Below are 115343 nucleotides of genomic sequence, written 5' to 3'. Positions count from 1 at the left end.
GAGGGGCGGCGGTACCCGCCGTCCGTGCCGAAACCGGCGGTGTACGCGCCGACGAGCTCCGTGAGGTTCCCGCGATCCCGCGCTCCCGCCCCGTCACCGGCAGCGTCGTCAGAAGAGCCCCCGCCACACTGCGCAAGGGTGAGGACGGCCATGCTGACCAGGAGAAACGTCCTGAATCCGCGCCTCCGAAGGCGGGGTGCCGGGCGATCGCGACGAGGGCTAAACGCACCGCCGACGCGATCTGGCTCACATTTCACTTACTTCGCACATCCCTCTCGGGGGTTGATGTGTCAGACCTTTCCGGAGTGCATCACTGTGTGCTCTGCTCCCCCCGCTCCACCCCTCGCACCACCCCTCGCACCACCCCTTGCTCCACCCCAGTTTTATCCCCCCGCGTCACTCCATGAGAGGAGCCCCCCTTGGCCGCTTCGCGCCAGAAGCGGCGGCAGAAGGTCCGCCGAAGGACCGACATGTCTCTGCTGGGCGGCATACGTCCCCCCATCGCCGTGCTGTCGGTCCTGCTCCTCGCCCTCGCGGCCGTCACGGCCCTCACTCTTGGACGGGCCGGACAAGAAGCCGTCCCCAAAGCGGTCAAGACGTCCCAGCAGCACTTCGCCGAGGACGGCGCCATCGCCCTGCGCGCCTCCATCGACGAATCCGTCACCGACCTGACCCGCAGCGCCGAACTCTTCAGCGCGGGTGACCCGGTGCCCGCCGACGCCGTCCTCGACAAGATCGGCAGCGTCTACCAGAAGTGGATGGGCACCGCCGTCGTCGAGATCTCCTCGGGCAAGCTCCTCGCCGCCCGCGGCGAGAACCTCCCGCTGACCGCCATCGACCGCGGCGGTCTCGCGGACAAGGACGGACTCGCCCCGCGCATGGTGCGCATGGAGAACGGCGAGACCCGACTGCTCTCCTTCGCCCTGCTCACCTGGAAGGGACAGCCCCAGCAGCTCCTCGTCGCATCGAGCAGCCTGCGCTTCCCCGGCATCAGCCTCGGCAAGGTCCGCGCCATCGCCGTCGTCGACGAGGGCGGCGACGTCCTCAGCACCGACGGCATCCCCGGACCCGAGCAGGTGGACACCGACCGCAAGCGCGCCGAGGTCAAGCAGGCCGACGGGCAGCTCAAGTCGTTCGCCGCCACCGCCGCCAAGAAGTCCCGCACCCACCCGCTCATGGCCAAGGAGCCCGGCTCGGGCGGCTTCGCCGGAGTCAGTGGCAGCCTCACCGGCGACCGCTACCTCGGCCAGCGCGCCGTCGCCGGATACGCCAACCTCGCGGGATCGGAGCCGGGCGAGTCCACCGCGGCCACCCGGCTCGGCCTCAGCGTCGTCGCGATGGTCCCGGTCGCCGAGAACCCGAAGGCGAAGAGCGACTCCGCCTTCGGCCTGTTCGCGGCGGGCGCCCTGCTGCTCATCGGCGGGCTCACCGTCTACCTCCTCGTACGCACCGTGCAGCGCCCGCTGATCCGGCTCTTCCTGGAGGGCCGCCGCCTCACCCGCGGCGACCTCGGCAGACCGGTCTCCGTGCCGCGCCACGGCGAGGCCGCCCGCATCGGCGCCGCCCTCGAACGCCTGCGCCGCCAGCTCACCGGCGAACCCGCGGCGCCGCAGGAGCGCAGGGCCCGCCGCGGCGGCCTCGGCTCCCGCACCCTCATCGCCGTCTGTGCGGTCCTGCTGCTCGCCTGGTCCGCGCCGCTCCTGCTGCTGCTCAACCGCGCCGGTGACTCCGTCGACGTACCGCAGCAGATGGTCAGCGACCAGCGCGAGCGCACCAACACCCTCACCGACCGCGTCCGCCGCGCCCTGAACGAGGGCCACGCCGACCTCACCTCGGTCGCCTCCCTCATCGGCGACCGCACCGAGGCCTCGGACATGGCCAAGGTCCTCGAAAGCACCCTGAACCAGCACTCCCGCTACAAGTCCCTGTACGTCCTCGACGCCGACGGCAAGGTCCTCGCCAAGGCGGGCGGCGACCCCCGCAGCCCGTCCGGCAAGGGGCCCTCCCGGGAGCTGATCCACGTCATCGACGAGGGCGGCAAGGAGCCGGTGATCATCGGCACCGCCGAGATGCAGGGCAGGCACGGCGCCGCCGTGGTGGGCGAGTTCCGCATCGAGTTCCTCAACTCGCTGCTCAAGCGCCCCGGCCTCGGCGAGGTCCGCGTCGTCGACACCAAGCACCGGGTGATCGGCGCCAACACCGGCTACCTCGAATTCGAGGACCTGCCCGGCGGCCGTCTCGAAGAGCTCGCGGCGAAGAGCGCCAAGAAGACGGGTCCCGACCAGAGCGTCACCCCCAGCGGGATCCTCTACCGCGACAGCGGCGACCTGCGGATCGCCGCGGCCGCCCCGTTCGACGGCGGCGGCGCGGCCCGCGCGCTCGGCTGGACCGTGGTCAGCTGGCAGCCCGTCTCCGGCCTCGCCATCCCCGAGTACACCTACCAGAACCGCACGGTCCTGGCCGGCATGCTCGGCATCACCGCGGCCGCCGCCTGCCTCGGCTGGCTGCACATCGTCGTCGTACGACCGCTGCGGCACCTCGCGGACCAGGCGGAGGCGCTCGCCGACGGCGACCGCCGCACCGTCCTCTATCCGCGCCACCACGACGAGGTCGGCGCGGTCACCCGCAGCCTCGAACTCATCAGGCAACAGCTGCCGACGGGCACGCAGCGCAAGCGGGACGGCGCCACGGCCGGGCTCGCCGGAAGGAACTGAACCGCCGTGCTCTTCCTCTTCACCGTTCTCGTGGTGTGCTGCGCCATCCTGCTGGTCGCCGGAGTCGTCGAACAGCGGCGGCACTTCGCCAACCTGGAGCACATCCCCAGCCGCGTGCTCGTCAACGGCATCCGCGGCAAGTCCTCCATCACCCGCCTGTGCGCGGGCGCGCTGCGCGGCGGCGGACTCAACACGGTCGCCAAGACCACCGGCACCGCCGCCCGCTTCATCCACCCCGACGCCACCGAGGAGCCCGTCTACCGAAAGTTCGGCATCGCCAACGTCGTCGAGCAGATCGGCATCGTGCGGCGTGCCGCCGCCTACGACCCGGACGCCCTGGTCATCGAGTGCATGGCCGTCATGCCCGCACTCCAGGAGATCAACCAGTCCAAGCTGATCCGCTCCACCATCGGCGTGCTCTGCAACGTCCGTGAGGACCACCTCGCCGAGATGGGCCCGACCCTCGACGACGTGGCGCGCTCGCTGTGCCGCTCCATGCCGGAGAACGGAATCTGCGTCACCGCCGAGAAGGATCGTTTCGACATCCTCCAGGAGGAGGCCGACGCCCGTAACTGCGAGCTGATCTACGCCGACCCCGAGACGGTGACCGACGACGAGCTGCGCGGCTTCAGCTGGTTCACCTTCAAGGAGAACGTGTCGATCGCGCTGAAGGTCGCCGAGCTCCTCGGCGTCGGCCGCGAGGTCGCCCTGCAGGGCATGTACGACGCCCCGCCGGACCCGGGTGTCCTCTCCGTCGAGCGGTACGCCACCGAGGACGGCAAGAAGCTCCGCTTCGCCAACGTCTTCGCGGCCAACGACCCCGAGTCGACGCTGATGAACATCAACCAGCTGCTCGACCTCGGCGCCATCAACCGCCCGCTCAACGTCGTCATCAACTGCCGCCCCGACCGCGTCGAGCGCAACGGCCAGATGGGCGAGATCATCCCCGATCTCCAGCCCGAGAAGGTCTTCGTCATCGGCCACCCCGCGAAGTCCGCCATCGACGCCATCCCCGCCGACTGGCGCTCCCGCGCCGTCGACCTCGGCGGCGACCGGCGCGACCCCGAGGAGTTCATGGGCCAGATGCTCGCGCAGCTCGGCCCCGACTCCTCGCTCGTCGCCATCGGCAACATCCACGGCCAGGGCGAGCTGCTCCTGGAGCGCCTCGCCGAACTGCCCGCCGACGAGAGCGAGGAGCCCGCACCGGCCGCCGCGCCCGCGGGCGACCCGGTCGAGACGATGCAGCTTTACGTGCCCCGCATCGACCCCTACCAGCACTACCCGCAGGCGTACGAGACGCGGTACACGGAGCCGCACCCCGTGCCCCAGGCCGCGTACGGCAGCCACGGGATGTACGAGGCGTACGCGCCGCAGCAGGCCCATGAGCCGTACGCGCCGCCGGAGCCGTACGTGCCCCAGGAACCGCAGCCCCAGCCCGAACCCCCGAGAACCCGCGGCCTGTTCGAGCCGCGGGTGCCGCCCGTACCGCACGCCGCAGACGACCCCCAGCAGTGGCACAGTCCAGGAGAGCCCCGTTGATTCCCTCCGTCCTCACCCCCGAGATCGCCGCGGTCGGCATCGCGCTCGGGCTGCTCTTCTCCCTGGTCTGCTATCTGACGACCAACCTCTCGCCCGGCGGCATGATCACGCCGGGCTGGCTCGCGCTCACCCTCGTCGAGGACCTGCAGCGCGCCGCGATGGTCGTGGGCGTCACCGTCCTCACCTACGTCTGCACGCTCCTCATGCAGCGGTTCATCATCCTCTACGGAAAGCGCCTGTTCGCTGCCGTCGTCCTCACCGGCGTGGTGCTCCAGGCCACCGTGATGATCGTGCTCTCGCTCGAGTTCCCGCTGATGTACAGCAACCAGACCCTCGGTTTCATCGTGCCGGGCCTGATCGCCTACCAGCTGGTGCGCCAGCCCAAGGGCCCCACCCTGCTCGCCACGGGCTCGGTGACGCTCATGGCCTACGTCGTCCTCACCGCCGGGATCCTCCTCGGCTTCATGCCGTCCGCCTGATTCCAGGAGCCATTCATGCCGCCCAAGAAGAAGCGTCCCGCCGTGCACGCGGCGACCGTGCTCGCCCTGCTCGCGGGCAGCGCCTATCTGACCGTGGAACTGCGCAAGGAGGAGGAGGCGAGGACGCCGAAGGTGCAGGCCGTCACCGACGCGCCGGGGCTGCACAACAGCACCGGGCAGGAGGGCGGGAAGCAGAAGTGGGAGCGCCTGAAGAACCCCGAGCGCTCCGTCCTGCGCACCGAGGGCGGCAAGGTCCTCGCCACCTTCACGGACGGCGCCCGCACCGCGACGCTGACCGGCCCCGGCCGCACCTTCACCGAGCCCACCCACACCAAGTCCCGGGTCGTGACCAACGACTGGGTGCGGCTGATGCCGGAGACCTGGCGGGCGGGCGCGGAGAAGGAGAAGTGGTTCAAGGACTGGTACAAGGAGTTCTCCGGCAGCGAGCAGGACGACATCTTCGCGATGGCGTTCCAGTACGTGGAGGGCGCACCGGCCAAGAAGGACGACGAGGGCATCGAGTACGCGGGCGACGCCAACTTCGGCCCGCTGAACCCGACCGGCAGCTCGGGCAACGACCTGCGCCTGGAGGAGTCCGACTTCTTCGACTACCTCGGCATCCCGTACACGTTCCGCGACGGCACCACCATCCAGCCGGAGGCGATACGGGCCCGCTCCATGGACTGCTCCGGATTCATCCGCACGGTCTTCGGCTACCGCGCCCGCTATCCGCTGATGTCCTCCGACAAGGCCGGTGACGGCCTGCCCCGCACCGCCAACGGCATGGCGCGCGGCAAGGTCGGTACGGACGTCATCAAGCTCAACGGCGTCACCGCGGCCGACCGCCCCAAGTCCATCGACGTGGTCCAGCCGGGCGACCTGGTCTTCTTCAAGCTCGACAACCGGACCAAGGACCGCCTCGACCACGTCGGCATCTTCCTCGGCCACGACGCCGACGGCCACAAGATCTTCATCTCCAGCCGCGAAGAGGTCAACGGCCCGACGATCGGCGACAAGGGCGGCACGTCGCGCCTCGACGGGAACGGCTACTACGCCTCCACGCTGCGCAGCGCGAAGCGGCTCTGAGGCACGTCCCCGACGGGGGTCAGGGGCGCACGGTCCGCGGACCGGCGCACTCGGCCCCCGTCTCGCCCACCCTGCGGCGCAGTTCACGGTCGGCCGTGACGACCAGACAGGGCCGCCCCGCCGCCTCCGCGGCCACTTCCACGATCCGGTCGTCGCCGCTGCCGGACGCGCTCTCCACGCGTACGCCGGGCACGGACTCCACACCGCGCGCGGCGCCCTCGACGACCAGGACGACCTCCAGCGGCCCCGGATGTCCCGGCAGGCCGTCCGTCGCGTACGGGACGAGAGAGTCCCGCAGCCGCTCGGCGGCCCCGCGGCGGTCCCGCCACCATCCGTCGGGCACGGACCCGACGACGTTCGCGGCATCCACGACGACGAGAGTTCTCATGCGGCAAACGTAAACTAATAGCCAGCACACCGAGAACGCCGAGAACGCTGAGAACGCCGTGCGTACGTGAACGTGGAAGGGTTGGCGCCGATTCATGCCGTCGAGGTCCACCAGCACCGGTGCCCCCGAGACCGCCCGCTGGCTGCTGCGCGGCCGTGACGGTCGGCTCACCGCCTACGCCCGCGCCGATGGCGGCCTCCTGCGCTGGACGGAGGCCGGGCCGGGCGGACCCGACTGGGAGGGCCCCGAGTTCTTCGAAGTGCCCGACCTGACCTACCTCACCCTCGCGCAGGGTGCCGACGGTTACGTGCACTTCCTGGGCCGCAGGGAGCGGCGGGACACCGCGGCCGAGCCGGGCAAGTCGGGCAGTCCGGTCGTCGACATCGTGCACTCGATCCAGTACCAGTCGGGCAGACCGCTCATGGACTGGCGCTCGCTCGGCAACCCGCACACCAAGCTCGTCGAGCGCGCCCCGCACCTGGGCGCGCCCGCCGCCGCGGTGGACGCCGCGGGCACCGTCCACGTCTTCGTGCGGGACGCGGTGGGCAGCGTACGGATGCGCCGCGAGGGCAAGGGCGGCAAATGGGAGGGGTGGAAGGACTTCAAGGTCCGCGACACCCTGGACGGCACGGTCGCGGTCGCCACGTCGACGGGCCGGGTCGAGGTCCTCGCCCCCGCGGGCAAGGCCACGCTGCGCTGGGCCCAGGAGAAGCAGGCCGGTGAACTGCAGCGCACGGACGACGTCCCGCTCGCCCCGGCCCCCGGCTCGGGCACGGCCCTGGAGACCGGCCCCGACCGCCTCACGTACTACGCGGCCGACGCGCTAGGCGACGGCGTCCTCGCCCACCGCCCGGCGAACGGCGGCCCGGCGCTGCCCCTCGGCGGCAGCCCCGGCACCGGACCCACGGCCGCCGTCCGCACGACCGTCGACGGCTATGACTGCACGGTCCTCGCGCACCGCACGAGCACGGGCCGCCCCGCACTCGCCGCGTTCCCCACGGAGGACGAGGGGGCGGGCCTGTGGTGGGCCGAGACCGGCGAACCGTGCCTGGGCTCACCGTCGTTGGCGCTCGACGCGCAGGGCCGCGTGGTCATGGCGGCGATCGGCCTGGACGGAACGTTGCGGCTCGCCCGCCAGAAGGCCGAGGCGGGGCTCGCGCTGGAGGCGTGGACGCGGGCCTGATCCGGCTCCGAGCGAAACGAAAGCGGGCCGTACGGGACATCTCCCGTACGGCCCGCCGACGTTGCTCCGCGCGTTACGCCGGGACGCTCGCCACGCCCTGCGCCAGGAACCGCTTCCCGTTCACCCGCTCGCTGATGCCCTCACGGTCCAGGTACGGCGTGATGCCGCCCAGGTGGAAGGGCCAGCCCGCGCCGGTGATCAGGCAGAGGTCGATGTCCTGGGCCTCGGCGACGACGCCCTCGTCGAGCATGAGCCCGATCTCCTGCGCCACGGCGTCCAGGACGCGGTCGCGGACCTGCTCCTCGGTCAGGACGGAGTCGCCCTGCTTCAGGAGCGCGGCGACCTCGGGGTCGAGCTCCGGCTTCCCGCTGTCGTACACGTAGAAGCCGCGCTTGCCCGCCTTAACGACGGCCGCGAGGTTCGGGGAGACCGTGAAGCGCTCGGGGAAGGCACGGTTCAGGGTCTCCGAGACGTGCAGACCGATGGCCGGGCCGACCAGCTCCAGGAGCACCAGCGGCGACATCGGCAGGCCGAGCGGCTCGACGCCCTTCTCGGCGACGGCGACCGGGGTGCCCTCGTCGATGACGTTCTGGATCTCGCCCATGAAGCGGGTGAGGATGCGGTTCACGACGAACGCCGGAGCGTCCTTGACCAGAACAGCGGTCTTCTTCAGCTTCTTGGCGACACCGAAGGCCGTGGCCAGCGACGCGTCGTCGGTCTGCTCGCCGCGCACGATCTCCAGGAGCGGCAGGATCGCGACCGGGTTGAAGAAGTGGAAGCCGACGACCCGCTCGGGGTGCTTCAGCTTCGACGCCATCTCGGAGACCGAGAGCGAGGAGGTGTTGGTGGCGAGGATGGCATGCGCCGGAGCGACGGCTTCCACCTCCGCGAACACCTGCTGCTTGACGCCGATCTCCTCGAAGACGGCCTCGATGATGAAGTCGGCGTCGGAGAAGCCCTCGGCCTTGTCCAGGACACCGGAGACCAGGCCCTTGAGGCGGTTCGCCTTGTCCTGGTTGACGCGGCCCTTGAGGAGGAGCTTGTCGATCTCCTCGTGGACGTAGCCGACGCCCTTGTCCACGCGCTCCTGGTCGATGTCGGTCAGGACGACCGGCACCTCGAGGCGGCGCAGGAAGAGCAGCGCGAGCTGCGAGGCCATCAGACCGGCGCCGACGACGCCGACCTTGGTGACCGGGCGCGCCAGGTTCTTGTCCGGGGCGCCCGCGGGGCGCTTGCCGCGCTTCTGCACGAGGTTGAACGAGTAGATGCCCGCGCGCAGTTCACCGCCCATGATGAGGTCGGCGAGCGCGACGTCCTCGGCGTCGAAGCCCTTCTGCAGGTCGCCGTCCTTGGCGGCCGCGATGATCTCCAGGGCGCGGTAGGCGGCCGGAGCGGCGCCGTGCACCTTGGAGTCGGCGATGGCACGGCCGCGCGCGACGGCGGCCTCCCAGCCCTCGCCGCGGTCGATCTCGGGGCGGACGACCTCGGTCTTGCCGTTGAGGACGGAGGCCGTCCAGATCAGCGACTGCTCAAGGAAGTCCGCGCCCTCGAAGAGCGCGTCGGCGATGCCGAGCTCGAAGACCTGCTTGCCCTTGAGCTGACGGTTCTGGTTCAGCGAGTTCTCGATGATGACCGAGACGGCCTTGTCGGCGCCGATCAGGTTCGGGAGCAGCGCGCAGCCGCCCCAGCCCGGGACCAGGCCGAGGAAGACCTCGGGGAGCGAGAACGCGGGCAGCGCCTTGGAGACGGTGCGGTAGGAGCAGTGCAGACCGACCTCGACGCCACCGCCCATCGCGGCACCGTTGTAGTACGCGAAGGTCGGCACGGCGAGCCCGGAGAGCCGCTTGAAGACTTCGTGGCCGCCCTTGCCGATGGCGAGCGCGTCCTCGTGGTGCTTCAGCAGCTCGACGCCCTTGAGGTCGGCGCCGACGGCGAAGATGAACGGCTTGCCGGTGATGCCGACACCGACGATTCCGCCCTCGGCCGCCTCCTTCTCGACCTGGGTGATCGCGGCGTCGAGGTTCGCCAGCGAGCCGGGGCCGAAGGTGGTCGGCTTGGTGTGGTCGAAGCCGTTGTCGAGGGTGATGAGCGCGAAGCGGCCCGCACCGTGCGGCAGGTCGAGGTGGCGTACGTGCGCCTGCGTGACGACCTCGTCCGGGAACAGCTCGGCGGCCCCCTTGAGGAGCTCAGCGGTGGTGGTGCTCACTTCTCGCCTCCGGCGTCCTTGTGGTTCGGGTTCTCCCAGATGACCGTCGCGCCCATGCCGAAGCCGACGCACATGGTCGTGAGGCCGTAGCGGACCTCGGGCTGCTCCTCGAACTGCCGCGCCAGCTGCGTCATCAGGCGTACGCCGGAGGAGGCGAGCGGGTGGCCGTACGCGATGGCGCCGCCGTACTGGTTGACGCGGGCGTCGTCGTCGGCGATGCCGTAGTGCTCCAGGAAGGCGAGCACCTGCACGGCGAAGGCCTCGTTGATCTCGAAGAGACCGATGTCGGAGATGGACAGGCCCGCCTGGGCGAGCGCCTTCTCCGTGGCCGGGATCGGGCCGTAGCCCATGACCTCGGGCTCGACACCCGCGAAGGAGTACGAGACCAGCCGCATCTTGACCGGCAGGCCGTTCTCCCGCGCGAACTCCTCGGAGGCGATGAGGGAGGCGGTGGCGCCGTCGTTGAGACCGGCGGCGTTGCCCGCGGTGACGCGTCCGTGCGTACGGAACGGCGTCTTCAGCCCGGCGAGGCTCTCCAGGGTGGTGCCCGGACGCATCGGCTCGTCGGCGGTGGCGAGGCCCCAGCCGGTCTCACCGGCCTCCTCGTTCGTCCGGCGTACGGAGATCGGCACCAGGTCGGCCTGGATCTTGCCGTCGGCGTACGCCTTGGCGGCCTTCTCCTGCGAGCGCACGGCGTATTCGTCGGCGCGCAGCTTGGTGATCGTGGGGTACCGGTCGTGCAGGTTCTCGGCGGTCATGCCCATGAACAGGGCGGACTCGTCGACGAGCTTCTCGCTCACGAACCGCGGGTTGGGGTCGACGCCCTCACCCATGGGGTGGCGGCCCATGTGCTCGACACCACCGGCGACGGCGATGTCGTACGCACCGAAGGCCACGCTGCCCGCGACGGACGTCACGGCGGTCAGGGCGCCGGCGCACATGCGGTCGATGGAGTAGCCGGGCACGGACTGCGGCAGCCCGGCGAGGATGCCGGCGGTGCGGCCGATCGTCAGACCCTGGTCGCCGATCTGCGTGGTCGCGGCGATGGCGACCTCGTCGATCTTGGCGGGGTCGAGGTCCGGGTTGCGGCGCAGCAGCTCCCGGATGGCCTTCACGACGAGGTCATCGGCACGGGTCTCGTGGTAGATGCCCTTCGGGCCCGCCTTGCCGAACGGGGTGCGGACGCCGTCCACGAAGACGACGTCCCTGACGGTACGAGGCACGATGGCTCTCCTCCAGGGTGCGGTGCGCCTGCGAGGCGCGCTTCCACAGCCCACCCTACTTGCCGGTAACTACGCGGCCAAGGCCCGCCGGGCCCCGCCTCACCGAGGCGAACGTCACACTCTCCACTCGGCCCCGTCCCCGGCCTCTTGCCCCGCACGCATCGGCCCCGCGGACCCTGGGGAGACAGCCCCCAACCCCACCTACCGGCCTGCCCCGCAGGCATAGGCCCCGCAGACATCGGCCCCGCGGACCCAGGTAGAACGCCACGGCCCCGGCACACGGCTACCCCCTACCCCGCCGCTGCGCGGCGGATCATCCCCACCCACCCACCCGTTTGCCCGGCACCGATCCGCGCGGTAGGGGCGGGCGGGACACCACCGCCCCCGGCGTGTGGCTTGCCCTTGTCCCGCCGCTCCGCGGCGGATCATCCCCACCCGCCCACCCGTTTGCCCGGCACGTACCAGCCCAGTAGGGGCAGCGGGATGCCTGTGGCCCCGGCGTGCGGCCGGCCCCCTGCCCCGCCGCTGTCCGGCGGCTCGCTCCCACCCACCCGTGCGCTCTCCGCGCATCGGCCCCGTAGGCGCGGGTAGGACGTCATCGCCCCGGCACATCTCGCCCCTGCCCGCCGCTCTGCGGTGGATTGCCCGCACGTATCCGCACCATGGGGACGGGTGACTGGGTGGGGTGTCCGGTTCGGTGCGGGGCGGGTTGGGTCACGGCGTCCCGCCTGCTCCTACGGCGCTGGGACGCGCGGGGTAAACGGGTGGGCGGGTGGGGGACGATCCGCCGCGGAGCGGCGGGCACAGAACGAAGCCGCGTACTGGCACCGAGACGTGCAACGACCCCACCCACTTCGCTCACCGTGCGGTGCGGGGTGAACGGGTGGGTGGGGATCATCCGCCGCGCAGCGGCGGGACAGGGGTGCGGTGTGTGGCCGCGCCGGGATGTGGCACCGTCCGCCCGTCACGTTCACCGTGCGGTGCGGGGCAAACGGGTGGGTGGGTGGGAGTGATCCGCCGCGGAGCGGCGGCGTAGGGCCAGGCTGGCTACCGGCCTCGGGACGTGGCACCGTCCGCCCGTCTCGTTCACCGTGCGGTGCGGTGCGGGGCGGTGCGGGGCCGCGGAGCGGCGGGGGAGTGGCGGCCTACCCGAGCCGACGGGGGCGGACGCGTGGGTGCGGTGGCGCCGGGGTGGGCAGGTGCGCATCCGCCTCGTTCGCCCGCGCCGGGGCGGAGTGAACGAGGCGGATGGGCGGGAGCAAGCGCAGCGGTGGGGCAGGGTGGCCGACCCGGGGGCGTCAGGCCAGGGCTGTTACCAGGACCGGTGTGACCTGTGTGATCTGCCAGGCCCGTGCCCCGTGCGCCGCCAGCGCCGCCGCCACCGACTCCTGGTCCACCTGAGCCGGAGGCTCCCAGCAGACGCGCCGGACCGTGTCCGGAGTGATCAGGTTCTCCTGCGGCATGTGCAGCCGCTCCGCCACCGCGGAGACCGCCGCCCGCGCCGCGGAGAGCCGCGCCGCGGCAGCGGGGTCCCGGTCCGCCCAGGACCGCGGCGGCGGCGGCCCGCTCACCGTCTGCCCGGGCTGGGGCAGCTCGGAGTCGGCCAACGCCTTCGCGCGGTCGACCGCGGCCTGCCACTGGTCCAGCTGGCGCCGCCCCATGCGGTGCCCGAAGCCCGTGAGCCCCGCGAGCGCGTGCACATTGGGCGGCAGCGCGAGCGCGGCCTCCACGATGGCCCCGTCGCTGAGCACCTTGCCGGGGGAGACGTCACGCCGCTGGGCGACCTTGTCGCGGGCGGTCCACAGTTCCCGTACGACCGCCATCTGACGGCGCCGCCGCACCTTGTGCATGCCGGACGTCCGGCGCCAGGGGTCCTTGCGGGGCGGCGCGGGCGGCGCGGACGCGATGGCGTCGAACTCCTCGCGGGCCCACTCCAGCTTGCCCTGCCGGTCGAGCTCCTTCTCCAGGGCGTCACGCAGGTCGACGAGGAGCTCGACGTCGAGCGCGGCATACCGCAGCCAGGGCTCGGGGAGCGGCCGCGTCGACCAGTCGACGGCGGAGTGACCCTTCTCCAGCACGTACCCGAGGACGCTCTCGACCATCGCGCCGAGGCCCACGCGCGGGAACCCGGCGAGGCGCCCCGCGAGCTCCGTGTCGAAGATCCGCGACGGCACCATGCCTATCTCCCGCAGGCACGGCAGATCCTGGGTGGCGGCGTGCAGGACCCACTCGGTGTCGCCGAGGGCCTCGCCGAGCGCGGAGAGGTCCGGGCAGGCGACGGGGTCGACGAGCGCGGTGCCCGCGCCCTCGCGGCGGAGCTGGACGAGGTAGGCCCGCTGTCCGTACCGGTAGCCGGACGCGCGCTCGGCGTCGACGGCGACGGGTCCCGTGCCCGCGGCGAAGGCGGCGACGGTCGCGGCGAGGGACTCCTCGTCGGCGATCACCGCCGGAATGCCGTCGCGGGGCTCCAGCAGCGGGGTCGGCGCCGTTTCGACGTCGTCCGGAGGAGCGCCTCCGGTGGTTCGCAGTGAGCTGTCTGCTGCGGTCTCTTGGGCGTCGGTCACCTGTCAAGGGTATCTGTGTATGGACAGCGCCCGTCGACGGAACGTTCCGTCGACGGGCGCGCGAGGGGTGTAAATCAGTCAGTGGATGATGCCGGTGCGCAGGGCGACCGCCACCATCCCGGCCCGGTCACCCGTGCCGAGCTTGCGCGCGATCCGGGCGAGGTGGCTCTTCACGGTCAGGGCGGACAGGCCCATCGAAACGCCGATGGCCTTGTTGGACTGGCCCTCCGCGACCAGGCGCAGCACTTCGACCTCACGGCCCGACAGCTCGCGGTAGCCGCCGGGGTGGCTCGGGGTGCCCGGAGGGCGGCGGTGCATGCGGGCGGCGGCCGAGCCGATGGGAGCCGCGCCGGGACGGGTGGGGAGTCCGACGTTCGTGCGAGTGCCGGTGACGACGTAGCCCTTGACGCCGCCCGCGAGGGCGTTGCGCACGGCACCGATGTCGTCGGCGGCGGAGAGGGCGAGGCCGTTGGGCCAGCCCGCGGCACGGGTTTCGGAGAGGAGCGTCAGGCCGGAGCCGTCGGGGAGGTGGACATCCGCGACGCAGATGTCCCGGGGGTTGCCGATGCGGGGACGAGCCTCCGCGATCGACGAGGCCTCGATGACGTCGCGTACACCGAGCGCCCACAGGTGGCGGGTGACGGTGGAACGGACGCGGGGGTCGGCCACGACGACCATGGCGGTCGGCTTGTTCGGGCGGTAGGCGACCAGGCTTGCGGGCTGCTCGAGGAGAACGGACACCAGGCCTCCTGGGGTGGGGGACGGGACCGGCTCGGGGATGAAGCCGGGACGAACCGTGCTTTCAAGGTCACAAACCTCTTCGGCACGGATCCCTGCCTCCTTTAGGAAATGATCACGATTTGGTGAGCAATAATTAGGGCAATTCAGACATGCGCTCGATCATCCGAAGATCAAACCGAACACGCCCACTTCCGAGTGACCCCCCAAAAGACGAACCCCGCGGCACGGGCCGCGGGGAATGGGTGTTCGGTTGTCCGTCGGTTCAGGTCCGTTGTCTCAAGTGCGTCGGGTCAAGTGCGTCGGGTCAAGGGGACAGTGGCCCCCGCCGTTGCGGCAGCGAGACCACGGACCCGTCGCCGGGCCCGGCGGGCGGCAGCCCTGCGATCTGGCAGAGCAGATCGCACCACGCCGCCAGATGCGCGCCCGTGTCCGGCACTCCGCCGCTGCCCTCCCGAGGGGTCCACGAGGCCCGGATCTCGATCTGCGACGCGGGCGGCCGCTCCGCGAGTCCCCCGAAGTAGTGCGATCCGGCGCGCGTCACCGTCCCGCTCGCCTCGCCCGCCGAGAGCCCCCGCGCGTGCAGCGCCCCGGTCAGCCACGACCAGCAGACCTCCGGCAGCAGCGGATCCGCCGCCATCTCCGGTTCGAGCTCCGCCCGTACGAGCGTGACCAGCCGGAAAGTGCCCTGCCACGCGTCGTGCCCGGCCGGATCGTGCAGCAGCACGAGCCGTCCGTCGGCGAGGTCCTCCTCGCCGTCCACGACCGCCGCCTCCAACGCGTACGCGTGCGGCGCAAGCCGCTGCGGCGGTCGCGTCGGATCGATCTCGATCTCCGGCCGCAGCCGTGCCCCCCGCAGCGCATCGACCGCCGCGCGGAAGGGCAACGGAGCCGAATCCGCCACCTTCCCCTCCGAACTCTCCATCTCGCCAGCGCCGTCCGACCGTTGTACCTGAGCCGCAGCCATGCGGGGAAGGTTAAGGGGAACGGCGCCTTCGCGCAGGGAGAGACACCCGTCAGGGGGTTCCGGGTCGACGTGCGAGACTTTCCGCGTGAGTGCCAATGACAGCCGTGGCCCCCTGGGCCGGCAGAACACAGCGACGTACGACTCCCCCTTCATGAAGGCGTGCAGGCGCGAGGCCGTGCCGCACACACCGGTCTGGTTCATGCGGCAGGCGGGGCGCTCACTTCCCGAGTACCGCAAGGTCCGCGAGGGCACGGCGATGCTGGAGTCCTGCATGCGCCCCGATCTCGTCACCGAGATCACGCTGCAGCCCGTGCGCCGCCACAACGTGGACGCCGCGATCTACTTCAGCGACATCGTCGTCCCGCTCAAGGCGATCGGCATCGACCTCGACATCAAGCCGGGCGTCGGCCCCGTCGTCGAGAAGCCGATCCGCTCGCGCGCCGACCTCGCGCAGCTGCGGGACCTCACGCCCGAGGACGTGCACTACGTCACCGAGGCGATGGGGATGCTGACGGCCGAGCTCGGCTCGACGCCCCTCATCGGCTTCGCCGGTGCGCCCTTCACCCTGGCGAGCTACCTCGTGGAGGGCGGCCCGAGCCGCAACCACGAGCACACCAAGGCGCTGATGTACGGCGACCCGCAGCTCTGGGCCGACCTGCTCGACCGCCTCGCGGAGATCACCGCCGCCTTCCTGAAGGTGCAGATCGAGGCGGGCGCGAGCGCCGTGCAGCTCTTCGACTCGTGGGTGGGCGCGCTGGCCCCCGCCGACTACCGCCGCTCGGTGATGCCCGCCTCCGCGAAGGCCTTCGACGCCGTCGCCTCGTACGGCGTGCCCCGCATCCACTTCGGCGTCGGCACGGGCGAGCTGCTCAATCTCATGGGCGAGGCGGGCGCCGACGTCGTGGGCGCCGACTGGCGGGTGCCGGTGGACGAGGCCGCGCGCCGCGTCGGGCCCGGCAAGGCGATCCAGGGCAACCTCGACCCGGCCGTCCTCTTCTCCACGACCGAGGCAGTCGAGCAGAAGACGGACGAGATCCTCGCCGCCGCGAGTGGCCTGGAGGGCCACATCTTCAACCTCGGGCACGGCGTCCTGCCCACCACGGACCCCGAGGCGCTGACCCGCCTCGTGGAGTACGTGCACACGCGTACGGCTGTCTGAACGGCCACCGATTGAACAGTGGACGTCTGAACGGCGAACGTCTGAAAGATGTCTGAAAAGGGTCCCTGTCCGATCGGGCAGGGACCCTTTTTCGGTCACCCGGACCGTGCTCTTCGCGTCAGGACCGGTCCGACCGCACCGCCGCCACCGCCTTGCGGGCCGCCACCAGGACCGGGTCCCACACCGGGGAGAACGGCGGCGCGTAGCCCAGATCGAGCGCCGTCATCTGCTCCACCGTCATCTGCGCCGTGAGCGCGACAGCCGCCACGTCGACGCGCTTGCCCGCGCCCTCGCGCCCGACGATCTGCACGCCGAGGAGCCGCCCGGTGCGCCGCTCGGCGATCATCTTCACCTTCATCGGCGCGGCCCCCGGGTAGTAACCGGCCCGGCTCGTCGACTCGATGGTCACCGTCACGAAGCGGAATCCGGCGGCGAGCGCGTCCTTCTCGCGCAGGCCGGTGCGGGCGATCTCCAGGTCGCAGACCTTGCTGACGGCCGTGCCGACGACACCGGGGAACGTCGCGTAGCCCCCGCCCGCGTTGGAGCCGATGACCTGCCCGTGCTTGTTGGCGTGCGTGCCGAGCGCGATGTGGCGCTCGCGCCCCGACACGAGGTCGTGGACCTCCACGCAGTCCCCGCCCGACCAGATGACCCCGCCCGCTTCGGTCCCGCGCACCCGCATCGCCAGGTCGGTGAGGAGTCCGCCGTGTTCGCCGAGCGGCAGGCCCGCCTCCCGGGCGAGCGCCGTCTCGGGACGTACGCCGATCCCGAGCACCACCACGTCCGCCGGGTACTCGTCGTCCTCCGTGGCCACCGCCCTGGCCCGGCCGTCGGCGGTCGTGAGGATCTTGGTGACCTCGGCGTCGTTCACCATCGTGATGCCCATGCCCGTCATCGCGTCGTGCACCAGGCGGCCCATGTCCGGGTCGAGCGTCGACATGGGCTCCTTGCCGCGGTTGACGACCGTCACCTCGTAGCCGCGGTTGACGAGCGCCTCTGCCATCTCGACGCCGATGTAGCCCGCGCCGATGACCACCGCGCGGCGCCCGGCCGTCCGGGCCAGCGTGTCGAGCAGGGCCTGGCCGTCGCCGAGGGTCTGCACGCCGTGCACACCGGGGGCGTCGATGCCGGGCAGCGCCGGGCGCAGCGGGCGCGCGCCGGTGGCGATGACGAGCTTGTCGTACGACGTCCAGTACTCCTCGCCCGCCTCCAGGTCCCGGGCCAGGACCCGGCGGCCCGGGACGTCGAGCCGCACCACCTCCGTGCGCATCCGCAGATCGATCGCCCGCTCCCGGTGCTCCTCGGGCGTCCGCGCGATCAGATCGTCCCGCTCCCCGACGTCGCCGCCCACCCAGTAGGGGATGCCGCAGGCGGAGTACGAGGTGAAGTGGCCGCGCTCGAACGCGACGATCTCCAGCTCGTCGGGGCCCTTGAGCCTGCGCGCCTGCGACGCGGCGGACATGCCCGCCGCGTCGCCCCCGACGATGACCAGGCGCTCTCGTGTGCTGCTCGTGCTGCTCGTGCTGCTCATGCTCATGCGGACACGCTACGGCGAGACGTACGGACGGATTCAGTCGTCGTCCTCCTCGCGGGCGGGGAGCGGGGCAGCGGGGGCAGCGGGGGACGAAGGGGTCGGGGACGGGGCCGGGCGGCGCGACAGCCTCGGGCGGACGACGCGCAGCCACAGCGCGAACAGCAGCGCGGCCACCGCGGCGAACGGCAGCACCGCGGCGAGGACCACCGCGACCCAGCGCAGCGCCGTGACGAACGCGTCCCAGCCGCCCGCGAGCGCGTCGCCGAACGACGGGTCGTCGTCCTCCGCGGCCGCCTTCGTCCCGCTCTCCGTGAGCGAGAGCGTGATCGTCGCCATGCTCGTCCGGTCCTTCAGCGACGCCTGCTGCGCGAGCAGCGCCTCCAGGTCCGCCTGACGCGTGCTCAACTCGCCTTCCAGGGCGACCACATCACTCAGTTTCGTCGCCCTGTCCATCAGTTCCCGGACCCGGGCCACGCTCGCCCGCTGCGACGTGACGCGGCTCTCCACGTCGACCACCTGGTCGGTGACGTCCTGCGCCTTCGCGTCCCGGCTGATGAGCTTCCCCGTGCCTTCGAGAGCGGTGAGCACGTCCTCGTACTTGTCCTGCGGCACCCGCAGGACGACGTGGGAGCGCTCGCGCCCCTTGCTGTCGCGCGAGGTGTTCTCGTTCCCCACCAGGCCACCGGCGTCCTCGGCCGCCTCGCGGGCCTCGGCAAGCGCCGAGGGCACGTCCTTGACGCGGACGGTGAGCTTCGCGGTGCGGATGATGTGGGTGCCGGTCAGGTCGGGCGTCTTGCGCTTCCCCGAGCTGCTTTCGGTGTCCCCGGGCGCGTCGGGCCTGCTGCCTTCCGCACCCTTCCCGTCCCCTTCCGCCTGGATCCCTGCGGCCTTGCCGCCCCCGTCGGAGTCGCTGCCGGTGTCCCCGGCGCCCGTGCATCCGGTGAGCGCGAGCGCGACCGCCAGCAGAAGGCCCGCGAGGACCTGGAACGTGCGGTGGGTGGACTTGCTGGACGCGCGCATCGGCGTACCCCCCGGGGACGTGGGAACTGATGCTCCTTCGACGGCGGAGAGGGGCCGAACGATGGTTGCCGACCGGTCCCGATGCGGTCACGGTCGGGACTCGCCGGTCTGAGAGAGTGGAGGCATGCGCGAAACGGACACGGGTACGGGGAACGGCCACCGCACGGGGAACGGCCACGCCGTCGTCATCGGGGGCGGGATCGCCGGACTTGCCGCCGCGCACCGCCTGCTCTCGGCCGACCCCGGTCGCTGGGTCACCGTCCTGGAGGCCTCCGGCCGCATCGGCGGCAAACTGCACGCCGCCGAGATCGCCGGGGTCCGCGTCGACCTCGGCGCCGAGTCGATGCTCGCCCGCCGCCCCGAGGCCGTCGCCCTCGCCCGCGAGGTGGGCCTCGCCGACCGGCTGCAGCCGCCCGCCACCGCGACCGCCGCGATCTGGACCCGCGGCGCCCTGCGCCCCATGCCCAAGGGCCACGTCATGGGCGTGCCCGGCGACGCGTCCGCGCTGGCGGGAGTCCTCTCCGAAGAGGGCCTGCGCCGCATCGGACGGGACGGCGAACTGCCGCCCACCGAGGTCGGCGACGACGTCGCGGTCGGCAGCTACGTCGCCGCGCGCCTGGGCCGGGAAGTCGTCGACCGCCTCGTGGAGCCCCTGCTCGGCGGGGTGTACGCAGGCGACGCGTACCGCATCTCGATGCGCTCGGCCGTCCCCCAGCTCTTCGAGGCGGCCCGCACCCACACCTCCCTCACGGCGGGCGTCCGCGAGATCCAGGCGCGCGCCGCGAAGAACCAGCAGACCGGGCCCGTCTTCATGGGCATCGACGGGGGCATCGGCCAACTGCCGCTCGCCGTCGCCGCATCGGTGCGCGCACGGGGCGCCGAGATCCGCACCGACACCCCCGTCACCGGACTGCGCCGCACGCCCCACGGCTGGCACGTCGTGACCCCGGACGGGACCCACGAAGCCGATGCCGTCGTCCTCGCGCTCCCCGCGCCCGCCGCCGCCGGTCTCCTGGCCGCCGAGTCGCCCGCGGCCGCCGCCGAACTGCGCACCGTCGAGTACGCCTCCATGGCCCTGATGACCCTCGTGTACCGCCGCGGCGAAACCGACCTCCCCGAAGGCAGCGGTTTCCTCGTCCCGCCCGTCGACGGGCACACGATCAAGGCGTCCACCTTCGCCAGCCGCAAATGGGGCTGGATCGACCGGCAGGACCCGGACCTGCTGGTCCTGCGCACCTCCGTCGGAAGGTACGGCGAGGCGAAGATCCTGGAGCGGGACGACACCGAGCTCGTCGACCTCTCCCGGCACGACCTGCGCGAGGCCACCGGCCTGACCGCCGAGCCCGTCGCCACCCGCGTCACCCGCTGGGACGACGGCCTCCCGCAGTACCCGGTGGGCCACCACGCGCGCGTGGCCCGCGTCCGCGCCCATGTCGCCGCCCTGCCCGGCCTCGCGGTCTGCGGGGCCGCGTACGACGGCGTGGGCATCCCCGCCTGCATCGCGAGCGCCAACGCCGCCGTCGACGGGCTGGCCGGTGACCCGGTCGGTGTGCAGGAGCTCACCCGCAACCCGGTGCAGAGTCTGCACGGCGGCGGAGGAGAATAGCCGCATGAGTGACGACGCCCCCGCCAAGACGCCCAACGCGGGCAAGAAGGCCAAGGACCTCAACGAGGTCATCCGCTACACGCTGTGGTCCGTCTTCAAGCTGCGTGACGTGCTGCCCGAGAACCGCGCGGGCTACGCCGAAGAGGTCCAGGACCTGTTCGACCAGCTCGCGGCCAAGGACATCACCGTCCGCGGCACCTACGACGTCTCCGGCCTGCGCGCCGACGCCGACGTCATGATCTGGTGGCACGCCGAGACCGCCGACGAGCTGCAGGAGGCCTACAACCTCTTCCGCCGCACCAAGCTCGGCCGCTCCCTGGAGCCGGTCTGGTCGAACATGGCGCTGCACCGTCCCGCCGAGTTCAACAAGTCGCACATCCCGGCCTTCCTGGCCGACGAGACGCCGCGCAACTACATCAGCGTCTACCCCTTCGTGCGCTCCTACGACTGGTACCTGCTGCCCGACGAGGACCGTCGCCGCATGCTCAAGGACCACGGCATGATGGCCCGCGGCTACCCCGACGTGCGCGCCAACACGGTCGCCTCGTTCTCCCTCGGTGACTACGAGTGGCTGCTCGCCTTCGAGGCCGACGAGCTGTACCGCATCGTCGACCTCATGCGTCACCTGCGCGCCTCCGAGGCCCGCATGCACGTACGCGAAGAGGTCCCGTTCTACACCGGCCGCCGCAAGTCGGTGGCCGAGCTGGTGGCGGGTCTCGCCTAGTTAATTTGGTTGCCGCGCTCGTCCGGTGCGGGTTTCATCGAGAGGTCGAAGCCAAGGACAGAGAGATGGTGAATGTATGCCCAGGGCCCTGCGGAACAGCTCGGAGTCATCCCCTTCCGCAACGCTCAGGAGTCATCCTCACCATGTCCCGCAACACCTCTCGGCGGGCCCGCACTGAAGCGCGCGCCCAGTCCTTCCGCTGCCTGCAGTGCGGTCTCGACGTCTCGATGACCGCCCCAGGCACCGACCACCGCAACCACTGTCCGAACTGCCTGTGGAGCCGTCACCTAGACGACACCCCGGGCGACCGGGACGCGGACTGCGGCGCCAGGATGGAACCCCTCGCCATCTCCGTACGAGGAGACGGCGAGTGGATCCTGGTCCACCGCTGCACCCACTGCGGCGTCCTGCACGCCAACCGCACGGCGGGCGACGACAACGTCCTGCCGCTGACCCGGCTCGCGGTGCGCCCGCTGGCCCAGCCGCCGTTCCCACTGGAGCGGCTCGGCGCGCTGTGACGTGAGGGGCGCCCCAGGGACCTAGCGTTCCCTGGGGAGAGCCGCCGCCCGCACCTCGGACGACGGCCGGGGCTCCTTGCGCGGTGCGCACGCGGCGCGCCGCACGGGGAGCCTGCCCTCCAGGAGGTAGGCGTCCAGGTGCCCGTTCACGCACTTGTTGGGGCCGCCGCCGATGCCGTGCGTGCCCGCGGCCCGCTCGGTGACCAGGACCGAACCCGACAGCCTGCGGTTCAGCTCCTGCGCGCCCCGGTACGGCGTCGCCGCGTCGCGCTCGGCGGCCAGGATCAGCGTCGGGGGCAGCGCGCCGTCGGCCGTGCCCACGTCGACGGGCCGCTGCCGGGGCGCCTTCCAGTAGGCGCACGGCAGGTTCATCCAGGCGTTGTCCCAGGTCTCGAAGGGCGCCAGGCGCGCGAGCTCCGAGTTGTCGCGGTCCCAGGTCCCGAAGTCCGTGGGCCAGGCCGCGTCGTTGCACTCGACGGCCGTGTACACGGCGTTGCCGTTCTCGTTCTCCGCGGCCGCCCGCGGCTCGGGCGAGGCCTGCTCGATCAGCGGCTTCGGGTCGCCCTTCAGATACGCGGACAGGGCCGACGCGCGCGACGGCCAGTAGTCGTCGTAGTACCCGGCCTGGAGGAAGGAGGACTGCAGCTGGCCCGGTCCGACCTTGCCGCCCGCCGGTTCGTGGGCCAGCTCGGCGCGCACCTTCTCGTAGCTGCGCAGGACGTCGTCGGGCGTCTTGCCCAGGTGGTACGCCTTGTCGTGCTTGGCCACCCAGGTGCGGAAGTCCGTCCACCGCCGCTCGAACGCCAGCGACTGGTCGAGGTTGTTGCGGTACCAGATCTGCTCGGGGTCGGGGTCGACCGCCGAGTCGAAGACCATGCGGCGCACGTGCGACGGGAACAGCGTCGCGTAGACGGCCCCGTAGTACGTGCCGTACGAGGCCCCCATGAACGTCAGCTTCCGCTCGCCGAGCGCCGCCCGCAGCACGTCCAGGTCACGCGCGTTGTTCAGCGTCGTGTAGTGGCGCAGGCCGGGGTTGCGCTGCGCGCACCCTCGCGCGTACGCCTTGGCCTGCGCGATGCGCTCCTGCTTGTACGAGTCGTCCGGGTGCGTGGGGGACTGCGAGGGCGCCTTGGAGAAGTGCTTCGGGTTCTGGCAGGACAGCGGCGCCGAGCGGCCGACCCCGCGCGGGGCGTAGCCGACCAGGTCGTACGCCGCCGCGATGCGCTTCCACTCGGGCATGACGCCGACCATCGGGAAGTAGGTGCCGGACGCGCCGGGACCGCCGGGGTTGTAGACCAGGGCGCCCTGGCGTGCGACCGCCTTGCCCGCGGTCTTCTTGGTGGCCTTCGTGCGGCTGACGGTCAGTTCGATCCGCTTGCCGTCGGGGCGGGCGTAGTCGAGCGGCACGGAGACGGCGCCGCACCGGACGGACGGGGGGAGGCCCTCGGCCTTGGCGCAGGTGCCCCAGTGGATCCCGGCGGCCTCGGCGCGCTGGGCGGCGACGGCGACGCCGTGGGTCTCGGGGGAGGGCGGGGCGCCGCTCGCGCTTCCCGCGGGGGCGGCGACGAGGGCGGTCAGGACCAGGGACCCGGCGGTTCCGTAGCGGACGGCGGCTGCTCTCATCGCGCTTGTCTATCTTGTGGTATTTGGCTATGTAAAGCACCGATGTGGGGGTGTCGGCCCAATGACTCCGTTGGGCCGCTCAGGGGCGCGGCCGGTGGGCGAAGGCGGCCCGCAGCCCCGGGTCTCCCGTGGCGCGCACCCCGCGCACGGCGACGGCCGTGAGCTCCTCGTCGCGCGCCGGGAGCGCCCCGAGGAGCCGCTGGCCCGCGGGGGAGGCCCAGCGCGTGTACGGATGCACCTCGACGCGCGCGATGAGCAGACAGGCCACGCACAGCAGCAGCGGCAGCGAGAACCAGACCGCGACCGGCACCTGACCGGCGGCCCCGTGCTCCTGAGCGGGCATCAGCACCGCCACGGTGCCCAGCGCGAGGACCGCCGCCGTCGCGGCCCGCACCTGGCGCACGGCGGCCGTGACACCCGCGCCGAGGCCGTCGGGGACGGCGAGGCCCGCCGCGACGAGCCGGTCGGCGAGCGCCCGCACCGGGTCGGCGGCCGCGGCCCCCAGCCGTATCGGCGCTATCCGCGACTGCCCGGCCGGGCCGATCGCGCCGAGCACCGAGCGCTCCATGTCGTCGCGGCCCACCGGGTCGACGACGGTCGCCCAGCCGGTGTGCGCGATCAGCAGCCGACGCGCCCTGGCCATCGCGACGAGCGTCACGTCGGCGACGCGCGAGGGGCCTCCGGAGAGGAACGCCGTCTCGTAGAGGGTGAGTTCGTGGCCGCGGCCCGCGGACCGCTCCTGTGCGGCGGCGCGGCTGGCGGCGAGGCACAGACGGCCACAGGACAGACCGGCCGCGGCGCAGGCGAGGAGGAGCAGAGGGACCCAGAACATGGCGATTTTCTATGCGAAGGCGTCGCATTGCGCCATGGTGTTTTCAGTATGTGGACACGGGGTGACGGGTGGGTAACGTTCCGTTTCTGCTCTCAGTCCTTGCCGGGCTTCGGCCGGGAGGCCGCAGGGGGCAGCGGGAACGAGGGCGAGGGGGTGACCGGCGTGGCCGATCCTGGGGCGTCCGTGGGGCCCGGCGGGGCCGGGGAGCGGGACGCGGGGGGTGCGGGTCCCGTCGTCGCCGCGTCCCTGGCGAGGCCGTCGAAGTCGACGAGCCCGGTCTCCTCCAGGACCGTGATGTGGTCCAGGACGGTCGTGTTCGCGTCGTCGGCCAGGGTGCGCACCAGCGAGTTGCGGGTGTTCGCACGCACTTGGGCGACCACGGCGAACACCTTGCCGTGGGCGCGGCGCAGGATGTTCGCGAACTTCTCGTTGTACGTCTCCCCGCTCGCCCCGCTCAGCTCCGACAGCCAGCCGCGCTGCTGGCTGTTCGGCTGGCTGGGCAGTTCGAGGCCGAGGCGGGTGGCGACTTCGCGTACGCGCGCGTCGAGGAAGGTGTGGCCGTCGACGAGGTGCTTGCCCGCGGTCCGTACGGCCTTGGTGGTGCCGCGCTCCTCGGCCTGCTGCCCGGCGGGCAGCTCCCACAGGCCCGCGAGGCGCACTCTGGTGATGAAGTCCCGGTCCAGGGCGGAGAGCGGCCCGAAGTCGGTGGACACGGTGTCGGCGTTGAGCCGGTCGAGGGCGGTGCCCGAGCGGTCCTCGTAGGACCAGAGGGGGAAGATCACCGCGGCCAGGGTCGCGACGAGCCCCGCCGCGATGAGGCCGGTGCCGTTGATGGTTCGTAATCGCATGGTGCCTCCTGGTGCGGCACCGCACGTTAGTGCGCCCCGGGAGGGGCGCGGTCCGATACGGCCGGGAGTACGTCACCTGCCGTACCGGGCGCATGAGTTGATGAGCGCGGCGTGCGCCCCCGGAAGGCCGCAGCGGGCGGCGGACGGCCCGCCCGGAAAGGTCCGGCTCAGCTGCCCCCGCCGCCGCAGGAGGAGCCCCCGCCTCCGCCGCAGGACGAGCCGCCCCCGCTCGAACACGATGACCCGCCGCCCGAGCACGAGGACCCGCCCCCGCCCGAACAGGACGACCCGCCGCCGGAACAGGAGGAGCCGCCCCCGCCGCCCGAGCAGGCGAACCCACCGCCCCCGCCGCCCGACCCGCACCAGGTGGGCGTCCCGCTCCCCGAGTTCCACGGATTCGGGTCCTGGTACGGAGCGGGGGCCGGGCCCGTGGGAGCCGCCGCCGGAGCCCCGACCCGGGCGGCGGCGATCAACTGGGCCCGCAGATCCGGGTGGGCCGCCGCGAGGCCGCGGGTCGCCACCAGGTGCGCCGCGCCCGTCAGATGCTGCGCGGAGGCGACGTACTCGCGCAGGGCGTACCGCCCGGCGACGGTGAGCTGCTTCGAGGTGACCGCGAGGCAGATGGCGCCGCTCACGACGCCGAACACGGCGCCGGGCAGCAGGATCAGGATGTCCTCGAACGGGGTTCCGGGACCGCCGGACTCGTCCGGACTCCCGAAATCGGCGGCGAACACCAGCAGTGACACGACCGCGCAGACCACGAACCCGAAGAAGGTCAGGGCGATCTGCGCCCCGGCCCAGCGCCGCCACCTCCGCTGGCGGCCCGGCCGCACCAGGAGGCCACGGCGGGCCAGCGCCTCGCCCGTCTCCTGCACCGGCAGGCTGCGCATCACGGCCGCCCGCAGCCAGTGCAGCGCGCCGCTGGGCGCCGCGCTGTGGGCGTCGACGACCGCCTGCTCACCGGCGTTCCTTGCGGCAGGGCGGGGTATCCCGACGACGCCGGGTCCCGCGACGACGAGACGGCCGTCCTCGTGCAGGCCCGCGATCAGCGCGTCCGCGGCGCGGGCGGGGCCGCCGGAGAGGAACGCCGCCTCCAGCGTCCCGCGGACGTAGACCCCGTGCTCGGCGTCGAGCGGCTGCCTCGCCCGGTACGGGGACTGGGTGCGGCGGGCCGCCGCCACGCCCCGGATCAGCTCGGCGGAGGCGAGCGAGACGGCGAGCGTGTACGCCATGGCCAGGATGCTCATGGCGTCACCGCCTCGACAGGACCCGGCGGGTGGCGTGCAGGAGTCTCGCGGCGGGCCGCCGCGACAGCGGGGCCGGGCCCGAGCGCTCCAGCCACCAGTCGCTCAGCCGCTGCCGCGCCGCCGGGTCCCCGGGGCGCCCGGCGAGCAGCAGGTGCTCGGCGAAGTTCAGCGCGTCGTGCCGGTAGCCGCCGGTCATGGGCCGGGTCCTGGCGTAGGCGAGGAACTCGCCGCGGTACGCCCTGCCGAGGATCTCCGGCAGCTCGGGCGCGACCTTCGCGACGACGTCGGCCCGCTTGGCGGCCAGGGCGTGGCTCTGCACCTTCAGGCGCGCGTGGTCGAAGCCCTCGGGCGCCGGGGTGCCCGCGACGAGCGCGGAGAGGAGCGCGGCCTGGGCGACGGCGGTGCGCTGGCGGGCGGCGGGGGAGGCGGCCGGTACGTCGCGACGCTCGGCGGGGAAGTCCGCGAGCGCCTCGCCGGACGTCTTCACCGTGGCCCGGATGGCGTCCAGCTCCCGCTCGAGCTCGGCCGGTTCGGGGAAGTTCTCGTCCCGCTCCAGGAGGACCCCGGGCGGCGACACGCGCGACGCGAGGTCGGCGAGGACCGCGAGCACGGCCTCCGGCACGGGGTGCGCGTGGCTGTCGTGCCAGACGCCGTCCCGCTCGAAGCCGCCCGCCACGTGGACGTACGCGATCGCCTCGACCGGCAGTTCGTCCAGGGCCTTGGCCGGGTCTTCGCCGCGGTTGACGTGGTTCGTGTGGAGGTTGGCGACGTCGATGAGGAGACGTACGCCCGTGCGCTCGACGAGCTCGTACAGGAACTGCCCCTCCGTCATCTCCTCGCCGGGCCAGGCGACCAGCGCCGCGATGTTCTCCACGGCGAGCGGCACGGGCAGCGCGTCCTGCGCGATCCGGACGTTCTCGCAGAGCACGTCCAGCGCGTCGCGCGTGCGCGGCACGGGCAGCAGGTGCCCGGCTTCGAGGGGCTGCGTCGCGGTGAGGGCGCCGCCCGCCCGCACGTACGCGATGTGCTCGGTGACCAGCGGCGAGCCGAGGGCCTCGGCCCGCTCGGCCAGCGCGGTGAGGCGCTCCTCTGCGGGGCGGTCCGCGCCGCCGAGGCCCAAGGAGACGCCGTGCGGCACGACGGTCACGCCGCGCTCGCGCAGCCGCAGCAGCGAGTCGGGCAGATGCCCGGGGCAGAGGTTCTCCGCGACGGCCTCGACCCAGTCGATGCCGGGCATCGCCTCCACGGCGTCCGCGATCTCGGGCCGCCAGCCGATCCCGGTCCCCAACTGCTGCTGCGGAACCTGCCTCTCCAGATGCTGCATGTCGATTCCCCCTTCGTCCCCGGTCCCCGGGCCCCCCGGCCCCGGTCCCCCCGATTCCCCGGCTCCGTCCCCCCAACCATGACCGGGACGGGGGTGGGCGAACCCTCGGGTGGAGACGTTCAGAGCTACATTTGAGGTTCCGGGCGGCCGGTGTTGATCTCGCCGGGCGGTCCTGGCGAGGGCCTGGACGTGGTGGAGACGTCGCCGCTCGGCCCGGCGGGCGGGGGCTCGGGGGGAGTGGCTCCGGAGGGCGGGGGAGGCCCGGTGGGGCTTGCGGTCGCGGTCGACGCGGCGCCGTTCGCGATCCCGTCGAAGTCGACGAGCCCGGTGGCCTCCAGCATCGTGATGTGGTCGAGGACGGTCTGGTTGGAGTCCGTGGCGAGCTGCCGGATCAGGGAGTTGCGGGTGCTGTCGCGCACCTGTGCGATGACGCTGAAGACCTTCCCGTGCGAGGCCCGCAGCAGGTTCGCGAACTTCCGCTGGTACGTCTCGCCGCTCGCCGCCGACAGTTCGTCGAGCCACCCCTGCTGCTGGTCGGTCGGCTGGTTGGGCAGCTCCACGCCGAGCTGCGCGGCCACCGTGCGCGTCCGCCTGTCGAGGTCGGTGTGTCCGACGATGAGGTGGTCGCCCGCCTCTTTGACGGCCTCGGTCGGCGCCCGCTCGACGGCCTGCTGTCCCGCGGGTATCTCCCACAGCCCCGCGAGCCGCACCTTCACGAGCAGATCCCGGTCGGCCGCGGAGAGCGGACCCCACTGGGTGGCCACGGACCCGGCGGCCAGATTGGCGGGCCCGGTGCTCGACCGGTCGGCGTAGGACCACACGGGGAACGCGAGGGCGCCCAGTGTGGCGACGAGTGCCGCGATGATCAGAGCCGTGCCGTTGACGCGCCGCAAGGTGCCTCCCGTGGTGCTCCGGTGTCGCCGGTGGTACCGGGGAGTACGGAAGATACGGGTGGGGCGTTCACTTCCGCGAGATGTCGGACGCCGTCGCCCGCACCCGGTCAGTCGTCCGGTCAGTTGTTGCGTGCGTAGAAGGCCACTCCCCGCCGCCACCACGCGAGCCCCGACCACAGCAGGAGGGCCGCCACGGCGGGGAAGGCGAAGACCAGGGCGGCGGAGAAGGGCACCGTGTCGGCGTGGCCCGTCAGCCATGCCGCGGGGTAGAAGCCCGCGAAGGCGATGGGCACGGCGAAGGTGAAGGCGCCCTGCAGCAGCCAGGGGAACAGCCCCAGCGGGTAGTTGCCGAAGGTGCCCGACACGCTGTCCAGCCAGAAGAACAGCGACTCGCTGCCCCTGAAGCGCAGGACCAGGGCCGCGATGTGCAGGTTCAGGCCCAGCTCGATCACCAGCGCCCCGACGACGGCGGTGAGCAGGAACGCCACCATGCCCACGGTCCACTCCACGTCCAGGAGGGACAGGCACACGCTGAGCGAGGCGCAGGCGACGACGAGGTCGCCGACGGCGTTCACCGGGGCCTCGTAGGTGAAGACCTGCAGCAGCACGGGGGCGGGGCGGGTGCGGAAGGCGTCGAAGCGGCCGTCCCGCAGGAGATGGGGGATCAGGCCGAGGTTGCCGAAGAAGAGCATGTACAGGCCGTGGCCCAGCATGCGGATGCTGCTGATCAGCAGGACCTCGCCGACGCCCCAGCCCGCCAGCGAGGGGAAGCGCCCGAAGATGACCGTGGCGAACAGGAGCACCGTCACCTGATAGGTGACCCCGTTGGCGATGGCCATGGCGAAGTCCGCGCGGTTGGCCAGCTGGCTGCGGACACCGGCACGCAGGATGACCAGCGCGAGCCGCAGTCGGCCCACCGGGCGCACGGGCGGCGCCGACTCGTCGGAGCGCGGGACAGAGGACATCGCAGACATCGGATCAACCACCAAGGACGAGAAGGCGGCGCGCCGCGCGACGCCACAGAAGGCGGCCGACGGCGGCCAGCAGAAGGCACCAGGCGGCCTGTTCGAGCAGGTAGGGCCAGGCGTCGGAGGCCGCGATGCGGCCCGTGTAGAGGGAGACGGGCACGTGCACGGTCGCGGAGAACGGCAGATGACCGGCGACGGCGGTGAACCACGAGGGGAAGAACCACAGGGGGATCAGCGCGCCGGACATCAGCGTCTGCGCGAACGCCGCGAGGCGGTTGACGCCGAAGCTGGTGATGGTCCAGAAACTGGTCAGGTCCACCAGGAGCGCCAAGTGGTAGAAGACGCCCTGGCCCAGTGCGTAGGAAAGGGCGGCGACCGCCGTGGCGGCGGCCGAGGGCGGCGGGGCGACCAGGCCGGTCGCCAGGCCGACGACCAGGCCCGCCAGCAGCCATGCCGTGGCGTAGAGGCTCTCGCCGAGGCCCCGCCAGGCGCAGTAGCGGCGGGCGGAGACGGGCCGGGTGAACCAGAACACCACGGAGCCGTCCCGGATCTTGCTCTGCGCGGTCTCCTGCGACGCGCCTTCCATGATGACGCGGCCGGTGCCCATCAGGGTGGCGAGGACGGAGTACGTCACGGCCTGGGTGACGTCCATGCCCGCGACCGTGTCGCCGCCCTCGCCGTAGAGGGCGCGCCACAGCAGGACGTAGAGGAAGACCTGGGTGACGATGATGAACGCGGTCGCCACGATGCGCGGGCGGTACGCCCACTCCGTGCGCGGCACGAGGGCCGCGAGGCGGTAGGCGCGCGGCTTTCCCCGGGACGGGGGCGCCTGGACCGTCATGCCGGGCCTCCCGCGGGGGCCGCGGCGACGGCCTCCGGGCGTGCGTACAGGGTGCGCAGGACGTCCTCGACCTTCGAGCCGTCGAAGACCACCGAGCGCACGGCGTGGGCGGACAGCAACTCGTCGGTCACCTCGCGCTGTTCGGCACCGGGGTGCGGGCGCAGGTGGACGGTCGTGCCGTCGGTGGCCACGACCTCGGCGGTCCGCAGGCTCAGCGCGCCCGGCGGCGTCTCGAACTCCACCACGACGGTGCGTTGATGGTGCGCGGCCTCGGCGAGCTCGCCGCGTTCGCCGTCGAAGACGACGCGGCCCCGGTCGATGACGACGAGGCGCCGGCACAGCGCCTCCACCTCGGCCATGTCGTGCGTGGTGAGCAGGATGGTGTGGTCGCCGGTGCGCGCCAAGTCGGCAAGGAGGGTGCGCACTTGGTCCTTGACGAGGACGTCGAGGCCGATGGTCGGCTCGTCGAGGAAGAGCAGCGGGGGCCGGTGCAGGAGCGCCGCCGCCAGGTCGCAGCGCACCCGCTGGCCGAGCGAGAGGAACCGCACGGGCGTGTCCCAGAAGGGCGACAGGGCCAGTACGTCGTTCAGCTCGGTCAGCGTGGTGCGGAACTCCGTCTCGGAGAGGCCGTAGATGTTGCGCAGGATCATGAAGGAGTCGTACGCGGGCAGGTCCCACCACAGTTGCGTGCGCTGCCCGAAGGTGACGCCCATGGCGTGGGCGTTGCGCTCGCGGTCGGCGTAGGGGTCGAGGCCGAAGAGGCGGGCGGTGCCCGACTCCGGGAGCAGCAGTCCCGTCATGACCTTGATGAGCGTGGACTTGCCCGCGCCGTTCTGGCCGAGCAGGCCGATGAACTCGCCGGGCTCGACCGTCATGTCGACCTCGCTGAGCGCCGCCGTGCGCCGCGCCTTCCGCCGCTGGAAGGGTCGCTTCCAGGAGCGGCCCTCGGCACTCTCCCAGCTGCGGAAGGTCTTGGTGACGTGGTCGACGCGGATGGCGGGGTGCCGCGTGCTCACGAGCCCGCGCCCGCTTCCGCGCCGCTCGCCACCGCGTCGGCCACCAGCGGCGCGAGCAGTTCGCCCACGCCGGGGAGCCAGCCCGCGGGGACGACGCGGCGCAGCGCGCCGGGCGCGAGCGTGGCGAGTGCGGTCCCGGCCAGCGGGGCGGTGAAGTCGGGGGCGGCGCCGCTCTCGCGGGTCACCACGCCCAGGGCGTAGGCGGTCGTCCAGATCTCGGTGAGCAGCACGTCGCTGACGCGGTCGTGCACGAAGGCGCGGTGCGGCAGGCGGTCCAGTGCCGCACGCAGCGCCCCGACGACGTGTTCGCGGGTGATGCCGCGCTCCAGGAGGGCGTCCTCGGCGGGGACGCGCCGCCAGCCGTCGGGGGCGGCGGCGTCGCGTATGTAGGCCACGGCGAGCTGCTCCCACCAGCAGAAGTACGGGACGGCGTCCAGGTGGACGAGCTCCTGCGGGCGCTGTCGGCCCTGGGGGAGAGCGGGGGCCGTGGCGGGGAAGCAGGCGGCGCTGCGCGGCCCCATCACGTCGTTGCCGACGAGGCTGGCGGGGTTGGCGTGGTCGACGAGATTCGCGACCGGCACGACGGTCTCCGTACCTGCCGCGGCGAGGTAGCCGAGGAGCGCGACGTCGTCGGTGTCCTCCTGGGCGGTCTTGGCGGCTGCGTACTCCTCGAAGCCGAGGGCGAGCCGGGCGGGGAGCACGAGGGCGACCGAGGGCAGGTAGTCGTCGACGACGGGGGCCCAGGTGTGGCCGCGCAGGGCGGCGACGCGCACGGCGTTGGCGGTGCGCGAGCCCCACTCCGTGAACAGGCTCAGCGAGGCGTCGGGCCGGTCGGCGATCAGGGCCCGCACGCGCGCGGCGAAGTCGGGGGCGAGGATCGCGTCGTCCTGGAGGACCAGGTGGTGGGTGGCGCCGGGGGCGACCGACTGCCAGGCGAGCCGGGCCGTGCGCAGGGCGGAGGGCGGTCCTTCCGGGTCCGGGTCGGTGATCAGGCGGGCGTCGAGCTCGGGGTGGCGCGCGAGCAGTTCGCGGGCGGCGGCCGCGCGCCGCGGGTGGGCCATCACCACCGTCGACAGGTGGATCTCGGCGGTGTCGGTGCCCGGGGCGTGCTGCTCGGGGGCGTCGGTGGGGGTGTTCACGGTAGGGAGGTCCTTTGCGTCGTACGGGTGTGGTGCGGGGTGGACGGGGCGGTGGAGTGGACGGGGTCAGCGTTCGGTCTTGCCCATGGCGAGCGGGCGCCGGGCGAGCGGGCCGAGGGCGCGGGCGGTGGCGAGGCGCAGGGGGCCGAGCCAGTGCAGCACCGGTTGCAGGAAGAACAGGGGGAGCAGCAGTGCGGGTGTCCCGCCGCCGCCCAGTGGTTCGGCCCGCTCGTGGGCGCCTTCGTGGCCGTCCAGGAAGCGGGTGGCGTGGCCCATGCTGATCAGGGCATGCAGGACCATATACGCACCGGCCGCGACGGCCCACGCGAGGAGCTCCCGGTGGGCGCCCCGCACGCTCAGCACCACGACGGCGGCGGCCACGCAGGGCGGTCCGAGGAACCACCACACGGTGTCCAGGCCCTCTTTGACGAGCGTCACGGTGTTGCGCGGCCCGTAGGCGCGCAGCGCCGGATCGCGGAGCAGCCGCAGACAGCCCACGACGCTGCCCAGGGCGACGAGGCTGTACGCCTTCGCGAGCGCGCCGACGCGGGCGTAGCGGTCCACGAGGTTGTAGACCGGCAGCACCACGGCGCTCTCCCCGGCGGACGACAGCTTGTAGCCGATGAGGAGGTCGTCGACCGGCTCCTCGTACATGCCGATGGACACGAGCATGTCGTGGCGGACGAACAGGCCCGCGCCGATGCCGTAGACGACCGGGTCGAGGGCCGTGCGCAGCCCGTCGGGCAGCCGCAGCGCGCGCAGCCGGGCCCTGGCCCGCAGCCGGTGTGCCTCGATGCCCATGCGGCGCCGCAGGTCGGCCATGGCGTGGGCGCGCAGCGTCAGGTCGGCGATGCCGGTGCGGGCCGCGTGCGGGCGGCGCAGCTGCAGCGGCAGTTGCTGGATCAGGGTGGGCGGGGCGTGTCCCGCGCGGTGGGCCCTGTCGGTCTCGTGGGCGAGATGGTGCAGGGTGGTGCGGTCCGGCTGGGAGTCCGCGTCGTAGACACCGATGTAGGTGCGGGACGGGTCGGCGTCCGGGGGCAGCAGGTCGCCGAGCTGCTCGACGGCGTACACCAGTTGGCTGCTCTTCGCGCCTGACGACTCGTCATAGTGCAGATGGTGCAGGGCTGTTCCGGGGTGCTGGACGGCGATGTCGGGGAGCAGCTTCGCGGCCACGTCCCGGGTGGTGGGGGTGGCGGCCACCTCGGCGCGCAGCACGTGCGAGGGGTCCGTGGCGGACCGCACGCGGGCTGCCACGTCGCGGGCGCGGGAGGACGGCACGATGCCGGACAGCTGGGCCGCGGCGGCCGCGTCGTCCGGTGCCGCGAGCAGGTGCCGCGTCAGGTCGGGGAGTTCGGCGAGGTGGCGCTGCCGGTCACGCTCCTCGCGCTCGGTGGTGACCACGACGATGTGCAGCAGCTCGCGCGGATAGTCCAGGCGGGCCACCGCGCCCACGACCTCGGACAGGAGGTCCTGTTCCCGCAGCGCGGGGATGAGCAGGGCGACGTGCGGCGCTCCCGTCCCCGGTGCGGGGACGGGCGTGCGGCGTGCGGTCCGGAGCGCGCGTGCGGTGACGACGGCACGCGCGGTGAGGAGGACGCCCCAGCCGAGTACCGCCCACAGCAGGACCGTTGACGCGAGGATCACGCGGTGCCGCCCTTCGCTCCGGTGGGCAGGTGCGGGTCGAGGTCCAGGTCCAGAGTTCGGACGCCGTCGCGGTCGGTGCCCGCGAGCTGGAGCCGACGGGCGACGGGGTAGAGCCGCTCGGCCCAGGCGACCACGTCCCGGGGTTCGAGGCTCTCGGGCTCGCCGACGTCGATGCCGGGCAGCTCCTGGCGCAGCCGTGCGCCCAGGCCGAGACCGACGGACAGCTCGTACCGGCCCTCGCCGCCGACCTCTTCGAGGCCGGTGACAAGGCGCCCGTCCGCGAACCGCGGCAGCACGCGCGCAAGGCCGAGCTCGGCGGAGCGGGCGAGCAGCGCGCTGCCCTGCAGCGCCTCGCCCATGAGCTCGTCTGTGCCGACCGTGCCGGTGAAGCCGCGCCCGACGGTGAGCGACACGATGACGTCGAAGAAGCGGTTGGGGAAGCGGCGGTACTGGCCGCGCAGCAGATGGCGGCGGCGCGGCAGCGCGGAGTCGGCGTGCCGTGCCACCCGTGTCAGGCGCGGCGGGGCGTCGCCGTCGACCAGCGTGACCCTGAGCTCCAGCGAGGTGTCGATGGAGAAGGCGTAGTCGTCGCCGGTGCGGCGGATGCTGCGGGCGTCCTTGCCGACCTTGACGACCAGGGAGTCTTCGAACACCTGGAGCTCGTCGGCGTGCCAGCGGTCCCCGTACTTGTACTCGGCCGAGCGGAAGCGGCCGTCGGCGTGGAAGTTGGCCAGCAGGACGGGGGTGTGCGGGCGCCGCTCGGCGTCCTCGAAGACGGAGAGGTGGGCGGCGCCGACCAAGGACAGCTTCTGCTGGTTGCGGTCCAGGACCTCCAGCGAGAACTTCTGCGGCGACAGGACGCCGAACAGCTCGTTGGCGAAGGGCGCGTCGAAGTCGGGCGCGTAGACGAGCAGTTCGTCACCACTGCCGATGCCGTCGCCGGTCGGCGCCCAGTTCTCCACCCGCAGCTGCTCGCCGAGTTCGGCGCGGTTGCGGAAGGTGTGGAAGGAGTAGGCGTGCGGGTAGTCGTCCGGGTTCCGGCGCTGCGGGGGATGGACGACGAGATGGCGCAGGCACGCGCTGCTGCCGCGCAGGTGCTTCAACTCGGCGGGCACGGGCGGCGCGGCCGGGGTGCGTCCGGCCTCCGCGGCGGGCGCGGCGAGGGCGGCAGCCAGATCGACGGCGAACGTGTCGATGTGACTGTGCGTCATGTGCGGCATGACGTAGAAGTGGTGGAAGAGCCGATCCGTCGTCTGCCCCTGGGCGTCCGTCCAGGGCAGGGTGTTGCCGACGAGGCGGTAGTGCTCCTTGAGTTCGCCGGGCAGGGTGCCGCCCTCCGTGGAGAAGCCCACGACGAGGACGGTGTTGCCGGGCGAGGGCAGGAGGACCGCGTCCGGGTCCGCCGTGCGGATCGCGTCGGCCAAGTGGTCCCTGAGACCGAGGCAGCCGCGGAACGTCTCGCGGTAGCCCTCGGCCGCGAGCCCGAAGACCAGGGACCACAGCGCGGCGGCGGTGGCGCCCGAGCGCGAGCCGGTGACCGTCTCGTCCACGAAACCGGACATCGGAGCCGGGATCGCCCCGTGCCCGAGCAGGCCCTTGCGGCAGAGGAACACCCCGCAGCTGTAGGGCATCAGGCCCGACTTGTGGGGGTCGAGGACCATGGAGTGGACGAACCGGTTGCGGAAGTCGAAGGGGATGTCCGGCTCGGTGAACGGCAGGATCATGCCGCCGTGCGCGGCGTCGACGTGGTGGAAGAACCGCAGCCGGGACGCCCCGTCGATGCGGCGGCCCAGGAGCGAGCTGATGCGGTCGACCGGGTCGGCGAGCCCCGTGTTGTAGTAGCCCGCGGTGGAGACGACGATGACGCCGGTGACGCCAGTGACGCCGGGTTCATCGCCTTCGGCCTCCAGGGCGTCGAAGGCCTCTTCCAGGGCGGCCGGTTCGAGGAGCCAACTCGGCCCGGCGGGCAGCGCCTTGAAGTCCACGTCCAGGATCTCGGCGGCCTTGGCCACGGAGTGGTGGGTGAGGGCGGAGGCGATGACGAGCACCCGGTGGCAGCCCGCGGCCCGCAGGGCGTTGCGGCCCACGCGCAGTCCGGCGAGGGTCCCTTCGTTGGCGCCGCTGGTCAGATAGCCGTCGGCGGAGTCGGCGTGCATCAGGCCGCCGAGGGCGAGGACCGCCTCCCGCTCCAGTCGGCGGGTGCCGCGCACGCCGTCGCCGAAGCGGGTGTGCACGCCGACGTTGTTGGGGTTGCGGGCCGCGAACATGCCGCCGGCGTGCAGGGCGAGCGGGTGCGGCTCGCTCATCGCGAAGCCGAGGCGCACCGGGTCCGTCGCCGAATGCCAGTCGGGCACTTCGGCGAGCCGGTCGGCCAGGGCGGCGGCCAGCGCGTCCGTGGACAGCGCGGTCTCGGGGAACGGGTCGCACTCGGTCGACCCGTCGGACAGGTCAGGCATTCCGGCTCACGTCCTCGCCGATGCCGATGCCGATGCCGATGCCGACGCCGGTGCCCGCGTCGTGGCGCAGCTCGCAGCGGAGCACCGCGCGCGGGCCGACGTCGAGGTCGCGTACGTAGGTGTGCACTTCGCCTTCGGGGCGCAGGCCCACGGCGGCGAGACCGGCGAGGATCTCCTCGGTGGGCAGCAGCGTCATGGGGACGCCGTCCGGCAGCACGTACTGGCCCGCCGTCTCCCCGGGGCGCAGCTGCGGGTCGAGGGAGTCGGAGGTGAAGGTGTTGAGGGCGAGCACCGCGCCGGGCCGCAGCACGCGCGCCAACTCTGCTATCCCCGCCTGGAACTGCCGGGGCGTGGGGGCGTTGTGGAGTACGCCGTAGCAGACGGCGAGGGCGAAGGTGTCGTCGTCGGCGGGGATGGCGTGGGCCGCGCCCTGCCGGACGGTGACCAGGCCGTCCGCGAAGTGCGCGGTGGCGTCACGGGTCGCGTCGACCATGGCCTGGTGCAGGTCGACGGCGACGACGGTGCAGCCGTGTTCGAGGAGGGCGACGGTGTTGCGCCCGCCGCCGCAGCCCAGGTCGAGCGCGGGTCCGGTGAGGTCGTCGGCGTACTGGGAGAGGATCTCGACGAGGTAGGGCTGAGCGGTGAGCGACGCGAAGTCGCGGACCGTCTCCGGGGCGTTCCAGTAGGTGGCGGCGCGCTCGGCCGCGGTGGCGGGGAGAGTCATCGGGTGGGCTCGATCTCTTCGTAGGTGCCGTTGTACGGGAGGGCCCGGATGACCCGCATGCCCTGCTCCGCGAAGAAGGACTCGCAGGTGTCGGGGTCGGCGGTGAGCGCGAAGAACGCCGGGCCGACGGAGGACAGCGCGAGGACGGTCGCCGTGCCTTCGGTCTTCAACGGTTCGAGGCGCGTGGCGAGTTCGCTCAGTCCGGGGTGGGAGAAGGAGCAGTTCTCGATGCTCCCCATGCGGAAGCGGTAGTCGAAGACGAGGTCGCCCAGCGGGCCGAGGTCACCGCGGAGCGCGGCGGGCATGGCCTCGTGGAGCATCCGGAAGGCGATGGTGGGCGCCCAGCGCTCGCCGGTCTCGCGGAAGCGGTCGAACTGGTCGATCTCGGCGGCCATCAGCTCGTCCGTCGACCGCTCCTGCAGCGTGGTGGGCACGCCGATGACCAGCGAGAGTTCCTGCGGTACCGAAGCGGTGAGGACGACGGTGCTGCGGCCCGCGACGACCTGCACGCCACCGGGGTAGAGGCCGGAGGCCGCGGAACCGCCGATGCACTGGACGGGCATGAGCAGGTCGCTGCCCTCGGTGTGCTCCTCGCCGTGGTTGCTGGTGAGGAAGGGCAGCAGGTCGGCGCGGTCCACCGGGTTGCCGTGGAGGTGGTTGACCGCGGTGGCGACCGCGGCGATCAGGCTGCTGCTTGAGCCGAAGCCCGCGTGCACGGGCAGCGGGTCGCTGTCGACGCTCACGTGCAGGTCGCAGTCGACACCGAGGGCGGTGCACATGATGCGCGCGGCATGCTCGACGAGCGCGGGCCGTGCGATGGCCGGGTCGAGCGAGAGGCCGTCGCCGGGGGCGAGCCTGCGCAGGTGCACCCGGTGGAACCGGGCGACGGAGAAGACCAGTTCACCCGCGTCGTAGATCAGGTGGTTGTCGCCCGCGATGGCGCCGGGCTGGAGCGCCATGGCGTTCAGGCGGGTGGGGTAGCGGATCGCTGTCTCGTCCGCGGGCTTGACGGGGCCGAGCGGTGCGGTCAGCGGGTGGTGGATGGTGCCGGGTGTGAAGGACGTGAACATCAATCCGCCTTATGCCGTGGCGTGGTCGAGGGGCGGCGCGGCCGTGCAGGCGTCGGCCAGCCGCTGGTGGCGTTCGGTGGTCAGCTCGACCAGGTGGTCCAGGGAGTCGGTGGTGTAGCCGCCGCTGCCGAGGGAGCCGTCCGGGCGGATGCGCATGTTGGCGCGGGCGAGCTGCAGGTGCGGCAGCCGGAAGTGGAGGATCTCCCGCATCAGCAGCCGCAGTTGGTTCCGCACGGACGCGGTGTCGTCGCCCGTGGCCTCGTCCAGGATCCGGGGCAGCAGGGGGCGGCTGGCCATGATGGTGTCGCCCGCCGCGCGGTAGGCCGCGGGGAGGTAGAGCAGGTTCTCGTCGAGGTACTGCTCGTACCACGCGTGCCTGGGGTCGCCGGGCTCCGGCCTGAGGACCGCCATGTCGACGAGCAGCGGCGTCATCTGGGCGCCGCCCGGCGCGAACAGCACCGTGCCGCCCACCGTCATCGGTGGGAAGTAGGGCCGCATCCGGGTGGAGAAGACCTCCGGCGTGATGTTCCGCTTCACCGTGAGGAGGGCCTGCGCGAACACCTTGAACGCCTCGGTGGCGGCGGTCAGATGCTCTTCGAGGAGGGGGTCGCGGACGGGGAGCGTCAGCGACGCCATGAGGTGGTCGACCGCGGGCCGCAGGGCGATGCCCGCCCTGCGGACCTCCGAGATGAAGAGGACTTCCTCGGGGATGTCGGTGAAGGTTCTCAGCGCGTCCTCGGGGTTGCGCAGGGAGTACGTGTAGACGCTGTCGCGCGGCACCTCGTCGACGAGGGCGCCGAGCTTGAGCAGGGTCTCCTCCGCGCCGGGCAGGGACCGGTGGTCCGTGCCGTGCCGCTCCAGGGAGGCCAGGACGAAGCCGAGGTCGCGCAGGGCGGCGCTGGCCGTGACGTCGTCGGTGACGGCGCCGGGGACGCGGTCGAGGAGCCTGTGCGCGAGACGCTCAAGGCCGCCGGTATCCGCGGAATTGTTGAGCTCTGGTATTTCTGCCGTGTGCTCCGAGAACCGCAGCGGATCGAGTTCGCTCACGCGCTGGTCCAGAGTTCTCATATCAGTGGCGAGATTCAAGGAAATGACCTCTATATGTGCCGGAGTGGCGGACTCGGGTACGTCAAGACGTCAAGAAGCGTCAGAGACGGGGACGTTGAGCTTTGAAGGGCGGTGAAATGTGTGAAAGCGGGTCAGAGGGAAGAATTCAGCTCGTCGAGCGCATGAATGCGATGGGCCAGCGGCACGGGAGACTGTGCCGCGGCGGGCCGGGAAGTGACCCAGGCGACGGGAATTCCCGCGGTGTGCGCGGAGCGCAGACCCGCGAAGGAGTCGTCCACGGCCAGCGCCCGCCGGGGCGCACAGCCGCTGTGCCGCAGGGCCGCGAGATAGACGTCGGGGGCAGGCTTCGGCGCAAGGGTGCGGTCGGCACAGGTCACCGACGCGAAGTGCGGCCTGATCCCCAGCCGGTCCAGGTGGCCCGCCACCCAGGTGTGCGCGTTGCCGGAGGCCACCGCGAGCCGGTGCCCCCTGGCGAGGCAGTGGTCCAGGAAGGACCGGGTGGCCGGTGCCAGCGGTTCCTCGTCCGCGCGCCGCTGGTTCACGCGCTCGAACACGTCCCAGAACTCGCGCGCCTTCTCCTGTCCGAGGACTGATGTGAGCGTCCCGTTCATGGAGTCGCGCGCCAGTGTCCCGTCGGGGTGCGTGGGTATTCCGTCGGGCAGTTGGATGCCTGCCTCGTCGAGTACGGATGTCCACGCCTCGATGGCGATGCGTTCGGTGTCGAGCAGAACGCCGTCGAAATCGAGGACGATGAGGCGTTGCGATGCCGGATATTCAGCTTGTCGGCCGGAAATGGACATGCGGCAACGCTCCCCCCATTCCGGAATTGCAGCCCGAACAGGGCAACACTTCCGGACCCCCTTGGTCTAGACCTGAAAAACGTAACCTGGAACGAGGTGCACTTCAAGCCCTTGAATGTCAATCCGGACTGGTGGTACAGACCTCGTCGCGCTGCGTACAACAGGGGCCCGTGCGCGAGGATGACCCCATGGAACATGATCTTGCGGTGCGGCTCGACGGGGTCGGCCGCCGCTACGGCGTGGGCGGCACGTGGGTGCTGCGCGGCGTCGACCTGGGCATACGGACGGGTTCCCTGGTGCGGTTCGAGGGCGCCAACGGCACGGGAAAATCAACCCTGTTGAGAGTGCTCGCCGGGATCGACGCACCGTCCGAGGGCCGGGTGTCCGGACGTCGGCGCACGGCGTTCGTCCCCGAAAGGTTCCCCGCCGCACTCCCGTTCACGGCCATCGGCTACCTCACGCACATGGGCCGCGTGCACGGCCTCGCGCGCGGCGCGGCGCGGCAGCGCGCGACCGAGTGGCTGGAGCGCTTCGGCGCCGCCGGATACGCGCGGACGCCGCTGTCCGAACTCTCCAAGGGCAGCAGCCAGAAGGTCGCCGTGGCGCAGGCGCTGCTCGCCGACCCCGACCTGCTGGTCCTCGACGAGGCATGGACGGGCCTGGACGCGCCCGCCCGCGCCGAACTCGACCGCGCGGTGGCCGACCGCACGGCGGCGGGCGGCTCCGTGGTCTTCGTCGACCACGACCCGCGCCGCCTGCTCGGGGTGGCCGACGAGACGTACGCGCTCGTCGGCACGGCGCTCAACCGCCGTACGGCAGACAGCACTTCGCCATCCCCGCAGGGGCCGACCGTCCTCATCGAGGTCCGGGGGCCGCAGGGCGCGGAGCTCCCGGGGCCGGTGGCCGCAGCGGCCGTGGAGGCGTTCTCGGGAACGCCCGACGGCACCACGCGCCTCACGGTTCCGCAGCCCCACTCGGACCGGGTCCTGCGGGAACTCCTGACGGCGCGGCCGCCGTGGCACGTGGTGACGGTGCAGAACGCGGACGACGCGGCACAGGTGTTGGGCGGGGAGGAGCTGTGATGTCTGCTCTGTTGCGTTACCAGGCCGACCTGTTGGTGCGGTCCCAGCGATGGCTGCCGCCCGTCATCCTCTATGCCGTCTTCCTCGGCATCGGTGTGCAGGGCGGTCAGCCGATCCTGGACTCGCTCGCGTACGCCGCCGGGGCCCTGCTGCCCGTGGCCGCCTGGCTCGTGCGCATCTGTGTGTCCAACGAGCCGCCCGCGGCCCGCAGTTGCTCCGCCGCGGCCGCCGGTCCTGGACGGGCCCACCTCGCCTCGCTGCTCGCCGCGTTCCTCGCGTCGTCCGCGCTGGGCGGGGCGGCGGCCATCGTCGTGACGGCCATCAGCGATGCGGCGAGCACCAACGCGCGGGTGCCGGTCCCGCGGCTCTCCGCGGGCGCGGCCGGGCTGCTCGCGATGCTGGTCAGCGCGTTGCTCGGCACGGCGATCGGGGCGCTCGCCAACTGGCCGCTGCTGCGTTCCGCGGGGCGGGCCGTCCCCGCGATGCTGCTCGCCTCGCTGCTGCTGCTCGTCACCACGGGCTCCCCGGCGAAGTCGGTCCTCACCGACCTGACCACGGGGTCGCGGGAGGGCACGGTGCCGTGGTCCCTCGGCGCGCTCGCGGGGGCGCTTGCGGTGGCGGCGTCCGCGATGTGGGCGGCGTGCGCGCTCAGTTCACGACGGGGCTGAGGCGGGTGGCGGGGCGAGGTGCGGCCGAGGCGGGTGCCGGGGTGGGGTTCACCCCGAGCAGGCCGACCGCTCCGCCTCCCGCCACTCGCACACCGGGCAGAGTGTGATGCCCTTGCGGGACTCCGGGTACTCGGTGGGCGCGCGGCACAGCACACACTCGGCGACGGCCGCCGTACCGGTCTCGCCCGTGCCCTCGTCTGAGCCTTCGTCCGCATCCGCCATACGGGCCAGCCTAGCTCCGCGCCCCGGCGGCCCCCGCCCGCCCGATCTGCTCCGACACCCGGACGAACCGGAACCCGCGCTCCCGCAGCTTCGGGACGATCGTGCGCAGGGCGCGCTCCGTCGCGGGCGCCGCGCTGCGCGTGCAGTGCATGACGACGACCGAGCCGGGCCGCACCCCGTCGAGCACCTGTCGGGCCACCGCCCCGGAGTCCGTCGCGAAGGCGTCGCCGCTGACCACGTCCCACTGCACGGCGGTGACGCCGCCGGGCGCGAGGGCGCGCAGGGACCGCTGGTCGTAACAGCCGCCGGGGAAGCGGAAGTACGGCACGGGGTGCTCGACCCCCGCCGAGCGGAAGGCGGTGAACGCCCGCTCCATGTCGGTGCGCATACGGGCCGCGGGGACGGTCGGCAGTCCGTAGCAGCTGCCGGTGAAGGCGTGGTGGCTGTACGAGTGGTTGGCGACCTCGAAGAGCGGGTCGCGGCCGATGTCCCTGGCCTGCGCCGGGTACTCCTCGGCCCACCGCCCCGTCATGAAGAACGTCGCGGGCACCTTCAGCCGCCGCAGCGTGGCGACCAGCGCGGGGTTGTCGAAGCGCTCACCGGCCGCCGCGCGCGGCCCCTGGTCCGCGGTCATGTCGGCGTCGAAGGTGAGGGCGACGGTACGGCCGCCCTTGCGGGACCCGTTCTCGAAGACGGGGGTGAGACCGGCGGGGCCGGGCGCGAGCGTCGGCGCGGCGGACGCCGAGGGGGCGGCGGTCGCCGGGGGCCGGGCGGGGCGCCCCGCGTGACCGGACGACGTGGCGGTGTCGCCGGCGCATCCGGCGAGGGCGGCGGTCAGGGTGCCGAGGGCGCAGAGCGCGGCGCATCTCCGTACGAGAGTGATCACCCGACGAACATATATAGAGGAATGTAGTAAATCGGACCAAGGCTCGGCCCACCCGGGCCCATCGCCACTCGTCCGGGCCCGCGGTCGGTCAGAGCCAGCCCGCCAGCGATCCCATGAATCCGTCGAAGTCGTCCCGGTGGATGGTGTGCCCCGCGCCCCGCACCGTGCGCACCTCGAAGCCACGCCGCGCCAGCTCCTCCTTGAGCGCGTCGGGGACGACGGCGCTGGGGTCCGCGACCTGCACCAGCGAGGGCACGACGGGCGCGGCGGGGGTGTGGTCGACGGCGCCCGTGCCGGACAGCGAGAGCGCGGTGGCCGGGTCCCAGTCGGCCAGCGTGGCGATCTCGACGTCCACGTCGGCCGCCTCCCAGCGCGGGTTGAACTTCGCCAGGACGTCGCGCGGGATCCGCTGGAACTCCACGAACATCGCGGGGTCGACCGAACCCTCGCCGCCGAGCGCCCACGCCGGATCGGAGTAGACGGCCCGCGCGGGCGCGAGCCGTTCGGCCACGAGCGCCAGGGCGAGACCGCCGAGCGAGTGCCCGATCGCCAGTTCCGCGCCGGTCGGCAGGGTGTCGACGAGGTCGTCCGCGAAGATCCGCGCGCCGTACTCGCCGCGCCCGCTCGCGCCGTGGCCGCGCAGATCGACGCCGATGACGCGGTAGCCCCGGTCGGCGAGGGCGGGCCCCACGCGCCGCCAGGTGCGGTGGTCCGACATGATCCCGTGGACGAGGAGGGCGACGCGGTCGCCCGTTCCCCACTCGTGGGTGTGCAGCTTCATGGTGGTGGTGCCTTTCTCGTACGCGCCCGGCGGCACCCCTAGATCTTGTACGCGGACTGTTCCGCTCCGGTGGCCGCCCCCTCGATGTGACGCATGCAACGGGCCTTGTCCACGCACAATGCAGAAGTGGGGCACATGTCGAGGCAGTCTCGGAACGGCCCCGAAAGTGCCCGATGGTGACGGAAGGAACCCCCTATGCGTCCGGTGCTCCGCGACGACGTACGGCAGTTGGCGAAGAGCTGGGTGGACCAGGCTCGGACCGACGCGCTGAAGAACGGCGACGAGCCGCCGCCCGCGTTCGCCGACGTGCCCGACGACCAGCGCGCGCCGCTGTTCCACGAAGCGCACTACTGGCACACGCTCGCCTCCGGGCTGTTCATGGAGCAGTCCGTTCCGCCCCGCCCCTCCGCGGCGAACATCCGGGCCATGCGGGGGCACCTGACGGAGAGCTGCGAGCTGCTGCGCTCGATGCTGGACCGGCGCGGCGACCTGCTGCCCGAGGGCGCCCACGAACAACTCGCCGCCCTCGACCTGCGCGTCACCATGGCGCTGGACCTGGTGGAGAACGCGGGCGCGGCATGGGCCCGTGAGACCGACGCGGCCTGGCACGAGCTGATGCTGCTGGCCCGCCTGCTCACGTACGACCCCGCGCGCAACAGCGACGAGTGGGTGCCGGAGGGCTGGAACCACTTCGCGGGCCTGTATCTGGTCTAGGGCCCCGGGCCCCGTGTGGCAGATTGTTCCCCGTGACTCTTGGCATGGTCGTCGGCTGACTCCCGCTCGCGCGCAGCGACGCGGGGGTTCCGCATGCCCTCTTTCTGCCGGACACTCGGCATTCTCCCGGTAGTCCGGTAGTCCGGTACTCCGGCAGTCCGGTAGCCCTTGAGGCCTCCCGCGTCGAAGCGCTCTTCGTGCCCCAGCGCCCCGCGATCACGAGGAGTCCTTGATGCCCCGCATCGAGTGGACCGAGAACGACCACACCAACAGCCCGCCCCAGTACGCCCGTCAGCACGCCCGTTGGCACTCCGAGAGCGGCTTCGCGCCGCCCCGGCGCGTGGTCGTCGCCGACGACGCGACCAGCGCGGCCACCGCCCACCGCCTCGCCTGCGAGGGCACCGCGCTGCTCTGGCGCGGCGACTTCCACGGCGCCCGGCAGCTGCTCGGCGCGCTTGGCCGTCGCGTCGACAGGAAGGCGCCCGCGCCGGGCGCCACCCCCGCCGACTCCTTCCACCTGCACCGCCGCGCCCGCGGCCACCGGGCCCGTGTGCTCGGCATGCTGCTCGTGCGCCTGGACGACGGCCACCGGCTGACGCTGCGCCGGGCTCCCGACGTCCGCGCGGCCTGCCGGGAGGCCTACGGCCCGCCCGACGGGCCGATGGTGGTCTCCCTGCGGGAACTCCTCGGCGTGATCGGCGCCCACGAGTGGCGGGCCAAGGGGGTGCACGTGCCCGCTCTCGGCGCCCGCATCCACCCGCACTACGGGGTGTTCTCGCCGGTCAGGGGCGAGTACGTCGACCTGGTCGCGCGGGCGCCGCTCCCGGGCGCCGCACCACGGGACGGCGCGCCCCGGCCGCGTACGGCGTTCGACATCGGGACCGGCACCGGTGTGCTCGCGGCCGTCCTCGCCCGCCGCGGGGTGGAGCGGGTGGTGGCCACCGACATCAACCCGCGTGCCGTCGCGTGCGCGCGCGACAACGTCGAGCGCCTCGGTCTCGCCGGGCGCGTGGACGTCCTCGGCGCGGGTCTCTTCCCGGCGGGCCGGGCCGCGCTCGTGGTGTGCAATCCGCCGTGGCTGCCCGCCCGGCCGACCTCCGCCGTCGAGCAGGGCGTGTACGACCCGGGCGGCGCCATGCTGCACGGTTTCCTCACCGGGCTCGCCGCGCATCTGCAACCCGCGGGGGAGGGCTGGCTCGTCCTCTCCGACCTGGCCGAACATCTCCAACTCCGTTCGCGGGGCGAGCTGTTGACGTCCTTCGGTGCGGCGGGGCTGCGGGTGGTGGACCGTCTCGACATCGCGCCGCGCCATCCGCGCGCCGCCGATCCAGCCGACCCGCTGCACGCGGCCCGCGCGGCCGAAGTGACCTCGCTCTGGAGGCTGGCGCCCGGTCAGGAGTGAGTGCCCGGCCGGGAGTGAGTGCGGCAACCCTGTTTTGGAGCGAGTGATTCAGAATGTGCTAGCGTCCGGCCTCGTCAGTCAGTTCTGAAGCACTTGCTCCAAAAGGGGGACGGCTCCATGCCGCTCGCGGTGTACATAGTCGGGCTCGGCATCTTCACCCAAGGGACCTCGGAGTTCATGCTGTCCGGCCTGCTGCCGGGCATGGCCGACGACTTGGGGGTGTCCGTGCCCGATGCCGGGCTGCTCATCTCGGCCTTCGCGATCGGCATGGTCGTCGGCGCGCCCCTGCTCGCCGTCGCCACGCTCGGCTGGCCGCGGCGCACGGCGCTCGTCTCGCTGCAGGCGGCCTTCGTCGCCGCCCACGTCGTCGGCGCCCTCGCGCCCGGCTACACCATCCTGTTCGTCACCCGGGTGGTCGGCGCCCTCGCGTACGCCGGTTACTGGGGCGTCGCCGTGGCCACCGCGGTCGCGCTCGTCCCGGCGGAGGCCAAGGCGCGGGCGGTCGCCGTGGTGGCCGGTGGGCTGACGCTCGCCACCATCGTCGGCGTCCCCGCGGGCACGCTGCTCAGCCAGTTCTCCGACTGGCGCGCCGCGTTCTGGGCGGTGGCCGCGGCCACCGTGGTCAGCGCCGTCTGCACGCTGCTCGTCGTGCCCGGCGGCCGGGGCGAGGGCGAGCGACCCTCGGTCGGGGCCGAACTGCGCGCCATGGCACGGCCGCAGCTCTGGCTCTCGTACGCCGTGACCGCCTTCGCCTTCGGCGCCGTCATCGTCACCTTCAGCTATCTGGCGGCGCTGCTCACCGAGGTGAGCGGGGTCTCCGAAGGGTGGGTGCCCGCTGTCCTCGCGCTGTTCGGCGTCGGCGGGATGGCGGGCATCGTGATCGGCGGGCGCACCGGCCAGTCGCACCCCCTCGGCACGCTCGGCCTGGGCCTCGGCGGCCTCGCCGTCTTCTCCGCGCTGCTCGCGCTGACGGCGCACGTGACGGCCGTGGTGATCGCCCTGGTCTTCCTGCTCGGCCTCGTCGGCTACGTCACCAACCCGGCCCTGCAGTCACGGGTGTTCACCCTGGCGCCGGGCGCGCCCACGCTGGTCGGCGCGACCAACACGGCCGCGTTCAACGTCGGCAACACGGTGGCCCCGCTCCTCGGCGGCCTGGCCATCGACGCCGGACACGGCTACGCCTCGGTGGCCTGGGTCGGCGCCGCGCTGGCCACCGCGGGGGTGGCGGGCGTGCTGTGGGCGGCGCGTCTGCAGCGAGGACGCGAGGGCCGAGGTGTGGGCGCGTCCGCCGCGGCGGCCGCGTCTTCGTAGGGGCAGCGCAAGGGGTGGTGGGTGGTGTTTTGTGTATGTGTTCCAAAACAATTACCGTGGGCCCATGGCCAGACCACGAGAGTTCGATGAGGACCGCGTCGTCGCCGCGGCCATGGAGACGTTCTGGCGGCACGGGTACGAAGCCACCTCGACGCGCGATCTGTGCGACAGCACGGGCCTCGGTCCTTCGAGCCTCTACAACACCTTCGGCGGCAAGCGGCAGCTCTACCTCCGCGCCCTGCGGCGCTACTACGACACCGCCACCGCGGAGCAGGTGGAGATCCTGCGCGGCGAAGGACCGGCCAAGGAGCGGCTGCGCGCCATGATGATCCACGCCGTCGACGCCGACCTCGACGGGACGGGGGCACGCGGCTGCTTCGCGATCAACGCCGCCGTCGAGCTCGCCGGGCTCGACCCGGAGGTCAGGGAGGCGGTGCGGCGCAGCTTCGACCGGGTCGAGGACGAGCTGTGCGCGGTCGTCGAGGCGGGGCGGGGCGCGGGCGAGATCCGGTCCACCGGTGACGCGAGGGTCGTGGCCCGCCGGATCCAGAGCACGTACTACGGCCTGCGCGTCCTCAGCCGCGTACAGGACGACCGTGAGGTCCTGCTGGCCACGGTGGACGGCGCGCTCGCCGACCTGTGACCGCGCGCATGCGGCCCGCTGACGTACCGCTCACGTCCGCCGCCCACGGTTCGCCCCGCTCCACTCCCGACATGCCCGGCATAGCCCATCACCTGCGCGTTTATCGGGTGTTGATCGCGGACGGCGACGCTCCGCAGGTCCATGCCCCACAAGGGCCGACGGAAACGACCGGAGGTATGAACCATGAAGGTTGTCCGCTCCCTCAAGAAGAAGATCACCGGTGAGAAGAGCCTGAAGGCGTACGCCTGGTACCACTGGTACTAGGCCAGTCCTTGGTGCCACTCGCACCAGACCGTAGGGACGTAATGCGCCGTTGAGGCCCGCGCCCGGTGTGCCGAGAACCGGCCGCCGGGCCGGGCCTCCCGCCCTGGGAGATCCCCGATGTCGATTTCCGGTACCGACCGGCTCGCGCGGTCCACCGTCTTCACGCCGCGCCTCCACGCCCTGCTGCGCGACCACCGCGGCCAGGACGTGTTCCGCCTGGACGACGACACCGTCGGCGTCGCCGGGCCCGTCCTGACCGACCAGATCCTCGCCGCGCGCCCGGCCACCGAGCACGAGCGCCCCACCTTCAAGCCGCTCCACGGCCGCTCCATCCCGCGCACCGAGGCCTCCGGCGTCATGCAGGCCATCGGCCGTGACGTGCGGGCGGCGCTGAAGAAGCCGGTGCCCGGCCGCCTCGACCTCTCCGGGGAGTGGCCGCACGTCGGCCACGTCTACCTGCGCGACCTGATCCTCGGCGCCGATCCGTACCGGCTGCGCATCCTCATGGACCGCACCCTGGAGCTGACGCCCAAGCTGACCTGGACGGTCATCGCCACCGGAGCCGCCCTGCCCGGCAGGCTCCGCCCGGGCGCACCCGTCACCAGCATCGCGGGCCTCACCGCGAACGCCGCGACGTACAGCGACCGCCGCTACGCCATGGGCCTGTACCGGCGGGCGGCCGCCCCGGTCTGCTTCACCGTCTCCACGCTCGTCGCCAACGCGTACTGGCTCGGGGCGCCGTTCGACGACGAGACGCCCAACGAGCACATCCTGTACGAGTCCATGCGGCTGCTCCCGCCGTCCTGGAACATCCTGCGGAACGCGTCCCCCGAGTACACCGCCCTCGACGACCGCATCGGCACCGGCGACGACGTCCTGCTCCTGCCGCTGCTCAGCCACCGGGACCCGGAACTCTGGGACGACCCCGACGCGTTCCGCCCCGAGCGCTGGACCACCCTCGACCCCGACGACCACCCCGGCTACCTCCCGTTCGGCCACGCCTCCGAACGCTGCTGGGGGCGCCACATGGTGATGCCGCTCGCCGGGATGCTGCTCGACATCCTGCGTGCCGAGGGGACGACGGTCGACGCGCGGCAGACCACCGCGAAGGTGCCGCTCGCGGGGCTGCTCGGCGTCGACAAGGTGCGACTCGTCCGGCGCGGGAGCTAGCTCCCTTCTGACGGATCTCCGCGGCGGAACAGGGCCGTCCAGAGGAAGGGCTCACCGAAGAGCTCCGAACCGGGCGGCTCGTCCCGCATCCGGCGCACCTCGACCTCCGTGAGGCCCGCGAAGATCCCGCGCAGCGCGTCCGCCGTGTAGGCGAGGCCGCCGTGCAGCCTCGCCTCGCGGTAGAAGTCCGCGTCGGACAGCTCGGAGCCCATGCCTGCCTCGCCTTCCTCGCCCGCCGCGAAAGCGGTCAGGGCGAGGTGGCCGCCGGGCGCCAGGACGCGGTCGACGAGGGCGAGATAGCTGACGCGGCGGTGCGGCGGCAGATGGTGGAAGCAGCCCGAGTCGTGGATCAGGTCGTACGGACCGGTCAGCTCGGTCTCCGTCAGCGCGAAGGCGTCGCCGTGGTGGAACCTGATGCCGGCCCCTGCCTCGCGGGCGCGGTCCGCGGCCCAGTCGAGGGCGGCCCGCGACAGGTCGACGGCGTCCACCTCGTACCCGAGGGCGGCCAGGTGGAGCGCGTTGCGCCCGGGGCCGCAGCCGAGGTCGAGGGCGCGGCCCGGCGCGAGGAGGCCCCGCTCCGCGTACGAGACGAGGTTTTCGTCCGGCTTGGCCGCGAAGAACGGCACCGGCCGGTCGCGGTCCGCGTAGAAGCCGTCCCACCAGTCGGCCCCGGAGGCCGTCCAGCGGTCGGCCTCCGGCTCGAACAGGCCGTCCAGGAGCTTCATCACGTCGTCGATCGTGCGGATGCTGCGATCCATCAAGTCCCCTTCCCTGAGGCCCCAATTGTACGTTCTGGGAGGAGGAAATCCCAGCTCAGAGGTGGTTCTCGGGTGCTCGCGGCAGGCGCCGTCAGAGGGGCTTTCCCGGCCCCGTCGGCGCGGCTTTCCGAAGAGATCGAACGGCGTGTTCACGCGACGTATCCCCAGGCGTAATCACAGCTGGTTGGATGTGCGAGCTCGCAGCAACCACCCCCCACCCCAAGGAGCTTCCGTGCCGCACACAGCGCTGCGCAGGACCCACGCGGCCGCGATCACCTCCGTGCTCGCCGCCGCCACGCTCGCAGCCGTCGCCCCCTCCGCGACCGCCGCCGGCGCCTCGGCCGCCCCGCCGCCGCTCAAGGTGCTCACGTACAACACCTTCCTGTTCAGCAAGACGCTCTACCCGAACTGGGGCCAGGACCACCGCGCCAAGGCGATACCGGCCGCCGACTTCTTCCGGGGCCAGGACGTCGTCGTGCTCCAGGAGGCGTTCGACAACTCCGCCTCCGACGCGCTGAAGGCGAACGCCGCGGCCGGATATCCGCACCAGACCCCCGTGATGGGCCGCAGCAAGAGCGGCTGGGACGCCACCGGCGGCGCGTACTCCTCGGTGACGCCGGAGGACGGCGGCGTCACCGTCCTGAGCAAGTGGCCGATCGTGCGCAAGGAGCAGTACGTCTACAAGGACGCCTGCGGCGCCGACTCGTACTCCAACAAGGGCTTCGTCTACGCCGTCCTGGACGTGAACGGCACCAGGACCCATGTCGTCGGCACCCACACCCAGTCCACCGACCCCGGCTGCGGCAGCGGCGAGGCCGCGGCCACCCGCGCGAAGCAGTTCAAGGAGATGGACGCCTTCCTGGACGCCAAGAACATCCCCGCCGACGAACAGGTCGTCGTGGCGGGGGACTTCAACGTCGACTCGCACAGCTCCGAGTACGCCTCGATGCTCGCCGACGGGGGCTTCGCCCCCGCCGACGGCCGCACCGGCCACCCGTACTCCTTCGACACCCGGGACAACTCGATCGCCGCCGAGCGCTACCCGGACGACCCCCGCGAAGACCTGGACTACATCCTCCACCGCAAGGGCCACGCCCGCCCCGCGAGCTGGACCAACAACGTCATCAAGGAGCAGAGCGCGCCCTGGACGGTGTCCAGCTGGGGCAAGGACTACACGTACACCAACCTGTCGGACCACTACCCCGTGACCGCGTCCTAGCGGCCGAGGGGGTCCAGGGGGGCTAGGAGCCTAGCCCTTCAGGCGCTCGTGCAGTTCCTCGGCGTCGGCGAGGAACCATGTCTGCCGTCCTCGGTTGCACTCCCGGACGAAGTCACGCAGGGCCGAACTGGCCTCGGTGTGGCGGGAGATGTCGCCGAGGACGGCGAGGCCCACGCGGTAGGTGACGAACTTCTGGATGATGTCGCCCGCGACGCGGGTGCGCAGCCGGAAGAACGATTCGTCGAACCGCTCGGCCGGGATGGCGACCCACTGGGCGCCCTGCCAGGCGGCGTTGCCGACGAGGTCCATGATGTCGCGCTCCCCGGCGATCGGCTCGCCCTCGGCGTCGCACATCAGGACCGCACCCTGCTCCTCGGCGCCCGTCACTGGCCCACCCTCCCGTCGACGCACTCGCGCAGCAGGTCGGCGTGCCCGCAGTGTCTCGCGTACTCCTCGATGCGGTGCACCAGCAGCTCGCGCACCGAGGTCCGGTCCTTGCCCAGGCGCTCGCCCAGGTCCGGATGGGCGGCGAGGAGGGCGTCGGTCGCGGCCTGCTCGCGCTCCAGCGAGGCGAACGCCTCCTCGACCACGCCCTGGTCCGCGACGGCTCCGGTGAAGTCCGCGCCCCGCTCGCCGTACAGCTTCGGGACCGGTTCGTCGCTGATCCAGGTGCGCCAGTCCCGCTCCACCTCGACGAGATGGCGGACCAGGCCGAGGAGCGACATCGTCGACGGCGGCACCGACCGCCGGGCCAGCTGCTCCGCGTCCAGGCCCTCACACTTCATCCGCAGGGTCATGCGGTACCCCGACAGGAAGTCGAGCAGGGTGGGGAGCTCGCCGTCCGGACTGCTCCCCTCGCTGTCGCGGGGGTCGTCGTCCGGATCGGCCCACATGTCCGGATAGGTGGTGGCCCGGCTCCATCGCTCGGGGCGGTCACTCTCGTCGCTCATGCTTTCCATGGTCGTCGGTGAGGAGCCGGGCCCGCCAGTGCTTTGTTCCGGCGCCGCCTACTTGTGCCAGGGGCCCGTCACCGCGAACGTCGTGCCGGGCGTGTAGCAGTTCACGTACATCGTGTCGTGGTCGGGGGAGAAGGTGACGCCCGCGAACTCGCCCCACTCGGGCTCCTCCGGGGTGCCGATGTTCTGCCGCCCGCGGGCCATCGCGTAGACCTCGCCGCCCCGGGTGAGGCCGTACACGTGCTGGACCCCGCCGCCGTCCTCGCACACCATCAGGCCGCCGCTCGGCGCGAGGCAGATGTTGTCGGGGGACTCGCCCGGCAACTGGATGTCGGTGCTCGGGCCGAAGACGATCACGAGGGTGAGGCGGCGCTTCGACGGGTCGTAGCGCCAGATCTGGCCGAAGTGGTCGGCCGCCGAGCCCTCCGCGCTGTGGGCGAAGGAGGAGACGAAGTAGACGGACGAGCCGCCCCAGTAGCAGCCCTCCAGCTTCTGCGCGTGGGTGATGCCCTTCTTGCCGAAGTCCTGGAGGCGGATGGGGGTCTGGGCCGCCAGCGGGTCAGGTACGTCGACCCACTCGATGCCGTCGAAGGAGGCGCCCGTCTCCTGGATCGAGGACAGGTCGGGCACACCGGGCACCCGCATCGCCTGCAGCTTGCCGCCCGCGCGCAGCGAACCGCGGCCGCCCCCGGGCTTCTCGGGCAGGAAGCGGTAGAAGAGGCCGAAGGGCTTGAGGAAGGCGTCCTCGGTCTCGTAGACGACGCCGCGCTTCGGGTCGACGGCGATGGCCTCGTGCTGGAAGCGGCCCATTGCGGTCAGCGGCACCGCGCCGGTGCGGTGCGGATCCACCGGGTCGACCTCGAAGATGAAGCCGTGGTCCTTGGTGTAGCCGTTCGTTCCGGCCTTGTCCTCGGTCTCCTCGCAGGTGAGCCAGGTGCCCCAAGGGGTCGGCCCGCCCGCGCAGTTGACTGCGGTCCCTGCGATGGCGACGCGTTCGCCGACGACGTTGTTTCTGCGGTCGAGCGCGAGCGCCGTACAGCCGCCCTTGGCCATCGGGTCGTAGGTCAGACCTTCGACCGTGGGTACGCCGATCTTTCCGGTGACGCGGTTCTCGTGGTTGCGGACGAGGTTGACCCCGCCGTGCTTGCCTCTGAAGGCAGCCATGCCGTCGTGGTTGCTGGGCACCTTGCCCTCACCCGACCGCAGTTCGTCGCCCTCGCGGGAGAGGACCTTGTAGCGGAACCCCTTGGGCAGGTCGAGCAGCCCCTCGGGGTCGGGGACGAGGGGGCCGTAACCGGCTTTTCCATGTGCGGCCGCGGTGCCCGCGAAGAGTTCCGAGAGCGCGCCGGTGAAGGCGATTCCGGCGCCCACGGCACCGGAGCGGGCGAGGACCTGACGTCGAGTGGCAGACATGATGGGCAACCTCCTGCTGGCGGACAGGAATGTGACCGGATGTGTGTACCACGCGCTCTGGTGCACGGGAACCACGCGCGTAGCTTCCGTTTCGCGTGCCGTCCCGGGCCCCCGTGGCAGCAGGTGCCGCGGGCGGGGCTACTCGCCCACGAGTCCCTTGGCGTCCCGTGCGAGCGCCGTGAGCCGCGAGATGGCACGGAAGTACTTCTTCCGGTACCCGCCGTTGAGCATCTCCTCGCTGAAGAGCCGGTCGAAGGGCACACCGGAGGCGAGTACCGGCACCTCTCGGTCGTACAGCCGGTCGGCGAGCACCACAAGGCGCAGAGCGGTCGACTGGTCCGGCACCGGCGTCACGTCGGTGAGGCAGACGGCGCCGAGCCCGTCGGTCAGCGCGCCGTACCGGCTCGGGTGGACCTTGGACAGGTGTTCGAGCAGATGCGGGAAGTCGTCGAGCGAGGCGCCGTCGGTCGCGTACGCCGCCTTGGTGACCTGCTCCTCCGAGTACGGAGCGGGGGCCTCCGGAAGGCCCCTGTGGCGGTAGTCCTCGCCGTCGATCCGCAACGCCTTGAAGTGGGCGGACAGGCCCTGGATCTCACGCATGAAGTCCGTGGCCGCGAACCGGCCCTCACCGAGCTTGCCCGGCAGCGTGTTCGAGGTCGCGGCGAGCGCCACGCCCTCCCCGACGAGCTTGGAGAGCAGCGAGGAGACCAGGACCGTGTCGCCCGGGTCGTCGAGCTCGAACTCGTCGATGCAGAGCAGCCGGTGCCCGCCCAGGGTGCGCACGGTCTGCTGGAAGCCGAGCGCGCCGACCAGGTTCGTCAGCTCGACGAAGGTGCCGAACGCCTTCTGCTCGGGGGCCGCGGGCGTCGCGTGCCAGAGGGAGGCGAGCAGGTGGGTCTTGCCGACGCCGTAGCCACCGTCGAGGTAGATGCCGCGGGGGCCCGTGGGGGCGGCCGCCTTCTTCTGGAACCAGCGGCGCTTGCCCGCGCCGCTCGCATGCGCCCCGCCGAGCCCCGCGGCGAAGCCGCTCAGGGCCCCGATCGCCGCGGTCTGGCTCGGCTGATTGGGGTCCGGGATGTACGTGTCGAAGCGGGCGGCTTGGAAGCGCGGCGGCGGCACCATCTCGGCGACCAGACGGTCGGCGGGGACGCGGGGCTCGCGGGCGCACAGCGACAGCGGAGCCACTTCGGCTATGGGGTGGTGCCCGGAGGCGGCGGTGGAGGACGACACGGTTCCCCAGCTTAAAGGGCGTGCAAGACTGCGGATATGCGACGCCTGTTCCCTGTGACCGACCAGACAGCCGACCGGACACACGATCGGACGCCCCATCGCACGGGTGAGACGGCCGACCGGGAGTGGAGCCTCGACGAGCTGGCCGACGCCTACGCCTATCCGGCGGGGGAGCCGACCTGGCTGCGCGCCAACATGGTGTCCACGCTCGACGGCGCGGCCCACCACGAGGGCCGCTCCCAGCCGATCTCCGGCGACACGGACATGCGCATCTTCGGCACCCTGCGCGCCCTCGCGGACGCCGTGATCGTCGGTGCGGAGACCGTCCGCAAGGAGGGGTACCGCCCGGCGAAGGCACGTGCGGCCTTCGCGGCGCGCAGGGCCGCCGCCGGGCAGACGGAGGCGCCCGCCATCGCGGTCGTCAGCGCCGGTCTTGACCTGGACTTCTCGGTTCCGCTTTTCACCTCGCCCATGACGCCCACGCTCCTCGTGACCGGGGCCTCCGCACCGGCCGACCGGATCGCCGCGGCCGAGAAGGCGGGCGCCGTGGTCGTGGTCGCGGGCGACGGCGCGACCGTGGAGCCGGAGCGGGTGGCCCCCGCCCTGGCCGAGCGCGGGCTCACCCGGCTGCTCACGGAGGGCGGCCCCCGCCTGCTGGGCCAGTTCGTGGCCGCCGGGGCGCTGGACGAGCTCTGTCTGACGGTGTCGCCGATGCTCACCGCGGGGGACGCGCAGCGGATCGCGGGCGGATCCGCTCTGGCGGTGCCGGACAGATTCGCACTGACGTCCGTACTGGAGGAGGCCGGGTTCCTCTTCACCCGCTACCGTCGTACCTGACAATCGGCGGAATCAGTCGTTCCGTTTGGCTTCGGCTGGGCACACTAGATCTCGCAGACCCCGTGCGGCCACGGGGCAGGATGGTTTCCGCAAGGGCCTCATGAGGGCCCACGGATGAGAAGGGCGCCTGGCGTGTTCACAAGCGTATTGATGATCGAGAAAGCCCTGACGTCCGCCGACGTGGAGTTCGTCACCACCTTGCACGGCGACGAGCCCATCACTTTCCACGTGCTGCTCCAGCCGCGGGGCGACCAGGCGGACCGCCTGCTGAGGGCCATCGACGACGTCGCCCTCGGCGAGCTCGACGAGGCGGCGCGCGAGGGCGAGACCCCGGAGGGGCAGGACGCGACAGGGCCCGGCGAGCAGGCGCTCCAGGTCTCCTTGGTCGCGCTGCGCGCCGCGGGCTGCGAGGCGACGGGGCGGCTCATCGAGGACCACCCCCTCGACGCGCTCAAGAGCCTCGTCGACGACGTGGACGCCGACGAGGTGATCGTCCTGACCGACCCGCACTACGTGGAGGAGTTCTTCCACCGCGACTGGGCCTCACGGGCCCGCCACAAGGTCGGCGTGCCGGTGCTCAAGCTCTTCTCGCACAGCCTGGCCGACGAGGCGTAGCCACCCCCTCCGCGGGGCCCGGCGGCCGCGCCCCGCGGAGGCAATAGGCTGGGGCCTGCCCGGACGCGCACGGGGCGACACCACACCGTGCCCGTCGCACTCGTCGCACCACCAGGGGAGACACACGCATGGCACCCGGCCTGCCCCAGTCCATGGCCGACATGGACCGACCGCACTTCATCGGCATCGGCGGCGCCGGAATGTCGGGCATCGCGAAGATCCTGGCCCAGCGCGGCGCCAAGGTCGCGGGCAGCGACGCCCGGGAGTCCGCCACCGCAGAGGCGCTGCGCGCGCTCGGCGCCACGGTCCACATCGGCCACGACGCCGCGCACCTCGCGCCCGACGCGACCTGCGTCGTCGTCTCCTCCGCCATCCGCGAGGACAACCCCGAGCTGGCCCGCGCGGCCGAGCTCGGCATCCCCGTCGTGCACCGCTCGGACGCCCTGGCCTCCCTGATGAAGGGCCTGCGCCCGATCGCGGTCGCGGGCACGCACGGCAAGACCACGACGACCTCGATGCTCGCCGTCACCCTCGCCACCCTCGGCCTCGCCCCGTCGTACGCGATCGGCGGCGACCTGGACGTGCCCGGCTCGAACGCGCTGCACGGCGAGGGCGACATCTTCGTCGCCGAGGCCGACGAAAGCGACCGCAGCTTCCACAAGTACGCGCCCGAGGTCGCCATCGTCCTCAACGTGGAGCTCGACCACCACGCCAACTACGCGTCGATGGACGAGATCTACGAATCCTTCGAGATCTTCGCGGGCAAGGTCGTCCCCGGCGGCACCCTGGTCATCTCGGCGGACCAGCCGGGCGCGGTGGAGCTGACCCGGCGCGTCCGGGACCTCGGCGAGCTCAAGGTCGTCACCTACGGCGAGTCCGAAGGTGCGGACCTGCGCATCCACAAGATCACGGCACGCGGTCTGACCAGCGAGGTCACCGTCCTCCTGGACGGCAAGCTGCTGACCTTCACGGTCTCGGTGCCCGGCCGCCACTACGCGAACAACGCGGTCGCGGCTCTCGCGGCGGGCGTCGCGCTCGGCATCCCGTCCCGGAACCTGGCCGGTGCCCTGAAGTCGTACACCGGCGTCAAGCGGCGCCTCCAGCTCAAGGGCGAGGCCGCGGGCGCGCAGGTCATCGACTCCTACGCGCACCACCCCACCGAGATGACGGCCGACCTGGAGGCGATGCGCTCCGCCGCTGGCGACGCCCGCATCCTCGTCCTCTTCCAGCCCCACCTCTTCTCGCGCACCCAGGAACTGGGCACCGAGATGGGGCAGGCCCTCGCCCTCGCCGACTCCTCCGTGGTCCTGGACATCTACCCGGCCCGCGAGGACCCGATCCCCGGCATCACCAGCGCCCTGATCGTCGACGCCGCCCGTGCGGCGGGCGCCGAGGTCGCGGCCGCGTCCGACAAGGCGGCGGCCGTCCGGACGCTCGCGGGAATGGCGAAGCCCGGCGATCTCGTTCTCACCATGGGAGCGGGCGACGTCACGGACCTCGGCCCGCAGATCCTGGCCGAGCTGTCGAAGTAAGTCGAAGTAAGGGGAGTCCACCCATGTCGTACGACGTCGAGAAGCCCGACGAGCAGTGGCGAGCGGAGCTGACCCCTTCGGAGTACGCGGTGCTGCGCCAGGCCGGTACGGAACCGGCCTTCGTCGGTGAGTACACGGACACCAAGACCGAGGGCGTCTACTCCTGCCGTGCCTGCGGCGCGGAGCTGTTCACCTCGACGGAGAAGTTCGAGTCGCACTGCGGCTGGCCGAGCTTCTTCGACCCGAAGGACACGGACGCGGTCGAGCTGCTCCAGGACTCCTCGCACGGCATGGTCCGCACCGAGGTGCGCTGCGCCCGCTGCGGCTCGCACCTGGGCCACGTCTTCGAGGGCGAGGGCTATGCCACGCCGACGGACCAGCGGTACTGCATCAACAGCATCTCGCTGCGGCTCGCGCCGACCGAGGGCTGAGCGACCGGAACAGCCCCGGCACCGGCTGGTGGGCCGGTACCGGGGCGGGTGTGCTCTAGAACGTCAGCTTCCAGCTGTTGATGTAGCCCGTGTCCTGGGACGCGACGTCCTGGGCCTGGAGCTTCCAGGCGCCGTTGGCCGTCTCGCTCGACGCGTTGACCGTGTACGTGGCGATGATGTTGTCCGCCGAGTCGTTGCTGCTCGAGTTCTTCAGGCGGTACGCCGTGCCGTCGGGGGCGAGCAGATCGAGGACCACGTCGCCGCGCCAGGTGTGCCGGACGTCGACGTCCACCTTGAGGGTGGCGGGGGCGTTGCCGGTGCGGCCGGTGACGTTGACCGTCGAGGTCACCGCGGCGCCGTTGTCCGGGATGGCGACGTCCGCGGTGTTCTCGTACGCGTCACCGGGCGGGGTCGTAGTGCCCGCGCCGAGGGTCCAGATCGCGTGGGCGATGGCGTCGCTGTTGCGGTCCAGCGCGGTGTCGTTGATGTTCGACGTGGAGTCGCAGGACGAGTGGTAGCAGCGGTCGAAGGCCTGGCCCGCCGTGCCGCCCCACTTCTGGGCCTGCGCACTGGACTTGGCGCGCTCGGCGCCGGTGAACAGACCGCCGACCGGGATGCCCGCGCTCTTGAACGGCGCGTGGTCGGAGCGGCCGTCCCCCTCGGTCTCGATCTCGGTGGGGACGTTCAGGCCCGCGTAGTAGTCCTTGAACGTCTTCTCGATCGTCGGGTCGTCGTCGTAGACGAAGTAGCCCGGGTTCGGCGAGCCGATCATGTCGAAGTTCAGATAGCCGCTGACCTTTGAACGGTCCGTGGCGGGCAGGTTGTTGACGTAGTACCGCGAGCCGACCATGCCCAGCTCCTCGGCGCCCCACCAGGCGAACCGCAGGTGCTTCGTCGGCTGGAGCTGCGCGCGCGAGACGGCGAGCGCGGTCTCCAGGACACCGGCCGAGCCCGAGCCGTTGTCGTTGATCCCGGCCCCCGCCGAGACGCTGTCGAGGTGCGCGCCCGCCATCAGGACCTGGTTGGCGTCCCCGCCCGGCCAGTCGGCGATCAGGTTGTAGCCGGTGCCGCTGCTGCTGAACTGCTGGATGCGGGTGGTGAACCCGGCGGCGTCCAGCTTGCCCTTCACATAGTCGAGGGAGGCCTTGTAGCCGGGGCGATTGTGGGCGCGGTTGCCGCCGTTGGCCGAGGCTATGGACTGGAACTGGGAGAGGTGCGCCTTGACGTTGGCGAGCGGGATGTCGGGCGCCGCGAGGGTGGGCGAGGGCGCGGCGGCCGACGGGGTGGCGGTGGCGAGCAGGCCGCCGATGGCCAGGGTGGCGGCACCGACGGCCGCACGTCTGAAGAGCTTCATGTGTGGGGCTCCGTATTCCGAACAGCGTGAGGGACGGAACGTGCGAGGCGCCCTGCGACGCGGGTGCCGCGGGGCGCCTTTGGAGCTGTGCGTGCTGTGCGTTGCCTGATGTTGAGGGCCGGACGACCCCCGGTCAAGGGTGGAAACCGGTCACATGACGGTCAGCCACGTCCGTATACCGGACGCCTGCCTGGGGGGATCGCCGCCGTCGGCAGCCGTCAGAAGAAGACCCCGCACCTCAGCAGTACATTCGCGTACGGCCGCGCCTCACCCGTCCTGACCACCAGACGGGCCGCCGCCGAGAGGCTCTTGAGGTCCTCGTGCGGGACGAGGGCGAGGGACGGGAGGCTCTCGTGCAGCAGTCGGGCCGTCGACGGGTTCGACGCGCGTACTTCCGTCGCCGCCGTCCCGCCCTCCACCACCAGCTCGTCGAGGAGGCCTTCGAGGACCTCCGCGAAGGACGGGACCCCGGCGCGGAACGCCAGGTCCACCACGCGCGGGCCCGCCGGGATCGGCATGCCCGCGTCGCACACGAGCACGGTGTCGCCGTGGCCCAACTCGGCCAGCGCGCCCGCGAGATGGCGGTTCAATATGCCCGACTTCTTCACCGGGAAGGGACCTCCGGAACGGCGTCGGCGAGCTCCGACGCGGTCGGGTAGGAGTCCTGCGCGCCCTTGCGGGTGACCGCGGCCGCGCCCACCCGCACCGCGTACGCGGCCGCCGTCGGCAGGTCCTCGCCGAGGCCGAGCCGCCAGCCGAGCGCCGCGGTGAAGGCGTCGCCCGCGCCCGTCGTGTCCACCGCGTCGACCTTCGGGCTCGGGACCCGTACGGCGGCCCCGCCGGAGGCGTCCGCGGTGAGCGCGCCCTCGGCGCCCAGCGTGATCACCACCGAGCGGGGGCCCAGCGCGAGCAGCCCGCGCGCCCAGTCCTCGGGGGTCTCACCCGCGTCGTCGCCGAGGATGACGCGGGCCTCGTGCTCGTTCACCACCAGCGGGTCGCAGGCCGCGAGGACCTCGGCGGGCAGTGGGGCGGGCGGCGAGGGGTTGAGGACGAAGCGGGCGCCGGGCCGCAGGGTGCGGACCACCTCGGCGACCGTGTCCAGGGGGATCTCCAGCTGGCTGGAGACCACCCGCGCCGCCGACAGCAGGCTGCCCGCCGCGCGGATGTCCCCGGGGGTGAGGCGCGCGTTGGCGCCGGGGGAGACCACGATGCTGTTGTCGCCCGACGGATCGACCGTGATCAGCGCGACGCCGGTGGGCGCGCCGCCCACCAGGACGCCGACGGTGTCCACGCCCGCCGCCCGCTGCGCGTCCAGGAGGAGCACGCCGTGGGCGTCGTCGCCGACCCGGGCGAGCAGCGCGGTGCGGGCGCCGAGGCGGGCCGCGGCGACCGCCTGGTTGCCGCCCTTGCCGCCGGGGTGGACGGCCAGGTCGGAGCCGAGGACCGTCTCGCCGGGCGCGGGGCGGCGCTCCACGCCGACCACCAGATCGGCGTTGGCGGAGCCCACGACCAGCAGCTCGTAGTCGTCGTTCATGTGTGCTTGTGCCTGCTTTCGTACGGTGGGGTCCGGTTGCGACGGTACCTGGCGCGGCGGTCGGGCCGTCGGGTCGGTCGGGCCGTCGGCTCGGTCGGTCGGGTCAGGAGAAGTCCCGCACGTTCTTCGACGTGACGACCTTCACCGGCACCTTCACGGTCTCCTGGACCTTCTTGCCCTGCGTGGCCCGCACCGCGTTGCGCACGGCGATCTTCCCGAGCTCCTTGGGCTGCTGCGCCACGGACGCGTACAGCGTGCCCGCCTCGACCGCCTTGAGACCGTCGGGGGTGCCGTCGAAGCCCACGACCGGGACCGACGTGCCCGCCTTGTCGCCGAGCGCCTTGACCGCGCCGAGCGCCATCTCGTCGTTCTCGGCGAAGACGCCGGTCACGCCCTTGTTGGACTGCAGCAGGTTCGTCATGACGTCCAGGCCCTTGGTGCGGTCGAAGTCCGCGGGCTGCTTGGCGACGACGTCGATGCCGGGGTACGCCTTGATGCCCTCGGCGAAGCCCTGGCCGCGCTCGCGGCTCGCGGAGGTGCCGGGCGTGCCCTGGAGGACGACGACCTTGCCCTTGCCGCCCAGCTTCTCGGCGAGCGTCTTCGCCGCCAGCTTGCCGCCCGCGACGTTGTCCGAGGCGACGAGCGTCGCGGTCTTCGCCTTGTTCACCCCGCGGTCGGCCGCGACCACCGGGATGTCCTGCTTGTTGGCGCCCCGCACGGCCGGGCCCACCGCGTCGGAGTCCACCGGGTTGACGATGATCGACTTCACGTTCTCGCCGGTGAAGTTCTGCAGCTGGTTGCTCTGCTGGGACGCGTCGTTCTGCGCGTCGGTGACCGTCAGGTCGATGCCTGCCTTGTCGGCCTCGGCCTGCGCGCCCTCCTTCATCTGGACGAAGAAGGGGTTGTTGAGGGTGGAGAGCGACATGCCGATCTTCGTGCTCGTGCCGGACGAGCCCGAGTTGAAGAAGGAGACCGCGCCGACCACGGCCGCCACGGCCACGGCGGCGACCGCGTACTTCACCGCTTGCGGCCCCTTGCCGCGCACGCCCCCGGCCGCACCGGAGGACGCACCCGGAGTCGACCCGGCCCGCCGCCGCAGCGTGTCCAGGAGGACCGCGAGCGCGATGACGACACCGATCACGACCTGCTGCCAGAAGGCGGAGACGGAGAGGAGGTTGAGGCCGTTGCGCAGCACCGCGAGGATCAGCGCGCCGATGAGCGTGCCGGACGCCCTGCCGACGCCGCCCGCGAGGCTCGCGCCGCCGATGACGACCGCGGCGATCGCGTCGAGCTCGTAGCCCTGCGCGGCCTGCGGCTGCGCGGAGACCAGCCGGGAGGCGAGCACGACACCCGCGACGGCCGCGAAGAGACCGGCGAGCGCGTAGATGACGAGCTTCTGCCGCTTGACGCGCAGGCCCGACAGGCGGGCCGCCTCTTCGTTGCCGCCGATCGCGTACATGGAGCGGCCGATGAACGTACGCCCCAGGACGAGCGCCGTGACGAGGCCCATCGCGACCATCACGATCACCGGGACCGGCAGCCAGCCGCCGATGGTGTCACCCAGGTGCGAGACCGAGTCGGGGAACGCGATCGGGCTGCCCTGCGAGATCACCAGGGAGAGGCCGCGGGCCACCGAGAGCATCGCGAGTGTCGCGATGAACGGCGGGAGTTTCCCGTACGAGACGAGCAGTCCGTTGACGAACCCGCAGGCTATGCCGGTCGCGACGGCGAGCACCACCGCGAGCCACACCGGCAGCCCCTGCGAAGTCGCCGACCAGGCAAGGACGGTGGCCGAGAGCGCGGCCACCGAACCGACCGACAGGTCGATGCCTGCCGACACGATCACGAAGGTCACGCCGAACGCGAGGATCGCGGTCACCGCGGCCTGGACGCCGACGTTGAGCAGGTTCTGCGTGGTGAGGAAGTCGCCGGAGAGCAGCGACATCGCCACGACCAGGACGATCAGGGCGCTCAGCGCGCCGTTGTCGAGCAGGACGCGGCGGAGCGAGGCCGTGCCACCCGCGTCGCGCTTCAGGGTTTCAGTGGCCACGGGAGACCTCCGCCTCTTCTTCGTTCCGTACCGCCGCGGTGCTGACGGCGAGTGCCATCACGGCGTCTTGAGTGGCCTCTTCGGCCGTGAGTTCACCGGCGATCCGGCCCTGTGCCATGACGAGGACCCGGTCGCTCATGCCGAGCACCTCGGGCAGATCGCTTGAGATCATCAGGACCGCGTGCCCGGAGGCCGTCAGTTCGTTGATGAGCTGGTAGATCTCGACCTTCGCGCCGACGTCGATGCCGCGCGTCGGCTCGTCGAGGATGAGGACCTGGATGTCGGCGAGCAGCCACTTGCCGATGACGACCTTCTGCTGGTTGCCGCCGGACAGGGTGCGGACGTGCTGGCCGAGCCCGGCCATGCGCACCCCCAGCTGCTCGGCGATCCGCGCGGCCGCCCGGTGCTGTCCCTTGAGGTCCACGAGCCCGGCGCGCGTCGCCGAACGCAGCGTCACCAGGCCGAGGTTCTCCCGCACGGAGGCGTCGAGGACCAGCCCCTGCCCCTTGCGGTCCTCCGGGACCAGACCGATGCCCGCGCCCATCGCCGCGTTCACGTCGTGCCTGGGCAGCCGCTCGCCGCGTACGTCGACGGAACCGCCGTCGTACGGATCGGCGCCGAAGACCGCGCGCGCCACCTCGGTGCGGCCCGCGCCGACCAGCCCCGCGAGCCCGACGACCTCGCCCGCCCGCACCTCGAAGCTGACGTCGTGGAAGACGCCGTCGCGGGTGAGGCCGTCGACGCGGAGCAACGGCGGCCCGGTGTCGGGGCGTTCGCGCGGATACTGCTGCTCGATGCTGCGGCCCACCATGAGGCGTACGAGCTCGTCCTCGTCGGTCGACGCGGGCACCTGGTCGACGCTGCGGCCGTCGCGCAGGACGGTGACGCGGTCGCCGAGTGCGGCGATCTCCTCCAGGTGGTGGGTGATGAAGACGATGCCGACGCCGTCCTCGCGCAGGGTGCGCACGATCCGGAAGAGCTTGTCGACCTCCTCGGAGGTGAGGACCGCGGTGGGCTCGTCCATGATGAGCACGCGCGCGTCCAGGCTCAGCGCCTTGGCGATCTCGACCATCTGCAGCCGGGCGATGCCCAGTTCGCGCACCTTGGCGCGCGGCGAGACCTGGACGCCGACCCGCTGGAGCAGCTCCGCCGCGTCGGCCTCCATCTTCTTCCGGTCGACCAGACCGAAGCGGCGGGGCTGGCGCCCCAGGAAGATGTTCTCGGCGACGGTCAGATCGGGGACGAGGTTGAACTCCTGGTAGATCGTGGCGATGCCGAGCCGCTCGGCGTCCTGCGCGCCGTTGATGCGGACCTCGCGCCCCTCGGCGAAGATCCGGCCGCTGTCGGGCCGGTAGGCGCCGGAGAGCATCTTGATGAGGGTGCTCTTGCCCGCGCCGTTCTCGCCGAGGAGGACGTGCACCTCGCCGCGGCGCAGATCGAAGTCGACGGAGTCGAGCGCGACGACGCCGGGGAACGTCTTGCGAATCGACTCGATGCGCAGCAACTCGTCCTGGTTGCTCACGGGTTGCTCCTTCGTACGGGGGTGTTCTCGCCGCAGGAGCGGCGGACGACGAGCCGGGCGGGCAGGGTCACGGACTGCGGGCGTCTGCCCTCGATGCGGTCGATCAGCGCCTGCACGGCGGCCCGGCCGAGCTCCGCGGTCGGCTGGGCGATCGCGGTGACCGGCGGATCGGTGTGCACGAACCACGGGATGTCGTCGAAGGCGGCGAGCCCGATGTCGTCCGGGACGCGCAGGCCGTGCGCGCGGATCGCGTCGAGGGCGCCGAGGGCCATCAGGTTGTCGGCGGCGAAGACGATCTCGGGCGGCTCGGGCAGGGCGAGGAAGCGCTCGGTGGCGCGGCGGCCGCTGTCCGCCTGGAAGTCGCCCTGTCCGATGTACGCGTCGGGCAGGGCGGTGCCGTGCTCGCGCAGCGCCTCCCGGAAGGCCTCGACGCGCTCGCTGCCGGTGGTGGTGGCCGCGGGGCCCGCGATGATGGCGAGCCTGCGGTGGCCGAGTCCGTGCAGATGGGCGACGAGGTCGCGGACTGCCTGCCGCCCGTCGGAGCGGACCACGGGGACGTCCACGCCGGGGATCCACCGGTCCACGAAGACCATCGGGGTGCCGGCCCGCACGGCGTCGAGCATCAGCGGGGAGCCGCCGTCGGCGGGGGAGACGAGCAGTCCGTCGATCCGCCGGTCGAGCAGGGTCCGCACGTGGTGGTCCTGCAGCTCGGGGCGCTCGTCGGCGTTGCCGATGATCACGCTGTAGCCGAGTGCGCGGGCGGCCTCCTCGACGGACCGGGCCAGCTCCGTGAAGTACGGGTTGAGCACGTCGCTGATGACCAGGCCGAGCGTCCGCGTCTGGTCGGTGCGCAGGGACCGGGCGACGGCGTTGGGCCGGTAGCCGAGCGCCTCGACGGCGGCGAGGACCCGGGTGCGGGACGCGGGGCTGACGGAGGGGTGCCCGTTCAGCACGCGCGACACGGTGGCGACGGACACACCGGCCTCGGCCGCGACGTCCTTGATGCCCACCGAGCTCGGAGTCATCGTCGGTCCACCTCCTTGTGGAATCGATTACACGGAGGATTGGAAACGATTACACGGGGGCGTGACAAGGGGTGGATGGGGCGGGAGGTGCGAGTGAGATCTGATCGTGATGATTCGGCGGGGGGGTGATTTGCCGCCGACCGGGGGTGGCCTGTCGTCGATCGGGGGTGGCCCGCCCCCGATCGACGGCGTCCTACTGCTCCACTCCCACGTACGTGAGGTTGCAGCTGCCGATCTGGCCCACGGCCCCGAGGTGCGGGTAGGTGAACCCGAGCGTCTTGGTGCTCGCGGACGTGTGGTTGAGCTCGATGGTCTGGCTGGTGTGGGCGGGCATGTCGGCCACCCGCCACGTCGGCGTCTGACCGTTGTCCTCGATGGCGAACTCGCCGCGGGCGAAGCCGTGGAGGAAGTCGGTGTTGTTGTGGAACGTGACCCGGTCGACGTGGGCGCGCGGGCCGTCCCAGTTGCCCTCGAAGGTCGCCTGGAGTGCGTCGTTCGGGAGGTCGCGGCCGATTTCCGCATTGTCGCAGCTGTCGCCCCAGTGGACGTTCACGCTGCGCTGGTTGAAGGCCTTCGCGATGAAGGCTCCTTCGGCGTGCGCGGTGCCGGTGGCGAACAGCAGCAGGACCGAGGCGGCCAGGGCGCCGAGCGTGAGCGTCCTCTTGCCGGTCATGTCGTTTCTCCTTCGGTGGCAGGGGTGGGCCAGGGCACTAGACGGAGAACACCTGGTAGTGGGCGGGGGAGAAGAATCCGGTCGACCATGCCGTCGCGTACTCGCCGTAGGGCACGATGTTGGTCCCCTGGCGAGTGCAGTGCCCCGGCCCGCAGACCACCGCGCTCGCGTAGAAGTCGCGTCCCGGTCCCCGGTAGCAACGGATCGTGAACCGGTGCCCGTCCTCGGTGATGGTCGGCGTGTTGCACTGGATGGAGTCCGCCCGGGGTGTCGCGCCGCTTGCCGCGCCCGACGTGCCGAGTGCGGCGCACACGGCCAGGGCCGCCGCCCATGCCGCCCGCTGTGCCTTGATGAACGCCACTGGTGGCGCCTCCCTTCGTCCGGGCGGCACCGGATCGCGCCACCCCGCATATGCACTGTGAGTATAAGGATAGTTACTCTTCGTGTTCATTGAGGGGTGCGAAAGGGGCGCGAAAGAGGTGCGTGTGTGGCGTGAAGTGGCGCGGGGGCGCGGAGTGGGGTCGCGGCTCCCTCGGGGCGGCCGGGGCGGTCGGGGAGGCGGGGTCAGTCCTGCCGGAACGGCACCGTCAGCCACGGGCTGTCCGGGTCCGTGGTCAGGGCGCGGTGGGCGCGCAGCACGTCCGTGTACCAGGAGCCGAACGACTCCTCGTCGAAGTGGAGGCAGCGGCCCAGGACGTAGCCCGCGGAGAACGTCTCCCAGGAGGCGTACGAGGAGCGGGCGGCCTCGGAGGCGCGCACCAGGGACTTGGTCGTCTCGGCGTGGGTGGCGTAGCGCGCGCCCCTGCCCCAGCGGGCCATCTTCGAGGCACGCCCGATGTCCCAGGCCGCGATCGTGCCGACGCGGCCGTCGGGCGGCAGGAGTTCGTCGGCGCGGAACCGGGCCTCGTAGCGGAGCACCTTGCCGACCAGGGCGCGCAAGTGCGCCACGAACTGGTCCAGTTCGGGATCCTCGCCGGGCCGGTGCGGCTCGCCGGGGCCGCCGGTCTCCACCACGCGGTGCCGGAGCGCCGCCTCCACCTGGTCGCGCCAGAGCTCCGGGTCGACCCGGGGGCCGTGCCGCCGCGTCAGAACGGTGCGGGCTTCGAGGACGAAGTCCCAGTACCAGGGGCTGACGTCACGGGTGAGCAGCCGCTCCTGCAGGGACAGCCAGTCGTCGCGGTCGTGCACGCCCCACCACTCCGCCAGGCGGTCGAGCTCGTTGTGGTGGCCCGCGCCGTGCCAGTCGACGGTGTTCCAGGCGTCGCCGTTGGCGAAGCACAGGTGCGCGCCGCACGCCAGGCCGTGCAGGAGGGCGCTGCCCGCCTCGGGTGCGCCCGTGCGGCGGGTGTCGATGCGGTTCCCGAGACCGTCGGCGCGGTGGTACTTGTCGTGCAGGTCCGACCACACCTCCCGCTCCTCGTCGGTGGTCAGATAGAACTGCTGGCAAGGCGTCGCCGCGTTCACCACGAGGAGGTCGACGTCGTCGGGGCAGCTCCGGGCGAGGGAGTCCAGCGTGACGTACTCGTAGACGACGGCGGGGTGCGGGCGGGGCAGCACGCCCGCCGTGTAGACCTGTGCGACCTTCCTGCCGTCCGGCAGACCGATGGTGAGCAACTCACTGGAGCCGTCGTCGCGTTCCGTGTCCGTCTCCGTGTCCTTTTCCGGCTCCGTGACGGTCACCGGCCGGTACAGGCCCTCGACGGCTATGGCCCGCAGATAGCCGTACGCGTCGTCCTCCTGGCACAGCTCGTACAGGTGCTCCTCCAGGTCGGCGGGTGCCTGCCAGGGGCTGCCGTCCGCGGGCGCCGGGAAGTCGGGGAAGACGTCGTCGTGGTGCTCGCCGTCGGTGTCGTACGCGCCGCCTGGGGCGTGCTCGTCGTGCATGCGTCTGCTTCTCCGCTCGGGCGCTGCGCTGGTTCTCGCGATCTTGCACCCTACGCGGGCGCCTCGGCCCGCAACGACTTCAGGCCGTTGATGAAGTGCGAGACCAGACGGCGCGGCGGCGCCGCGAGGCGCAGGACCGGCAGGGCGCGGGTCACCTCCTCGTGGAACACGCGCAGTTGGAGCCGGGCGAAGTGGGCGCCCAGGCAGACGTGCGGGCCGTCGCCGAACGCCACGTGGGGGTTGGGCGAGCGGGCCAGGTCCAGGCGGTGCGGATCGGCGAAGACGCGCTCGTCGTGGTGGGCGGAGGCGTGGAAGACGACGACCTTGTCCCCGGCCGTGATGCGCGTTCCCGCAAGCTCGGTGTCGCGGGCCGCCGTGCGCCGGAAGGTGAGCACCGGAGGGTGACGGCGCAGCAGTTCGTCCACGGCGGGGGCGATGCCGACCGCCCCGGCCCGCAGCCGCTCGTACTCGCCGGGGCTCTCCGCGAGCGCGAGCAGGCCGCCGGGTGCGGCGCTGCGCACGGTGTCGTTGCCCGCGACGGTGAGGAGGAAGAAGAACATCTCCAGTTCGGCAGGGGTGAGTTCGGGATCGTGGGCGAGCGTCGTGAGCACGTCGTCGCCGGGGTGCTCGCGCTTGTGGGCGGCCAGCGTCCGTGCGTACGCGAACATGTCGCCCAGCATCGCGGGGGAGCGCGGGTTGACCGGTTCGCCGTCCGGGCCGAGCACGGGCGGGGGTGCTTCGTCCGGGTCCTGGTAGCCGATGACGCGCTGCGTCCAGTGCAGCAGCAGGCCGCGGTCGGCGGGCGGTACGCCCAGCAGGTCGGCGAGGTTGAGCAGGGCGTAGTCGTCGGTGACGGCGGTGACGACGTCGAAGGTGCCGTCCCCGGCGCGCGCCTGCTCCACGGCCACTGCGAGGAGCGTCCGGGCCCGCTCGCGCACCCGTGCCTCGAAGCGCTCGATCCGCCGCGGGGTGAAGGCGCGGCTGACCAGCCTGCGCAACCGGCCGTGCCCGGCGGGTCCCGCCCCGCCCGTCATGGCGACGGGGTCCTGGTTGAGCATCATGCGCCGGATGAACGGCAGGTCGTCCGGGGCGGGGTCGCGGATCTGGGTGGCGCCCAGGTACGAGGAGTACGTCGCCGCGTCCTTGAGGACGCGCACCACGTCCGCGTGCCGGGTGACCGCCCAGAAACCCGGGCCCGCGGGCCAGCCCAGCACCTCCGGCTCGCCCTGCCACGCCACGGGGTGGTGGTCGCGCAGGACGCGGTAGCGGTCGTGGGGGACGCCTTCCGCGTACAGGCGGGGATCGAAGACGTCGGGGACGGGCGGCGTCCGGGGCGGCGCACCGCGCAGGCTCACGCGGCGGCGTCCCCGTGCAGGAAGTCCTCCACCGTGCGGATGAGTTCGAGGGGTACTTCGTCCATCGCGTAGTGCCCGGCCCCGGGCAGCTCCGCCAGCTCGCCGTGGGGGTAGGAGCGCAGCCAGGTGCGGCGCATCAGGTCCGCCGAGAGCGCCGGGTCGAGCGCCCCGGTGACCGCGAGCGCCGCCACGGGCGAGCCGTCGACCTCCGTGTGGAAGTCGTCGCCCGTCCAGGAGTCCAGCCAGGCGCGGAACGCCTTGACGTCGCTGACCGCGAGGGAGCGGCGCACCATCCGGTCGAGCCAGGCCCGGGGGCGTACGCCACCCGTGGTGAAGTCGATGATGGCGTGGCGGTTCTCCGGAGTGTGCGCGGCCGATGCGAACAACTCCCATTGTTCGGGCGGCAGTTGCAGACCGGACGACGGGACGGGCGACACCCCGACCAGGCGGCGCACCCGGTGCGGGGCCGCGGCCAGGACGCGCTGGGCGACGCTGCCGCCCATGGAGTGCCCGACCAGCGAGAACCGCTCCCAGCCGAGCCGATCGGCCAGGTCCAGCACATCGGCGGCGCCCTCGCTCGTGGTGTACGCGCCGACGGCGTCCTTGGCCTCGCCGTACCCGCGCAGATCCACCACCGCGTACTGGAAGGCGGTGGTGTCGAGGTCCGCGAGCACGGGTGCGTACGCGGACCGGTCCGCGAACCAGCCGTGGACCGCGATCACCTTGTGCGGGCCTTCGCCGAGCAGGGTGTGGGGGAGGAGGAAAGGGGTCACAGCGACTCCGATCGCCGGCGGGGTCCGGGCGGCACCGGGCGGTGCGGGACCGTGACAACGGTGTCCCCCGACCACGGTGCCGCGCAAGGGCGCGTGCGGCGCTCCGTGCCCCTGTTCGACCAGGTGTGAAGGGCGGGTGCCGAGGCGGGGGTGAACTTGGCGGACGGCCTGCGGTGCGGTGCCGCGGTTGGTCAGAATGTGGCATGGCCATCCGTCGCCTCAGCTACCGGCTCGGCCAGGAGCCGGACACCGGAGCCCTCCGCCTGTTCCTTCCGGATACGGATGTGGGCGGTACGGCGCACCAACCGCACGAGGACACAGGGGAGTTGACGAGTACCGTCACGCGCGTCATAGGCGTCCCGCGTGCCGGGGAAACAGGGACCGAGCTGAGCTACAGCCTGCTCCCGGACGGCGGACGGCTCCTGTGCGCCGCCCTCCCGGGACAGCGCGTGGAGGCACTCCACCTGAGCGCCGACACCCCCGGGCCCGGTCCCGTCTGGCCGATCGACACCTGGCGCTCCGAGTCCTGGGAACCGGCGAGGGCGCAGGCGCTGGGCGCCGGGTTCGTCGAGTCCGAACTGCCGGTGCCGGAGGCCCACTTCGACCGGGACCTGCTCGTCGCGTTCGCCCGGACGCACGCCGACCGCGTCGCGCCCTTCCTCGCCGATGTGCGCAGGCTCTTCGAGGACCCCGCGGGGCGGCAGATCGTCCTCGTGGAGGAGGACTCCGAGACCGTGGCCCGCTGGGTCGCGCTCGCCTGCGCCTCGCTTCCCGAGGCGTACGTTCCCGCACTGACGTTCACCACCTGGACGGCCGACCCGCGCCGCGCCCCGCAGCAGATCATCGGCATCGGCCCGGACGCGGAGTTCGACCGGTCCGACGACGCGACGGTCGAGTACCTGTACCGCGTGCACGACGGCACCGGCGGACCGGAGAGCCCGCCCGCCGAGCTCGACGCCTGGGCCCGGCTGACGGCCGAGCGGTGGCTCGCCGGGAACCCGCCGCGCCCCGCGCCGGGGGCGGCCGCGCGCCCCGAAGGCCCCTTCGCGCTCATCCCGCTGGTCTCGGGGGCGTTCCTGGGAGCCGGGGCCGGGGCCGGGGGCGGGGGCGGTGGCGGTTGGGGGAACGGGGATCCTGCCGCCACCGAACGGACCGGATGCGCGACCGGCACAGGCCGCACGGGTGACGTCACCGAACAGACCGCGCAGACCGAACAGACCGAACAGGCCGAACCCACCGGCCTCAACGAACTCACCGCCCTCGCAGGCCTCAGCGGTGAGACCCTGCGCGCCGTCTTCGACGCCTTCGCCCACTCCGTGACCAGGGGCGAGGCCGACGCGCGCGCCCTCGACGAGCTCGACAGGCTCTGCCGGGGGCTCGACGGCGACGAGGCCCTCGCGGCCCGGCCCCTCGCCCTCGCCCTCGTCAAGCACCGGCTCGACGCGTCCCGCGGCCGCGGCACCCTCCCCGACCTGGCCGCCTTCGAGGGGCTGCCGCTCGGCCAGGAGGCCTGGCGGGAACTGCGCGAGGAGTACGGCGACCGCGCCGACGGCGCCCTCCGCGCCCGGCTCCGCGACCCCATCACCACCTGGACGGCGCCGCTGCGCCTCGCCCTCGCCGTGGGCGCCGACGGCGGGCCCGGACTCGCCGAGGCCATGGACCGGCTCGCGGACGCCCTGCTCCACCCCGAGCTGCGCGACTGCGCACAGGCCGTCCAGGTCCTGTCCGAACTCGACCACGTCGGCTTCACCCGCCGGGTGCTCCGGCTCCTCCTCGTGGGCTTCAACGAGCGCAAACTGGACCGCCTGCGCGCCCTTGCCGACTCGCCCCAGGGCGACTGGCTGCGGCGCAACATCGACGACGCGCCGCTCACCGTCCGCCTCGCCGCGGCCGCCGCGCACTGGAGCGGCCCGCCGGACCGGCTGCGGGGCGCCGAGCTCTTCGAGCGGCTCACCGAACTCCTCTCCGGACAGCGGGTCGAGGACGTCAGGACGCTCAGACTGCTGTGGCGCATGGTGTGGCGCAACGACCCGCCGGACCGTGCCGAGCAGCCCCGGGTGGCCCGCGTCTGCACCCCCCGCCTGATCATCGAGGCGGACCTCGGCCGCCGCATCATGGGCTGGCTCAGGGAGCCGGACCACTGCGACCTCGAACTCGTCGAGTTCGCACGGGAGATGCGCAAGGACGCCAAGCTCGGCGCCCAGGACCGCGACACCGCCGAGCTCCTCGTCATCGCCCAGGACCTCGTCGACGGGCGGCTCGCCGTCAGCAGGGCGTCCGTCGGGCGGCTCAAGGAGCTGGGGCGCAAGGTGTCGCCGCTCGGCACGGTCCTGCGCAGGGGCATCGACGAGCGGGTGGGCCGCACTCTCGCCGGGGCGAACCCGCTCGACATCTGCGAGTCGCACGGACTGCAGATCCTCGTCGCCGCGGGTCCTGACCTCCTCGGGGCCTACCGTGCGCACCTGCTGGAGGAGCGGACGTGCGACCGTCTCGAACGGGAACTGCCGGGACAACCCGCCGAGTTGGCCGCTTACTACCACATCTGGCGGCCCCGGCGACGGCACGGCGTCACCGACGGATGGCGCGAGGTCGCCGCCGAACTGCTCGACCAAGTGCTTGCGCCCATCGTCGTGCGTCTGGACGACCATCACCTCGGGCAGGTGGCCACCGTCCTCCGCCGGGAGGGTCAGGACGTACCGGGATGGACAGCGTGGCGTCATCGGGCAGGCCAGGAGCGGAGCTGACCGATGACTGCCCAACCCGGGGCGGCGCACCGCCCGCGGACTCGCCGCACCCCACCACTGAACTCCCCACGAAAGGACCAGCGTGAGCGATACCAGCGAGACCATCGTCGACAACTTCCCCGGTGGCAGCATGGCGAGCCGCCCCGTGCACTTCATCTGGATGCTCGACTGCTCGGGCTCCATGGGCGTGAACGGCAAGATCGGCGAGCTGAACTTCGCCATCCGTGAAGCCATCCCCGAAATGCAGCAGGCCGCCCAGTCCAACCCCGCCGCGTCCCTGCTGGTGCGCGCCATCACCTTCGCCAGCGGCGCCAGCTGGCACGTCGGCGAGCCCACCCCGGTCGACCGCTTCTCCTGGGAGGACGTGCACATCTACGGCGGCACGGACATGGGCGCCGCGTTCAAGCTGGCGGCCGGTGCGCTGCAGACCCCGCCGATGCCGCAGCGCGCCCTGCCGCCCGTGCTCGCGCTCGCCTCCGACGGGCAGCCCACCGACGACTGGCGGGCCGGGCTGCGCGCCATCGACAGCACGCCGTGGGGCAAGCGCGCCGTGCGCGTCGCGGTGGCCATCGGTGACGACGCGGACAAGAGCATGCTCAAGGAGTTCCTCGGCAACCCCGAACTGGAGCCCCTGCAGGCGAAGAACCCCCGCCAGCTCGCCGCCGCCATCCGCTGGATGTCCACCGCGGTCGTCAAGGACGCCTCCACTCCCAAGGTCGACGACGGCGCGAAGCCCGCGACGCCGATCGACGTGCCGTCGATGACCAAGGGCGAAGACGACATCTGGTGACCGGGCCGGAGACGACCACCGGACCCGGTCCCGCGGCGGCCGGGCCCTGGGCGCTGCTCAGCGGCGCGGTCAAGGGAGTGGCGAAGAAGTTCAGCCAGGACCGCAGCGCGGCCCTGCCCGTGGCCGGGGGCCGTGCGGTCGTCCTCGCGGTCGCCGACGGACACGGCAGCGCAGCTCACTTCCGCAGCGATCTCGGGGCGCACTGGGCGGTGGCGGAGTTCACCGTGTGTGCGCAGGCCTTCGCGCGCGAGGCGGCGCGCGTCGGCGGCGACGCGGCGGGCTGGCCCGCCCTGCGCGAGGAGGCCCGGCGGCTGCCGCAGCAGGTGGGTCACCGCTGGCACGAGTGGGCGCTGCTGTACGAAGCCAACTCGCCCGCCCACGGCGCCCGTCGGCTCGCCGCGGCGGAGCGCACCGGGTCCCGCGAGCGCCCGGAGGCCCCGGACCTCGCCGCCTACGGAAGCACCCTCGTCGGCGCCGTGCTGACCGAACACACCTTGTTCTGCTGGCAGTTGGGCGACGGGGACATCGTGCTCGTCGACGGCGAAGGCACCCCGCACCTGCCGCTCTCCACCGGGCCCGACATGGGCGACGAGACCGACTCCCTCTGCGAGCCGGAGCCCTGGCGCAAGATGCGGGCGCACTGGCAGCCGTTCACCGGCGGCGTGCCGCCGTGCGTGCTGCTGTCCACCGACGGGCTCTCCAAGAGCTTCGCCGACCACCAGGGCTTCCTGGACTTCGCCACCGGCCTCGGCGAGCGCGCCGCCGGACAGGGCGTGGCGGCGGTCCAGGCCCAGCTCCCGGACTGGCTGGGGCGGGCCGCCAAGTTCTCCGGGGACGACACGACCCTCGTGGGCGCCATAGCGGTGCCCGCACAGCGCAGCGACGAACTGCACGAGCAGGACGCGTACGACCAGAACCAGCACGACCAGAACCAGCACGACGAAAACCCTCACGGGCAGAGAGGAACAGAATGGTGAACGGCATGCTCGCCGCCGGAAAGACCCTGGTGGCCGAGTCGGGGGAGAAGCTCAAGGTCGCCGATCTCTTCGGCTCCGGCGGCCAGGGCGAGGTCTACCGCGTCCAGACGCCCACCGGGGACCGCGCGGTCAAGTGGTACTACCCCCAGCTCGCCGACGCCCGCCAGCGGGAGATCCTCGAAGGACTCATCGCCAAGGGCTGGGACGACCCCCGCTTCCTGTGGCCCTGCTCCATCGTGATGGACCCCGAGGGCAAACAGCCCGGCTTCGGCTACCTCATGGACGTACGGCCCGCACGCTTCTGCGATCTGCCCGCCCTCTTCCGCCGCGACCCCTCCGTGGCGTCCGCGACGATGCGGACCCTGGTGACCGTGGCGCTGCACACCGTCGAGGCCTACCGCGCCCTGCACTCCCGGGGCATCGCCTACCGCGACATCAACTGGGGCAACATCTTCTTCGACCCGCGCACCGGCGACGTCCTCGTCTGCGACAACGACAACGCCGTCGTCGAGGGCGCCGAGGCCGCCGTCGCGGGCACCATGGACTTCATGGCGCCCGAGCTGGTCCGCGGCGACAAGGGCACCCAGCCCGGCACCCAGAGCGACCTGCACTCCCTCGCCGTGCTGCTCTTCCTGCTCCTGATGAACGACCACCCGTTCAACGGCGCCCTCGCCCTCAGCATCCGCTGCATGGACGAGGCCGCCAAACGCCGCCTCTACGGCACCGATCCGGTCTTCGTCTACGACCCGACCGACACCCGCAACCGCCCCGTGCCCGGCGAGCAGCCGACCGTCGAGGCGACGTGGGGAGCGCTGCCGCAGATCCTGCGCGACCTGTTCATCCAGACCTTCACGGACGGCCTGCGCAACCCCACGCTGCGGGTGCGCGAGTCGCAGTGGCGCGACGCGCTCAGCCAGGTCCTCGACGCCATCACCCAGTGCGGCGCCTGCGGCAAGCAGAACCTGACCCAGCCCGACGGTGCGCCCCCCAGCTGCTGGAAGTGCCGCACGGTCCTGACGCTGCCGCCCCGCCTCGAACTGGTCACCGGCACCGGAACCCTCCGCACCAGGCGCGGCATCAGGCTCGCCCCGAGCGCCCGCGTCTACGCCCACCACCTGCGGGACGACCCCGACCGCCACGACTTCACCGCCGTGGTCGGCGAGGTGACCGAACACCCGCAGCAGCGCGGCCGGTTCGGCCTGACCAACCGCACCAAGTCGGTGTGGACGGCCCGCAAGGACGACGGGACGGTGCGTGACGTGGACCCGGGCAAGACGATCGCCCTGCGGTCGGGGCTGCTGATCGAGTTCGGCGGGGGTACGGAGGCGGTGGTCAAGGAGTAGCAACTCCCGATGCTGGCGGGCCGGTTCAGGTCCGCCAAGGGCGCCAGCGACGCCACCACGTGACCCACCGGGGCGGCGCAGGTGGCGCCGGGGGAAGCGGCGGTGGTGGCGGCGGTGGCGCGGCGGGCAGGGTCGCGCGGGTCGGTTCCGGGGTGATCGACACGGCGTCGGGGCGGGGGAGCGGCGTCACCGTGATGACGCACTCCTCGGACGACACGGGGAGGCCGACGGGGCGCCCCGCCCGGTGCGCGCTCCGCGCGATGCGCCGCTCGCCGCCGCGCTGCCCGTCGGTCCATGCCGCGCACACCAGGACCGCGGGCTCCGGCCAGTCGAAGCGCAGCTCGGCGCGGTCCGCACCGACCCTCCGTACCCGCAGATCCTTTATGGCGGCCGGGTGTTCGATGACGACGCTCGGCCCGGACACCGCCCGCTCGCCCAGCACGCTCACCGCCGTGACACGGATCCGCCGCTCGGGTGCCGGGGTCAGCTCCGCGCGGGACTCGGCGCCGACCGCGATCGCCGGGATCCGGTCCACGCCGCCCACGAGGTCCGACACGTCCGTGCCCGGCGCGACCGGCGCCGCCGTCCACGGCAGCAGCAGACCGTCGCCGAGCGCGGGCGGCCGCCACGCGACCGTCACCCGCTCGCCGTCCTCGTGCCGCCGCACGCTGAGCTCCTCCACCGGCGACGGCCACTGCTCGGCCCGGGCCGTGATGGTCACGCCGCGGGACCACACCAGGTCGCCGTCCGGATCGCGGTAGCCGCAGCGCACTTCGTACGTGTACGTCCCCGGGGCGAGCGGCACGTCGAGCACCCTGTCGTGCAGACAGGGAACCCGGACCAGCGACGACTCGCCCCAGCCGCCGGTGTCCGCCCCGGTACCCGACCGGGTCACCCGCACCTCGGCCGCCGCCGGGTCGGGCCGCCACCGCAGCCGCAGCCCGCCCGGCACGACCGTGCAGCGCAGCCCCGTCACCACCGGCGTGAGCAGCACCGGAGCCGTCACGCGCGGCACTCCCGCGATGCGCTCCCCGAGCAGCGGGACGACGGCGTACCGCAGGGGGCGTCCGACGGGCGCGTCCGCGTCGACGGAACCGGGCCGCGGCTCGGCCGCCGCCGTCTCGACGGCCAGGTCGGGCGCGCCGTCGGGGAAGCGCAGGACGCGGTACGTGACCTCCTCGCGACGGCCGCGGCGGTGCTCCCGGGGCTCGGGCGCGCACCAGGACAGGCGGACGGCACGGTCGTCCGGCACGGCCGTCACCTCGGAGTCCGCCGGGGTGGAGGGGGCGTCGGCGAGGAGCGCTGCCACGCGCAGCAGGCCCGTCTGGGCCCGCGGATCGTCCCGTGCGATGCGGAGCGCGCCCAGCCAGGCATCGGCCGCGGCGCGCAGCGCGCCGGTGGCCTCCGCCGCGGCGCCGTCGGCGGCCAGCCGGTCCACCTCGGCGGCCCGCGCGCGGATGCCGTCGACGAGTGCGGCGAGGCGGTGGTCGTCGGGGCCGTCGGGATAGGCGGAGGCGCGCGGGAGCCGCGTCACGAGCCGCTCCGCCTCACGCAGCCGCACCCCGGGCCACACGTCGTTGAGGGTCTCCGCGGCATGCCGCGCGGGGCCGGTCGCGGGGAACCCCGCCGCGAGCGCGGAGGTGAGCAGTCCCGCCTCGCTCCGGTGCACGCCGAGCGCGACGGCCTCGGCCTCGCCGGGGTGCTCGCCGCCGTCCCTGAGGAGGCAGCACACCTCCCAGAGGACCAGCCGCCGCAGCCCCATCGCGTCGTCCCGCACCAGGGTCTCCAGGGTGTCCACCACGGCCGCCGCCGAGTCGGCGCGCGGATCCGACGAGGACAGCCACCGGCCGCGCGCCTGCCGGACGTACGCCAGGTCGACGCGGTGCCAGATGCCGCCGCGGCCCGGGAACCAGAGACCGTCGAGGACGCGGAACCCGTCGTCCGTGGCGGCCTTGGGAAGCGTGCCGAAGACGGTGTCGTGCGCGGGGGCGGGGACCGGTGCGCGCAGGGCGTCCGCCGCGTGCCGGAACTTCAACCCGCGGATGGTGTCGTGGAGTTGTACGTAGCCGCGCAGGCCGGGGCAGCGCGGCAGGGTGGGCAGCGGCGGACGCGCGCCGCTCGCCTTCGGGTGCTCGCCGGGACGCAGGACCGCCATGGCTCAGCCGCCCGGCGCCGTGTAGAAGTAGACGCGGACCACGGCGGTCTCCGCGCGCTCGCCGAGGGCGTGGTAGTCGTCCGTCACCGTCTTGCCGGTGAACATCTCCGGACGGGCCTTGTCGAGCAGGCCGTTGACGCGGTGGGCGTAGACGGTGCCGTTCGAGCTGCCGCCGAAGGTGAGGACGAGCGCGGCCTCGCGGCCCGACCACTTGCGCGTGTCCTTCGCGATCTGCTTGACGAGGTCGCCCTTGTCCCGGCCCCGTACCTCGAACTCCTGGGGGTTGCGGTCCACGGACCGGGGCCCCGTCGGACGCGGCGGCGAGGTCGACCTGCTCTTGGACGGCTCCGGCCTGGGCCGGTCGTCCGCCTTCGGGTCCGGCCGGTCGGCCATCGACACCAGGGCGAGCACGAGCAGCAGATCGGCGAAGAGCCAGCCCGCGAGCACGACCACCCCGAGTCGGCCGCCGCGCCGCCGCCGCAGCTCCCGCCCTCGGCTCACGCGGTCCCTCCGCTCCGTGGGCCGGGCGGCGGCAGGCGTGTCGTCCTCGTGTCGAGCGGCGTGTCCGTCGGCGGCTCGACGGGCGGGCTCTGCGCGGGCACGGGGTCCGTCTCGGGCGGAGCGGCGGCGCGGCTGTTGCCGGAGGACCCTTCAGGGGGGCGGCCGCCGCTCACGGAGCCGCCGTTGGTGTCGTGGGCGCCGCCGCTCGTGCCGTAGGTGCCAGTGCTTGTGCCGTACGCCCCGCCGCCGGTGCCGTACGCCCCGCTACTCGTGCCGTACGCCCCACTGCCCGCGCTGTACGCCCCGTTCACCGGTGCCGATGCGGGCAGTGCCCCCGCCAGCGTGGCCATCCGGGCGTCGAGCCGGGCCGCCGCGTCCTGCCAGTGGGCCGCCGCCGCGTCCCACCGCTCCGTCGCCTCGCGCATGCCGTCCACGGCGTCGCCCGTGCGGCCGGTGCTCGACACCAGGGCCTGCGAGGCCAGCTCGGTCGCCTTCGCCACCGACTCGGACTTGGCGACGAGCGACTGCTGGGCCGCGACCAGGGCCTTCAGGGATGCCTCGACCGTGTCGCCCGCCGTCTTGACGCGGTCGACGATGCCGCGGGCCGCGAGCGCGTTGGCCCGGCCCGCCTTGGCGGTCTCCTCCGTGCCGGTGCGCAGCGTGGTGTTGAGGCGGTCCGCCGCGTCGCCGAGCTTCGGCACTTCCTTCGTGAGGGACTGTGCCGCAAGCTTGAGCGCGTCGGTGGCCTGGCCGACCGACGCCGTGGCGCCGGTGAGCGCGTTGTGGCTGCGCTCCGCCTTGGTCGTCACCTGCTGCATCTTCAGCGCGGCCTTCGTGAGCTCCGCGGTGAACTGCTGCGGGGCCGCGCTGCGGTGCGACGCGAGCAGCATCTGGGTGCGGGTGAGCACCGACGCCAGCTCGGCGAGGAGCCGGTCCTGCTCCGCCTCCTGGGTGTCCTCGGCGCGTTCGGTGCGCACCCGCACCCGCGCGTGCCACACGGAGAGGCCCACGAGCAGGGCGATCAGGAGGACCGCCATCAGGGCCACGTTCTCGAAGCGCCCGAACGACGACAGGTGCCCGCCGAAGCCCGACTGCCACAGTTGCAGGAACGGCCGTGTGGACTGCTCGGGGTCCTCGTCGGCGAGCTCCCCGTACGCACGCACGGCCTCCCGCAGGCCGAACCAGGTGATCAGCAGCGGGATGAAGACGAGGACGCCGAGTGCGGCCTCCAGCAGGCGGTCGTGCCGCCCCGACGCCCCGTTCGCGGGCGCCCGGACGCTCTCGGGGCGTACGTAGGCCTGGACGAGGTCGATCTCCGCCCATCGGTCGAGCTGGTTCGACCCGGCCAAGTCCTGGTGCAGCACGGTGAGTTCGGGTGAGCGCGGGGCAAGTGCGGGCAGGGCCGCCAGCCGCCGCAACTCCTTGTCGATCAAGGCCTTGTCGAGCAGTTGTGCGGGCGTCAAACGGTTCCCTCCCTGACTTGCGGGATGCTTCACGGGGGCGGTTCGAGGGGCCTCTGTCCGAGGACGTCCCCCCTGCCGCGCCGGTTCCTCCCGTCACGGTTCAATCGCCGCAACAGCGCATCCGCGTCGGCGTGTTCAGGATCCCACGTCAGGCACTTCCCGAGGGCCTCAATCGCCTCATCCCGCTCCCCGCGCCGGTCCAGCTCCACGGCGTGCCGGTAGGTGCGCTCGGCGAGCAGTCCGCGCACCCGGACATTCGTCGGATCGTGGTTGTACGCGCAGTTGAGCCACTCCTCCGCGGCGGCGAAGTGCTCGGGCGCCATGTCCGCCATCGCGGCTGCGCAGTGCACGTCGATCATCGCGTCCAGCATGTCGGCGCCGGTCGGCCTGGTCGCCGCGTCCTGCCAGGCGATGTGCGCGGCCTGCACGGCGTGGTCGTACCGGCCGAGCGAGAGCAGGGCACGGGCGCGGGCGATCTGACGCCGCGACGTGTAGTCGAACGCGGGAGAGGGGGCGGGGCCCGTCGTGGCGGACGGCATGCGGTCGGGCGAAGGGGGCGGCGCAGGTGCCGGGAGGGCCGGTGGTGAAGGCAGCGGTGGTGGTGCGGGGCGGCGGTTCAGGGCGTCGAGGAGTTCCTGCGCCTCGGTGACGATCCCGCGCAGCAGCGCGGCCGCCTCCTTCTCCCGCCCCTGTCGTACGAGCCGCCGCGCCTCCTCCACATCCCGGGCGCCGGGCCCTGCGCCCCGCACCGCACCCGCGTCCCGCGGATCCCCATGAGCACCGGCCTCCCGCACACCCCCCTGCTCAGGACCCCGTTCCTCCACTCCCCGCCCCTCCGCGCCCACCAGCGTCGCCGTGAGGGGAGGCGCGTCGGAGAGGGTGTCCTGGGCGGCGGTGGCCGGTTCCAGCGGGCCCTCCTCCAGGGCCGCCGGACCGGAGGACGCCGCACCGCCCGCCAGCCGCACCGCGTGCTTCAGGGCGCCCAGCGCGAGGAGCTCGGGCGGTGCCTGCACGCTCTCCCTGCCGAGCGTGGCGACCCGCGAACGCACCTGTTCCATCCGGGTGTTGCCGCCTACGAGCAGCAGCGTGTCGACGTCCGTCGGCGTCATCCCCGACTGGTCGAGCAGGGCCCGCGCCCGGTCGAGCGTGCGCCCCACGTGCCGCTCCAGATACGCGTCCAGGTCGGGCCGTGCGAACCGCACCCACAGCGCGGGCCCGGCCCCCAGCTCCAGATCGAGCACCGCAGCCTCCGGGCCCCCCGGTGACCCGAGCGCCTCCCGCGCCTCCTGCCCCCGCGCCCGAAGGCCCTGCCACACGGCCGCGTCGACCCCGTGCACCGAACCCGCGCCACGGTGTCTGCGCAGCAGCCGCACCGCCGACGACAGCGCCTCCGCGTCGAACGCCCGCCCTCCCGACGTCGCCCCGCCCTCGTAGCCGAGCGAGCGGAAGTGCCCGCGCACGCTGCGGATCAGGCCGATCTCGAACCCCTCGTACCCCATGCCGTAGACCAGGCACGTGCCGCTGTCCCGCTCCGTCATGTGGCCGATGACCGCGGCCATGGAGTCGCTGACGAGCCGCGTGGGGTCGAGGCCCGCCTCGCGCGCCGCGTCCCGCAGCGCCGCCCGCTGGGCCGAGCCGAAGCGCGCGGGCACGCTGATCACCGTCTGCGCCACCCGGCCGGGCGCCGCCGCCTCCACCCGCTCCCGCACCGACCGCAGCAGACGCACCACGACCTGGTCCGCGTCCACCGGCTTGCCGCCGATGTGCACCGGACGCCCGCTGCCCAGACGGCTCTTGAGGCTCGGGAAGGTCACCGGCAGCTCGCCCACGTCGGCCTGCTCGCACAGCAGCCACGGACCGTCGCCCCACTCCGCCTCGAGGCGCCGCCCCGGCCGGTCCGCCAGCGCGTAGAGCGCACGGATGCCCGTGGCGCCGAAGTCGATGCCGAGGCTGACGGGGGCCGCCGCCCCCCGCGCGGGCCGCGCCTGTGTCATCCGCCCGCCGTCTCTTCGGCGAAGCGGAGGATGCCTTCGTAGTCGGGCCGGTCGGGGAGCATCGGCACGGCCCGCTCGGACTGGGCGACCGCCACCAGGTTCACCAGGTTGCGCGCCTGCTGGGCGCGTCCGACGGTGTTGCCCTGCCGGTGCGCCTGCTTCACGAACTCGACCGCTTCGTTGATCCGCCGGACCGTCTCCGGCGGCGCGCCCTCCGAGGCCAGCTCGGCCTGCCGGAACTGGCTCGCCAGACCGCACTGCCGGTACATGTCGTCGAGCAGCAGTTCGGTGAGGCGTTTGTACTCGCCGCTGTCGCCCATCGTGGCCGCCCGCTGCGCCTGCTCGATGTCGCGGCGCACCTTCATCGCCTGCAGGGGCTCGATGTAGGGCCCGTACCGCTTCAGGAAGTTGTCGGCCTCCCGCTCGGCGTAACCCAGTTGTTCGCGCAGCGCCGCGCTGTCGAGCACCTCGACGGGCTCGGGCGGCGGCGTGCGCGGTTTCTCCCGGTTGGGGGTCGCCTCCAGGACCATGTCCGTGCCGCGCACGGAGATCTTCACCGTGATGATCCGGTCCGCCGAGTAGTTGAAGGAGACGTCCACCTGGCGGTTGATCTCGATCTCCTGCGGCAGCTCGAACTCGACGACGCCCTGCTCGTGGTTCTCGCTCGCCACCTTGCTGTCGCCCTCGTAGACCGGCACGCGGATGCGGCGGCTGTCGGTGGCGTGGAAGGTGCGCTGGCGCGGCTCGGAGAGCGGGTAGGGGGAGCCCGCCTCGATGATCTCGACGAACACGTCGCGCTGGCTGCCCTTGATCGCCGCGATGCCCATCGCCATCGGCGTCGACTCGTACAGCCCCGTGTCGCCCTTGGAGCGCCCGTCGGCGAGGCTGCGGCCGCAGTCCGCGCAGGCGTCCGCCCCGTACTCGTTGACCTTGGCGCACTCCGGGTCCGAGCACTCCACGCCGCGCAGCGTCTCGGCGAGCACGCCCGCGCCGAAGGCGACGCACTCCATGGGGTTGATGTTCCTGCGGACCTTCTCCGCGCCGAAGAACGCCTCGACGGCCTCGTACACGGGACGGGTGAGGGTGCCGCCGCCCACCAGCAGGACGTCGGAGATGTCGTCCGTGGAGAGTTCGTAGCGGGCCAGGGACTCCTGGACCAGGATCATCGTCCGGGCCACCAGCGGCGCGATCATCCCCTGGAACTCGCTGCGCGTCAGCTTCATCTCGACGTCGAGGACGCCGTTCTCGCTGCGGTACGCGGCCGGGATCACGATGTACGTCTCCGGCATGTCGTTCAGCTCCCGCTTGGCGCGCTCGGCGGCCTTCTTCGCCTGGAACAGGAACGCCTTGTCGCCCGCCGGGTCCACATGGTGCTCCTCGCGCATCCACGTGATGATCCGCTCCACGATCGCCAGGTCGAAGTCGTCCCCGCCCAGCCAGATGTCACCGGCCGCTCGCAGGACCTGGAACTGGCTCCTGCCCTCCCGGTCCTTGACCGCGTTGAGGACCGAGATGTCGAAGGTGCCGCCGCCCAGGTCGTAGACGAGCACCCGGCTGCGGGCGCCGCCCGGCTTGTGCAGGCCGAAGGCGACCGCCGCCGCCGTCGGCTCGTCGACGATCTTCTTGACCACGAGGCCCGCCTTCTCCGCGGCCTCGCGCGTGGCGGCCCGCTGGGCGTCACGGAAGTAGGCGGGCACGGTGATCACGGCGTGCGTCACGGGCTCGCCGAGGACCCGCGAGGCGTCCCTGACCAGCTTGTCCAGGATGACGCTGGAGATCTCGGCCGGGGTGCGGGCGCGCCCGCCGAGCAGCACGTGGGCGCGCGGGTCCTCGTCGGGCCCCGGCACGATCTCGTAGCTCATCCGGTCGCGCGCCTGCATCACCGACGCGTCGGCGAAGTCCCGCCCCATCAGGCGCTTCACGGAGACCACGGTCTCCTTGGGCTGTCTGATCGCCCAGTTCAGCGCGTCCTCACCGACCAGCGGCTGGTCCTTGCCGTCGCGGTGCGCGACCCCGACGACGGACGGGGTGAGCCGCTCGCCCTTGCTGTTGGTGAGCACGGCGATGTCCGCGCGGTGCGGATCGTGGGCGGCCACCGCGCTGTTGGTGGTGCCGAGGTCGATGCCGATGGCCTTCATTCCCGCTCCGTCCCTTGCTCAGTGCCGCCGCCGACGGCGACGACCACCCGGGCGGCGCGCAGCACTTGCCCCCGGTATCGATACCCGCGCTGCAGAATCTCAACGACCTCGTCGCCGTCCGCTCCGGGCGGTGCGGTGCGGACGGCCTCGATGTGGTGCGTGGCCGGTTCGGCCCGCTCGCCGACCTGCCCGACGCGTTCGAGCCCTTCCTCGGCCAGGTCCCGCTCCAGCTGCCCGGCGATCAGCGCCAGGCTCCTGCGGTACGTGCCCACATCGCCTGCCGCGCCCTCGGCGAGGAGCCGGTCGAAGGAGTCGAGGGCGTCGGCGCAGCGCAGCAACAGCCGTTCGGTGAGCGCCTGGTGGACGGAGTCGCGGGCGGCCAGGGCGCGGGCGTGCTCGTAGGCGAGCCGGGCCGTCGGGTCAGACATCGAACCGGATCAGGTCGGTCAGGCCGGTCAGGTCGTCCGGGCGGTGCGCGTCGGTCCGGGGGAGCGGGTCGGGACCGGCGGCGAGCGCGCGGTCGATCTCCTCGGTGGCCGACGGGAGTTCGGCGGCCAGGTCCACGTCGTAGTGCAGCAGGTCGACGAGGAGGCGGCGGCGTACGCCTCGCAGCTCGTCCCACGCCTGCTGGGTGACCGGCGTCATCAGATGCCGGGCGAGCAGTTCGAAGGACACGTCCTGCATGTCCTTGTGGGACGTCCAGGGGGTGACCCCGGCCGGGGCGAGCAGCTCGTAGGGAGAGGGCCTGGCGGGGCCGGAGGGGCCTGCCCCGTTCGCGGAAGGGTCCTTGATCATGCGACGCTGCCTCCTTCTTCGTTCCGGAGGGCCTTGGCCCCGGGGGTGAGTTCGGCGAGCCAGCGGCTGACCGCGCCGAGCAGGGCCTGTCTGATCCGGCTGTCGGTGGGCTCCGCGCGGGTGGCGCGGATCAGATGGTGCAGCGCCCACAGGATGTCGCCGCCGCGCAGCGCCTGCTCCGCCCGGCGCGTCAGCTCGGCGGCCCAGGACGCCAGATCGTCGACGTCGGGCGGGGGCTCCTGGCCGTCGCTGCGGATCAGGTCGCCCATGCCCGCGACGCCGAGGTGCCGGGTGAGGAGCTTCTCCATCTCGTCGAGGGCCTCGCCGAGCGTCTCGCGGTACCGGTGCGTCAGCGCCTGGCCCAGGCCCACGTCGAGGAGGCCGAGCGCCTCGTGGAGCAGTTTCAGGCGCGCGGGGACCTCGTACGTCCGCTCGTCGAGGGTGAACACGAAGGCTCGCGCGAGGTTGTCGCGGGCGTGGCTCGACTCCGGGTTGAGGGTCAGGGCCCGGCGCAGGTCGGCCTCCGCGCCGTGCATGTCGGAGCGCATGCCGTGCTTGGTGCGGGTGTAGCCGCGCCACACGCCGCGCATGGAGAGCAGCGCGGAGAGCTTCGCGTTCAGCTGGCTGAGCAGCTCGCGGTCGAGCGGGTGCAGCACGGCGAGCGCGGACTCGACGAGCGTGACGGCCTCGTCGAGGCAGCCGCCGAGCTGGACGCCCTCCTCGTCGGTGAGCGCCTCGACCCGGCCGAGCACGGTGCGGATCACGGCCTTCTTGGAGCGGGCCTGCATTCCGGCGTTCCTGGACACCTTCACCAGCTCGCCCCACTGGGCCAGGGCCTCGTCGAGTCCGCCGTCGCCGCGCGTGAGGGCCGTCCTGGCGAGCGCGAGCCGGACGTGCACCGCCAGCTCGACGCCGTCCTGGAGGAGCCGGGCGTGGCGCCTCGGGAGACGTACGTACGCGGGGTTGCGCCGCAGGAAGTCCTGGCAGCGGGCGCACTCCTGGGTGTGCGCCGCCTGCGCCGCGGGCCCGGTGCAGTCGTCCGGCAGGGTGGTCAGGGTGGGGAAGACCGGCAGCGAGCGCAGCGCCGCCTCGAACTTCCGCACCTCGGAGAGGGCGAAGCTCCGCGCCAGCTCGGAGAAGGCCCAGCGCAGCTCGCGTACCGCGTACTCACCGGGGTCCTTGCCCTGCTGGGCGGCGGCGTCGAGACCGGCGGCGAGCTCGGCCAGCGGCTCCTGGAGGCAGAGCAGCCGCAGATAGCGCGGCCCGCACGCCAGCGTGCCGCCCGAGCCCGGCACGGACGGCAGACCGCCCACGTCCTTCAGGACGCGCGCGCCGCCCAGCTCGGACTCCAGGAGCGCGACCAACGCCTGGTAGGCGGCAGCCTGCTGGGGCCTGTCCTGCTCGGTGTGCCGCTGGTCGTAGGCGGCCAGCTGCCCGTAGAGGTGCTGGCTCAGCTCCCAGCGCAGCGACACCATGTCGTCGTGCGTCAGGTCGCGTTCGTAGGCGGTCGCCCGCTCGGCGCGCCAGCCGTCCCAGTACTCGTCGTCGCTGAGCAGCGTCGCCCAGTACGCGAGCGCCGACTCCCAGGCATGCACCGCGTGCTCCCACGCCCCGCTCTGCTCGAGCTCCTGCGCCTGCCACAGCCGGGCCACGGCGAGCCCGTGCACCACGGCCATGTCGCCGGGTGCCGCCTTCAGACGCCGCTCCCACTCCGCGGCGGCCGCCTCCCGGTCCCGCGCGAGGAGCAGCAGCAGCGGCGCGTCCTGCGGGGAGCGTTCGCACAGCGCGTCGAGGAGGCCGGGCCCCTCGTCCGGGGAGAGCCCGGCGAGGGCGTCGCGCAGGGCGGCGGGGGAGTGCCAGCGGTAGAGCAGCGCGTCCAGCTGCAGGCGCCGTCCCGGCAGCCGCAGTCGCTCCAGGGCGACCCGTTCGTGCCACGACATGGTGCCGCGTTCGAGGAGGGCGTACGAGGCGTTCTTGACCACGTCCATGGAGGCGCCGGGGTCGACACCGGCGTCGCGCAGGGCGAGGTAGGGGAAGGCCTGGTCCCGCACGGCGAAGGGGTCGGCGACCAGCGGAGCGCCGGTCAGCCCGTCCGCCCAGGGGAGCAGCCCGATGAGCCGCCGCAGCCTGCGGCACCGCACGTCGGCCCGGTCGAGTGCGCCGCCCGCCCTCTCGTACGCGGCCACGGCGGCGCTCCACCGCCCCGCCGCCTCCAGCAACCTGCCCTCCGCGTAGGCGAGATGGGCGTCGGCGTCCCGGTGGCCCGTGCACTGCCGGAAGGCGTCGGCGGCCCGCTGCCACTCCTGGTGCGCGTCGGCGAGGCGGCCGCGTGCGTACGCGGCGACGGCGGGCGCGTCACGGGTCGTCCCGAGCGCGTCGGCCTCGGCGGCGACACCGGCCCAGTCGCCCTCGGCCTCCGCGGCCCGCACGCGCGCGTACCGCCCGCGTCCGGCGGCGTCCACGCCCGGCAGGTCCTCCTGCTCCAGGAGTTTGTACGTCTCGACGACGACCCGCCACGCCTCGGCCCCGTCGGCGGCGTCCTCGGCGAGCCGCGCCCGTACGTAGCGCAGCCGCGCGGCGACGTCCGCCCAGCCGTCGTCCATCAACTCATAGGCATCGCAGGCGTCTTGCCACCGCTCACCCAGTTCGTGGGTGCGGGCGAGGGCGTAGCGGTAGAGGTGGGCGGCTTCGTGACCGGGGGCGTCGGGGACCAGGTCTGCCGGCGCCGGGGCGCCCTCGGGGAACGCCCGCCCGTAGATCTCGCACGCCGCGCCCCAGTCGTCGCCCTCCTCCGCCCGCCGCCCCTCTGCCTTGCGGCGGAGCGCGGCTACCGCGCCCTCGCGTGCCGCACCCGGCACGCCGGTGAGGAGGCTGAGGACTGCCGCCCAGTCGCCGCGCAGATCGGCGGCCACGCGTGCGCGTGCGTAGAGCCGCCGGACACCCACCTCGCCGTCCGCGTAGCCGTCGGGCAGGCGGCCGAACCCGTCGATGACGCCGTTCCACTCGCCCCGCGCGTCGGCGGCCCGCCCCCGCGAGTACAGGACCCGCTCGGGCACGTCGGAGAGCTCGGACGGCAGCCCGCCGAACCGCACGAGCGCCTCGTCCCACCGCTCCTGCGCCTGACAGAGGCGCCCCTGGGCGTACGCGCAGAGATCCCCCGCGTCGGAGGGCACATCCGCCGCATCGGAGGGCACGTCCGCCGCACACCCCGGCACCCCGTCGTCCCGCTCCGCCTGCCGCTCGCCTCCCGCGCACTGCCCGAACGCCTCCGCCGCCAGGGCCCAGTCGCCCGCGGAAGCCGCCAACTGGCCCTCTGTGTAGCGCCGGAGGGGGCGTACCGCGCGAAAGGCCTCCGGGAGCGGGGCCAGGTGGGTGAGTGCGGTGGACCAGTCGCCGGACTCCGTCGTGCTCAGGGCCGCCTCGTACACGCGGTGGCGCAGGTCGCCCAGCCACGGTTCCGTGTCCCAGCCCTGCGCGGCCGCGGCCGACAGGTCCGTCAGGGCTTCGGCGTGGCGGCCCGTTTCCGCCGCGCCGCGGCCCCGCGCGTAGAGGAGGCGTACCGCGCTGTCGAGGAAGCCGTCCGCCGCGGCGTAGCCCTCGACCGCCGCGCCCCACGCGCCCGCCGCGTCCGCGGCCCGTCCCGCGCAGTACACGCCCCAGACCCGGCGGTCGGGACCGGCCTGCGCGAAGGCGTCCCGCGCCGCCGCCCACGCCCCGCGCTCCGCGGCCGCCCGCCCGCGCGCGTACGCCGCCCGCCCCGCCGCGTCGTCGAGGTCCGCGCACGCCGCGTACGCCGCCTCGGCACCCCGCCAGTCCTCGTGCGCCTCGGCGGCCCGGCCCGCCACGAACGAGGACCACGCCGTGGCCGTGCCGTGGCCGGGGCGCAGTGCGAGGACCGCGGCATAGCCGTCGGCCGCCGTGCTCCAGTCGCCCGCGAGACGTGCCTGCTCGGCGTCCTCGCAGACCCGGGCCACATGCAGTTCGTCCCGCGCCGCCGCGAGCCGTTCCGTGACGTCCCGCAGCCCGCCGGGCCGCGCGGCGAGCACCTCCTCGTAGCGGCCGATGGCCACGGGCCAGTCCTCGGCGGCCTCCGCGGCGCGCGCCTCCTCGACGAGCGAGACGAGCCGCCGCAGCCCGGCGACCTCCGCCGCGAGCGCGCCGGGCGCGGGCCCCGGAAGGAGCCCGCGCACCACGTCGAGCTGCGCCTCTGCGCCCACCGCGTCCCGCTCACCGGCGAGCAGCGCGCACAGCTTCTCCAGCTCGGGCCAGGCCAGCTCGAACGCCGCCTCGGCCCGCATCCGGCGCTGCTCGTCGGCGTAACTCTGCGTCGGCGTCCGCAGGATCCGCTGCACCTGCGCCCAGTGCCCCAGATCGCGCTGGTAGCGTGCCGCGCCGATCAGGACCGCGGAGTCGACGTGGCCGACGGGGCTCTGGAAGGTCCGCAGCGCATCCTCGCCCTCGCGCAGCGGATCGGCCATCCGGTTCTTGTCACCACCGACGAACGCGGCGTCGCGCACTTCGCGCGCCTTGAACAGCCAGCCCTGCCTGCACCCCTCGTGCAGGAACAGCGCGGGCGTCGCCCACTCCACGGCCGTGTGCTCCGGCTGGTGCGAGAGGGACAGACGGGCGGCGGCCATCGCCTCGTCGACGGTCTTGTTGGCCGTGATGCCCTTCAGGAGTTCGGGGCCGAACGCGCCCGCCGACACGTCGCTCACCCGTCCCCGCATCGCCACCACGGCGGGCACCCCGCCGCCGATCAGGGCCTGCGCGAGCCCGGAGAAGGGCTCGAGGTGCGAACTGTCCGCGCCGGAGCACAGGTTGAGGGCGACGAACCTGAGCCGCTGCGCCTTGAGGAGCATCGCGCCGAGCAGATCCGCGGGCACCCGGTCGATGCCGCCGCTCTCCGTCTCCAGGGCCACCACGCCCTTGCCGATCTCCTGGTCGTACGATCCGTGCGCGATCACCAGGACGGCCGTGGGCAGTTCGGAGTGACTGCCGAGCGCGGCCTCCAGACCTGCGCGGGTCGCCCGCTCCAGCACGGTGGTCTGGACGGCCATGTCGGACAGGTCCTGGCGGATCGTGCCCACCTCCGCGGCGGTCCGCAGCGGCTGCATACCGCGGGGCGACGCGCACACCACCAGGAGCCGGATCACGCTCGGCTCGTCCCCCGGTTCCGGCATCCGTCGGCCCAGGGGCCCGCCCACCAGCGAACGTGCCAGCGAGTAGCCGTGGCTGAGGGCGAGCGACTGCTGCGGGCTGCCGGGCGGCGCGCAGAGCGACTCCAGGGGGAGGTCGCGCAGCTCGGGCGGCAGGTCGAAGCGGAGCCGCAGCCCGCGCGGGGGATCCATCTCCTGGGCGCGGTCGAGCGCGGTGGCGACACACGCGCCGACGTGCCCGCCGACCGCGTCCTCACCGGCCCCGTCAGCGCCGTCGCCCTCCGCCGGTCCCGCGTCGCCGAACAGCAGCCGGAAGACGCCGCGCCCGAGCACCCGCAGCTGGGCCACCGTGTGCTGCTCGCCCATCGGCGCGAGCCCGAGCTCCGCCGCGATCAGCCGGTCCCACTGCTCCCGGAACGCCGCGGGCTCCCCGTCGACCGCCATGATCCCGGCCGCGCACGCGGGTCCGTTGGCGGTCACGAGATAGCGGGACCCGCCGACGCGGCGGACCCGGATGCGCAGTTCCTCGTAGGCGAGCACAGGCGTCACTGCTCGCTCTCGTCGGGCTGCCACATGATGTGGTCGAGGTCGGCGATGACGGCTACCCGCAGCTCTTCCAGGTCGGGGTCGTCGGGGAAGTGCGCAAGGGCCGCGGTGAGTTGGGCGACTGCCTCGCGCAGGGTCGCCCGTGCGCCCGACAGGCTGCCGGAGCTCCAGCGGGCCAGGGCGAGCCCGCGCAGCACGATGCCGAGGCTGACCTGCGCCCGCAGCAGATGCGGGTTCAGGGCCACGGAGCGGCGCAGGTCGGCGGCGGGCTGGTCGAGCAGCGCCTCCTCGTCGTTGGCCACGGAGATTCCGCGGTCGGCGAGGACACGCGCCAACTGGCCTTCCAGGCGGGCGCGTTCGTTGGCGCCGATCACCGAGCGCGTCGCGTCGAGCGTGGCGACGGCGAGACTCAGCCGCCCGTCGTGGTGCGCCGCCCGCGCCGCGCCGAGGGCCATGTCGACGATGGCGGTCTGCGTCTCGCGGTACCGGTCGAGCTCCCTGCTGTGCACCAGCGCCCGGCGCCAGTACGCGGCGGCCGCGCCGAAGTCGGGCCGGGCCGAGGTCATTTCGGACCGGCCCATGTGGAGGCGTGCCTCCAGGGCGAGGCCGCGCGCGTCGAGGGAGAGCCTGAGGTGTTTGTGCGGCACCCCGGCGTATCCGGGGTTCAGCTCGTCGAAGCGCCCGCACGCCGGTTCACACACGGCCGCCGCCCCGGGGCCGCCCCGCGCCCGGCACCCGGGGCAGCGCAGCTCCGAGAGGGCGGCCAGCGCGTCCGACGCCTTGTCCTGCCCCAACAGGAGCTGCGCGAAGCCGAGTTCGGAGAACGCGTAGGTGAGGGAGGCGTACATGCCCGGGGCGGCGGCGGTGGAGGCGTACGCGGACGGCTGGGCCCGCGCGGCGGTGAAGGACTCCTCCAGCGCGACGGCGAAGGCGCCGAACTCCGCCGACCTGCCGAGCTCCGCGATGCGCAGCGGACCGCAGAACAGCGGCGCCCCGCCGCCCCCTGCGGACGGAAAGCCGCCGACGGCCGCGAGCAACTGCGCGGCGTCGGCCTCGCGCTGGAGCAGCGGCCCGGGGGCCACCCGGGTGCCCGCCTCGGCATCGTCGGGCATGTGGCGTTCGAGTACCTCGCGCAGCCCGGCGCGCAGGGCGGGCACGAGGGCGGGGTCGACGGCGACGCCGTACCGCCGGGCGGCTCCGGTCAGGACGTGCTCCCAGAAACCGGCGTCGTGCAGCACCGCGGCCCAGGCGGCGACACACCGCTCCCACGACGAACCACCCGGCTCCTGCGCCGAGTTGAGGAGGCACACCGCGAGCGCGTGGGTGACCCGGTGGTCGGCGGGGTCGTGCCGCACGGCGTCCCCGAGGAGTGCCACGGCGGCCGACCGCCGCCCACCGCGCACCAGCGCCACGGCGTACAGCGGGGCGGCGGGCCAGGGCTCCTGGTCGAGCCCGCGCGCGGCGGCGGTCAGCTCCCCGGCCCGCTTCCAGTCCGCGCCGCCCCCCGGCCCGGAGTCCGCGAGCGAGGCGAGGGCCGCCCTGCGCAGCCGCAGCGCCACCTCGCGGGCGGAGCGGCCGGAGAGCGCGGCGTCGAGCCAGCGGGCCTCGTCGTCCAGGGGGCTGATCAGGGCCGCGGCCCGCAGGTCGTGCAGGGCGGCGTCCGGGTCGCCCGCGCGGGCGTGCACGTAGGCGCGCTGGACGAGGCTGCGGCCGTGCGGGACCGCGCAGGCGAGGGAGGCGGTGAAGTGGCGCTCGGCCGCCGCGAGGTCCCCGCGGTGCGCGGCCGCGCAGCCCAGCCAGTGCAACGGGCCCGCCGCCGCCGGGCGCAGCGCGCGCGCCCGCTCGAACTCGGCCTCCGCGTCTGCGGTCTCCCCGCGGGCGAGCCGCACCCGCCCCGCTCCGGTCCACGCCCGCGCGGCGACCCGCGCCACGCCCTCCGCGTCGGGCCCGCCCCCGGTGCCCCCGGCCGCGCCGCCCGGGGCGGCCGTCCCCACGAGGTCGAGGGCCTTCGTGAAGTGGTCCTCCGCGGCGGCGGTGTCGCCCCTCGTCAGGGCCGACTCGCCTTCGGCGCACGCCTGTTCGGCGTGGGACAGCTCCGTCTTCGTGGTCTGCGCGGTCACAGTCGGCCCCCGATCCCGGTCCGCGGCGGCCGGGTCAGCCTGCGGCCTCGTCGAGGACCGAACGCCAGCGACTCCGGTCACGGTCGTAGTGCAGCGGGCCCACCGCGAACTCCGTCAGGTCCAGCGCGGTGAGCCTTTCGTACGCCTCGGCGGGAAGGTCGGGCTCCAGGACGATGTCGAGGCCGGTGGCCGCGTCCTGCAGCACGATCGGCCGGGCCCCGCGAGCCTCGCCCGGTGTGCCGGGGGCGGGCGACGCCGGGTGCGCCGTCTTCCGTACGACCCCCTTGAACGCGTTGTACGCGTCCTTGACGGCCTCCGCCCCGAGGCCGGTGAGGAACGCCTGGAGCGGCAGCGAGGCCAGCACGATCCAGGGGATGTCGGCGGCGCCGCGGTGGTCGACGGTGTGCCGGACGCGGACCGGCGGGGCGCCGAGCCCGCCGAACACGGCGACCAGCTCGCGGCGGAGTTCTTCGGGGACCTCGCGGTCCAGGAGCAGCTCCGCTCGCAGCGGCGCATCGGTCATGGACGTGCTTCCTTCCGAGGGCGTGGACGGCAGCCTAGAGGCGTGGACCGTGCGCAGGCGGGGAAACCCGTGATTCGGTGCGACCGGCCCGGGACGTCGTCCCTTACCTTCGCGTGCCCTCGCCACGCATCGAAGTGCGCCCGGTTCACGCGATGGTGCGATCATCGGCCGCCGCACGGATGCCGGTGGAGGGCCCCGGGTAGGGCCGGGCACATGACGCAGCCGTTCGAACTCCCGCACTTCTACATGCCGTACGCCGCGAGGCTCAACCCGCACCTGGAGGAGGCCCGCGCGCACTCCGCGCGGTGGGCCCGGGACATGGGCATGCTGGAAGGTTCCGGCATCTGGGACCGGAGCGACCTCGACGCGCACGACTACGGCCTGTTGTGCGCGTACACCCACCCCGACTGCGACGGCCCCGCGCTGTCGCTGATCACCGACTGGTACGTGTGGGTGTTCTTCTTCGACGACCACTTCCTGGACATGTACAAACGCACCCAGGACAGGTCGGCGGGCAAGGCCCACCTGGACCGCCTGCCGTTCTTCATGCCGATGGACCTCTCCGCCGAACTGCCCGAGCCGCGGAACCCGGTCGAGGCGGGCCTCGCCGATCTGTGGGCGCGCACGGTGCCCGCGATGTCCAAGGACTGGCGCCGCCGCTTCGCGGAATCGACGGAACACCTGCTCAACGAGTCGATGTGGGAGCTCTCCAACATCAACGAAGGGCGGATCGCCAACCCCGTCGAGTACATCGAGATGCGCCGCAAGGTCGGCGGCGCCCCCTGGTCGGCGGGCCTCGTCGAGTACGCGACGGCGGAAGTGCCCGCGGCGGTCGCCGGATCGAGGCCGCTGCGCGTCCTCATGGAGACCTTCTCCGACGCCGTCCACCTGCGCAACGACCTCTTCTCGTACCAGCGCGAGGTCCAGGAGGAGGGCGAGCTCAGCAACGGAGTGCTCGTTCTGGAGACCTTCTTCGACTGCACGACCCAGGAGGCGGCCGACACCGTCAACGACGTCCTGACCTCACGCCTGCACCAGTTCGAGCACACGGCGGCCGCCGAAGTGCCCGCCGTCGCCCTGGAGAAGGGCCTCACCCCGGCGGAGGTCGCGGCGGTCGCCGCGTACACACAGGGACTCCAGGACTGGCAGTCCGGCGGCCACGAATGGCATCTGCGCTCCAGCAGGTACATGAACGAGGGCGCACTCGACGGCTCACCTTTCGCCGGACCCACCGGCATCGGGACCTCGGGCACCGACATGGCGACGCTGCTCGCCGCCGCGGGGGCGGAGCGGCTGCGCTCCTTCACCCACGTGCCCTTCCAGAAGGTGGGGCCCTCGCTGATCCCCGACCTGGGCATGCCGTGCCCGCCGCGGCTCAACCCGGGACTCGACACCGCGCGGCAGCGGCTCACCGGGTGGGCGCACGCGATGGGCATCCTGGAGGAGGGCATCTGGGACGAGGACAAGCTCCACGCGTACGACCTGGCGCTGTGCTCGGCGGGAATCGATCCGGACGGCACCCTGGAGGCGCTCGACCTCAGCACGCAGTGGCTCGCCTGGGGCACCTACGCCGACGACTACTACCCCCTCGTCTTCGGCCGCTCCCGCGACCTGGCCGCCGCGAAGCTCTGCACCGAACGCCTCTCCGCCTGCATGAACCTCACGGACGAGCCGGTGCCGGTGCCCGCGAACGCCATCGAGCGAGGCCTCGTCGACCTGTGGGCGCGCACCGCCCGCGACCTGCCCGACGAGCGGCGCAGGACGCTGCGGGACGCCGTGGACGTCATGACGGAGAGCTGGGTGTGGGAGGTCTTCAACCAGCTCCACCACCGCATCCCCGACCCGGTCGACTACCTGGAGATGCGCCGCGCCACGTTCGGCTCCGACCTCACCATGGGCCTGTGCCGGATGGGCCGCGGCCTCGCCGTGCCGCCCGAGGTCTACCGCAGCGGTCCCGTCCGCTCCCTGGAGAACGCCGCCGCCGATCACGGCATGCTCTGGAACGACATCTTCTCGTACCAGAAGGAGATCGAGTACGAGGGCGAGATCCACAACGGCGTCCTCGTCGTGCAGAACTTCTTCGGCTGCGACTACCCGGCGGCGGTGCGCGTCGTCCACGACCTGACGACGCAGCGCCTGCGGCAGTTCGAGCACGTCGTCGCGCACGAACTGCCGACTCTGTACGAGGACTTCGCACTGTCGCGGAAGGCGCGCGCGGCCATGGACGGCTATGTCGCGGATCTGCGGAACTGGATGGCGGGGGTGCTGCACTGGCATCAGGCATGTCGGCGTTACGGCGCGGAGGATCTGGCCGGGCGCGCGCACGGCTTCGTGCCCGACCGGGTGCCGAGGGTGCCCTCGATCGCCGGTCCGCGCTGATTCGGCGCGGCCCCCTTCGGATGGTTTCATCCGGAATGCAGGATTCGTGGAACTCCGGTGGTGCGCCAGGAGTCTTCTGAAGTGAAGGCGGCCTACGAGCGGCCGCGCAACGGGGGATGGACACGGGGGTGTTCGATCTTGACCGACATCATTGAGCGCATCACTGGAAGCATCACTGAGAAGCTGACGGGCGACGAAGCGGCAGCGAAGGGCGGGGCGACCGCCGACGGCGAACTGGTGCCCTTCGTGGCGCCGTTGACCGTCCCGCCCGTCCTGCGGCCCGAGCCCGCGGACGGACGCGAAGAGACCGAGATCGCGCTGCGGCCGACGTGGGTGCGGCTGCACCCGCAGCTCCCGCCGACCCTGATGTGGGGGTATGAGGGCTCGGTGCCCGGCCCCACCATCGAGGTGCGGCGCGGCCGCCGGATCCGCATCGCCTGGACCAACCGCATTCCGCAGGGCGAGTATCCCGTCACGGCCGTCGAGGTCCCGCTGGGCGACCCGCAGAAGGACCCGCCGCCCAGCACCGAGCCGGGCCGCGCGGGCGTCGAGCCGAACAAGGACGTGGCGGCGCTGCCCGCCTGGTCGGTGACGCACCTGCACGGCGCGCAGACGGGCGGCGGCAACGACGGCTGGGCGGACAACGCCGTGGGATTCGGCGACGCCCAGCTCTCCGAGTATCCGAACGACCACCAGGCGGTCCAGTGATGGTATCACGACCACGCCATGAACATCACACGGTGGAACGTGATGGCGGGTCTCTACGGCACGTACCTCGTCCGGGACGACGAGGAGGACGCGCTCCAACTGCCCTGCGGCGAGCGGGAGATCCCCCTGCTCATCGCCGACAGGAACCTGGACACGGACGAGGGCGACGACCGGTTGAACGGCCGCCTCCTGCACAAGACCACCATCATCGACCCGAAGAACGCGGAGACGGGCAAGCCGGTCTCCCTGCCCTTCTCGGGTCCCTACACCACGGTCAACGGCCGCATCTGGCCGTACGCCGACGTGGACCCGGCCTGGTACCGCTTCCGCCTGGTCAACGCATCGAACGCGCGCATCTACGACCTGGTCCTGGTCGACGAGGACAACAACCCCGTGCGGGGCGTCCTGCACCAGATCGGCAGCGACGGCGGGCTCCTGCCGCGCCCCGTGCCGGTCGACTTCGAAGGGGCCCTGCCGACGCTCACCGTCGCCCCGGCCGAGCGCATGGACCTCCTCATCGACTTCCGGGAGCTGGCCGGGCAGCGGCTGCGCCTGGTCAACAAGGGCCGGGGCCAGGCGCCCGGCGTGCCCGACGTGGCGAACGACGTGCGCTATCCGCAGGTCATGGAGTTCCGGGTGGGCGAGTGCGCCGATCCTGACGTCCCCGACACCTTCGAACTGCCGGAGATCCTCTCGGGCTCCTTCCGCCCGCTCTCGCACGACATCGCGCACGGCCACCGGCTGATCGTGCTGACCCCGCCCGCCACCAAGGGCGGTGGCGGGCATCCGGAGATCTGGGAGATGGCCGAGGTCGAGGAGCCCGGCGACATCCGGGTGCCGACCGAGGGGATCATCCAGCTGCGCGGGCCCGACGGCAAGGTCAAGACGTACCGCCGGATCGCCCGCACGTTCAACGACGGCCTCGGCATCACCATCGCCGAGGGCAGCCACGAGCAGTGGAGCTTCCTGAACCTCGCCGTGAACCCGCCGGTGGTCCACCCGATGCACATCCACCTGGCGGACTTCCAGCTCCTCGGCAGGGACACCTTCGACGTCTCGGGCTTCGACGTCACGATCGGCGGCACCCGCACACCGGTCGCCGCCGACCCGCAGCGGCCCGTCCCGCTCGCTCCCAACGAGCGCGGCTGGAAGGACGTCTTCCGGGTGCCCGGCGGCCAGATGCTGCGCGTCATGGGCAAGTTCGACGGGGCGTACGGCCGCTTCATGTACCACTGCCACTTCCTGGAGCACGAGGACATGGGCATGATGCGGCCCTTCGTGGTCATGCCCAAGGAGGCCCTGAAGTTCGACCACGGCGCGGGGCACGGCGGCGGCCACGGGGGCCACGGAGGCTAGCCGGTCACGCCCGCGCGGCGGACGGCGGCTCGCGCCAGGGCCCGCACGATCGGGTGCGGCCGTGAGCCGTCGCCGGCCAGCTCGGGCTGGAAGAGGGAGGCCAGGAAGAAGGGGTGGCCGGGGAGTTCGGCCAACCGCACCTGGCCGTCCTCGTCCTCGCCGGAGAAGCGCAGCCCGTGGGCCCGCAGCGTGTCGAGGTGGGCACTGGGGCCGTACGAGCAGTGGTAGCGCTCGACCGACGTGCGGGCGCCCACGACGGACTCGGCGAGCGAGCCCGCCGCGATGGTCACCGTGCCCTCGTGGCCGACCAGCGAGCAGGCCAGGGGCGTGAGGAGCAGGTCGTCGGCGTCGGGGTCGTTCTCGGCGTGGGCGACATCGGTCAGGCCGCACACGTTCCGCGCGTACTCCAGGAGCGTGTGCTGGAAGCCGCCGCAGGTGCCGAGGAAGGGCACGCCGTCCTCGCGCGCCGTGCGGATCGCGGCGAGCGCCCCGGCCTCGCTGCGGTAGGGGCTGCCCGGCACCACCCACACGGCGTCGAAGCCGCGCACGGCGTCCGGCTCCCCGGCGTCCTCGGTCGGGATCCAGTACGCGTCGAGGACGAGGCGGTCCCGGGTGGCGAGGGCGTCAAGGAGGAGCGGGATCCGGGTGTGGGAGAGGACGTTCGGCGAGCGGTCGCCGACGAGGGCGATGCGGGCGGCACGGGGCGCGGGGGCGTTCGGGGCTGTGGTCATGCCGAGCATCCTGGGCGCGCTCCCCAGTTCACGTCCAACGATGAAATCTGCATCTCCCATAAGTGATTCTGATGAGCGATGACGGCCTCTCCCTCGACCGCCGACCGCCGACCGCCGACCGCCGACCGCCGACCACTGACCGCCTCTCCGGCGACCTGGAGGATCCTTGCGGGCATGGACCCGCACCTCCTGCGCACGTATGTGACGGTGGCCCGCCTCGCCTCCTTCTCCGAGGCCGCCCGCGAGCTCGGCTACACCCAGTCCGCCGTCTCCCAGCACATCGCCGCCCTCGAACAGGATCTCGGCGCGGCCCTGCTCACCCGCCGACCGGTGGCCCCCACCCCGGCGGGCGACCGCCTCCTGGAGCACGCGGGCCCGCTGCTGCTGCGCCTGGACGCGGCCCGCGCCGAGGTCGTCCGCATGGCCGCCGCCCCCGAGCAGGGGCTGACGCTCGCCGCCGCACCGGCCGCGCTGACCCCGCGTACGGTCCGGGCGCTGCCCATGGCGGGCGTCACCCTCTCCGTGCTGTCGCGCGACGAGATACCGGCGGCCGTCGCGACCGGCGCCGCCGACCTCGGCCTCGTCGACGGCCTCGCCGCGCCCAGTGATCCCCTGCACCTGCCGGACGTCGCCCCGCTGAGCGCGCACGCCGTCGCGGAGGAACCCGTCGCCGTGCTCCTCGCCGAGGACCACCCCTTGGCCCGCCGCGCCGGACTGCGCCTCGGCGACCTCGTGGACGCGCGCTGGCTCGACGCCCCGGGCACCGCCCTGCCGCTGGCCCAACTCCGCGCCGCGAACGGCACGTCGGGTTTCCGCCCCGCACTGCGCTACGACGGTACGGACCTGCGTACCCTCGCCGCGCTGGTCGCCGCGGGACACGGGCTCGCCCTGCTGCCGAAGGCGCCCGCCGACGAGGCGCGGGGCACGGTCGCCGTGCCGCTGACGTCTCCCCGCGTCGTCCACCGCACGGAGCTCCTGCACGCGGGCGCGCTCCGCGGGCCCGCGCGGACACTGGCCGCACAGCTGGACGTCACCCGTTCGTGAAGCGTCGCCGCGGGGTCACTCCGGGTAGAGCTGTGGCCGGAGGCGAGCCATGGATCAGACTGCGTTGCGTCCCAAGCCGATGCCGGGCCAGAACCCCGGCCAGAACCCCGATCCCAGTCCGAAAACGAGTCCGAAACCGAGTGCGAGTGCGGGCGTGAGTTCGAGTACGAGTGCGAGTACGAGTGCGAGCACGCGCCCGGCCCCCGGAAAGCGCTTCGGCAGGCTGCTCGGGCCCGGCAGGAGCCACCGGCCGCACGCGGTGCGGCGTCGCGGCAGGCGGCTGACGACCCTGCTGTTCGGACTCCTGGTCGCGGTGGCGCTGGTGCTCTCGGGCATCGGCATCGGCACCGTGAGCGCCACCGTCATCGGCTTGAGCAAGCTCGCCGAGATACAGCAGGCGGCGCCCGGTCAGGCCGGGCCCGCTGCCGCTCCCGGCTCCGCTGCCGCTCCCGGCTCCGTTCCGCAGTCGCCGGTTCCGAAGCCCCCTGCTGTGAAGCCCCCTGTTTCGCAGCAGGGCGCACCCCTGAAGCCGGGGCCGCGTCCGCCCGCCACCCAGCCCCGTACCTCCGAGGCCCGCACCGCCACCCTGGGCATCGAGGCCGTCGACGCTCCCGGGGGCGCGGGCGCCCTGCTCGTCGGCGTGCACGTACCCGGTCCCGGGCACACCGCGGGCCTGGTGCGCGGTGACACCCTGCTCGTGGTCGGCGGGACCCGGATCGACTCGGCGGCCGAGCTGGCGGCGGTGGTCGGTGCCGCGCGTCCAGGGAGGGGACTGGCCCTGACGGTGCGCCATGAGAGCGGCGGACGCCAGGTCCTGTCCGTCAGGCCCGGCGTCGTGACCTGACCCGGGCTCGCGGTCGCGAGCGGCGCGGGGCAGGATCTCTGGCGTAGACAACAGGAGGTCCACATGAGCAGCGCGCCCGCGCCCTTCACCGCCGACGACTACCGAGCACGCATGGAGCGCGCCGCGGCCACGGCCGCGGACGCGGGCCTGGCGGGCGTGCTCGTCGCCCCCGGACCCGACCTCGTGTGGCTCACCGGCTACCGGCCGACCGCCGACACCGAGCGCCTGACGCTCCTCGTGCTCGCGGCCGGACAGGACCCCGTCCTCGTGGTCCCCACCCTGGAGGCCCCGGACGCCGCGCGGGCCGCGGGCGCGTCCGCGCTGACCCTGCGGGACTGGACCGACGGCAAGGACCCGTACGCCGTCACGGCGCCCCTCCTGGACGCATCGGGCCGCTTCGGAGTGAGCGACAACGCCTGGGCGATGCACCTGCTCGGCTTCCAGCAGGCGCTGCCCGACACCTCCTACCTCTCCCTCACGCAGGCGCTGCCGATGCTCCGCGCGGTCAAGGACGACGCCGAGCTGGAGCGCCTCGCGGCGGCGGGCGCGGCGGCCGACGCGGCGTACGAGGAGATCCAGAAGGTGTCCTTCGCGGGCCGAAGGGAGACGGACGTCGCCGCCGACCTCGCCGACCTGCTGCGGCGGTTCGGGCACTCCCAGGTGGACTTCACCGTCGTCGGCTCGGGCCCCAACGGCGCCAACCCGCACCACGAGGCGGGCGACCGCGTCATCGAGCGCGGCGACATGGTCGTCCTCGACTTCGGCGGACTGCTGCACGGCTACGGCTCCGACACCTCCCGCACGGTCCACGTCGGTGAGCCCACCGCGGAGGAGCAGCGCGTCCACGACGTGGTGCGCGAGGCGCAGGCGGCGGGGTGCGCGGCCGTGCGGCCCGGCGCGGCCTGCCAGGACATCGACCGCGCGGCCCGCGACGTGATCACCGAGTTCGGCTACGGCGAGTACTTCATCCACCGCACCGGACACGGCATCGGCGTCACCACCCACGAACCGCCCTACATGATCGAGGGCGAGGAGCAGCCGCTGGTGCCCGGCATGTGCTTCTCCGTGGAGCCCGGCATCTATCTGCCGGGGCGCTTCGGAGTGCGCATCGAGGACATCGTGACGGTCACCGAGGAGGGCGGGCGGCGGCTCAACACCACCGCCCGCGAGATGGCGATCGTCGACTGACGCCGTCGGCGCCGGACCGGGCGTGTCAGGCCGGGCGCGTCAGGCCGGGCGGGCCCTCAACCGACGTCGGTGCGGGGCCCGTTGCGCGGCTCGCGGCCCGGGTAGTGGGCGAGGACGTTGTACGGATAGGGCAGGGGCCGCGCGCTCGCCTCCGTCAGCCGCTCCCGCTGCTCGGGCGTCAACTCCCAGTCCACACAGCCGAGGTTGTCGGCCAACTGCTCGACGGACCGCGCCCCGACGATCGGCGCGGTCACGCCGGGCTGCTGGAGGAGCCAGCGCAGCGCCACCTGCGCGGGGGAGCGCCCGGCCTCCTCCGCGACCTCAAGCACCGCGTCGACGACCCGCCAGGTGTCCTCGGTGGCCCGCTCCGCCCAGCTGCCCGCGCCCCGCGTGCCCTGCGGCGGGGCCGCCATGCCCCGCCGGAACTTGCCCGAGAGCCAGCCGCCGTGCAGCGGGCTGTACGGAATGACGCCGACGCCTTCCGCCGCGCTGAGCGGCAGCAGCTCCCACTCGATGTCGCGCCCGAGCAGGTTGTAGAACGGCTGCAGACACGAGTACGGCTCCCAGTCGTGCGCCCGCGCCACGTCGAGGGCCTTCTGCAGCTGCGCCCCGGAGTGGTTGCTCGCGCCCAGGTAGCGCACCTTGCCCGCCTTCACGAGGGTGTCCAGGGTGGACAGGGTCTCCTCGACGGGTGTCGTCGCGTCCCACACGTGCGTCTGGTACAGGTCGATGTGGTCGGTGCCGAGGCGCCGCAGGCTCGCCTCGACGGCCGACACGATGTGCTTGCGGCTCAGGCCACCGGCGTTCGGCGCGTCGCTCATCGTGGCGAACACCTTGGTGGCGACGACGAGTTCGTCCCTGCGGCGGCCCTTGAGCCAGCGGCCGAGGATCTCCTCCGACACGCCGCGCCCGTACATGTCGGCCGTGTCGATGAACGTGCCACCGGCCTCCGTGAACGCGTCCAGCATGCGGTGCGACGTCGCCTCGTCCGCGCCGCTGCCGAACGTCATCGTGCCGAAGCAGAGTTCGCTGACGCGCAGCCCGGTCCGGCCCAGGAATCGTTGCTTCATGATCGCCTCCCCTAGGGACTGTGTCGGAAGTCCCGCCTGTCCCGCGGCGTCCGGCACGCACTCCCCCACGCCTGAAGGGCGCGGGGGGACCCCCAGCCGCGTTGTCGGGACACCCCGATACAACCAGTATCGGGGCGACCCTCCGCCTTGCGATCGCACGCACCGGACGCCGCGGGACCCGCCCTCCGGGCGAACGACGGGACTTCCGACACAGTCCCTAGGTGGCCCCCGAGGTTACGCGGTGGCCAGGATCACGCACGATTCGGCGGGCAGGCGCACCACCCCGTCCGCGCCGGGCGCGTCGACCGGCTCCCAGGCGGCGAGCACGCGCGCGTGGCGCCCGTCCAGCGGCACGGTGACGGGCTCCTTGCCGAGGTTCACGGCGATCCGCAGGTCCCCGCGCCGGAACGCGAACCAGCGGGCCCCCTCGTCGTAGGCGACCCGCACCGCCGACAGGTCGGGGTCGGTCAGGTCGCCGCGGGCGCGCCGCAGGGCGATCAGTTCCCGGTGCCAGGCGAGCAGCCGCGCGTGGTGGCCTTCCGCGGACTCGGACCAGTCCAGGCACGACCGGTCGCGGGTCCCGTGGTCCTGCGGGTCGGGGATGTCCTCCTCGGCCCACCCGTGGGCAGCGAACTCCCTGCGCCTGCCCCGGCGCACGGCCTCGGCGAGATCGGGGTCCGTGTGGTCGGTGAAGAACTGCCAGGGCGTCGTGGCGCCCCACTCCTCGCCCATGAACAGCATCGGCGTGAACGGGCTGGTCAGGGTGAGCGCCGCCGCGCAGGCGAGCAGGCCGGGGGAGAGGGCGGCCGAGAGTCTGTCCCCCTGTGCGCGGTTGCCGATCTGGTCGTGGGTCTGCGCATAGCCCAGGAAGCGGTACGCGGGAGTCCGCGCGCGGTCCACGGGGCGTCCGTGGGCGCGGCCGCGGAACGTCGAGTACGTCCCGTCGTGGAAGAACCCGTGCGTCAGCGTCTTGGCGAGCGCGGCCAGCGGGGCGTGCGCGAAGTCCTCGTAGTAGCCCTGCGACTCGCCGGTGAGCGCGGTGTGCAGCGCATGGTGGAAGTCGTCGTTCCACTGCGCCTGCAGACCGAGCCCGCCCCGCGCGCGCGGGGTGACGAGCCGCGGGTCGCCCAGGTCCGACTCGGCGATCAGGGACAGCGGCCTGCCGAGCTCGGCGGCCAAGGAGTCCACGGCCACGGAGAGTTCCTCCAGGAAGTGGCACGCGCGCGTGTCGCGCAGCGCGTGCACCGCGTCGAGGCGGAGGCCGTCGACGCGGTAGTCGCGCAGCCAGGCCAGGGCGCTGCCGATCAGGTACGCGCGCACCTCGTCCGAGCCGGGCGCGTCCAGACTGACCGCCGCGCCCCAGGGCGTCTGGTGCGTCTCGGTGAAGTAGGGCCCGAACGCGGGCAGGTGGTTGCCGGACGGGCCGAGGTGGTTGTGCACGACGTCGAGGACGACCCCGAGGCCATGCGCGTGCGCCGCGTCGACAAATCGTTTCAGCGCCTGGGGTCCGCCGTACGGCTCGTGCACCGCCCACAGCGACACCCCCTCGTACCCCCAGCCGTGCCGCCCGGGGAAGGGGCACAGCGGCATCAGCTCCACGTGCGTGACGCCGAGTTCGGCGAGGTGCCCGAGGCGGCCCGCCGCCGCGTCCAGCGTGCCCTCGCGCGTGTACGTCCCCACGTGCAGCTCGTACAGGACCGCCTCCCGCACGCCGCGTCCCGCCCAGGGCGTGCCCCACGCGAACCGGTCGTGGTCGACGACGGCGCTGAGCCCGTCGGGCCCCTCCGGCTGGCGGCGCGAGCGCGGGTCGGGCAGGACCGGGCCCCCGTCCACCGAGAAGCCGTAACGGGTGCCGTCCTCGGCCGCCGCTTCCCCCGCCCACCACCCCGCGCGGTCCCCGTCGCGCTCCAACGCGCGCGTGGCCCCCGCGCACTCCAGCACGACCCGCTCGGCCTCCGGTGCCCACACTTCGAACTTCACCGACGGTTCTCCCTCGTCCGCTGTCCGTCACGCTGTCCGTCACGCCGTGCGTCCCCTCGTGTGTCCCATGGTGCGTCAGAAACCGTCGTTCCGTGGGGGGATCCACCGGGAAGCGATCGGGTAGGTGCCGAAGCCCCCGTTCTGGACACCCGGGCCGCGCTTGACCGACAATCCCCAGGTGACATCCTCTTTCGAGTTCTCCACGTACCCCGCGCGGGTGACGGACGCGGAGCGCGACCGAGCGCTGGACGTACTCAAGGAGGGTGCGGCCGCCGGCAGGCTCTCGCACGACACGTTCGTGCGGCGCATGGAGCTCGTGCTCGCCGCCCGGCAGCCCGACGAACTGGCCGCTCTCACCGGCGACCTGCGGACCGAGGGCCGCTGGTCGCGCAGGGTGCTCGGCGGTGTGGGAGCGGTCTCCGGGTTCACGATGAAGCTGCGCAGGGCCTGGCAGGCCGAGCGCCTGCCGAAGCTGCTGCTGCCCTCGCCCGACAGCAGCCATCCGCTGCGGATCGGCCGCGACCCCGCCAACGGGCTGCGGCTGAGCCACGACACGGTCTCCCGGGTCCACGCCGAGCTGCGGCGGCAGGGCGGCGTGTGGGTGCTGCGCGACCTCGGCTCGACGAACGGCACGTCCGTGAACGGCCGCAGGGTGACCGGTGCGGCGATCGTTCAGGACGGCGACTCGGTGAGCTTCGGCCGGATGGCGTTCCGCCTCTCGACGGACTGACCCCCGCCGACGGACGCACTCAGTCCCGCGCGCGGTCGCTGTCGGCCTGCACGCGCGCGTGCCACGCGGCCGCGACCGTCGTGCGCGACTGGTGCTCCACCTGATCCTCAAGCGGCACCCAGCGGGCCCTGAACCGCTCGGCGAACGCCTCGCTCCACTCCGTCACGAGCAGGTCGAGCCGCGGCGCCGCCCGGTCGCCCGCCTCGTCCAGGACCCGCAGCAGCATCGCGGCGGCCCGCAGCGGCAGGCGCCTGCCGAAGGCGTCGACGCTCCCGATGTACGCCATGGACGTGCCCGCGGGCGGCAGCCGCCGCCAGTCGTCGGCGAGGCCGGGCACCAGACCGAGCGCCCACCGCGCGGCGCGCAGCAGCGGCCCTTCGGGGTCGGGCAGCCGGGGCAGCGCCTCGCCGAGGATCTCCTCGACGAGCCGTGCGTCCCTTCGCAGCCGCCGCGCCAGCGCCCGCATCGCCCGCGCGGGCGCCGGGTGCGGCTGCGGGTCGTCGACCAGATCGCTGGCCCACATCGGGACCTCGACGATCGCGGTGCGTCCTCCGTAGCGGTGGGTGCGGTGCCAGGTGGTGAGCCGGGCGTCCTCGGGCAGGCTCGGGTACGCCGCTTCCGCGCCGGGCCCCGGCAGCACGTGGACGCCCGGCCCGGAGACCGGCCAGCCCGCGGCGTCAGACGCCCCCGTCTCCACGGGTATGTGCAGCTCCGCCGCCGATTTGGCGAACGGCTCCGCGAGGCCGGGGATGTCCTTCGTCAGCTGTACCCAGCTGCCGCCCAGGTCGGTGCCGTGCAGGGACACCTGCAAGTAGGGGCGCAGCTCGTCGATGACGGCGTTCAGGGCGCGGGTCTCGGGCGGCAGCCGGTCGGGCGGCAGGATGGAGGGCGACCACTCGGGTTGCTCGGGTCCCGCGGGGCGGAAGAAGCTGCGGTGGTAGTCCAGGAGCGTGCGGGGTGCGGGCGTGCGGTGCAGGCTCGCGCCGTCCGGGTCCGCGCAGAGCAGGAAGTGCCAGGAGGCGTCGCTGCGCAGCCGCGGGTCGCGCAGGGTCCACTCGGCGAGGTGCAGCAGCGTCGAACCGCCGGTCGGCTCGTTGGCGTGGGCGCCCGCGACGACGAGGACGGCGCGGGCGCGGTGCCCCACCGAGAGCAGGTGCAGCGGCCGCCCCGCGCGCGAGGCACCCACCTCGCGCAGGGAGATCAGGTCGGGATGGTGGGCTGCCAACTGCCGCGCGGAAAAGACGAGTTCAGGGACACTCGGATAGTGCTGCACCGCCAGTTGGCCCCCCGTCCGGTCCACCACTGAGGCAATCGAAGTACGCCACGCCCCGCCAGACGTGTCAAGGACATGCACGACGGAGCGGAGCGGCGGCCGACCTCACTCGAACGGGCGTACGCGGACTGCGGCGGGGCCCGCGCGGTGGTCGTCTTGAACACACCCGCGCGGCCGCTCGCCGCGCCGACGCACAGGTGGGAGCCCCGCGGTGCGCTGCCTCCCCGTCCCGCCGGACGGTCCGATACCCCCGCCCGAACCACCCCTCGCCCTGCGCGTGCCGCTCGCGGCGCCCGAGCGGCCCGCGACGCGCTCCGTGGGCGTGCTGCGTGCGCCGTCCGGCGCGCCGCCGCCCAGCCTCGTGTCGCCCGGCGCCGCGAGGGACCCCTACCCCGTGTTCCGCGTGCTGCGGGAGAGCTTTCCGCTGGTGCGGGACGAGCTGCTCGGGGCGTGGCTGGTGAGCCGGTACGGGGATGTGTGCGGGGCGCTCGCGCAGGACGGGCTCGTCGCGGTGCCGCCGGGGCGGACCCTCGCGCACATGGAGGGCGGGACGCACCGCGCACACCGCGCCCTGGTCGAGCCCGCGCTGCGGGGCCGCGCCGTCGCCGCCCTGGCCGCGGGCGCATCGCGCACTGCCTACGTCCTGGCCCGCCGCGTCGCCGCCCGGCGGGAGGCCGACCTCGTCCCCGAGTTCTGCCAGTGGCTGCCGACCGCCGCGGTCACCGCGGCCCTCGGCCTGCCCTACGAAGACACCGCCCGCGTCCAGCAGTGGTGCCGCGGCGGTCTCACCCACCTCGGCGGCCACCACCACGAACTGGACGCCTGCCTGCGCCCCCATCTGGCGCGCCGCAGGGTCCGCCCCGGCAGCGACCTGCTCTCCGTGCTGTGCACCGCGGAGGTCGACGGACGGCCGCTGTCCGACGAGGCCGTGTCCGGTCTCGTCGGTTCGCTGCTCGGCGGCGGAGGAGAGGCCACCGCGCTCGCGTTCGCCTCGTTCCTCGCCAACCTCGTCGACGACCCGCACCAGCTGGCCCTGGTCCGCGAACGGCCCGAGCTGATCCCCGCCGCCTGGGCGGAGTCCCTGCGCCGCGACCCGCCCGCCCCCGTCGTGCTGCGCCGCGCCGTCCGCCCGGTCACCGTGGCGGGCGCGACGCTGCCCGCGGGGACCGTCGTGGCGTGCCTGGTCGGCGCGGCGGGCCGGGACCCGGACCGGTTCGCCCACCCCGACCGCTACGACGTCCTCCGCGCGGACCCGGGCCGCCTCGCCTTCGGCGCGGGCCGCCACGCCTGCCCGGGCGCCGAACTCGCGGCCCGCACTGCCGAGTACGGCCTGCGCGCCCTCCTCGACGCCCTGCCGGGGCTGCGCTGGGCACCGGGATTCAGACCGGCTCCCCGGGGGCTGCTGACCCGTGGTCCGCGGACTCTTCTCGTACGTCCTCAGTAAGTACGGCCTGGGCGTGGGTCTCCCCGGTCTCCCCTGGCTCGCCGGTCTCTCCTGGCTCCCCTGTCCCGGCGGCGCGCACCAGGAGCGCCACCGGTGACGCGGCGAACAGCTCCGCCACGCGCGCGTGCCCCTCGAACTCCCGCTCCGGAGCGAGCAGATCGGCCCACCGGCCCGCCGGAAGCGCGAGCCCCGTCCCGCGCCAGCCGCCCGCGTCCGCGAGCCGCAGGGACAGCCGCGTCACGGCGACCACGATCTCCCCGGAGCGGGCGAACGCCACACAGTGCGCGGCGCCGGGACCCTCGGCGGCCAGCGGCTCGTACGTCGCCGCGCCCCCGAACAGTTCGGGCCGCCGCCCGCGCAGCCGCAGCGCCGTCGCCGTGAGCGCCAGCTTCTCCTCCGAGAGGTCCCAGCGTTCCCGCTGGGAGTCGAGCCGCTCCAGGACGTGCGGCTGGAAGCGGACGGGCCGCCGGTTGTCCGGGTCGACCAGGGCGCGGTACTCGCCCTCCGTGCCCTGGTAGAGGTCGGGCACTCCGGGCATCGTCAGGTGCAGCAGCGCAGCCCCCAGGACGTTCGCCCGTATGTGGGCGTCCGTCTCCCGCACGAAGGACGCCACCGAGTACAGCGGAGGCCCGCACGGCCCCGCCTCCACGAAGGCGCCCACCGCCTTCTCGTACGCCTCGTTCCGCTCGGTCCAGCTCGTGTGCAGGCCCGCCTCGCGCACGTGCTTCATGAGGGCGTTCTGCAGCCGCTGGTCGTAGGGGAAGCCGAAGCCGACGGCCGTCTGCCAGGCGGCCCAGGCCAGTTGGGGGTCGGGCGCGCCCGTGCCGCCCACGCGCGAGGTCTGCTCGGTGACCTCGGCGAGGAGGTCGGCCCACCGGCCAGGACACTGCGTCAGGACCGAGATGCCCGCCCGTACGTCCGCGCTGCGCTTGGTGTCGTGCGTCGTCAGGACCGTGCCCGAGTAGGGCCAGTCGCGCTGCACGCGCGCGCAGTAGGCGTGGAACTCCGCCACGGACACCGCGGGGCGCTCGGGGGCGCCGCCCACCTCCGCCGCCGAGAGCAGCGGCGCGTGCCGGTAGAACGCCGTGTCCTCGACGGACTTGGCGCGCAGAGCCGACGCGGTCTGCGCGAACCGCGCGCGGAACTCCCGGATGGCTCCGGAGACCGCCGAGGGAGCCCCGGGCTCCCCGGCCTCCCCGACGCGTACGCGCCCCAGCGCCAGGTCCCGCACGACGTCGACCGCCCCGGCCTCCTCGGGCACGCTGAAGGCCGCCCTGGCCTCGTCCGCGGCGCGCACGGTGAGGACCGCTTCGGGAGCGTCGCCCCCGGAGACGTAGGGCCGGTAGACGGGGAGCCGCACGAGCAGCTCCCTGAGCGCGGTGCGCAGCGCCCACGGCGCGTGGTCGCGCAGTGCGGGGACGGCCGCGCAGACCGTGTCCGCCACGCGCGTGAGGCGGTCCACCTCCGTGGCCAGTTCGCTCGTGACGACCTTGTACGCGGCCCGGCGCACCGTCGCGTCCCAGTCGCCGCCCCGGTCCGCGGGCGCCGCGGCGAACCGCCGGTACTGTCCCAGGAGTTCACCGGCGCCCGCTGGGTCGGCGAGGACGCCGTCGATGTGGCGCAGCGCGTCGTAGCCGGTGGTGCCCGCCACGGGCCAGGCGGCGGGCAGCCGCTCGCCGTCGGCGAGGATCTTCTCGACGACCGTCCAGCGCCCGCCGGTCGCCTCGTGCAGCTTCTGGAGGTACGCCCCGGGGTCCGCGAGGCCGTCCGGATGGTCGACCCGCAGGCCCTCGACCACGCCCTCGCGCAGCAGCTGCAGGATCTTCCCGTGCGTCGCCCCGAACACCTCCGGGTCCTCGACGCGCACGCCTATGAGGTCCGAAATGGTGAAGAAGCGCCGGTAGTTGAGCTCGGTGCGGGCCAGCCGCCACCAGGACAGGCGGTACCACTGGGCGTCCAGGAGCTCCGGCAGCGGCAGCTCCGCGGTGCCGTCCCGGAGCGGGAACGCATGGTCGTGATAGCGCAGTACGTCCCCGTCGACCCGCAGCTGCCCGAGCTCGTCCCCGAGCCTGCCGCCGAGGAAGGGCATGAGGACGCGCCCGCCGCCCGCGTCCCAGTCGATGTCGAACCAGCGTGCGTACGGCGACCGGGGGCCCTCGCGCAGCACCTCCCACAGCGCGTGGTTGTGCCGCGGCACCGCCGCCATGTGGTTCGGCACGATGTCCACGACCAGACCGAGCCCGGACTGCCGGGCGGTGCGGGACAGGGACCGCAGCCCGTCCTCGCCGCCCAGCTCGTCCCGCACGCGCGCGTGGTCCACGACGTCATAGCCGTGCGTGGACCCGGGGACCGCTTCGAGCACCGGGGACAGGTGCAGGTGGGAGACACCGAGCGAGGCCAGGTAGGGCACGGCCGCCTCGGCGGCCGCGAAGGGGAAGTCCGGCTGCAACTGGAGCCGGTACGTGGCGGTGGGAGGCGGCGGTACCACGGGCCCTGGGCGCTCCGGCGTCATGCGCGTCATGCGAACGTACGTACCCGCTCGGAAGGCTTTCGTGTCATCGACTCATGCGTGTCGGGACCACCGTGTCGTTAGCGTCGGACGATGGCTGAGAACACACGGGACGCGTACCGCACAGTGCTCCGGATGACCGGGGCGCTCCTCCCCGTCGTCTCGTTCTTCGGCAGACTGCCCGTGGCCATGATCCAGTTCGGCAGCGTGCTGCTGGTGACCGAGACCAGCGGGTCGCTGGCCACCGGCGGGATCGTCGCCTGCGCGCTCGCGCTCGGCCAGGTGACCCTGGGCCCGTTCGTCGGGCGCCTCGCGGACCGGCGCGGCCAGCGTTCCGTGGTGCTCGCCTTCTCGCTCGTCAACGCCGTGGCCATCGCGGCGTACACACTGGGCGCCGTCGTCGGCCTGCCCACGCCGGGACTCGTCGTCCTCGGCGCTCTCGCGGGCGCGACGATCCCGGGGATCGGCCCCCTGGCGCGGGCCCGCGTCGTCCCGCTGGTCCGCGCGAAGGGCGGCGACGACCGGCTCGCGGGCACCGTGCTGTCCCTGGAGAGCACCATGGACGAGCTGTCCTTCGTGCTCGGCCCCGCCCTGGTGGGCCTCGCGTCCGTCGCCGGCCACCCGGCGTACGCCTTCGGCGCCGCCTCGCTCCTGGTCGCCGTCTGCGGCACGGCCTTCGCGCTGCACCCGACGGGGCGTACCCCGAGGGCGGCCCCCGCGGATCCCGCACGCGCGCGTGGCGCACGTCCGCGGCTGCCGCGCTCCGTCTATGTGGTGCGGGTGGGGCTCCTGTTCCTGGGGGTGCTGCTCGGCGCCTGCGGCGCGGGCATCACCGCGCTGACCGACGAGCTGGGCAGGCCGGGGCAGGCCGGTCTCGTGTACGCGGCGATGGGCGTCATGAGCGCGGTGGTCGGGCTCTCGATGGCCGCGCTGCCCGAGCGCTTCGGTCTGGTCGCGCGCTGGCGGGTGGCGACGGCGGCCGCGGCGCTCCTGTCGCTGCCCCTGGTGTGGACCGACAGCCTGATGGGCCTCTACGTAGTGGTGACTTTCTTCGGCGCGATCTACGCCCCGAACCTCATCACCGGCTTCGCGCTGACCGAGCGGGCCGTGCCGCAGCAGCGGCTCGCCGAGGGCATGACGTTCGCGGCGAGCGCCTTCGTCGGAGGCCAGGCGGTGACGCTCGCGGTGGCCGGACGCCTCGCGGAGTCGCACGGCGCGGGGGCGGCGTTCGCCCTCGGCAGCGCGGCCGCGGCGGTGGCGTTCGTGATCGCGCTGATCGCCCGCCACGAACCGCATCGCCCCGAGCCGCACCGCGTGGAGACCCCCGCCCGGCCGCCCCGCACCGCCGTCACGCCGGACGCTGCAGCACCGTGAGGCTCCGGTCGGCCAGCGTGAGCCGGTCGCCCGCCCGCACCTTCGGCCCCGGCTCCGGCGGCACCCCGTCCTCGTGCGCCGTGTCGATCACGAGCTGCCACTGACGGCCGTGATTGACCGGGACCACGAACTCGATGGGCTCCGGCGACGCGTTGAACATCAGCAGGAACGAGTCGTCGGAGATCCGCTCCCCGCGCTGCCCCGGCTCCGAGATGGCGTTGCCGTTCAGGAACACGCTGAGCGCCCGCGCCTGCGAGGCGTCCCAGTCGGGCTGCTCCATCTCGTCGCCCTCCGGGGTGAACCAGGCGATGTCGGACAGTTCGTCGTGGGTGCCCTGCACGGGCCTGCCGTGGAAGAACCGGCGCCTGCGGAAGACCGGGTGGTCACGCCGCAGCATCGCCATCGTCCGGGTGAAGGCGAGGAGCGAGTTCTCGCCGTCCGGCCAGCGGACCCACGCCAGTTCGTTGTCCTGGCAGTACGCGTTGTTGTTGCCGCTCTGCGTGCGGGCGAACTCGTCGCCGTGGCTGAGCATCGGCACGCCCTGGGAGAGCATCAGCGTGGCGGTGAAGTTCCGCATCTGCCGCGCGCGCAGCGCCAGGACGTCCTGATCGTCCGTCTCGCCCTCGGCGCCGCAGTTCCAGGAGCGGTTGTGGCTCTCGCCGTCCTGGTTGTGCTCGCCGTTGGCGTCGTTGCGCTTCTCGTTGTACGAGACGAGGTCGTGCAGCGTGAAACCGTCGTGGCAGGTGGTGAAGTTGATCGAAGCCAGCGGGCGCCGCCCGTCGTCCTGGTAGAGGTCGGAGGAGCCGGTGAGCCGGGAGGCGAACTCCGCTAGGGTGCGCTGCTCGCCGCGCCACAGATCGCGCACCGTGTCCCGGTACATGCCGTTCCACTCGGTCCACAGGGGCGGGAAGTTGCCCACCTGGTAGCCGCCCTCGCCGACGTCCCAGGGCTCGGCGATCAGCTTCACCTGGCTGACCACCGGGTCCTGCTGCACGAGGTCGAAGAAGGACGACAGCCGGTCCACCTCGTGGAACTGGCGCGCCAGCGTCGCGGCGAGGTCGAAGCGGAACCCGTCCACATGCATGTCCGTGACCCAGTGCCGCAGCGAGTCCATGATCATCTGTAGGACGTGCGGCGAGCGCATCAGGAGCGAGTTGCCGGTCCCCGTGGTGTCCATGTAGTAGCGGGAGTCGTCCGTGAGGCGGTAGTACGAGGCGTTGTCGAGGCCCTTGTAGGAGAGCGTCGGGCCCAGGTGGTTGCCCTCGGCGGTGTGGTTGTAGACGACGTCCAGGATCACCTCGATGTCCGCTTCGTGGAGCGCCTTCACGGCCTGCTTGAACTCCAGGACCTGCTCGCCGCGGTCGCCCCAGGAGGCGTACGCGTTGTGCGGGGCGAAGAAGCCGATGGTGTTGTAGCCCCAGTAGTTGTTGAGACCCATGTCCACCAGGCGGTGGTCGTTCACGAACTGGTGGACCGGCATCAGCTCCAGCGCGGTGACGCCGAGGCCGGTGAGGTGCTCGATGATCGCCGGGTGCCCGAGCGCCGCATACGAGCCGCGGAGCTCCTCGGGCAGGTCCGGGTGCAGCATCGTCAGGCCCTTCACATGGGCCTCGTAGAGCACCGTCTCGTGGTACGGGGTGCGCGGGGGCCGGTCGTCGCCCCAGTCGAAGTAGGGGTTGACCACGACCGACGTCATCATGTGCGGCGCCGAGTCCATGTCGTTGCGCGTGTCGGGCTCGTCGAAGTGGTAGCCGTACACCTCCTCGCCCCAGTCGATGCGCCCGCTCACCGCGCGTGCGTACGGATCGAGCAGCAGCTTGGCCGAGTTGCAGCGGTGCCCCTGCTCCGGTGCGTAGGGGCCGTGCGCCCGGAAGCCGTAGCGCTGTCCCGGCATGACGCCGGGCAGGTACGCGTGCCGCACGAACGCGTCGGACTCGCGCAGTTCGACGGCCGCCTCCGAGCCGTCGTCGTGCAGCAGACACAGCTCCACTCGCTCGGCGGCCTCGGAGAAGACCGCGAAATTCGTGCCCGCTCCGTCGTACGTGGCACCTAAGGGATACGCCTGCCCAGGCCAGACCTGCATGTATACGACTCTTCCACTCACGCCCCCTCAACTCGGGGCCACTTCGGCCAGAGTGTGCCCGAAAGTGGGGCAACCACCCAGGAGTTGTACCCGTCTAACCGTCTGACCACATACTCGGCATGCCCATAAATGGGGCGCCAGGGGAGTAGGGGGAGTAGTGCGAGAGATAGTCAGACGCCACCTGGGGAAGGTGGTGGCGGGCGCGGCGGTCGCGGCGACCGCGACCGCCGTGCTGGTGGGCGTCAATCTGCCGGGGTCGGAGTCGGGCGGGTCGGGGGACCGCCAGGCCAACGCGGCCGCGGCGAAGCAGGACGCCATCGCGAAGGACGGCGTCGTGGAGGCAGCGCCCGAGGAGGGCGCGAAGGGCGTCGGCAGCGACCCGCTGACCGACGAGGAGATCGAGCGGGCCGAGAAGGCCTCGGTGTCGGGGCAGATGCGCTCCAGTGCCCGGGACGTCGAGGGGGACCGCGGGCCGCAGCTGCTGTCCACGAACCTCAGCGAGCCGGAGCCGAGCGACAGCGGTGCCGCACCGCAGCGAAGTGCCGAAGTCGTCTACTACGACTACAAGAAGGACGCCGTCATCACCAAGACGGTCAACCTGGAGACCGGCAAGGTCGACGACACGGCCACCACGATGAACGTGCAGCCGCCGCCGAGCCAGGAAGAGCTCGCCGAGGGCGCCCGGCTGCTGATCGCCGACCCGCTCGGCAAGGGCCTGAAGCAGGACTTCAAGCACGCCACGGGCAAGGCGCTGGCGGGCCCCGACCAGCTTCAGCTGAGCGGCATGGTCTTCCGCAAGGAGACCGTGAAGCGTGTGCCGTCCAGCCTCGACGCGTGCGGCAAGCACCGGTGCCTGCAGGTCGTCACCAAGGTCAAGAGCGGCCCGTGGATCGACACCAGGTCCCTCGTCGTCGACCTGAGCACCCGCACCGTGGGCCGT

Annotated in this window: 94 protein-coding genes and 1 pseudogene (2 of these 95 only partly in view); 35 read left to right on the top strand and 60 right to left on the bottom strand. The window is 72.9% G+C overall.

What is annotated here, in order from left to right; all coding sequences use genetic code 11:
- Positions 1-152 carry the 5' portion of a hypothetical protein gene (locus ABZV77_RS02770; protein WP_356249528.1) on the bottom strand. Its footprint begins 745 nt before the window's first position, so only the first 152 of its 897 coding nucleotides appear in the window; it begins with the start codon at positions 150-152; its stop codon lies off the left edge, out of view.
- Between the two features lie 318 nt (positions 153-470).
- Between ABZV77_RS02770 and ABZV77_RS02765 the strand changes: the two genes are divergently transcribed.
- The 4 genes from ABZV77_RS02765 to ABZV77_RS02750 are packed head-to-tail and all read left to right on the top strand — an operon-like array spanning position 471 to position 5818.
- Positions 471-2714, top strand: coding sequence for a HAMP domain-containing protein (locus tag ABZV77_RS02765; RefSeq protein ID WP_356250158.1), 2244 nt, complete (start codon positions 471-473; stop codon positions 2712-2714).
- Positions 2715-2720: 6 nt separating this feature from the next.
- On the top strand, positions 2721-4253 hold the full coding sequence (gene pgsB / locus ABZV77_RS02760; protein ID WP_356249527.1) for a poly-gamma-glutamate synthase PgsB: 1533 nt from the start codon (positions 2721-2723) through the stop codon (positions 4251-4253).
- Positions 4250-4732: a poly-gamma-glutamate biosynthesis protein PgsC/CapC gene (locus tag ABZV77_RS02755; protein WP_356249525.1), complete on the top strand. Its 483-nt coding sequence runs from the start codon at positions 4250-4252 to the stop codon at positions 4730-4732. The genes pgsB and ABZV77_RS02755 overlap by 4 nt, the downstream gene beginning before the upstream one ends.
- 15 nt (positions 4733-4747) lie before the next feature.
- Entirely contained in the window at positions 4748-5818 is a 1071-nt protein-coding gene (locus tag ABZV77_RS02750) for an NlpC/P60 family protein (protein ID WP_356249523.1), read from the top strand.
- A 19-nt stretch (positions 5819-5837) separates the two neighbouring features.
- Here the strand turns inward: ABZV77_RS02750 and ABZV77_RS02745 are convergent, their stop codons facing one another.
- Entirely contained in the window at positions 5838-6206 is a 369-nt protein-coding gene (locus ABZV77_RS02745; RefSeq protein WP_306338569.1) for an NTP pyrophosphohydrolase, read from the bottom strand.
- Between the two features lie 94 nt (positions 6207-6300).
- Between ABZV77_RS02745 and ABZV77_RS02740 the strand changes: the two genes are divergently transcribed.
- A complete protein-coding gene (locus ABZV77_RS02740) occupies positions 6301-7389 on the top strand; it encodes a hypothetical protein (protein ID WP_356249521.1) in 1089 nt (362 codons plus the stop codon).
- Between the two features lie 73 nt (positions 7390-7462).
- On the opposite strand, the gene ABZV77_RS02735 is transcribed toward ABZV77_RS02740, so the two are convergent.
- The 5 genes from ABZV77_RS02735 to ABZV77_RS02715 form a co-directional block, all read right to left on the bottom strand.
- Positions 7463-9595, bottom strand: coding sequence for a 3-hydroxyacyl-CoA dehydrogenase NAD-binding domain-containing protein (locus ABZV77_RS02735; RefSeq protein ID WP_356249519.1), 2133 nt, complete (start codon positions 9593-9595; stop codon positions 7463-7465).
- Positions 9592-10818 carry an acetyl-CoA C-acyltransferase gene (locus tag ABZV77_RS02730; RefSeq protein WP_356249517.1) on the bottom strand — a complete coding sequence of 409 codons (1227 nt, stop codon included), beginning with the start codon at positions 10816-10818 and terminating at the stop codon, positions 9592-9594. Before ABZV77_RS02730 ends, ABZV77_RS02735 begins: the two co-directional genes overlap by 4 nt.
- Before the next feature lie 1298 nt (positions 10819-12116).
- On the bottom strand, positions 12117-13382 hold the full coding sequence (locus tag ABZV77_RS02725; RefSeq protein WP_356249515.1) for an HRDC domain-containing protein: 1266 nt from the start codon (positions 13380-13382) through the stop codon (positions 12117-12119).
- Positions 13383-13460: 78 nt separating this feature from the next.
- Positions 13461-14123: a response regulator transcription factor gene (locus ABZV77_RS02720; protein ID WP_016643199.1), complete on the bottom strand. Its 663-nt coding sequence runs from the start codon at positions 14121-14123 to the stop codon at positions 13461-13463.
- A 304-nt stretch (positions 14124-14427) separates the two neighbouring features.
- Entirely contained in the window at positions 14428-15087 is a 660-nt protein-coding gene (locus ABZV77_RS02715; protein WP_356249513.1) for a DUF3000 domain-containing protein, read from the bottom strand.
- Between the two features lie 85 nt (positions 15088-15172).
- Here ABZV77_RS02715 and hemE point away from each other — a divergent pair, with 85 nt between their 5' ends.
- Positions 15173-16246 carry a uroporphyrinogen decarboxylase gene (hemE, locus tag ABZV77_RS02710; RefSeq protein ID WP_356249511.1) on the top strand — a complete coding sequence of 358 codons (1074 nt, stop codon included), beginning with the start codon at positions 15173-15175 and terminating at the stop codon, positions 16244-16246.
- A 118-nt stretch (positions 16247-16364) separates the two neighbouring features.
- On the opposite strand, the gene ABZV77_RS02705 is transcribed toward hemE, so the two are convergent.
- Together ABZV77_RS02705 and ABZV77_RS02700 are read right to left on the bottom strand one after the other, a co-directional pair.
- Positions 16365-17783, bottom strand: coding sequence for an FAD-dependent oxidoreductase (locus tag ABZV77_RS02705; protein ID WP_356249509.1), 1419 nt, complete (start codon positions 17781-17783; stop codon positions 16365-16367).
- A 33-nt stretch (positions 17784-17816) separates the two neighbouring features.
- Complete coding sequence (locus ABZV77_RS02700; protein ID WP_356249508.1) at positions 17817-18800, bottom strand: DUF4349 domain-containing protein; 984 nt, start codon at positions 18798-18800, stop codon at positions 17817-17819.
- A gap of 124 nt (positions 18801-18924) precedes the next feature.
- Between ABZV77_RS02700 and hemG the strand changes: the two genes are divergently transcribed.
- From hemG to ABZV77_RS02685, 3 genes are all read left to right on the top strand, one after another.
- Positions 18925-20406: a protoporphyrinogen oxidase gene (gene hemG, locus ABZV77_RS02695; protein WP_356249506.1), complete on the top strand. Its 1482-nt coding sequence runs from the start codon at positions 18925-18927 to the stop codon at positions 20404-20406.
- 4 nt (positions 20407-20410) lie between these two features.
- Positions 20411-21130, top strand: a complete 720-nt coding sequence (gene hemQ, locus ABZV77_RS02690; protein WP_356249504.1) for a hydrogen peroxide-dependent heme synthase — start codon at positions 20411-20413, stop codon at positions 21128-21130.
- Between the two features lie 143 nt (positions 21131-21273).
- Complete coding sequence (locus ABZV77_RS02685) at positions 21274-21648, top strand: RNHCP domain-containing protein (RefSeq protein WP_356249502.1); 375 nt, start codon at positions 21274-21276, stop codon at positions 21646-21648.
- A gap of 21 nt (positions 21649-21669) precedes the next feature.
- On the opposite strand, the gene ABZV77_RS02680 is transcribed toward ABZV77_RS02685, so the two are convergent.
- From ABZV77_RS02680 to ABZV77_RS02605, 16 genes are all read right to left on the bottom strand, one after another.
- Positions 21670-23271, bottom strand: coding sequence for an alpha/beta hydrolase (locus ABZV77_RS02680; RefSeq protein ID WP_356249500.1), 1602 nt, complete (start codon positions 23269-23271; stop codon positions 21670-21672).
- A 79-nt stretch (positions 23272-23350) separates the two neighbouring features.
- Positions 23351-24103, bottom strand: coding sequence for a TIGR04222 domain-containing membrane protein (locus ABZV77_RS02675; protein WP_356249498.1), 753 nt, complete (start codon positions 24101-24103; stop codon positions 23351-23353).
- Positions 24104-24195: 92 nt separating this feature from the next.
- A complete protein-coding gene (locus tag ABZV77_RS02670; RefSeq protein ID WP_356249496.1) occupies positions 24196-24951 on the bottom strand; it encodes a DUF4142 domain-containing protein in 756 nt (251 codons plus the stop codon).
- Between the two features lie 167 nt (positions 24952-25118).
- Positions 25119-26198: a TIGR04222 domain-containing membrane protein gene (locus ABZV77_RS02665; RefSeq protein WP_356249494.1), complete on the bottom strand. Its 1080-nt coding sequence runs from the start codon at positions 26196-26198 to the stop codon at positions 25119-25121.
- 4 nt (positions 26199-26202) lie between these two features.
- Positions 26203-27522 (bottom strand): DUF692 domain-containing protein, encoded by a 1320-nt coding sequence (locus ABZV77_RS02660; RefSeq protein ID WP_356249492.1) that lies wholly within the window; start codon positions 27520-27522, stop codon positions 26203-26205.
- A gap of 125 nt (positions 27523-27647) precedes the next feature.
- Complete coding sequence (locus tag ABZV77_RS02655; protein WP_356249490.1) at positions 27648-28415, bottom strand: DUF4142 domain-containing protein; 768 nt, start codon at positions 28413-28415, stop codon at positions 27648-27650.
- 119 nt (positions 28416-28534) lie between these two features.
- Positions 28535-29380 carry an ABC-2 family transporter protein gene (locus tag ABZV77_RS02650; protein WP_356249488.1) on the bottom strand — a complete coding sequence of 282 codons (846 nt, stop codon included), beginning with the start codon at positions 29378-29380 and terminating at the stop codon, positions 28535-28537.
- A gap of 13 nt (positions 29381-29393) precedes the next feature.
- The gene (locus ABZV77_RS02645) at positions 29394-30224 is read right to left on the bottom strand and encodes an ABC-2 family transporter protein (protein WP_356249486.1); all 831 of its coding nucleotides are present in this window, start codon (positions 30222-30224) and stop codon (positions 29394-29396) included.
- On the bottom strand, positions 30221-31240 hold the full coding sequence (locus tag ABZV77_RS02640) for an ATP-binding cassette domain-containing protein (protein WP_356249484.1): 1020 nt from the start codon (positions 31238-31240) through the stop codon (positions 30221-30223). Before ABZV77_RS02640 ends, ABZV77_RS02645 begins: the two co-directional genes overlap by 4 nt.
- Positions 31237-32379, bottom strand: a complete 1143-nt coding sequence (locus ABZV77_RS02635; RefSeq protein WP_356249482.1) for a hypothetical protein — start codon at positions 32377-32379, stop codon at positions 31237-31239. Before ABZV77_RS02635 ends, ABZV77_RS02640 begins: the two co-directional genes overlap by 4 nt.
- A gap of 66 nt (positions 32380-32445) precedes the next feature.
- Positions 32446-34023, bottom strand: coding sequence for a hypothetical protein (locus ABZV77_RS02630; protein WP_356249480.1), 1578 nt, complete (start codon positions 34021-34023; stop codon positions 32446-32448).
- Positions 34020-36479 (bottom strand): pyridoxal-dependent decarboxylase, encoded by a 2460-nt coding sequence (locus tag ABZV77_RS02625; RefSeq protein WP_356249478.1) that lies wholly within the window; start codon positions 36477-36479, stop codon positions 34020-34022. Before ABZV77_RS02625 ends, ABZV77_RS02630 begins: the two co-directional genes overlap by 4 nt.
- A complete protein-coding gene (locus tag ABZV77_RS02620) occupies positions 36472-37203 on the bottom strand; it encodes a class I SAM-dependent methyltransferase (RefSeq protein WP_356249476.1) in 732 nt (243 codons plus the stop codon). The genes ABZV77_RS02625 and ABZV77_RS02620 overlap by 8 nt, the downstream gene beginning before the upstream one ends.
- On the bottom strand, positions 37200-38273 hold the full coding sequence (locus tag ABZV77_RS02615; RefSeq protein WP_356249474.1) for a hypothetical protein: 1074 nt from the start codon (positions 38271-38273) through the stop codon (positions 37200-37202). Before ABZV77_RS02615 ends, ABZV77_RS02620 begins: the two co-directional genes overlap by 4 nt.
- 9 nt (positions 38274-38282) lie before the next feature.
- Positions 38283-39320, bottom strand: coding sequence for a monodechloroaminopyrrolnitrin synthase PrnB family protein (locus ABZV77_RS02610; protein WP_356249472.1), 1038 nt, complete (start codon positions 39318-39320; stop codon positions 38283-38285).
- A gap of 152 nt (positions 39321-39472) precedes the next feature.
- Positions 39473-40141 (bottom strand): HAD family phosphatase, encoded by a 669-nt coding sequence (locus ABZV77_RS02605; RefSeq protein ID WP_356249470.1) that lies wholly within the window; start codon positions 40139-40141, stop codon positions 39473-39475.
- Between the two features lie 188 nt (positions 40142-40329).
- Between ABZV77_RS02605 and ABZV77_RS02600 the strand changes: the two genes are divergently transcribed.
- Together ABZV77_RS02600 and ABZV77_RS02595 are read left to right on the top strand one after the other, a co-directional pair.
- Positions 40330-41223, top strand: a complete 894-nt coding sequence (locus ABZV77_RS02600; protein ID WP_356249468.1) for an ABC transporter ATP-binding protein — start codon at positions 40330-40332, stop codon at positions 41221-41223.
- Positions 41223-41891 carry an ABC transporter gene (locus ABZV77_RS02595; protein ID WP_356249466.1) on the top strand — a complete coding sequence of 223 codons (669 nt, stop codon included), beginning with the start codon at positions 41223-41225 and terminating at the stop codon, positions 41889-41891. Before ABZV77_RS02600 ends, ABZV77_RS02595 begins: the two co-directional genes overlap by 1 nt.
- 48 nt (positions 41892-41939) lie before the next feature.
- Here the strand turns inward: ABZV77_RS02595 and ABZV77_RS02590 are convergent, their stop codons facing one another.
- The 3 genes from ABZV77_RS02590 to ABZV77_RS02580 form a co-directional block, all read right to left on the bottom strand.
- Positions 41940-42113, bottom strand: a complete 174-nt coding sequence (locus ABZV77_RS02590; RefSeq protein WP_356249464.1) for a hypothetical protein — start codon at positions 42111-42113, stop codon at positions 41940-41942.
- Positions 42114-42123: 10 nt separating this feature from the next.
- Positions 42124-42999, bottom strand: coding sequence for a polysaccharide deacetylase family protein (locus ABZV77_RS02585; RefSeq protein ID WP_356249463.1), 876 nt, complete (start codon positions 42997-42999; stop codon positions 42124-42126).
- 88 nt (positions 43000-43087) lie between these two features.
- Positions 43088-43780: an alpha/beta hydrolase gene (locus ABZV77_RS02580; RefSeq protein ID WP_356249461.1), complete on the bottom strand. Its 693-nt coding sequence runs from the start codon at positions 43778-43780 to the stop codon at positions 43088-43090.
- Positions 43781-43975: 195 nt separating this feature from the next.
- Between ABZV77_RS02580 and ABZV77_RS02575 the strand changes: the two genes are divergently transcribed.
- The 6 genes from ABZV77_RS02575 to ABZV77_RS02550 all read left to right on the top strand — a co-directional run bounded on the left by ABZV77_RS02575 (position 43976) and on the right by ABZV77_RS02550 (position 49284).
- A complete protein-coding gene (locus tag ABZV77_RS02575; protein ID WP_356249459.1) occupies positions 43976-44494 on the top strand; it encodes a hypothetical protein in 519 nt (172 codons plus the stop codon).
- Positions 44495-44726: 232 nt separating this feature from the next.
- Positions 44727-45896 (top strand): class I SAM-dependent methyltransferase, encoded by a 1170-nt coding sequence (locus ABZV77_RS02570; RefSeq protein WP_356249457.1) that lies wholly within the window; start codon positions 44727-44729, stop codon positions 45894-45896.
- Positions 45897-46013: 117 nt separating this feature from the next.
- Positions 46014-47207, top strand: coding sequence for a Cmx/CmrA family chloramphenicol efflux MFS transporter (locus ABZV77_RS02565; protein ID WP_356249455.1), 1194 nt, complete (start codon positions 46014-46016; stop codon positions 47205-47207).
- Positions 47208-47271: 64 nt separating this feature from the next.
- The gene (locus ABZV77_RS02560; protein ID WP_356249453.1) at positions 47272-47850 is read left to right on the top strand and encodes a TetR/AcrR family transcriptional regulator; all 579 of its coding nucleotides are present in this window, start codon (positions 47272-47274) and stop codon (positions 47848-47850) included.
- 183 nt (positions 47851-48033) lie between these two features.
- Positions 48034-48114, top strand: a complete 81-nt coding sequence (locus tag ABZV77_RS02555; RefSeq protein WP_223828759.1) for a tryptorubin family RiPP precursor — start codon at positions 48034-48036, stop codon at positions 48112-48114.
- Between the two features lie 117 nt (positions 48115-48231).
- Positions 48232-49284 carry a cytochrome P450 gene (locus ABZV77_RS02550; protein ID WP_356249451.1) on the top strand — a complete coding sequence of 351 codons (1053 nt, stop codon included), beginning with the start codon at positions 48232-48234 and terminating at the stop codon, positions 49282-49284.
- Here the strand turns inward: ABZV77_RS02550 and ABZV77_RS02545 are convergent.
- The gene (locus ABZV77_RS02545) at positions 49281-50042 is read right to left on the bottom strand and encodes a class I SAM-dependent methyltransferase (RefSeq protein ID WP_356249449.1); all 762 of its coding nucleotides are present in this window, start codon (positions 50040-50042) and stop codon (positions 49281-49283) included. The two genes, ABZV77_RS02550 and ABZV77_RS02545, sit on opposite strands and share 4 nt — an antisense overlap.
- A gap of 232 nt (positions 50043-50274) precedes the next feature.
- On the opposite strand from ABZV77_RS02545, the gene sph reads away from it, so the two are divergent.
- On the top strand, positions 50275-51261 hold the full coding sequence (sph, locus tag ABZV77_RS02540) for a sphingomyelin phosphodiesterase (RefSeq protein WP_356249447.1): 987 nt from the start codon (positions 50275-50277) through the stop codon (positions 51259-51261).
- 30 nt (positions 51262-51291) lie between these two features.
- Here sph and ABZV77_RS02535 read toward each other — a convergent pair whose 3' ends face one another.
- The 4 genes from ABZV77_RS02535 to zapE form a co-directional block, all read right to left on the bottom strand.
- Positions 51292-51615 carry a DUF4180 domain-containing protein gene (locus ABZV77_RS02535; protein WP_356250156.1) on the bottom strand — a complete coding sequence of 108 codons (324 nt, stop codon included), beginning with the start codon at positions 51613-51615 and terminating at the stop codon, positions 51292-51294.
- A 29-nt stretch (positions 51616-51644) separates the two neighbouring features.
- Positions 51645-52211 (bottom strand): DinB family protein, encoded by a 567-nt coding sequence (locus tag ABZV77_RS02530; RefSeq protein WP_356249445.1) that lies wholly within the window; start codon positions 52209-52211, stop codon positions 51645-51647.
- A gap of 57 nt (positions 52212-52268) precedes the next feature.
- Positions 52269-53630 carry a PhoX family protein gene (locus ABZV77_RS02525; RefSeq protein ID WP_356249443.1) on the bottom strand — a complete coding sequence of 454 codons (1362 nt, stop codon included), beginning with the start codon at positions 53628-53630 and terminating at the stop codon, positions 52269-52271.
- Positions 53631-53768: 138 nt separating this feature from the next.
- Positions 53769-54860: a cell division protein ZapE gene (zapE, locus tag ABZV77_RS02520; RefSeq protein WP_356249441.1), complete on the bottom strand. Its 1092-nt coding sequence runs from the start codon at positions 54858-54860 to the stop codon at positions 53769-53771.
- 36 nt (positions 54861-54896) lie between these two features.
- Between zapE and ABZV77_RS02515 the strand changes: the two genes are divergently transcribed.
- The 4 genes from ABZV77_RS02515 (at position 54897) to msrB (ending at position 58275) form a co-directional block, all read left to right on the top strand.
- Positions 54897-55697 carry a pyrimidine reductase family protein gene (locus ABZV77_RS02515; RefSeq protein ID WP_356249439.1) on the top strand — a complete coding sequence of 267 codons (801 nt, stop codon included), beginning with the start codon at positions 54897-54899 and terminating at the stop codon, positions 55695-55697.
- Between the two features lie 132 nt (positions 55698-55829).
- Positions 55830-56312, top strand: a complete 483-nt coding sequence (locus ABZV77_RS02510; protein WP_356249437.1) for an indole-3-glycerol phosphate synthase — start codon at positions 55830-55832, stop codon at positions 56310-56312.
- A 128-nt stretch (positions 56313-56440) separates the two neighbouring features.
- Positions 56441-57844, top strand: coding sequence for a UDP-N-acetylmuramate--L-alanine ligase (gene murC, locus ABZV77_RS02505; protein WP_356249435.1), 1404 nt, complete (start codon positions 56441-56443; stop codon positions 57842-57844).
- 23 nt (positions 57845-57867) lie between these two features.
- Positions 57868-58275, top strand: coding sequence for a peptide-methionine (R)-S-oxide reductase MsrB (gene msrB / locus ABZV77_RS02500; protein ID WP_356249433.1), 408 nt, complete (start codon positions 57868-57870; stop codon positions 58273-58275).
- A 55-nt stretch (positions 58276-58330) separates the two neighbouring features.
- Here msrB and ABZV77_RS02495 read toward each other — a convergent pair whose 3' ends face one another.
- From ABZV77_RS02495 to ABZV77_RS02445, 11 genes are all read right to left on the bottom strand, one after another.
- Complete coding sequence (locus tag ABZV77_RS02495) at positions 58331-59629, bottom strand: M28 family metallopeptidase (RefSeq protein WP_356249431.1); 1299 nt, start codon at positions 59627-59629, stop codon at positions 58331-58333.
- 218 nt (positions 59630-59847) lie between these two features.
- Complete coding sequence (gene rbsD / locus ABZV77_RS02490) at positions 59848-60237, bottom strand: D-ribose pyranase (RefSeq protein WP_356249429.1); 390 nt, start codon at positions 60235-60237, stop codon at positions 59848-59850.
- Entirely contained in the window at positions 60234-61163 is a 930-nt protein-coding gene (locus ABZV77_RS02485) for a ribokinase (protein WP_356249427.1), read from the bottom strand. The genes rbsD and ABZV77_RS02485 overlap by 4 nt, the downstream gene beginning before the upstream one ends.
- Positions 61164-61266: 103 nt before the next feature.
- The gene (locus tag ABZV77_RS02480) at positions 61267-63213 is read right to left on the bottom strand and encodes a substrate-binding domain-containing protein (RefSeq protein ID WP_356249425.1); all 1947 of its coding nucleotides are present in this window, start codon (positions 63211-63213) and stop codon (positions 61267-61269) included.
- Positions 63203-64735: a sugar ABC transporter ATP-binding protein gene (locus ABZV77_RS02475; RefSeq protein WP_356249423.1), complete on the bottom strand. Its 1533-nt coding sequence runs from the start codon at positions 64733-64735 to the stop codon at positions 63203-63205. Before ABZV77_RS02475 ends, ABZV77_RS02480 begins: the two co-directional genes overlap by 11 nt.
- A complete protein-coding gene (locus ABZV77_RS02470; protein WP_356249421.1) occupies positions 64732-65760 on the bottom strand; it encodes a LacI family DNA-binding transcriptional regulator in 1029 nt (342 codons plus the stop codon). Before ABZV77_RS02470 ends, ABZV77_RS02475 begins: the two co-directional genes overlap by 4 nt.
- Positions 65761-65953: 193 nt before the next feature.
- Positions 65954-66433 (bottom strand): hypothetical protein, encoded by a 480-nt coding sequence (locus tag ABZV77_RS02465; RefSeq protein WP_356249419.1) that lies wholly within the window; start codon positions 66431-66433, stop codon positions 65954-65956.
- A 37-nt stretch (positions 66434-66470) separates the two neighbouring features.
- Positions 66471-66794, bottom strand: a complete 324-nt coding sequence (locus tag ABZV77_RS02460) for a hypothetical protein (RefSeq protein WP_356249417.1) — start codon at positions 66792-66794, stop codon at positions 66471-66473.
- Between the two features lie 203 nt (positions 66795-66997).
- The gene (locus tag ABZV77_RS02455; protein ID WP_356249415.1) at positions 66998-68317 is read right to left on the bottom strand and encodes a DUF1266 domain-containing protein; all 1320 of its coding nucleotides are present in this window, start codon (positions 68315-68317) and stop codon (positions 66998-67000) included.
- 50 nt (positions 68318-68367) lie between these two features.
- Positions 68368-69672, bottom strand: coding sequence for a cytochrome P450 (locus ABZV77_RS02450; RefSeq protein WP_356249413.1), 1305 nt, complete (start codon positions 69670-69672; stop codon positions 68368-68370).
- The gene (locus ABZV77_RS02445) at positions 69669-70445 is read right to left on the bottom strand and encodes an alpha/beta hydrolase (protein ID WP_356249411.1); all 777 of its coding nucleotides are present in this window, start codon (positions 70443-70445) and stop codon (positions 69669-69671) included. The genes ABZV77_RS02450 and ABZV77_RS02445 overlap by 4 nt, the downstream gene beginning before the upstream one ends.
- A 203-nt stretch (positions 70446-70648) precedes the next feature.
- Here ABZV77_RS02445 and ABZV77_RS02440 point away from each other — a divergent pair, with 203 nt between their 5' ends.
- The 4 genes from ABZV77_RS02440 (at position 70649) to ABZV77_RS02425 (ending at position 76299) form a co-directional block, all read left to right on the top strand.
- Positions 70649-73189 carry a GTPase-associated protein 1-related protein gene (locus tag ABZV77_RS02440; RefSeq protein WP_356249409.1) on the top strand — a complete coding sequence of 847 codons (2541 nt, stop codon included), beginning with the start codon at positions 70649-70651 and terminating at the stop codon, positions 73187-73189.
- A 130-nt stretch (positions 73190-73319) separates the two neighbouring features.
- On the top strand, positions 73320-73979 hold the full coding sequence (locus ABZV77_RS02435) for a tellurium resistance protein (protein ID WP_268775858.1): 660 nt from the start codon (positions 73320-73322) through the stop codon (positions 73977-73979).
- Positions 73976-74956: a protein phosphatase 2C domain-containing protein gene (locus ABZV77_RS02430; RefSeq protein ID WP_356249407.1), complete on the top strand. Its 981-nt coding sequence runs from the start codon at positions 73976-73978 to the stop codon at positions 74954-74956. Before ABZV77_RS02435 ends, ABZV77_RS02430 begins: the two co-directional genes overlap by 4 nt.
- The gene (locus ABZV77_RS02425) at positions 74950-76299 is read left to right on the top strand and encodes a serine/threonine-protein kinase (RefSeq protein ID WP_356249406.1); all 1350 of its coding nucleotides are present in this window, start codon (positions 74950-74952) and stop codon (positions 76297-76299) included. The genes ABZV77_RS02430 and ABZV77_RS02425 overlap by 7 nt, the downstream gene beginning before the upstream one ends.
- Positions 76300-76324: 25 nt before the next feature.
- On the opposite strand, the gene ABZV77_RS02420 is transcribed toward ABZV77_RS02425, so the two are convergent.
- The 10 genes from ABZV77_RS02420 to ABZV77_RS02375 are packed head-to-tail and all read right to left on the bottom strand — an operon-like array spanning position 76325 to position 93690.
- The gene (locus ABZV77_RS02420; RefSeq protein ID WP_356249404.1) at positions 76325-78454 is read right to left on the bottom strand and encodes a hypothetical protein; all 2130 of its coding nucleotides are present in this window, start codon (positions 78452-78454) and stop codon (positions 76325-76327) included.
- 3 nt (positions 78455-78457) lie between these two features.
- Positions 78458-78955 carry a hypothetical protein gene (locus tag ABZV77_RS02415; protein WP_356249403.1) on the bottom strand — a complete coding sequence of 166 codons (498 nt, stop codon included), beginning with the start codon at positions 78953-78955 and terminating at the stop codon, positions 78458-78460.
- A complete protein-coding gene (locus tag ABZV77_RS02410) occupies positions 78952-80418 on the bottom strand; it encodes a hypothetical protein (protein ID WP_356249401.1) in 1467 nt (488 codons plus the stop codon). The genes ABZV77_RS02415 and ABZV77_RS02410 overlap by 4 nt, the downstream gene beginning before the upstream one ends.
- Positions 80419-80447: 29 nt before the next feature.
- Entirely contained in the window at positions 80448-82412 is a 1965-nt protein-coding gene (locus ABZV77_RS02405; RefSeq protein WP_356249399.1) for an Hsp70 family protein, read from the bottom strand.
- A complete protein-coding gene (locus tag ABZV77_RS02400; protein WP_356249397.1) occupies positions 82409-84550 on the bottom strand; it encodes an Hsp70 family protein in 2142 nt (713 codons plus the stop codon). The genes ABZV77_RS02405 and ABZV77_RS02400 overlap by 4 nt, the downstream gene beginning before the upstream one ends.
- On the bottom strand, positions 84547-84978 hold the full coding sequence (gene grpE / locus ABZV77_RS02395; RefSeq protein WP_356249395.1) for a nucleotide exchange factor GrpE: 432 nt from the start codon (positions 84976-84978) through the stop codon (positions 84547-84549). Before grpE ends, ABZV77_RS02400 begins: the two co-directional genes overlap by 4 nt.
- Complete coding sequence (locus tag ABZV77_RS02390) at positions 84971-85345, bottom strand: hypothetical protein (RefSeq protein WP_356249393.1); 375 nt, start codon at positions 85343-85345, stop codon at positions 84971-84973. The genes grpE and ABZV77_RS02390 overlap by 8 nt, the downstream gene beginning before the upstream one ends.
- The gene (locus tag ABZV77_RS02385; protein WP_356249391.1) at positions 85342-91050 is read right to left on the bottom strand and encodes a CHAT domain-containing protein; all 5709 of its coding nucleotides are present in this window, start codon (positions 91048-91050) and stop codon (positions 85342-85344) included. The genes ABZV77_RS02390 and ABZV77_RS02385 overlap by 4 nt, the downstream gene beginning before the upstream one ends.
- On the bottom strand, positions 91047-93167 hold the full coding sequence (locus ABZV77_RS02380; RefSeq protein WP_356249389.1) for a hypothetical protein: 2121 nt from the start codon (positions 93165-93167) through the stop codon (positions 91047-91049). Before ABZV77_RS02380 ends, ABZV77_RS02385 begins: the two co-directional genes overlap by 4 nt.
- Before the next feature lie 34 nt (positions 93168-93201).
- On the bottom strand, positions 93202-93690 hold the full coding sequence (locus tag ABZV77_RS02375; RefSeq protein ID WP_356249387.1) for a hypothetical protein: 489 nt from the start codon (positions 93688-93690) through the stop codon (positions 93202-93204).
- Between the two features lie 213 nt (positions 93691-93903).
- On the opposite strand from ABZV77_RS02375, the gene cyc2 reads away from it, so the two are divergent.
- Both cyc2 and phsA read left to right on the top strand, forming a co-directional pair.
- A complete protein-coding gene (cyc2, locus tag ABZV77_RS02370) occupies positions 93904-96069 on the top strand; it encodes a germacradienol/geosmin synthase Cyc2 (RefSeq protein ID WP_356249385.1) in 2166 nt (721 codons plus the stop codon).
- A 183-nt stretch (positions 96070-96252) separates the two neighbouring features.
- Positions 96253-98133 (top strand): annotated as a pseudogene (gene phsA, locus ABZV77_RS02365) (O-aminophenol oxidase PhsA).
- Here phsA and ABZV77_RS02360 read toward each other — a convergent pair.
- Positions 98130-98864, bottom strand: a complete 735-nt coding sequence (locus ABZV77_RS02360) for a hypothetical protein (protein ID WP_356249383.1) — start codon at positions 98862-98864, stop codon at positions 98130-98132. The pseudogene phsA and the gene ABZV77_RS02360 sit on opposite strands and share 4 nt — an antisense overlap.
- 174 nt (positions 98865-99038) lie before the next feature.
- Between ABZV77_RS02360 and ABZV77_RS02355 the strand changes: the two genes are divergently transcribed.
- The 3 genes from ABZV77_RS02355 (at position 99039) to ABZV77_RS02345 (ending at position 101940) form a co-directional block, all read left to right on the top strand.
- Complete coding sequence (locus ABZV77_RS02355; protein ID WP_356250154.1) at positions 99039-99908, top strand: LysR family transcriptional regulator; 870 nt, start codon at positions 99039-99041, stop codon at positions 99906-99908.
- A gap of 223 nt (positions 99909-100131) precedes the next feature.
- Positions 100132-100752 carry a PDZ domain-containing protein gene (locus tag ABZV77_RS02350; protein ID WP_356250152.1) on the top strand — a complete coding sequence of 207 codons (621 nt, stop codon included), beginning with the start codon at positions 100132-100134 and terminating at the stop codon, positions 100750-100752.
- Positions 100753-100815: 63 nt separating this feature from the next.
- Positions 100816-101940, top strand: a complete 1125-nt coding sequence (locus ABZV77_RS02345; protein WP_356249381.1) for an aminopeptidase P family protein — start codon at positions 100816-100818, stop codon at positions 101938-101940.
- Positions 101941-101996: 56 nt separating this feature from the next.
- Here ABZV77_RS02345 and ABZV77_RS02340 read toward each other — a convergent pair whose 3' ends face one another.
- Together ABZV77_RS02340 and treZ are read right to left on the bottom strand one after the other, a co-directional pair.
- On the bottom strand, positions 101997-103010 hold the full coding sequence (locus tag ABZV77_RS02340; protein WP_356249379.1) for an aldo/keto reductase: 1014 nt from the start codon (positions 103008-103010) through the stop codon (positions 101997-101999).
- A gap of 234 nt (positions 103011-103244) precedes the next feature.
- A complete protein-coding gene (treZ, locus tag ABZV77_RS02335) occupies positions 103245-104990 on the bottom strand; it encodes a malto-oligosyltrehalose trehalohydrolase (protein WP_356249377.1) in 1746 nt (581 codons plus the stop codon).
- Positions 104991-105168: 178 nt separating this feature from the next.
- Here treZ and ABZV77_RS02330 point away from each other — a divergent pair, with 178 nt between their 5' ends.
- Positions 105169-105720 carry a DUF1707 and FHA domain-containing protein gene (locus tag ABZV77_RS02330; RefSeq protein ID WP_356249375.1) on the top strand — a complete coding sequence of 184 codons (552 nt, stop codon included), beginning with the start codon at positions 105169-105171 and terminating at the stop codon, positions 105718-105720.
- A 19-nt stretch (positions 105721-105739) separates the two neighbouring features.
- Here ABZV77_RS02330 and ABZV77_RS02325 read toward each other — a convergent pair whose 3' ends face one another.
- Positions 105740-107023: a M14 family zinc carboxypeptidase gene (locus ABZV77_RS02325; RefSeq protein WP_356249373.1), complete on the bottom strand. Its 1284-nt coding sequence runs from the start codon at positions 107021-107023 to the stop codon at positions 105740-105742.
- 181 nt (positions 107024-107204) lie between these two features.
- Here ABZV77_RS02325 and ABZV77_RS02320 point away from each other — a divergent pair, with 181 nt between their 5' ends.
- Positions 107205-108437, top strand: coding sequence for a cytochrome P450 (locus ABZV77_RS02320; RefSeq protein ID WP_356249371.1), 1233 nt, complete (start codon positions 107205-107207; stop codon positions 108435-108437).
- Here the strand turns inward: ABZV77_RS02320 and treY are convergent.
- Positions 108373-110949 carry a malto-oligosyltrehalose synthase gene (gene treY / locus ABZV77_RS02315; protein WP_356250150.1) on the bottom strand — a complete coding sequence of 859 codons (2577 nt, stop codon included), beginning with the start codon at positions 110947-110949 and terminating at the stop codon, positions 108373-108375. The two genes, ABZV77_RS02320 and treY, sit on opposite strands and share 65 nt — an antisense overlap.
- A 90-nt stretch (positions 110950-111039) precedes the next feature.
- Here treY and ABZV77_RS02310 point away from each other — a divergent pair, with 90 nt between their 5' ends.
- Positions 111040-112320 carry an MFS transporter gene (locus ABZV77_RS02310; RefSeq protein ID WP_356249369.1) on the top strand — a complete coding sequence of 427 codons (1281 nt, stop codon included), beginning with the start codon at positions 111040-111042 and terminating at the stop codon, positions 112318-112320.
- Here ABZV77_RS02310 and glgX read toward each other — a convergent pair.
- Positions 112295-114403: a glycogen debranching protein GlgX gene (gene glgX / locus ABZV77_RS02305; RefSeq protein WP_356249367.1), complete on the bottom strand. Its 2109-nt coding sequence runs from the start codon at positions 114401-114403 to the stop codon at positions 112295-112297. The genes ABZV77_RS02310 and glgX overlap by 26 nt on opposite strands.
- A gap of 157 nt (positions 114404-114560) precedes the next feature.
- Here glgX and ABZV77_RS02300 point away from each other — a divergent pair, with 157 nt between their 5' ends.
- On the top strand, positions 114561-115343 hold the 5' portion of the coding sequence (locus ABZV77_RS02300; RefSeq protein ID WP_356249365.1) for a Tat pathway signal sequence domain protein. Its footprint extends 9 nt past the window's final position; 783 of the gene's 792 nt are visible here — the first part of the coding sequence; it begins with the start codon at positions 114561-114563; its stop codon lies off the right edge, out of view.

Origin of the sequence: Streptomyces sp. NPDC004732, assembly GCF_040609235.1 — a bacterium.
In the GTDB taxonomy this organism is placed as follows: Bacteria; Actinomycetota; Actinomycetes; order Streptomycetales; family Streptomycetaceae; genus Streptomyces.
The sequence above is the reverse complement of the archived record's forward strand: the minus strand, read 5'-3'. Positions and strand labels throughout refer to the sequence as shown.

Bases quoted from the DNA above. Each gene is read 5' to 3' on its own strand.
- ABZV77_RS02565 (WP_356249455.1), top strand. From the start codon at position 46,014: ATGCCGCTCGCGGTGTACATAGTCGGGCTCGGCATCTTCACCCAAGGG.
- ABZV77_RS02360 (WP_356249383.1), bottom strand. From the start codon at position 98,864: ATGACCACAGCCCCGAACGCCCCCGCGCCCCGTGCCGCCCGCATCGCC.
- ABZV77_RS02530 (WP_356249445.1), bottom strand. From the start codon at position 52,211: ATGAGCGACGAGAGTGACCGCCCCGAGCGATGGAGCCGGGCCACCACC.
- ABZV77_RS02620 (WP_356249476.1), bottom strand. From the start codon at position 37,203: ATGACTCTCCCCGCCACCGCGGCCGAGCGCGCCGCCACCTACTGGAAC.
- ABZV77_RS02555 (WP_223828759.1), top strand. From the start codon at position 48,034: ATGAAGGTTGTCCGCTCCCTCAAGAAGAAGATCACCGGTGAGAAGAGC.
- ABZV77_RS02435 (WP_268775858.1), top strand. From the start codon at position 73,320: ATGGCGAGCCGCCCCGTGCACTTCATCTGGATGCTCGACTGCTCGGGC.
- ABZV77_RS02390 (WP_356249393.1), bottom strand. From the start codon at position 85,345: ATGATCAAGGACCCTTCCGCGAACGGGGCAGGCCCCTCCGGCCCCGCC.
- ABZV77_RS02310 (WP_356249369.1), top strand. From the start codon at position 111,040: ATGGCTGAGAACACACGGGACGCGTACCGCACAGTGCTCCGGATGACC.
- ABZV77_RS02750 (WP_356249523.1), top strand. From the start codon at position 4,748: ATGCCGCCCAAGAAGAAGCGTCCCGCCGTGCACGCGGCGACCGTGCTC.
- ABZV77_RS02680 (WP_356249500.1), bottom strand. From the start codon at position 23,271: ATGAGAGCAGCCGCCGTCCGCTACGGAACCGCCGGGTCCCTGGTCCTG.
- ABZV77_RS02560 (WP_356249453.1), top strand. From the start codon at position 47,272: ATGGCCAGACCACGAGAGTTCGATGAGGACCGCGTCGTCGCCGCGGCC.
- ABZV77_RS02495 (WP_356249431.1), bottom strand. From the start codon at position 59,629: ATGAAGCTCTTCAGACGTGCGGCCGTCGGTGCCGCCACCCTGGCCATC.
- ABZV77_RS02515 (WP_356249439.1), top strand. From the start codon at position 54,897: ATGCGACGCCTGTTCCCTGTGACCGACCAGACAGCCGACCGGACACAC.
- ABZV77_RS02685 (WP_356249502.1), top strand. From the start codon at position 21,274: ATGTCCCGCAACACCTCTCGGCGGGCCCGCACTGAAGCGCGCGCCCAG.
- glgX (WP_356249367.1), bottom strand. From the start codon at position 114,403: ATGCAGGTCTGGCCTGGGCAGGCGTATCCCTTAGGTGCCACGTACGAC.
- ABZV77_RS02665 (WP_356249494.1), bottom strand. From the start codon at position 26,198: ATGAGCATCCTGGCCATGGCGTACACGCTCGCCGTCTCGCTCGCCTCC.
- ABZV77_RS02420 (WP_356249404.1), bottom strand. From the start codon at position 78,454: ATGGCGGTCCTGCGTCCCGGCGAGCACCCGAAGGCGAGCGGCGCGCGT.
- ABZV77_RS02600 (WP_356249468.1), top strand. From the start codon at position 40,330: ATGGAACATGATCTTGCGGTGCGGCTCGACGGGGTCGGCCGCCGCTAC.
- ABZV77_RS02440 (WP_356249409.1), top strand. From the start codon at position 70,649: ATGGCCATCCGTCGCCTCAGCTACCGGCTCGGCCAGGAGCCGGACACC.
- ABZV77_RS02345 (WP_356249381.1), top strand. From the start codon at position 100,816: ATGAGCAGCGCGCCCGCGCCCTTCACCGCCGACGACTACCGAGCACGC.
- ABZV77_RS02575 (WP_356249459.1), top strand. From the start codon at position 43,976: ATGCGTCCGGTGCTCCGCGACGACGTACGGCAGTTGGCGAAGAGCTGG.
- ABZV77_RS02740 (WP_356249521.1), top strand. From the start codon at position 6,301: ATGCCGTCGAGGTCCACCAGCACCGGTGCCCCCGAGACCGCCCGCTGG.
- ABZV77_RS02355 (WP_356250154.1), top strand. From the start codon at position 99,039: ATGGACCCGCACCTCCTGCGCACGTATGTGACGGTGGCCCGCCTCGCC.
- ABZV77_RS02675 (WP_356249498.1), bottom strand. From the start codon at position 24,103: ATGTTCTGGGTCCCTCTGCTCCTCCTCGCCTGCGCCGCGGCCGGTCTG.
- ABZV77_RS02580 (WP_356249461.1), bottom strand. From the start codon at position 43,780: ATGAAGCTGCACACCCACGAGTGGGGAACGGGCGACCGCGTCGCCCTC.
- ABZV77_RS02485 (WP_356249427.1), bottom strand. From the start codon at position 61,163: ATGAACGACGACTACGAGCTGCTGGTCGTGGGCTCCGCCAACGCCGAT.
- ABZV77_RS02470 (WP_356249421.1), bottom strand. From the start codon at position 65,760: ATGACTCCGAGCTCGGTGGGCATCAAGGACGTCGCGGCCGAGGCCGGT.
- ABZV77_RS02645 (WP_356249486.1), bottom strand. From the start codon at position 30,224: ATGACGGTCCAGGCGCCCCCGTCCCGGGGAAAGCCGCGCGCCTACCGC.
- murC (WP_356249435.1), top strand. From the start codon at position 56,441: ATGGCACCCGGCCTGCCCCAGTCCATGGCCGACATGGACCGACCGCAC.
- ABZV77_RS02615 (WP_356249474.1), bottom strand. From the start codon at position 38,273: ATGTTCACGTCCTTCACACCCGGCACCATCCACCACCCGCTGACCGCA.
- ABZV77_RS02650 (WP_356249488.1), bottom strand. From the start codon at position 29,380: ATGTCCTCTGTCCCGCGCTCCGACGAGTCGGCGCCGCCCGTGCGCCCG.
- ABZV77_RS02660 (WP_356249492.1), bottom strand. From the start codon at position 27,522: ATGCAGCATCTGGAGAGGCAGGTTCCGCAGCAGCAGTTGGGGACCGGG.
- ABZV77_RS02340 (WP_356249379.1), bottom strand. From the start codon at position 103,010: ATGAAGCAACGATTCCTGGGCCGGACCGGGCTGCGCGTCAGCGAACTC.
- cyc2 (WP_356249385.1), top strand. From the start codon at position 93,904: ATGACGCAGCCGTTCGAACTCCCGCACTTCTACATGCCGTACGCCGCG.
- ABZV77_RS02765 (WP_356250158.1), top strand. From the start codon at position 471: ATGTCTCTGCTGGGCGGCATACGTCCCCCCATCGCCGTGCTGTCGGTC.
- ABZV77_RS02670 (WP_356249496.1), bottom strand. From the start codon at position 24,951: ATGCGATTACGAACCATCAACGGCACCGGCCTCATCGCGGCGGGGCTC.
- ABZV77_RS02405 (WP_356249399.1), bottom strand. From the start codon at position 82,412: ATGACACAGGCGCGGCCCGCGCGGGGGGCGGCGGCCCCCGTCAGCCTC.
- ABZV77_RS02590 (WP_356249464.1), bottom strand. From the start codon at position 42,113: ATGGCGGATGCGGACGAAGGCTCAGACGAGGGCACGGGCGAGACCGGT.
- treY (WP_356250150.1), bottom strand. From the start codon at position 110,949: ATGACGCCGGAGCGCCCAGGGCCCGTGGTACCGCCGCCTCCCACCGCC.
- ABZV77_RS02400 (WP_356249397.1), bottom strand. From the start codon at position 84,550: ATGAAGGCCATCGGCATCGACCTCGGCACCACCAACAGCGCGGTGGCC.
- ABZV77_RS02715 (WP_356249513.1), bottom strand. From the start codon at position 15,087: ATGGCTGCGGCTCAGGTACAACGGTCGGACGGCGCTGGCGAGATGGAG.
- ABZV77_RS02550 (WP_356249451.1), top strand. From the start codon at position 48,232: ATGTCGATTTCCGGTACCGACCGGCTCGCGCGGTCCACCGTCTTCACG.
- ABZV77_RS02705 (WP_356249509.1), bottom strand. From the start codon at position 17,783: ATGAGCATGAGCAGCACGAGCAGCACGAGCAGCACACGAGAGCGCCTG.
- hemQ (WP_356249504.1), top strand. From the start codon at position 20,411: ATGAGTGACGACGCCCCCGCCAAGACGCCCAACGCGGGCAAGAAGGCC.
- ABZV77_RS02525 (WP_356249443.1), bottom strand. From the start codon at position 53,630: ATGTCTGCCACTCGACGTCAGGTCCTCGCCCGCTCCGGTGCCGTGGGC.
- ABZV77_RS02625 (WP_356249478.1), bottom strand. From the start codon at position 36,479: ATGCCTGACCTGTCCGACGGGTCGACCGAGTGCGACCCGTTCCCCGAG.
- ABZV77_RS02570 (WP_356249457.1), top strand. From the start codon at position 44,727: ATGCCCCGCATCGAGTGGACCGAGAACGACCACACCAACAGCCCGCCC.
- ABZV77_RS02595 (WP_356249466.1), top strand. From the start codon at position 41,223: ATGTCTGCTCTGTTGCGTTACCAGGCCGACCTGTTGGTGCGGTCCCAG.
- ABZV77_RS02455 (WP_356249415.1), bottom strand. From the start codon at position 68,317: ATGCACGACGAGCACGCCCCAGGCGGCGCGTACGACACCGACGGCGAG.
- ABZV77_RS02425 (WP_356249406.1), top strand. From the start codon at position 74,950: ATGGTGAACGGCATGCTCGCCGCCGGAAAGACCCTGGTGGCCGAGTCG.
- ABZV77_RS02465 (WP_356249419.1), bottom strand. From the start codon at position 66,433: ATGACCGGCAAGAGGACGCTCACGCTCGGCGCCCTGGCCGCCTCGGTC.
- hemG (WP_356249506.1), top strand. From the start codon at position 18,925: ATGCGCGAAACGGACACGGGTACGGGGAACGGCCACCGCACGGGGAAC.
- msrB (WP_356249433.1), top strand. From the start codon at position 57,868: ATGTCGTACGACGTCGAGAAGCCCGACGAGCAGTGGCGAGCGGAGCTG.
- ABZV77_RS02375 (WP_356249387.1), bottom strand. From the start codon at position 93,690: ATGACCGATGCGCCGCTGCGAGCGGAGCTGCTCCTGGACCGCGAGGTC.
- ABZV77_RS02545 (WP_356249449.1), bottom strand. From the start codon at position 50,042: ATGGATCGCAGCATCCGCACGATCGACGACGTGATGAAGCTCCTGGAC.
- ABZV77_RS02605 (WP_356249470.1), bottom strand. From the start codon at position 40,141: ATGTCCATTTCCGGCCGACAAGCTGAATATCCGGCATCGCAACGCCTC.
- grpE (WP_356249395.1), bottom strand. From the start codon at position 84,978: ATGTCTGACCCGACGGCCCGGCTCGCCTACGAGCACGCCCGCGCCCTG.
- ABZV77_RS02745 (WP_306338569.1), bottom strand. From the start codon at position 6,206: ATGAGAACTCTCGTCGTCGTGGATGCCGCGAACGTCGTCGGGTCCGTG.
- ABZV77_RS02535 (WP_356250156.1), bottom strand. From the start codon at position 51,615: ATGTGCGACGCCGAGGGCGAGCCGATCGCCGGGGAGCGCGACATCATG.
- ABZV77_RS02700 (WP_356249508.1), bottom strand. From the start codon at position 18,800: ATGCGCGCGTCCAGCAAGTCCACCCACCGCACGTTCCAGGTCCTCGCG.